The following is a 115,343-nucleotide window of genomic DNA, read 5'->3' on the forward strand; positions in this document are numbered from 1 at the left end:
AATATTTCCGAGCGTATTTCCATCATAATATAATTCACTAACTCCCATACCACAAGCCCAAGCACGTTTATTTAGAATATCTAATTGACCTCCAGATAGAACTGTTAAGACATTATCGTAAACACTATTTACATTAGCACTTAACTCACTTGCCCCTGTGAACATAGCAAGTCCAATTTGTTCTGAAATATCTGAAATATGATTTACAACTGCACCGCTGGTATTTTTATTACCTATGGTAAATAAAATATCAAAAGGGTTTTCTGTAACAGGAATTATTTGTTGATTTAGATTGATTGATAACCCGAAGTTATGTACATCTTTACTCATTAAATAATCTAAGTCCATTAAAGCTCCATAACTATTAGGTCTTGTATTTGCCATAGAAATACCTTGTTGCATTGCATTAAATACATCTGGTAACACTGCAAATCCGATAGACTTAATATTATCATTACCTCTTAAAGCGTGCTTAACTAAATAAACCGTATCAATAAAAGTTCCGCTTCCAGTACCACCTGCAATAGAAAAGACAAAGTTAATTTCAATTCCTGCATCTTTAGGAATGAACTTGTTTTGGTTTGCTATATCTATATTTTGAATAGCATTAATTTTAGTTTGAACAGCATTCATAATGTTGTTTTGGTTGAAATATGTACCAAAACGACCATTTGTTCTTACCTGACCAGCACCTTGCCATAAATTTCTTAAAGCGTACTCATTTTCTTGTGGCATCCAATCAAAAATGGTGTCTTTGTTTATTTGATATGCAGAAGCTGCACCTTGTACACCAATGTGAATAATTTCAGAAGGAGTAAAAGAGACTTTATTATCTTTATTAGAGTGAACATCTAATATATTATCTCTCATAATTGTTTTCTCTCCTGTGCTTATATCTGTGTCAATTGCTAAAAAGCCAATCATAGGTGGTACTTCACCATAAGTATCTAAAAATCTCTTTTTAGTATGTAATAATGCTTGTGCTCCAGTTCCTCCTAATCCAATGAATAAACTTCTTTTTAAAGTATGTGCCATAGTCTATAAATATGTAATAGTTATTTTTTCTTTAGTGTTATTATTTGTTATCTCATAAATAATTCCCTTTTCAAAAGTTGTGGTAAAGGGCTCTATACTATAATGACCTCCTGTTCTAATTCTAATTTTACTTTTTACACTCGGAGTAAAGTAAATAGGATTGGTGAAGAAATTATTAGTGATTGTTGTTCGTTTTCCTTGAAATATTTTATTAAAGAATCCTTGTTTATGTTTTTTATTAGTAAAAACTAATTCAATGTTATTTTTAACATTTATGTTTTTAAAGAAAGGTTGTTGAATAGTAATTTGTCCTTTTCCCATTCTTTTAAAAATAATAGGTCTCAGGATTAACAAATAAATAAATAGGCAAGTAGCTGTTATGGCTAATACCCAAAGTAATATAACTTTCAAGGGATTCATTTGAATTTCTTGTGTAGCTGACCATTTATAAATATTAGTATTATTAGGGTTTTCGATATCATTTACACGATCAAGATTGTGGTCAGCAATTGTAATGTATCCAAAAAAATCAGTATTAATTTGGGTTGGAATAACTAACTTTAAGTTGATTGTATCTCCAGTTTTATTAGTTGATTTTAAAATTATTTTGCCATCAGGAATAGGAGTGTCATTCACTAAAAAATGGTAAGGAACCTTATTTTTAATTAACTCGTTTTCTCCATTATTTAAAGTGATTGTAACGGATGAGTTAGCTTCAGCTGCCCAATTATTAAATGAATACACAAAAGATTTTTGTAAAGTATCATTTCGAGCATCTTTCCATAGAAATTTTTCATAAGAAATAGACTTCCCAAAATGTGAGGTAGATAAATTTTCATCTTCTTTTGGTTTATTACAACTATATAAAGTTGTAACAAGAAGTAGAATGCAAACAAGTTTATGTTTGTATATAGTCATAATTAACTTTATTTAATTATTATAAAGTTAGTAAAATTACTTCGTGTAATTTTTGAAATATTAGTGAGTGTCTTGTTTTTTTGAGTGAGTAGTGTTTATTATAATATGTTAAAAGGTAATTAAATATTCGTTAGTGTTGTTTTTTTATAAAACTGAGAATATTATTTGATAGACAATTTTTTGTATAAGCTCAAAAATGATGCCTTAACTAAGTGTGAGTTTCTTTAAGTCATTTCATCGAGAACGGTTGTAGCTTTCATCGGGACTTCTTCGGAAAAGGCCCCTGTTTTGCAAGCAAGACTACCATTTATGCAAAGCGATGCTAAATAAAAGGTGGTGTAAAATATCTATCTGTTTGTTTTACAGTAGTTTGTGGTTTTCTATGTTTGCAGGTAAAAACAAGAGGGATGCGTAGAAATGGGAATAGGACAAAAGTGGAAAAAAAGAGAAAAGAAAGGAAAAAAAGAGAAAAGAAAGGACAAAAGTGGAAGGGTGAAGAAAAGATAGTAAATTATAAAATAGCTTTGTAATGAGGTTAAAATCAATTGGTTCGTAAAAAAAACAAAAGCTATGAAAAAAAATAATGAATGTTTACAAGTGGATGTGGAGGTTAAAAAAGCCAAGCAAAATGTGCTAAACCACACGGAGGTTCGTCATCAAGGTACTAAAGAAGAGAAGGATTTCTTTTATGAAAAAACGTATGTAAGTGTAAATCCAGGCGAAGAAGAGGAATATTTGACTAACTTTTTTACCAATTTAGAAGAGTTCACAAATCCTTTTTACAGGCTTAATTCTCTGAAAAAAATGGTAACCCCTTTTTTGGTTGAAAAAGGAATGAAAGAAGCAACTTTTCAATATGGAAATCGCGTGTATATTGATATGAGTAAGTTGGGATTTACTACAGGTCGTGGTAAAAAACGGAAGTTACATAGTTTAAAAATGATGTCAAATCTTCAATTATCAATGCAATGGAGAAGGTTTAAATCAAGTGAAGATTCAGATAAAAAGAACATACTGGTAGTTTATTTGTTCAATCCGATAGTACATGAGTCCACTATTTACGAATATGAAGCTGAAGAGATGCATTACAAATTAGTTCTTCCAATATTTAAAAGCTGGGAAAATCACCGGGTTCACGTATGGGCTTTTTGGTATCAAGTTTGTGCAGATGAGATACAAAGTAACTCTAAAAGTCAGTATGTAGGTGAGATTACAATTTTGAAGAAGTAAAGAGATAATATTAGAAAAGAGAATCAGATATATAAATGATATAGTTTGAATTAAATACAAAATAATGCGGTTTTTTATTCAAAATTTAATAGTTTACATTTTTGTTGAATTTCATGAAAGGACTTGCCTAAGTTTGTAACTACTTTTACATATTTTCTTTTAGATCCAATTAGACAAGTGTTATATTTACATAAATTAAGCTCTATAAACCTGGACTGATATTAAAAAGTAGTCTATTTTTAGCTATAATAGATGAAAGTGTGTAAAAGTTTGATAGTAATTAATATAAATACATAGCTTTAAGAAGCAATGTTATAGTATATTTTTGTGAAGTTCACCCTAACCCTAAAACAATTATGAAAGAGTTTATTTATCCTCTTGCACATATATTTTCGACGAAATTTTTACTGAAAGATTTAAATGTGTCGCATTATTATATAGCGTCATATCAACGAGGATATAAATGGAAATCATTTTCAAAAAGTGATCAAGTTCCTATGTTGCTTGCTGATATTTATGAAGCTTTTAAAATGCAGGCATCTGAATATTACTTGCAATATATAACTGTGAAAAAGAATTATCTGAATCCCTCTTTACTTGAAGTTATTGATGGACAACAGCGCTTAACTACTCTAAGTTTAATGTTTTATGTATCTGAAGCTTTTGGAGGAATTAATTATGCTAAAGATATAGTAGTACATCAACGGTATAAATCTAATGTTAAGTTTAAAGATGTATTTGCAAGTGTTTTAGAACTTGGTTTAGAGAACGATGTTATACAAAATCATCAAGATATTTATTACTTATTTCATGCAAAAGAATGTATTTTTCGTTTTTTTAAGTCATTAGGAGATGAGTTAAATGCCTATTTAGACTATCTTTTATGTAAAGTGAAAATTATTGTTAATATTGAAGATGAATTAACTTCTCCAGAAGAAGTATTTTCAAATTTAAATGACAATAAAGTAGATTTAACGAATTACTATCTTGTTAAGGGGTTGTTGTTTACACAATCTACACGCAGAGAAAATACTTATACAAGCTTCTTAGAAATTCAAGAAAACAGGAGTCGTTTGGCGCGTAATTGGGATCAATTGAATCAATGGTTTTTGAACGAAAAGCAAAGTCAATTGTTTTTTTATAAATATAACATTATTAATAAAAGAGACGAGAATATAGGAATCAACTCTATTTTAAATTTAGCGAAACCAAAGAATTTAGAAAGACAATATTTAGATGTGCTACAGGTTTTCTTTTCTGAAATGAAGCATAAAGGGGATAGTACTGTTTTTCAGTACGATGATATGGCTTTGTTTAATCTATATTTGGAAGAAATAAATGATTCACATCAAGCAGAACAAAAGTTGGAAGAAGTACAGAATTTAGCAAAACGTTTTATAAACTGGTATGCAGATGATGAGTTGTATCATTTGATAGGCTATTATATTGTAACTGGTCAGTCCATAGAAACGATTAAAGATTTGGGTAAAACTGAGTTAAAAAAAGTTTTGTATAAATGGTTATATAAATCTTTGCAGCTAAAAGAAGACCAAAGGATTAATAGTTTAGAATATGGTACAGATAATAGTATCTTAAATCGCATATTTTTAGCTATAAATGCTTTTCCAATGATATTTGATAATGGAAAATATAAAATCGAGTTTTTAAATAGATTTAATTTTTACACCTATACAACTAACAAATGGAGTATTGAGCATATTTATCCTCAAACTCCTAAAGTTGAACCAAAAGATGTTGTTCACTATAGAAATTGGTTTTTAAATAAAACTTCTAATCATGTATTGAAAGCGAAAATTAATGCAGTTAGTTTGGAGGATGATAACATTGAAGAAGAAATCTCTAATTTAGGTTTATTAAATATTAATGAGAATTTTATAGGGAATTTGGCCTTGTTAGAGCAGGGGAATAATAGTACATTAAGTAATAATGTTTTTCCAAGAAAAAGAGAGTTGTTACTAAGTATGTTGGCGCAAGGTGATTTCGTTCCTCAGCATACAATTAATGCTGTATGTAAAAACTTAGCACTTTTAAAAAACCCAGATGTAGAAATAAGGTTTTCAACTCATCTGATTGATTGGGCAGAAGAAGATATGCACGCAAATGCATTATGGCTCGAATATACTTATAAGTTATTAATAGATTTTATAAAAGAAAATATATGAGAACAGGAAGATATGTATTAAAGGATTTGTTTTTAAACAATGAAGTAGATCAGTTTATTATTCCTGAGTTGCAGCGTGATTATGTTTGGTCTCAAGTAGAAGTTAATAAATTTTGGAATAGTATTCAAAAGAAATACAAAGAAAAAAAAGAACAATTTTCTCAAATCTCTATTTTAGAAGATGGAGTTGAGATGAATGATAACGTAATAATTGAACATTTAAAAAGGCAATTGAATATAGTAAAGCATAAACAAAAGTTTGGTTTTATTTATGCTTATCACGATAAAGAATTCCCCGGAAAGTTCTATCTGATTGATGGACAGCAACGTTTGACTACTTTTTATGTACTTTTAATTGCTTTATATGATAAGTTAGACTTACAAGAGGAGTTTATTAGAAATTATTTTGTAAATAAATCTTCTAAATTAGATTATAAAGTTCGTGAATCCGCTCATGTGTTTTTGAAATTATTTTTGAACAATATTTTATCTAAAAAAGATTTTAGGGAAGATCCGAATTTCTTTGAACAAGAGTATATATTTGATGTAACTGTAAAAAATATAATTAAAAACTATGATTTTTTTAAATTAAAAATTAATCAAGAAAGTGATATAGAATGGCTTGATTTTTTAGATTATATCGAGAACTATATAGAGTTTAATTATTTTGATACAAATTTAAGTGAGCAGGGTGAGCGATTGTATTTGTATATGAATAGTAGAGGTTTTAAACTTTCATCACAAGAGATTTTAAGAGCTAAAATAATAGAAAAATGTAGTATAGAAAATAAAATTATAGCTGGTGAAAAATGGGAAGAATGGCAAGATTTCTTTTTTAAAAATAGAAATGGAAATCCTGATTCAGATTTTGGTTTTGAGGCGTTTTTATTGCATATTTCTTATCTGAAAAAGCAAACTGAAGGGAATTTAAAAAAAGATTTGTTTGATGAATTTAAAGATCTTAAAAATTATCAGATAGACCATTTAGATATTGATTTTATAGAACTTTCCCAGAAAACTTTGCAACGATTACTTTTTGAAAATCAGCGTGAAGAGCTGTATTATAAAGGATATTTTGATAATAAATCATTGTCAAAAAAATTACTATTTAGATATTTATCTGCGTGGTATTATTTGATAAGATTTAAAAATGAAGTTTCTGATTCTGAATTAGAATTGATTAGATTATTTTCCTTAAATCAATCGCATACTCGAGATGTAGGAAATGAGCCAATTGAGGAATTGTTGCGTTTTTTTGCATTCGTAGATTCTATGAAAACTTCAAATATACTAGATATAAATAATATTGATTTGGTGAGTCAATGTTTTGATAAATCTTCTGAAGAACACTTACAACATGAAAAGCATAAACTTCTTTGGTTAAAAAATGAGTCTCATAAAAGTGAGTTACTGCCATTTTTAAAAGAAATATATTTTGATGAAGTATTAAATGATTTAATTGAAGGAAAAACAGGATGTTTCTTTTATTGGTCAGAAAGTATTAAGGAGACACTTTTTGATTTTTCGTTTATGTATAGGTGTATTCTTATATTAAAAGAGTTAGCGTTTAAAAAGAAGGAGTTAAATGAATATTCAAGTAATTTTACATCTAAGACACTTAGGAGATTTATTCTTAGTAATTTTGATTTTTCAGAGCAAAAGGGCAAAATGAATAGCTTAGCTAAAGTGAATTTGGTAAATGATGAGCGAGCTTTGTTTTCAAGAATATTTCTGAATACACATTTTCTTTATATAATTAAAGATTTAGAGAATGAATCAATAAATTTAAAGGAATTGGATTTTGACCAAATAGCATCTAAATTGGATCCTTATGATTGGAAATATTATTTTGTTAAGTATCCTAATGTACTATTGCATAGTAAAAATAATTTATTTGCTAAAGATGATTGCCTTTCAGAATATATTGTCATTCGAAATTCACATCAATCAGTTCAAAATCACTATTTGATTTGTTTAATAACACAATATTTATTACAAGAAAAAATAGTTACTGAAACAAATAGCAAAATAGTGTTTAATTTATATGATTTAGGTATTATTTATTTTGATTTTATAATTGAAAATGGTAGGGTCATTTGTACTGAGGAACATTCAAATAGGTATGCTATAGATTTTATATACAATAAGGAGACTAAAAAATGGTTTTATAAATTATTTATGAGAGAGAGTGGAGAAGAATTAGTAAAAGAAGGTACTATTTTCTTTTTATATCAATCAGAGTATTCTTTAGAAAAAAACTCCAAAATTCTAAGAGATAAAATACTCTCTATTGTTGAGGATTTACCTCAAATAGTTGATTTAGTGATTGGTAAAAAATATAAATAATTGAAATAAATAATGAAAATTATTTTTTTATATAAAAAAGTTGTTCAAAATACAAAACAAAAAAATGCCACCTAATCAGGTGGCATTTTTTAGTTATATATAATCTATGTTATTTAATATCAGTAGTATATTCACCTAACACAATATCTTTTGTAAAAGAAAGGTTGTCATACTGGTCTTTGATAAAGTGTGCCCCTTTAAGTGTTACTTTATGAACCAATTTTGCTGGTCCTTCAATAGGATTTGTCTTACGTGTTTCAATAACAATTTGCCCTTTAGTAGCAGTCCACAGTTCTTCTAACTTGTTTACGTTTGCTTCAGATGAACCAGGAATATCTCCTTCATATTTACATACGTTAGGAAGGTTAATTCCCGTGCGACTGTAATATCTAAATGTAGCTACTCTTTCATTGTCTAAGTTAATCGTTTTAACAGTTTCTTCATTAGGTAATTCATCAATTGATAAACCAACTAAAACAGCCTCTCTGTTAGAAAGCGTAACAGTGCGTCCCTCACATTCATTTAATACTTTTAAGACTCCGTCTGTTCCAGCAAACTTAAATTCTAAAGTACGGTTAGCATAATTATTCGTTCCAAATAACATTTTATCGTACTTAATGTTCGTGTCTCCCTCTTTGAAGTTGATGTTCTGTAAGTAAAACGCGTATTGGTAAGTCAACGATACAGAGTTGTTTGTTTCAGAAGTATTGTTGTTTAAAGCAATTTCTCTATTGATAACTACTGTTCCCCCTGGTGATGCAGGAATGCTTTGAACCACCGATGGTGAAGCAGGAGGTGGTAAGTTACAGATAGATTTACTATCTACTTTATCTGTATATTTTCTATAGTCTAATGATGTACTTTGTCCGTCAATCTCAACTGAAACTGCGTGTACACTTGGATCTTTCATTAGGTTTTCTGCATCCACTACAAGGATAAGTGCCTCGTCTTTCTGAAGTTTGTAGAATATCTTTTCTGCACCTACTGTGCTACATTTCTGTACAGAAGTTTCTTTACTGAAATCGATGTCTTTAAATACAAGATCACCGTCGTCACACGACGATAAAACAGTTAGCAAAGATATACTTGCAATGGCTAAAAACTTTTTCATATGAAGTTTAAAATTATTTTCAGTGACAAAAATAGTTTTTTTCTTGGGATAAAGTAAAAATACAGCGTAGTTAATCGTTTTTTAACGCTATTTTCTGTTGGTAAGACTAACTTTTTGAAGGTACAATGCTGGGTATTGCTTTTTGAGTTTAGGTTAAACAGGAGCATTTGTTTATTTTGATCTGATTATTTGCTTACTGCAAAGATGATTTATCTATATTTGAAAAACTTAATAAAATTGTAATCCAACAACTTATATATGAGTAAATCATCTGTAAAAACCAATTATCCAGCGTTGTATATATTGGTTACCGTTTTCTTCTTTTGGGGCTTTTTTGCTGCGGGTAATAGTATTTTTATTCCTTTCTGTAAAGCTTTCTTTCATTTAGACCAGTTTCAATCACAACTTATCGATTTTTCTTTTTATACAGCTTATTATTTTGGGGCGTTAATCTTGTTTTTAGTGAGTTCTTACAAGCGAAAAGATTTGATTGGTAATTGGGGCTTTAAACGCTCTATTGTTTATGGATTACTGTTTTCTGCTATCGGGGCAGCTGCAATGATATGGGCAGTACAGGTGAGTGTTTACGTAGCGTTGTTGGTTGGCTTGTTTGTCGTGGCTCTTGGGTTTTCACTACAGCAGATTGCCGCTAATCCGTTGGCTATTTCTCTGGGAGATCCTAAAACGGGAACGAGTAGAGTGAGTCTTGGAGGGGGAATTAATTCGTTGGGGACAACGGTAGGTCCGCTTTTAATGGCGTATGCGCTTTTTGGAAGTACGGAAGCGTTGACAGATGATCAAATTCAGCATTTAAGTTTGGATACGATGACCTTTTTATATGCCGCTGTTGGTGGACTATTTTTACTTGCGGCAGCGATGTTTTACTTTTCAAAGAAGATTCCAGCCGGAGTTAGCACAGAGGAGATTGAGCCTGCAAGTAAGTCGATTAAGTTATTGTTAATTATGACTGGCTTACTAATGGCATTGTTTATTCCTGTTTTTGGAACATATAGTAGTCAGGCGAGTAAAGATATTGAGCAATTAGAATCGGAACGTATCTTATTGGCTCAACGTTTAGAAAATGGTGATTTACCACAAGTTGCTTTGCTTGAAGGAGACCCTTTACAGAGAATAAATCAGGCAATTGAAGTACTAAAAGTGCCCTTAGAAAACAAGCGTATTTTGTTGCTTTGTGGTGCGTTAGTCGTTATTGCAGGGAGTATCGCTTTTGCTTATGTGAGCAGTAGAAAGAATAAAGAAGGATGGGGAGCTATGCAGTATCCGCAATTGTTATTGGGTATGTTTGCTATCTTCGCTTATGTAGGTGTTGAAGTTGGAATTGGGAGTAATTTGGGAGAATTATTAAAACTTGACGAGTTTGGTTCGTTGCAGTCGTCAGAGATTGCGCCTTATATTTCGATGTATTGGGGGAGTTTGATGATTGGTAGATGGGCAGGTGCTGTAAGCGTATTTAATTTAAGTAAAATAAAACGCGTATTAGCTTTAGTGGTAGTTCCTTTGTTAGCGTACGTTGTTGTACTGTTTGCCAATGTGTTAGCAGGAAATGATATTCAACATTTGTACTATTATATCATCTGTGTGGTTATTCAAATTTTATTCTCTTTTTGGAGTAAAAATAAATCTGCCAGAACAATGGTGTTATTTAGTACATTTGGACTCGTAGCAATGGTGATTGGATTGATGACAACAGGTATGACTGCTGTTTATGCTTTTTTAGCAGGTGGATTAGCTTGTAGTGTATTGTGGCCAGCTATTTTTAATATTGCAATTATTGGTCTTGGAAAATATACTGCACAAGGGTCTTCTTTCTTAATTATGATGATTTTAGGAGGAGGTATTATTCCACCTATACAAGGAAAAGTGGCTGATATAATAGGAATACACCAATCGTATATTGTTAGTTTATTGTGCTTTGTATATTTGCTTTTATTTGGAATCATTGCTAAAAAGGTCTTAAAAGAACAGGATATTATCATAGATAATGTCGAATAAATTAAAAATAACCATATAATATATAAAAACGTTAATATAGTTGTGTTCTTTTTTTGAGTTTTTATTATATTTGCTTATTGATTAACTAAAAAACACAACAACTGCTTTCTGTGTAAAGCATAGTATTAATACCAACAAATTATTAGGAAATGAAACAAGTATATCTTGACAGTGCAGCAACAACATCTGTGCGTCCTGAAGTAGTAGAGGAAATGATTAAAGTATTAAGAGATGATTATGGAAACCCGTCATCTACTTATTCTATTGGACGACACGCAAAGGCGTTAATTGAAAATGCACGAAAGATAATCGCAAAACAGTTTAACGTTAGTTCTTCTGAGATTATTTTTAACTCTTGTGGAACGGAAGGTAACAACTGGATTTTGCGCTCTGCTGTTAGAGATTTAGGAGTTAAGAGAATTATTAGTACAAAATTAGAACACCACGCTGTGTTAAACACAATTAAGCAATTAAATGCTGAGTATGGTGTGGAGATGGTGTTTTTAGATATAAAAGAAACAAGTGAAATTGATTACGAGCAACTTGAACAATTATTGAAAGAGGGTGATAAGCCAACTTTGGTGAGTTTAATGCACGTAAACAATGAGGTTGGTACTGAACTTGATTTGAAACGCGTGGCTACTATGTGTCAAGAAAATGATGCTTTGTTTCACTGCGATACAGTGCAATCGGTTGGTAAAACAAGAATTGATTTAGCTGAAATTCCTGTGGATTTTATTGTGGCAAGTGCTCATAAATTCCACGGACCAAAAGGGATTGGTTTTGCATTTATTCGCAAGAAAAACGTGTTGAGACCGGTAATGTTTGGAGGGGAGCAAGAAAAAGGACTTCGCGCAGGAACAGAGGGAACACACCAAGTAGTTGGTATGGCTAAAGCGTTAGAAATGGCGTACGAACTGTTGGATGAAGAACGCGCTCATATTACTTCGTTAAAAGAGTATTGTAGCAAGCGATTAGTTGAAGTGTATCCAGATGTACATTTTAATGGAAATAAAACAGGTTTTTACAATATTTTAAACGTGTTATTACCTTTGTCAGAAGAGAAAGCAGCAATGATGTTGTTTCAATTAGATATGAAGGGAATTGCTGTGTCAAGAGGTAGTGCTTGTCAATCAGGTAGCCAAAAACCGTCTCACGTATTGTCTCAGTTTTTATGTGCTGAGGATTTAAAGAAACCGAGTTTAAGACTTTCTTTTAGTCACGAAAATACAAAAGAAGATATTGATATTTTGATAGATGTATTAAAAACTATCTAACAGATTTATAGAAATCTACTGCTAAGGCGGTAGATTTTTTTTTGCTTTGTATTCAAGGCTATGGCTTTTTGAGAAATAAAAATAATGTTGCTCTAAAATAACATTGCTTTACATCAACAATAAGCTTAAATTTGCGCAAACAACACACTTTTTATGAATACTAACAATAGATACGCACTACGCGGAGTTTCTGCGGAAAAAGAAGATGTTCACAATGCTATTAAGAACATTGACAAAGGGTTATTTCCTAAAGCTTTTTGTAAGATTATTCCAGACCATTTAACAGGAGATGAAGATTACTGCTTGATTATGCACGCTGATGGAGCAGGTACAAAATCGTCTTTAGCTTATATGTATTGGAAAGAGACAGGAGATATTTCTGTTTGGAAAGGAATTGCTCAAGATGCGCTTATTATGAATATCGACGATTTATTGTGCGTTGGTGCAACGGATAATATCTTGTTGTCAAGTACAATTGGTCGTAATAAAAACTTGGTTCCAGGTGAGGTTATTTCTGCTATCATCAATGGTACTGAGGATTTGATTAAAGAATTGAAAGCATTTGGTGTAACGATCCATTCGACAGGAGGGGAAACAGCAGATGTGGGAGATTTAGTTCGCACAATTATTGTTGATTCGACTGTAACTGCTCGTATGAAACGCAGTGATGTGATTGATAATGCGAATATTCAACCTGGTGACGTAATCGTAGGATTAGAGTCATTCGGACAAGCAACGTATGAAAAAGAATACAATGGTGGAATGGGGAGTAATGGACTTACTTCAGCAAGACACGATGTGTTTGATCACTCGTTAGCAGCAAAATATCCAGAGAGTTTTGACTCGTCTGTACCAGAAGAATTAGTGTATTCAGGAAAGGTGAACTTAACTGATGCTGTGGAGGGTTCTCCAATAGACGCTGGTAAGTTGGTATTGTCTCCAACAAGAACGTATGCGCCAATTATCAAAGCTATTCTGTCTAAATACAAAGCGGATAGCGTACACGGAATGGTGCATTGTAGTGGGGGAGCACAAACGAAAATATTGCACTTTGTAGATAATTTACATATTGTAAAAGATAATTTATTTGCTGTGCCACCTTTGTTTAAGTTGATTCAGGAACAATCTAATACGGATTGGAGAGAAATGTATCAAGTGTTCAACTGTGGTCACAGAATGGAGCTTTATGTTAAGCCAGAAGTAGCAGCAGATATTATTGCTATTTCAGAATCGTTTAATGTAAAAGCACAAATTGTTGGTCGTGTAGAGGCTTCAGAAGAGAAGAAACTAACGATTACATCAGAATACGGAACATTTAATTATTAAAAAGAATACATATAAAAATGGCAAGATTACTATCTATCGACTTCGGTAAAAAACGCACAGGAATTGCGGTTACTGATGAATTTCAAATAATAGCTTCAGGCTTAACGACGGTTGATACATCGGAATTGTTGCCATTTTTAAAAGAATATTTTGCAAAGGAGAAGGTGGAAAAGGTGATTATAGGAGAACCTAAGCGCTTAAATAATGAACCATCTGAAGTAGTTCCTTTGTTAAATGAGTTTATTGGGAAGTTTGAAAAGAACTTTCCGGCAATGCCAGTAGAGCGTATTGACGAACGCTTTACTTCTAAGATGGCATTTCAAACAATGATAGACAGTGGGTTGAAGAAAAAGCAGCGACAAAATAAAGCGTTGATAGACGAAATAGCCGCGACTATAATCCTTCAAGATTATATGAATAAATTCTAAATTGTCTTTTTAAAATATTTTTTGAGAGATTCCTACAATTTCTCTATAATATAGATTAATTTTGCAAAAAAATAAATCCGATATAATGTCAAGTATACAAAAATCAGAGGCTGATGTTGTTTTGGTAGGTGCAGGAATTATGAGTGCTACACTCGGTGTCCTATTGAAAGAGCTGAAACCAAACTTAACCATTGAGGTTATTGAGCGTCTCGACAGTGCGGCTGCCGAAAGTTCTGATGCAATGAATAATGCCGGAACTGGACACTCTGCGTTTTGTGAATTAAATTATACGCCTGAAAAAGCAGACGGTACAATTGATGCTACTAAGGCAATCAATATTGTTGAACAATTTGAAGTGTCTCGACAATTTTGGTCTTATTTGGTGAAGAAAAATATTCTTAAAAAGCCAAATAGCTTTATTAATACTGTGCCTCATATGAGCTTTGTATGGGGAGAGAATAACGTTAACTTCTTGAGAAAACGTTATGCAGAACTGCAAAAATATCCGTTATTCCACGGAATGGAGTTTTCTGAAGATCCAAAACAAATTAAAGAGTGGGCTCCGTTATTAATGGACAACCGTAAAACTGATGATGTTTATGCTGCTACGCATATGCCGTTAGGAACAGATGTTAACTTTGGAGACTTAACTCGTCAGTTATTTGATCACTTAAAGAGCGAGAATGGTGTAAATATGAGTTTTAATACTCAAGTTACAGATATTAAACGCAAAGGTGATGTTTGGACGGTTTCTTCTACAGATCGCAAAACAGGGGCTAAGAAAGTAGTTAACTCTAAGTTTGTCTTTGTAGGTGCTGGTGGTGGAGCTATTTTGTTGTTACAAAAGGCTGATATTCCAGAGAGTAAAGGTTATGGTGGTTTCCCTGTAGGAGGTGAGTGGCTTGTATGTCGTAATCCTGAAGTAGTGAAAAAACACATGGCTAAAGTGTATGGTAAAGCATCTGTTGGAGCGCCTCCAATGTCTGTACCTCACTTAGATACTCGTTTTATCGACGGAAAGCATTCTTTGTTATTCGGTCCTTATGCTGGTTTCTCTACTAAGTTTTTAAAGCAAGGTTCTAATGCTGATTTATTCAAATCATTAGAGATGAATAATATTGGACCAATGCTTGGTGTGGGAATGCGTAATATGGATTTGACTAAATACTTGATCGGACAAGTATTACAGTCTGAAAAATCTCGTTACGAAGCGTTAAGAGCGTATTATCCAGACGCTAAAGATGAAGATTGGACATTAGAGAAAGCTGGACAACGTGTTCAGGTTATCAAAAAAGATAAAGACGGTAAAGGTATTTTACAGTTTGGTACAGAGGTCGTAAACTCTGCTGATGGGTCAATTGCTGCGTTATTAGGAGCTTCTCCTGGTGCGTCAACGGCTACACCTATTATGTTGAAATTACTTTCTCAGTGTTTTAAACAAGAGTTCCAATCTGCTGAATGGCAAGCGAAATTCAAAGAAATGATTCCTTCTTTTGGATTGAAATTGAATGAGCATCCTGAATTAGTAGCTGAGATTAGAGAGAATTGTTCTTCTGTATTGAAGATATTCCCTCATAATAAATAAGACGATTCTTACTTTATATAGAAAGCACTCCTTGATAAAAGGGGTGCTTTTTTTGTTTTTATTGTCTCATCGAAGTAGTCTTGTGTTAAAAATGTTTTTCAATTGTAAGTGTACTTATTGCATTTTCTTGATCTTTCAAATCGTAATATGTTTAGGTGAATAGTATGAATTATGTTGTTATTCATATAAACTATGACATATCATATTAGTATATGTTTAAATAATAGTAACTTCGCACAGTGTCAGAATAGCTTTTATCTTGTTATTTAATTATATGTATTTTAGAGACTTCATTAAAAGAATATTAATATTATTTACGTTACTAATAGCGTTGTATAGTTGTCAAAAGAGTAGACAGCAAACGTTTCGCTCAGATAATTTGACGATAAATACTTTTATAAAAGAATATGACTATTATAGACAAGATAGTATACAAGCAAAAAAGCTTGGAGATATACAATCAAAGGTTTTAGGTTTATCTAATACTAAAGAAAATAGAGAAATAATATATCGTTTTATATCGAAAACAAAAGCTGATAAACTTTTTTCACATCATCTTTTAAAATACGCAGAACAAGCAAAAGACTCTACTGATATGGCTCGTTCTTATATGTTATTAGGAAAGTTTTTTGAAAATAAATATAGTATGGATAGTTCTTATGCTTTCTTTACACGAGCAGAGGAAATATTTTTAAGAACCCAAGATTCTTTAGATTTAGAAGAAGTCTATATTCACAAGGCTGAACTTTTAGTAGGAAACTCTATATATGGAGAGGCAGAGAATCAAATGACTAAATCTATTGGTTATGGATTAAGTAATCGTGATGCTAAGAGACTATTTCAACAATATTGTATCATGGGAGAAATACTCGTTGGATTAGGACAAAACGACGAGGCAATAGGTTTATATGATCAAGCATATGAATTGTTAGACGTTAAAGAATTAATTAATTCTTCAACTGACTATTATAGAAGATTGAATCGTGCAAATATTCATAATAATATTGCTCGTATTTATATAAAGCAAGAGCTTTATGATTCAGCTATTACTTATTTACAACAAGCGATTGACAACTACATTAATTTTGATCACCCTATTGATAAACAAGTTTACTCTGCTTTAGCATTAAATTTAGCAATCGCCAAAATGAAAAATGGAGATCTATCTAATGTGAGTAGCTTAGTTAATAGGTCTATGGATATTTCGGTAAAGTTTGGAAATTATGTTTTAGAGAATTCTGCGAAATTATGTTTAGCAGAATATTATTATTTGAGCAATAAACCAAAAACCGCAGATAGTATTATTAAGGATGTAATAGACTATGCTGAGAAACACGATGATTTTCAAACAAATCTAAGTGCTATAGAATTGTTGTTAAAGTACGTAGAAGACAAATCTCCTGAGAATTTTAATACCTATTTGTCGTTAAGTAGACGTGTTATAGATGAGAATAATCTAACAAGAAATAAATTTTCAAGGATTAAGTATGAAACAGCTATTTTGGAAAAGTCTAATGCTGCTTTAAAACAAGAAAAGAGTAATATCGTATTAATTAGTGGTATTTTATTTTTGGTTTCTTTATTGATTTTGTTAATTGTTTTCTATGTACAAAGAAATAGAAAGTTATTTATTGCTCGTATGTTGCAAGGAGATACAGAAAGATACTATAATTCAATTATTGAAAGTCATAATCAAATGTCTGGGGCTCAAGAAAGTGAACGTAATGATATAGCAAAAGAACTGCATGATGGCGTGTTAAATAAACTATTTATAACGCGTTTTTCGCTAATCCAATTAAGTAGAAAAAACTTTAAAGAACAGAGGGATCTACTTGTAAGTGAAATAAAAGATATTGAAAAATATTTAAGAGATGTATCACATGCTTTAGCAAATGAAAATAGTATGCTTGTAGAACGATTTAGTCTATTATTGAAAGAATTGGTTGATTTACAGAATAGGAATTTGGCTATAAAGTTTATTTTCTACATTGAAGAGGAATTAAACTTAGATAAATTATCTCATCATTATAAGATTAATATATATAGAATTTTGCAGGAGTTATTGCAAAATGTACAAAAGCACTCACAAGCTACTAAGTGTTATGTTACTATAAGACCACAGAGTGAAGATATATTTCAAATAGAAGTTAATGATAACGGTAAAGGTTTTGATCAACGAGGGATTAAATATGGACAAGGGCTTCAGAATATAAAAGAACGAACGGAACTTGTAGGGGGACAGTTTATAATCAAAAGTAATTTAGGCGTTGGTACTACTATTTTATTAGTTTTTAGAAAAAAATAAGATTTCATTTAATATAGTAAGACTTGTTCTTTGAAAATATTTTTAAATAATTGTAAAATTGCAATAAGTAGTGTTTTTTTTGGATTAAAAAAATTAGCTATTCTTTTGTATGTAACATAAATTAATTTATAATGTTTATTTTTGATTAATGTTTTTAAGGTATCAAATTAATGGTTTGATATATTGTAGTTTAGATTTAAGTTAATTAGTGCTCGATGGATGTGTTGCTAGAAAAAATAAAAATAACGGTTGGTTATATTGTTTTTATTACACTGATTTGTGTGATGTGTGTTGCTTGTCAGAGAGAAAATAATACAGGTGATACTCAAGTAAATTTTATTAGAGAATCTGTAGATAAATATGATAGATTTACGGCGAATGATAGTAGTAAAGCATTTATTGATTCTGTTGGTCAGTTAATAAAGAAAATGCCTAATACCGAAGAAGCAAGAAGTTTATTAATCTATTATATACAAAAAGTCAATGCTGATATATCTTATATTGATTTATTATCAGAATTATCTATTAGTGTCAATGATGTTAATCATGAAGCTAAAAGTTATTATTTAAAGGGGACAAATTATGAGAATAAGTTTGTTCTGGATACAGCATTTTATTATTACACGAGGGCAGAGTATTTATATACTAATATAAATGATACGCTTGAGTTAAGGGATGTTTATCGTTCAAAGGCAGTTGTTTTACTTAATAATAGAATATTTACTGAAGCGCAAACGAATATTTTAAAATTAATACGTTTAAATAAATACCAAGATGATATAAAAGTCGATTATGTTTCAAAATTCCTTTTAGGAAGTATTTTAGTTGGACTTGATGAGGTTGATGAAGCAATTCTTACTTTGAATAGTGCTCTTGAGTATTTAAATGATCCTCGTATTGATCAGGTTTATAATGAAAATACAAAACGTTTGAATTTTGTAACAGTATATAAGAACTTAGTAGAGGCCTATCTTAAAAAAGAGGATTATAATAAGGTTTATTCGTTTGTAGATCAAACAATTAAAGAATATTTAGGAAAAGAAAGCTTATATGACGACTTACTAACAGCACAATTTATAGTTTTAAAAGCCAAAGCAAGTATTGGATTAAAGCAATTAGACGGTATTGAAGAGGAGTTACAAAAGGCAATTGCTCTATGTATAAAGCATAAGCATCATAAAGAAGAAAATACTACAAAAGTAGTTTTAGGTGAATTGCTTTTTTTAAAAGGAAATGTTGATAAAGCTATTGGCCTTTTGAATGAGGTTAAAGATTATTCTGTAAAGTTAAATGACCTTGCTTTAGAAAAAGAAGTTTTATCTAAATTGTTGAGATTTGATACGGTTTATCATCAAGAGTATTTTATTCGCTATGAGGAATTAGATCATGTATTGACAGATGAAAATAGAATGATAAAAAATACTTTTGCTCGTATTAGTTCTGAAGCTGATTATTTAATAAAAGCTAATAAAAAACTACAAAACCAAAAAGATGTCATAGCACAAGTAGGTAGTACAATGATAGGTTTAGCAATGCTTATCTTTTTTGTTATTTTATATAGACAGAAGTCACGAGAAATAAAAATGGTTAAGTTATTTCAACAAGATACAGAGAAGTATTATACTTCTATTTTAACGCTGCATGATAAAATGGGACAGGCTCGTTTTCAAGAAAGAAAAGAGGTCGCAAAAGAACTACACGATGGTGTGTTAAATAAGCTTTTTGTTACTCGTTTTTCATTAATGCAGATTACAAGAGATACATTGGATACGCAACGAAAGTTATTGGTTAATGAAGTAAAAGAAGTAGAAGAGTATATTAGAGGTGTATCTCATTCTCTTGATAATGAAGAAAGCTTTAAAATTAGCTTTTATAATCAACTTTTAGAAGACTTAGTAAATATACAAAATCGAAATGAGAACACAGAGTTTACATTAATTATTGCTCCTGAGATAGAGTTACAAAATCTTTGTCATCGTAATAAAATTCATTTATACAGAATAATACAAGAGGCTCTGCAAAACGTTCATAAATATGCAAAGGCAAGTAATTGTATTGTTATTTTTAGAAAACTTAATGAGGGAGGAATAGAATTATTGATTAAAGATAATGGAGTAGGTTTTGATGTAAAGAGAGTGAAACGTGGTTTAGGTCTAAACAATATTCAAGATCGATGTGATTTAATAAATGCTTATTTTAAAATCGAAAGTTTTAAAAATAGAGGAACAACACTTCGAATTATTCTTGGTTAACTTATTTTTATAGCCAGGGTAATCCTTGGCTATTTTACGTTTACAACTGTATTTAAAAGGTTATTGTTTTGTAAGCTATGTAATTATGTATTGGTGATAATTGTTTTACTTAGTTTTGTAATTATAAATAAATACTCTAATAAATACGATTATAACCTTATAACCTGTTCGTCAATTAATACTCCATTAGTGTCTGTAAGGCGAATGATAACAGCTATATAACTTGATTTGATTTGCGCTTTGTTGGCTTGTCTAAAGTTATAGCCGTAAACCATAGCAGACTCTTTACCCGCTTGTTTTGTGATGTGAATTTGATGCGTTAGTATAAGCGTATCGTTGTCAATGCTCTTTTCTTTAGATAACGACATTTTACTTACAGATAATCCAGATGATGGATACCACCCTTGTACAGTATAGCTCAACTGGTTTTCTTTAATACGTATCGCTACTATTTTGTTGTGGTTTACATCTTGTCGATAAGATACTAAACGCGTTGTAAAGCGCTCTTTGCCTGTTGTTTCGTCTATTCCGATTACTTCTCTTTTTGGTTCATACAACGTAGGTGTATAGGTAATACGCTCGTGCAAACTAACAATTTTATTGTTTTGACATCCTAAAAAAGAGAATAGGCTAAGTAATACAAGGTGTTTTTTCATCTAAAAAATATATAAGGCTAAAAATACACTTTATTTTTAACAAAATAAGCTGATTAACAATAGGTTGTAAAAGCATCTTACAGCGTGTAGATTAGAGGTTTTATAGAAAATAGTACAGTTTTCGAATTATTTATTGTTAAATTGACAATTATCATTTCTTAAACCCCGTAAAACTTCGTAATTTAACTCTTCGTAATAAAGACTAAAATCTACGCCCATGATAATGATTTATTTTCACGGATACGGGTCTGACCGTACTTCTCGTAAATTCCAAGACTTCAAAAAGTTGTTTAAAAGCTCGTCAAGCTATTGTGTTGAATGGACACCTGAATCGGACTTTAATGGTATTTTAAATATCGTTGAAGCGAGTATAGCTGAAGAGGAGCAAGTAATTCTTATGGGAGACTCATCCGGTGCTAATTTTGCCTATCAGTTGAGAGAACGTAGAAAGAAGAAAGGATTAGCGTCTGTACTTGTAATGGTTAGTCCACTTTTAGATTACAGCATGCGCAAAGGTTCAAATTTAGAGTTTCCAGACAATTTAAAGAATAGTTTGATTACTATAGACGATCCTAAAGATGCGTTTATCTTGATTGGTAAACAAGATGAAGTAATCGATTATAAAGGATTTCAAGAAAAAGAGTCTTACAACAGTGAAATATTATTTGTAGAGGACTCTCACCGTTTACCTAAATTCCGCGATTATTTAGGGTACATCAATTGTTATGTACAAAACAAATTAAGATTCGATTATTTTTAATAGTATAAAACGAGGTAGCAATACCTCGTTTTTTTATGTCTACTTTTAAGGGGTTACGCAATCAACTGATAGTTGGGCTACTGAAGTTATTAAGTATTATAGTGGCTTGTTTTCTTTGTGTTACCTTGTTTGTATGATTGTATATGAGGTTGCTATTCAGTGTCTTGTGAGTATGAATAAATTGTTTTGCTGACATATAACTATCTCTGTTGATTGAGGTTTTGGAGGGTTCCCTTGTATTATTCTTGTTTAGTTACTTTTTTAATATTCTGCTATTAAAACAAGATTTATAAGTGTTTTTCACGTATAAAAATGCCAAAACAGACACGCTATCTATGAAAAATGTAGTAAACTTGTAGTAAATACACAGGTTATGGCAGGTAATACATTTGGTAATCGTTTTCGAGTAACAACATTTGGCGAGTCGCACGGTGATGCGATTGGTGGTATCATTGACGGTTGTCCGGCGGGAATAGCATTGGATTTACAGGAAATTCAAGCAGAGTTGGATAGACGTAAACCAGGGCAATCGAAGATAGTAACGCAACGTAAAGAGGCTGATGAAGTGCGCTTTATGTCGGGTATTTTTGAGGGTAAAACAACGGGTACGCCAATTGGCTTTATCATTGAAAATACAAATCCAAAGTCTAAAGATTACGACCATATTAAGGATGTTTACCGCCCGAGCCACGCTGATTATGTGTACGACCAAAAGTACGGGCATAGAGATTACCGCGGAGGAGGACGTAGTTCTGCTCGTGAAACTGCTTGTAGGGTAGTAGCTGGGGCTATTGCTAAGCAGGTGTTGTCTTCTGTTAAGATTACTGCCTATGTGGCGTCTGTAGGTGATATTTCAATTGATAAGCCGTATCAGGAACTCGACTTTTCTACAATCGAACAAAACCCAGTGCGTTGTGCTGATCCTGCTATTGCAATTCAAATGGAGGAGTTAATCAAAGCGGTAAAGAAAGATGGGGACTCAATAGGGGGAACTATCTTCTGTGTGGTTCAAAACGTTCCTGTTGGTTTAGGCGAACCTGTTTTTGACCGTTTAGATGCGGAGTTGGCAAAGGCAATGTTAGGGATTAACGCTGTTAAGGGGGTTGAGTTCGGACGTGGGTTTGCTGGTACAACGATGCGTGGAAGTGAGCATAATGACGTTATCTTGCCTGATGGAAAAACAGCTACTAATAACGCAGGCGGAATAGTAGGTGGTATCAGTAATGGTATGGATATCTATTTTCGTGTAGCGTTTAAACCTACGGCTACTTTGATGAAGGACCAGCAGTCTATCAATAGCGCAAATGAAGTCGTTACAGTACAAGGGAAAGGTCGCCACGATGCTTGTGTGTTACCAAGGGCAGTGCCTATTGTTGAGGCAATGACCGCAATTACTTTAGCGGATATGTTTATCGAACAGTACGGTTATAAAAAACAAAAATAGGGGATTAAACGGACCTCTTTAGCTTTACTATTTTATTGTTGTTGTCAAGTAATGAATAGCTATTCTCCGTTATTCCTAATGGGGGAGTTGGTATAGAGAGGGTGTGCAGTATAGTTACGGATATAATGGCTTTAGATGTATGCGACAGCCTAAACTTTATATCAACTGAACTACGCTGCTTACAGGGATTGTTGTTTTCTAACTTACATAAAGCCTTCTCAATTAGTGTTGCATCATCAACTTATCCTTGTGGGGTTGGTTGTGATGAGATAGACTTGTTTGACAAAACGACAAAGCCTTATAAGGAAGACGTAATCGTTTTAAAATCAGATGGGAATCAATAGATGTCCTTTTGTTTGACTACCTAAAACGTCAATGTGATAACAGTACCATTCTTTAGAGACGACTGTATATCAAAGCCTATACTATGTTGGTCAAAGATAATCGTAGCAAGTGATAACCCAATACCACTTCCTTTGATATTTCCTACATTCTTACCGCGATAAAACGTTTGTTTGATAAAGGTTAAATCGTCAGGGGCAATACCCTTGCCGTGGTCTGTAACCACAACGTTTAGACGACTATTGACAGACTTTAATACAATCTCAACCGGATTGTTATTAGAGTATTTGATGGCATTTTCAATGATGTTGTACAATGCCAAGTGAATCAACGTTTCATTTCCTTTGAACTCTAACAACGAGAAGTCGTTTACCTGTATGTCAATGTGCAGTTGTGTTTTAAACTCCGTTAGCTTATTGTGCAATGCCTCATTAATATCCCATATCAATTCGTCTATACGCACAAGCTGTGACTGGTGTTCTGCATTTTTTAATCCCGATAACAACAGCAAGTTAGATAAGATACTTTCAATCTTATATACATTGTCTAAGGCCTCTTGGGTTACCTGTTTATACTCTTCAGGAGAGCGTTCTTTTTGTGCAAACACCTCTAAGCTACCGCTAATGGCCGTAAGCGGAGTTTTAAATTCGTGAGACACATAGTTGATGAAGTTCTTTTGTACAAGGAAACTTTCAGACAATCGAGCCAATAGCTTGTTGTACGTTGTGATAAGTTCTTCTAACTCATCATCTGTTTTAGGCACAGCAATTCCTTGCTCTAAGTTTGAGTAGTTTACTTCGTTTACCTGTTGTACTATATTCTTAATCGGCTTGTACGCCACATTAGAGATATAGCGACTTAATAAGTAAATAGCCAATAGTCCCAACAGTAAAACAATACCCAATATCAGTAGTAAACTCTTGATTTGAGAGGCATATTCAGCTCCGGGTTCTTTTGTAAAGACCACAAAATCACCTTGATTATCAGGGTAAAACATTCCGTAGTAAAAAGAGTTGTCCTTTTTAAAGTAGAAGGTTTCGTTCTTGCGTACTAACGACAGAATTTTATCTGTAATATTCGGGTCGTCAATTAGTTGACCAAACTCCACTGCGTTAGTAGCATTGATAACAGCCACGTTCTTACTTAGGATAGTAGTTCTAAACTGGTCGCGAATAACCGAATGCTCATTTTGAGGCAACTCGTCTTGTTCTAAATAGTAGATAGCCGAAAGCAGGGTTGTATTCTCAAGCTCACTAAAGATATTGTCTTGTGCTCGTTTGTAGTAAGCTAAAAATATCAGTAGAGAAGCCAAACAGAATACAATACCAAAGGTAATTGTACTATAAAGCGTCAAGCGGTTGCGTAAATTCATAATTATTCTTGTAACATATAACCCGTTCCTTTGATTGTGTGAATTATTTTGCCTTGTGATTCATCCAGTTTATTTCTCAAATAAGAGATATAAACATCTACTACATTAGTATTGGTGTCAAACTGAATACCCCACACGCGTTCCAGAATTTGCATTCTCGATACCACCTTGTCTTTGTTTTCCAACAAGAACAACAGCAATTTGTATTCACGAGGAGACAAGTCTATTTGTTTATCTCCTTGCACTACAAGGTGTTTTTCTGGGTCAAGCTTTAAATCGCGACATACATATACGTGTTCCCTTTTTTCGTAGTTAAACTTCGTACGTCTTGTCAGTGCATTAATACGAGAAATCAACTCGCTAAAGTGAAATGGTTTAGTCAAGTAATCATCAGCACCACCATCTAAAGCAGAGATTTTGTCTGAGGTTTCACTCAAAGCGCTCAACATTAGAATAGGCGTGTAGTTCTTCTTAAAACGAATCATTTTAGTCAACTGAATACCATCAATACCCGGCAGCATAATGTCCATCAAGATTAAGTCCCACTCTCCATTTAAGATAAGCTCTCTTGCTTGCTCACCCGTTTGTGCGAGTTCAACTCTCATTCCGTTTTCCTCTAAACCCTTTACGATGAAATCGCTAATGCGTGTGTCATCCTCAACTAATAGTATATTCACAATTAAATTCTTTCCATGTTTGATTTCATAAAATCAGTTACCAAATAAGCAATCAGTTTACCTACTAAGTGACTGTTCTGTTCAAAGTCTAACGACGGTGCTCCTTCACAAATGTGTAGGTAACTTGCATTGCGCGACTTTCCAAAGAAGTGGATGAATTGACGTAATCGCTCTGCCGAGAAACCTGTTGGTGTAATGGCACTACTTGCAATCATTGGAACTGCGTCTAAATCAATCTCAATTCCATAGTAATTATAGTCTATGTGCTTTTGAGCTGTAATTAACTCAGTGTCAAAAGACTTTTCTTTTCTAATGCGTATTTGCTCATACGTATTGTACTTCACACGGTCTGCATTCGCCTTTATATCAGCAAATATAGTCTTTGAAGTATAGTTTTCGTGTAGTCCAAAAATGAAGTAATTCTTCAAGAATCCCTCTTCAAAGGCATAAGAAAACCCATTACCACTATGGCGACCTTCTAAAGGACGGAAGTCAGAATGCGCGTCAAAGTTAATGACATTGATGTGCTTTCCTTTTGCCAAAGCAACTCCTTTGATATTACCATAAGCGTTATTGTGTCCTCCGCCAATAATAATCGGAATTTTACCAGCATTGACTATTTTGGTAATTGTATGAGAAACCTCTTTGTCAATACAAGAAACCAATTCACACAAGCGTTTTCTGTCCTCTTTACTTGTTGTGTCTAAGTTTCTCGCCTCAGCCATTTCTTGTTCAAAGTCTAAATGCCCAACAATAGTAGCCCAACTTCCCTTACAAAAGCGGTTGTGTTGAATATTGAGGAAACTGTTTAAAAACGATTGCCAAGCCGTAGCGGTTCCAGGGCGACCCAGGTTTGCTTTAACCCCAATGTCTTCCGGAATACCAATAATAGCGTACTTTGCGTCTATAGTTGCTAATTCGCTTTCCCAATTAGCATCTGATTCTAAGGTATGTATTCTCTCGCCAAACTTAATTTCGCCACTTCTAAACTTTGTAAGGGCGATTAAATCAGCTTTCTTGAATAATTTTATCTTTTGACTATTCATAGTTCAATTTTTTGTGGTGTGTAAAAAAGAGAAGTACCTCTGGCTTATTGCAACTTTCCGTTTAAGATAACTTGTTCAATGTTGTTACTACCAAATGCGTATGGCAATTCGTAAAAAGAGTGCAATGGCTTCGTGATAATCAAACTTGCCTTTTTCCCTTTTGTGATACTACCATAATCTTGTCCAACGCCCATAGCATAAGCCCCGTTTATTGTAGCGGCATTAATAGCCTCTTCTGGAGTCATTCTCATCTTAATACAAGCCGTAGATACTACAAAGTTCATATTACCTGAAGGTGTAGTTCCTGGGTTTGAGTCAGATGCTAAGGCAATTGGCAATCCAGCGTCAATCATTTTACGTGCGGGTGTGTACGGAATTGAAATAAAGAACGAACACGTAGGTAGGGCTACAGGCATTGTTTTACTCCCTTTTAAGACCGCAATATCTTCGTCAGTTACTATTTCCAAGTGGTCAACTGATAAAGCACCATTCTTCACACACATTTCAATTCCGCCAATAGCCGTAAATTGGTTAACGTGTACTTTTGCAATCATTCCGTGTTTTTGTCCTGCTTGAATAATGCGCTCTGTTTCTTCACAAGAGAAGTATCCAGTTTCTAAAAAAGCATCTACATATTCCGCCAACCCTTCTTTTGCGATAGCCGGAATCATCTCATCAACCAGTAAGTCGATGTATCCTTTGTGGTTGTCTTTATAGGCTGTTGGGAATGCGTGAGCCCCTAAAAACGTAGCTTTGATTTCAATAGGGTAGTTGTCTTTCAACTTCTTGATTACCCTAAGCATCTTTAGTTCCGCCTCTAATGTAAGTCCGTAACCAGACTTTATTTCAACCGCACCTGTACCTTGTTGGATAACCTCCTCTAAGCGTTTGCGCGATTGTTCGTATAATTCTTCTTCTGAAAGTTCTTGTAATTTCTTAGCCGAGTTTAAAATTCCCCCGCCGCGATTGAATATTTCCTCGTAACTCAATCCGTTGATTCTATCTACAAACTCCAATTCTCTGTTGCCAGCATATACTAAGTGAGTGTGGCTATCTACCCAAGTTGGTAAAACAGTTTTACCCGTAACATCAATTACCTCGTCAAAATCAGCAGTCGGACAATCGCTCATCGGACCAAAGTCTTTAATGATGTCGTTTTCAATTAAAAGGAAAGCGTTTTCAAGCACAGGTAGCGTTTTCATTTCTTGTCCTTCTAATTTGTCGATATGTTGATTTCTAACTTGTAGAATTTCCTTGATGTTTTTCAGTAGTATAGTCATTGTTTTTTGTTTTGTTATTAATCCTCAATATACTGTTTAATTGGAAAAACCAGTATATTTATTCAAAATTAAGAAATGTGAGGCGAGTTAAATATAATAAAATAAGAAAACTTCAGGGCAATTATTTAGAATATTCAGGTGATTTTCCGGATGTTCCTATTTCAATGCAGTTATTTGTCTATGACGAAAACAAATTTGAGGAGTACAATGATTTGAGTTTAAAGGAAATAGAGGATATTCTGAATGCGGCAAGTCCAACTGCTATCAAATGGTTTAATTTACACGGATTACACGATATTGAGTTGCTTCAAGAGATAGGGCGTTTCTTTAATATCGAATCTTATATTATGGCGGAGATACTGAACTTTTCAAGACGTACGCGTGTTGAGGAGTTGGATGATGTGATGTTTTTTAGTGTCAAGGCAATTTTACCGTTTAAAGAAACGGATGTAACAATAGATGTAGAACAAGTTAGCTTTATTTTGAAAAATGAGATATTGTTGTCGTTTCAAGAGAAGAAAGGCGATTTTTTCAATGTAATTAGAGAACGGATTCGCACAAAGACAGGTTTAGTGCGCAAGCGTGATTCGAGTTATTTGTTGTACGCTCTAATGGAGTCCTTGATGGACAGTTTCTTGACGGTGTTAGATGTAGTTGAAGATGGGGTAGAAGCGGTGTTAATAGATGCGAAGACGCAGTATCAAAGACGTACATTGGTTAATATTGAAGGATATACACAGGAGTTGCAAGACATCAAACGAGCTATTATTCCGCTGAGAGAGGTGTTGTACAGTCTTAAAACCCAACACGACAAAGGGAATACCGATTGTATTATCAGCAAGTCGAGTATGGTGTTTTTTGAGCGTTTACAGTTTAAATCGGTAGAGTTGTTAGACCAGATAGAGTATAACCTCAACAAATTAGACAGTGCTACAAACTTCTTCTTTTCAGCACAAAGCAACCGTATGAATGAGATTATGAAGGTATTGACAATAGTATCTGTCATCTTTATTCCCTTGACATTTATCGTTGGGGTGTACGGAATGAACTTTGAGAATATGCCAGAATTAAAGTTTGAGAATGGGTATTATTGGACATTAGGCGGAATGTTTGCCTTAGTTATTGTAATGATATTGTACTTCAAGTGGCGTAAATGGTTTTGATTAGAGAAATTGTTTCAAAGCAGAAGAAAAAAATAAAGCTCTATCAACAACAATAGAGCTTTAATTAGGAAACAACATATAACGTTATAGAAACGAGTTCTATATAGTTCGAATTTAGGGTTGACTTATAAATAATGTGTAAGATAACGCAACACAAAATATCAACATATAAATCAAGATTAATATTACAGTGCTTTATAACAACAAGAATACGTGTTTAAGCAGAAAATATTTTAGGTAATTAACGAGTTGATACCTATTAAATTGAAGAAGGTGCTTTAAAAGTAATTCGTTAGGTTGCGAATATATGCTTACTTGTAAAACGGTCTGCTTTAAATTAATCTAAAGTATTGTACTTATTATTACTTTCTTGAATTATTCTTGTACAAAAATAGATAAAATAGGTACTTCAAAGACTTAAAAAGTCGCTAAAACTTTGTGTATTATTGCTTTTTGCGAATAAATTATTGGGATTGTTAATCTTTGTTTTTTAAACCTTGAATTTTTACTAAAACAATTATTTTTAAAGAGAAATAAAGATAAAAAAATATAGCGTTTGACGCATTATGTCCTTTCTTTTTGACAGATTGTTATTATTTGGTCGATTTTGGTGTAAATAAATTAACATTTGACAGAATGTCAAGTAGGATAAAAGCGCGTAAATACAAGTATTAACCATAGTAAGGAAAGAAAAACTTATTGTGTATTATAGGGGGGTAAGTAAAAGAAGAGAAACTTGATTAGGGAGCCTGTTTTTTTATGTGATTGTCAATGTGGGCATAGAAAATATTTGCTTTTGTTCCTTTGAAGTTTTGTTGTAAACAGGAGGTAAATGGGAAAGACGTATTATCATTTTACACGTCTGTTTATAGCTGATGTTTCTTGTCTGTAAGAAGAACGCTTATAAATGACATACCCTTTGTCGATAACAAAGACAAAAGCAAAAGCACAGTTTAGACTAACTGTGCTTTTGGGTTGTTGTATTGCTATTTTAGAGGAATTATTTACTTGCCAAAAATAATTGTACTCGGATGATATAGTTTGTTGTTGTACAATTTTTTATTATCACCTTCAGTAGTATAGTAAAAGAGTAATTCTGCAATTATAATTGTAAAGTTTACTTGCTTAGGCAAATCAAAATAACAATGAAATTCTTCAGTTGTAGTCTTAGATGATGCAAATTCAAATATATGATTAGGCAAAAGTGTCTGTTTTTCTCCCTTTAACTCATCAGTGTATAGGCTAAATTTTAAACAAGCCACTGTGGCTATATCTGGAAATATTACAAATTTGCTTGGTTCAAATGACGAAACAGTAATATGTAGTTTATTGTCTTCTGATAATTCTGTTTTAATTTTCGCATAAAACGCTTTATCAAAGGGATGCGTTTCATTAAACTCAAATCCCTTTAAACTTTCCATTGAACTATTGAGTAGGTTGCGTTGTCCTTTGTCGAGTTCTTTATTGCTTTTCAGCGCATTGTACAATGCTCCAGTAAATCGTCTGTATAAGTATTTATCGTGTTTGTGATCTAATGCTTTTTCAATATTACTGCGAATTATTTTTCCGTTTGAACTTGCTATTTTAAACTCGTTAAAGTTTTCAAGCGACTGTTTATTCATTTTCCTTTTTTTCCCTTTAGATTGAATGATTTGCTTGCCTCCCATTTCTCTTGCGATAACAGTACCAACTAATCCGTGAAGTTTTCCTTTGTTGTCAAGTTTTGCCATAAGGTAGTGTAGTTATAAATTATTTGATTTTTTAAGTTTTAAAAAGCTGTAATTAATACAGTAGAGGTCGATTGGTATTGCTGATTGTCCTTGTTAATACAGCAATAAGCATAGCATATTCTTCTGCGTACTCTTGTAGTTGATACAATTTATTGAATGTTGCTTTGTCAGTTTTTTTCTTTGATTTTTGTCATAATTTTTTTATTTAAAGTATTGATTATGTGTTATTTATATCAATAACTGTGCCGTGGTGTATGTATATTTTATATAATGTATTTGTATATTCAATGTATCTTTTTACATAGATTTTATACATTGACTATACAAGCACTATACATACACTATACAAACACTCTGTATAAAACCTGTCTCGTCCTTGTCTCGTCCTACTATAGCTGTACAGTTATAGTTGATAATCCTGTTTTGTACTGTACAGTTATTTCAGTAATCCTATTACCAATAAAAAGCACCCTATTGTAAGGAAAAGGCATTGTTTTGAGGTTTGGTTTACAGCTGATAGGTAGAAACTTTATTCTGATTTTTATTTTTTAGAGTTTATTTTCTGGCAATGAGGCTGTTGGTCAATGCAGTTCATTCCATCTTGATGAGGATAGCACAGGTTTGAATGATGGGCTACGATGCAGTGGTTTGTGCCTATAATGAGGTAAGGGGTATTGATATAGCGAACCATTACTTTGTGTAAAAGGGTTGTAATGCTGTGTGTCGTTGTATTCGTTTGAAGATAATAGTTGTCTTTTATGTAGTTTATCGCTGTCGATTGCACTTGAATTGTATAGGGTACTATCGCTTGGTAATATTGTGTTAGCTCTTTTAGAAAGTCTTTTTCACCTGATAGATACGTATATGTCTGACTACCTTCTTTGTCAAGGTGTATTTTAGCGATGTTCTTTTGATCTAATGTTCGCGTGCGATAGGTAAGGGGACTGGCTTCTTGTTGTGCTAAGCAAGAAGTGGAAAATAACAAGCTGATTAACAGTGTTTTCATCGTGTTTTTTAGGCTTATGTATTACAATAATTATACCTAAAATACGGCTAAGTTAGTTAGTGTGTGAACCTACTTTTTTCTCAATACAAATATTCTTTCTGTTTGTAATTCAATGTGGTAGCCAAATTTGTTGGCAATGTATGTGATTGTTTGTGGGGTGTAGATAAACACGTGGGTTTGGTCTTTGCGATAATACCATTTGTCAAAGGGCTGCTGTCCGGTGTATTGGTGAGTCATAACTACTAATAATCCGCCCGAACGCAACAAATCGGTTAGTTTTACAATTTCTTCAAAAGGGTTGTAAAAGTGTTCAAATACCTCACAACTAAAGATGTAGTCATAGCGATGGTTAAGGTAATCTGTATCTGGATAAAAATAGGGGTCGTATAGTTTTACTTGGTACCCTTTGTCAACTAATTGCTTGGTGATAACTGGACCTTTACCACAGCCAAAGTCGAGTCCTAACATTGTTGTTGTGCACTGTTCTAAAATTGTATTGGTAATCGGTGAAGTGAATTTTTGGTATCCAATATCGTTTACATCGTTGTTGTGACACTCGTAGTGTTGTTTCTCTTTCTCTTGGTTAAAATAGAGTGTTTCGTCTTTTACATATGCCTTACAAGTAGAACATTGAAAGTATTCAGGATCGATTTTATCAACAAGCGGTGTGTTACACAAGGTGCAGTTCATATCAGTGTTTTTGAAGCGTAAAGTTAAGGAATATAGTGGGGATTTAGTGAGGATAGGAGGTTTTTGATTCAGGAGATGTTTTTTGTTTATTTGGTTGTTATAGTTTTTTATATTTCTTGTATCTTGTTAAAGGTTAGTACGTTGTTTTTTAATTTATAAAACAATTAACCCTTTAGGTAAATAAAAATTAATACATTTGCAGTGGAGATATCCTATAAAACTAAAAAGCTGAAGAATTCATTGACTACAGACAAAGAGTTGTCTAAAGAATATGGAGTATTAGCCAAAAAGATAAAACAAAGGTTGGCACAATTAGTAGCTGCAGATAATCTATCAGTAATTGCTAAGTTGCCCGCATTGCGACTTCATTCTTATAGTGGTAATAGAAAAGGGGAATGGTCAATAGATATCTTTAAAAATTGGCGAATTATTTTTGAAATAGACCAAGATCCTATTCCAAGGTTAGAAGATGGAGGAGTTAATCTTGTAGAGGTTATTAAAATAAAAGCTATATCGGTAGAAGATCCTCATTAAGACATTTATTTATGGAAGCACTTAGATTAAAAAAAGAATTATTGTCTGTTCCAGGAGATACAATTCAGGAACACATTGATTTTATTGGTATGTCGCAGGCAGAGCTTGCAGAACGTATAGGTAGGTCTGTTCCTAAATTGAATGAATTGATTAAGGGTAAATCTTCTATAACAAGAGATACTGCACAAAAATTAGAATTTGTTTTAGGAGTTCCGGCTTCTTTTTGGTTGAATTTAGAAAAGCAATACCAAGAAGAATTATTGGAGATTGAAAAGTTAGAGGAGTTATCTCAGTCAATTGAGTGGGTAAAGGGTTTTCCTTTGGAGTACTTGAAAAGTTTAGGGTTGTTACCTGATAGTAAAGATAAAATAACAATGAAAGAGGCTCTGTTAAAGTTTTTTAGAGTAGCTTCTGAAAATGAGTGGCATACTATTTATTCTGCAGAAGTATCGTTGTCTTATAAAATTGATTTAAGACATTCGACAGAACCTAAAGTTATTGCAACTTGGTTGAGATTAGGAGAGTTAGATGCTGAAAAAATAAACGTAAGTAATTTTGATAAAAAAGTATTGTCTGAAAGTATTACAAGATTACAGACATTAATGTATGAACATCCAGATGATTGGTTAATTCAATTACAGGAGATATGTGCTTCATTTGGTGTGGCATTAGTTTATTCGCAATGCTTGTCAAAGGCTCCTATATATGGAGCTGCGCGTTGGATTAGAAATAAGACACTTCCCTTGATTCAGATAACGGATAGACAGAAAGATTACAATGCTTTTTGGTTTAGTTTCTTTCACGAATTAGCCCATATTAAGTTGCATAATAAGTCTGAAGTTTTTATTGATGGTAAATCAATTGATTTTGATAGTAACTTATTGAAAGAGAAAGAGGCTGATAGTTTTGCAGCAAAGATTTTAATCGGTGATTCTATTCGCAAGTTAATGAAGCGTACAGAGAAATGGGATAAGAATACATTATTATTGTTCTCAGCAAAACATAAAGTACATCCGAGTATTTTAGTTTCTCAATTGCAAAGAGAAAAAAGAATTGGATATCATGAAATACAATTTAATGATTTGAAGTCTAAGGTTGTTTTCTCTTGTACAAATCAAAGAGATCATATGTTTGAAGAGGTAGAATAAGCTACCTTCATTCACAATAAAAAAGCCCTAAACAGGTTACTGTTTAGGGCTTTTATAATTATTAGTAACTCTAACGATAGCCTTTCTTTGTCCTTTTGCGGTGAAAAAAGCTTCTATTCACCGCATATTTTGCGGTGAATAAGGTGTATATTTACCGCATAAAAGAAAAAAAGCATGTCAAGTTATATACATAATCTGAAAAAATGGCCTGATTTCCAATGGGATGAAGAAGATTTAATTACTTTATTGAGTGAAGTTCGAAACTTGCAGGGCAAATTAATGGGTAAGATAGAATTATTAGGTTTTGAATTGCAAGATGAAGCTAATTTAGAAACCTTGATTCAAGATGTTGTTCAGTCGTCTGAAATTGAAGGAGAGGTGCTAAATCCTGAGCAAGTACGTTCTTCTATTGCAACTCGTCTAGGGCTTGAAAATTCAGGTATAGAACATTCCGATAGACATATTGATGGTATAGTTGATATGATGCTTGATGCCACTCAGAATGAGAGTAAAAAATTGACAGAAGAACGGTTGTTTGGCTGGCATTCAGCTTTGTTTTCAACAGGAAGAAGTGGTATGCATAAAATTAAAGTTGGTGACTGGCGAGAGGGAGATATGCAAGTTGTTTCAGGTGGTATGGGAAGAGAAATAATCCATTATGAAGCACCAAAACCTTCGCGTTTATCGATGGAGATGAGTGAGTTTATAGATTGGTTTAACAATTTTTCTGAGATAGATTCGATTATAAAAGCAAGCATCGCTCATTTATGGTTTTTGACAATACATCCATTTGACGATGGAAATGGTCGTATAGCTAGAGCAATAGCAGATATGCAGTTGTCTAAATCAGATGGTGTTAATCAACGATTTTATAGTATGTCTATGCAAATAAAGGATAAGAAAAAGTCTTACTATACAATATTAGAACGTACCCAGAGAGGCGACTTGGATATTACAGATTGGATAGTTTGGTTTTTAGAACGATTAAAAGAGGCGATAATTGACTCAAATGTAATTATTGATAAAGTAATAAGGAAACATCAATTTTGGATGAGAAATGCTATTAAAGTAGGCAATGATAGACAACGTTTGATGTTGAATAAGTTGATAGAAGGCTTTGAAGGTAATTTAACAACGAGTAAGTGGGCAAAAATAGCAAAGACATCACAAGATTCTGCTTTGAGGGATATTACGGATTTAGTAGAAAAAAACATTCTTATAAAAGCTGGGGCAGGAGGGAGAAGTACACATTATACTTTAAATTGGTAAGCTAAAACCACTTACCTCATCAAAAGAAAAAAGGGAATTACATTCAGTTGTAATTCCCTTTTTTAGAGTAAAATGAAAAAGTGTATATGTATAAATTAGGAAAAAGCTTTTAGTACAATCCTTTTATAAATTGGTATTTAGTATCTTCTTCAATTTCTTTATCCCATAGCTCTTTATCTTTAAAGACCAATAGGTAAACGCGCAGTACTCTGGAGATCATTGAGACACAAACCAATAGTATTGCAATAATAACGATAACACATAGGGCTATGATCATAACAATAAGTTTTATATTAAATGTTTAAAATAAATTCTGTTAAATCCTCCATATCCTGGTCGTTAATCTGTGGGAATGGTGGCATTTGAGGAGCATCAGGACGTTTTTTACCTGGTGATTTAATCCATTTGATTAAGTCTTTTTTATCTCCTTCATAAATACTTCTCATTTCAGTTACAGGAGGACCTACTAATTGCGAGTCAACTTTATGACAAGCAGCACAGTATGAGTTGAAAACAGCTTTACCTTTAGCGGTAGTATCTCCTGATTGTTCTGCTTCTGCAATAGCTTGCGCTTCTTCAGCCTCTTGGTTAGCTGCTTCTTCTCTCGCTTTTTTAGAGGCTTCTAAGAATTGCTCTGTTTTTTGAGCCATTAATTCACGGTGAGGGTTTAATGCATTAGCACGGTAAACGTGACGTCCACTACCCATAAACAAGACTACAATCCCCATTGAAATAACAATTTTATAGAAGTGTTTGTCTAAATCCTCATCTTTTCCTTTCAGTGTTTGCCACATCCAGTAAACAGAGTAAGCAGCAATAATAACACCAGGTAGAATAACTGCCATTAATCCCCAGTTAACCCCTTTTGAAGGTAATGTAGCTAATACAATAGGTCCGAATAAGAACTGAGCTCCAGAAGCACCGATTGCAATTTGGTAACCAATACGTTTTACTTTCGCTCTTGTAAATACTTGGAAGTATTCTTCAAAAGGATAGTTCTTACGTCCCATATACCACGCAATGAATAAACCAGTTAAGGCAAGCGAAGCACACAAGAAGTGGAAGTATCTTGGGAATACGTTAGGCAGAGTTAAAGCAGAAAGGAATCCGTGAATAGTAGTCCATTTCTCAGGGAACAACATTAAATTGATGTTTACTAAGAATATCAATGGAATGAAAAGGAAGATAAGAACCGCCAATGCCATAATAGCAATGTGTAAATACTTCATATTTTTCATAGCCTCCCACGCATATTTATGCAAATAAGTCAATAAGAAAGCGATAACTACTAACGGAATAATCAATATCCACATAATTCCTGTTAGGGAGTTAGCAGTATAAAAGTAGATAGTATATAAAGCGTTAATACTTAAAAGAGGCGCTACTCCAAGTACAACAGCCATACTTTTATTTACCGTAATTGTAGCGGCAATCTCTTTTGCTAATGTATCGTATTCTTTGTTTTTAAGTCCTTTTATTTCGGCCCATAACGTAGTTATAGAACCACCTACCATCAAATTGACAAATACAATGTGAGCTAAGAAAGAAACTACTAATAAAACGACAAGTAGCCATTCAGGTAGTGGTAAGTCTAAAGGAATATCTTTTGGTAATGGAGTATTCATATTATTCTTGTGTTTTTAATTCAATAAAATGTTCAACTGAGTGTTCTGGGTTTAGTTTAGCCCCAGCACTTTGTGCTCCTTGTACAGAAGTACCACTTAGTTGTAAGTAAAAAATGTAATGTGCTAAAGCGTCTAATTCCTCTGCATTTCCAGGATAAGGAGGCATATACGTTCTACCGTTGTGCATATTTGGGATATAAGCTTTCATCGAATTGATGTCTAACGGTTTGTCAAAACCGTACATTTTTTCGAATACATAAACGATTGAGTTTATCCCTTGACTTGTGTGACATCTTGAACACGCAATCATAAATACATCTCTACCAGCTTCTAATCTGTTTTCATCTGTAATCTCTGTAATACCAGTATAAGTAGCGTGTTTTAAAATACCTTCTTTTTGCAATAGCGGGTAGTCTTCTTCTCTAATTAAGTTAGAGTACATATAGTCTCCAATTACGTAAGGCTTACGGATAAATTCTCTCACACGTTCAAAAATTCCTAAGAAACCTAATGAAAGGATGAACGGAATTAACACCATAACAAAGTTTACGCGTTTTGGTTTCCACAAGATAAACACAGCTAAGAAAGCAAGTGAACTCGTAGCAATAAGTATGATGTATTTTAATAAGTTGTAATACTTCGCAAAGTCCATTGTACCAACAGCTGTACTCATATTAGCAGTCATTGCCTCAGGAATTACGTTGTAGTAATAAATAGACGCTAAGATTGAGAAAGGCAACCAAACTAAGATCCAGATAGCAGTAGTTTTTAGAGCAGGTCTGCGCACTAAGCTATCTTTTTTAGTAAATAGCATAATAAGCAATAGTCCAAAAGCACCACCAATAACCATAGCAGTAGGCGTTCTAAATAAAAGCTGAGGTAAGTAAATAGGGTTTGTTAAAGCGTTGAAGAACGAATGATGTGTTAACCAGTTACCCGGGTCCATCATAAATCCAAGAATTGCCACAATGATTGCCATTGTCAACCAAGAGAATCCTGATAAGAACCAACCGAAACGGATGTGTCTTTGTTTTGCTTTAAGCGATTTGTTTGAGTTTTTCCAAGTAAGGAAGTAAATCATAATGAATACAACTTCTGAAACGAAGACAATCCACTCTGTAAACCAGCCCCAATAAAATACTCGGATTAAACTCCCAATTGAGTTTGGACTAATCAAGGCAGCTGAGAACCAAATACCAACTCCGGTCATAGCACCAAGAGTAGTGGTAACTACAAACCCCACCATCATCATGCGGTGAACCGTAGCGTCCCAAGCTAAATCTGTGACCTCATTACGGCCACTTTTAACAACACCTTGTTGTTCTAATAATGTAATATACGGAATAAAACCTACGGCTAAACCGTGGTTAATGAATACGTGAATAATCGCTATCATCGCAATGAGGAAACGATCGTTCAACCAGTCTAAATGAAATAAAGGAAAATCCATGTAGTGTTATTTTTCAGCAAAGTTAGTAGGACATCTACTGAAAAATATTACACTAATCGTGGGGATGTTTACACTTTTCAACGCAATTGATGTAAGAAAAGCGGAATTTTATTTAGATTATTTGGCTTGCTTTCTGAACTCCTCTGGTGTAAGGCCTGTGTACTTTTTAAAGAAGCGAGATAAATAAGCTGTGTTTTTGAACTCTAATTCATAGGCAATTTCTAAAACCGAGACGTCTGCATTTACAAGTAAACGTTTACATTCTAAAATTACTCTATTTCGTATAACTTCCCCAGAGGTTAACCCGTGTACTTTTTTACACAGCGTATTTAAGTGGTTTGGAGTAATATTAAGCAAGTTTGCATACTCACCAGGAAGGCGCATTGTTTTAAAGTTTTGCTCTAACAGCTCTTCGAAGTTTCTAATAACAAACTGCGCATTATTTGTTTCGTGATGCTCTTCATTGTCAAACACTTTTTTAACCAAAAACAGCTGTGTTTCTAAGAACAATTCAAGCATTAATACCTTCATATAGTCCTTTTTTAAAGGGCTATCATCCATAGAGGCATAAAGAATTTTCTCAAATCGTTGGTGTAAAGTCTGGTGACACTTATGACAAGAAAACTTAGAATACTGAGCGTTGCCACTGAAAAAAGAAAACTGATTTAAGTAGCTTGGATTTACTAAAAACGTACGTAAGAAGTTGTCGTTAAAGTTGATAAGAAAACCTTCAGTGCCCGGTTCAAACTCCCATTTATGCACTTGAGAGGCATTTAGAAAGAACAAACACTTTTCTTCAATAGAGAATTTCTCAAAGTCAATAGAGTGAATACCCTTTCCTTTGCTTACAAAGAGGATTTGGTAAAAGGCGTGTCTATGAGGAGAAGATACAATATTAGGTCTATTCGAAATGTAATCCTCTAAGCGATAAACAACACAATCTTGAAAGTTGTTATTGGTATCAATTAAATTACAGATGTTGTAAACAGGTATATTCGCATTCTTTTCCATAAAGACATATTTTATCACAAAGATAGAAAAGGAGTAGAGTGATTTATAATTTTTGTCTGTTTTTTGTGAACGACACTGTAATTATAACCCCAAAAAGGTGTAATCCCTTGCGAGACTACACCTTTTTGAAAAAAACGAAAATAAATTTAATTAGTGTCCTGCACCTGCAATTATCTTCCCTGCACCTTTTTTAATTAGGATTAGAATAAAGGGAATACAGATTAAGAATAAAACACCTAAAAACATAAATACATCCATATACGTTAGTACTGTTGCCTGTTTGGTAACACCTAAATCCAATAGGGTATATGCTTTTTGTAGTGCCTCATCTACAGGATATCCTTTTGATATAAAGCTTTGTTGTAGAGCGTACACGCGATTTTGTACCTCAACAGAAGCTGTATCTAAATGACTCACCAAGGCAAGTCTATGGTTTACGGTCCATCTTGAAATAAACGTTGTAATTAAGGCAATTCCGAATGAACCTCCTAATTGACGCATCATTCCTGTAAAAGCAGCACCTTCTCCAATTTGTTTGTTTCTCAAATTAGAAAGCGATAGGGTAGTAATCGGAACGAATAATAGTCCTAAACCAACCCCTCTAACAACTAACGGCCAGAAGAAGTGTTCTTTCCCCGTATCAGGTGTCAATATATTATGTGCCCAGAAGCTGTACACGAAAAACACGAAGAACCCTGTGGCTACTAAGTATTTTGGAGGTACACCTCTTTGTAACATTCTTGCAATTAGCGGCATCATTAAAGCCGTCATCAGTGAACTCGGTACTAACAACATCCCCGCATCAGTAGCTGTCCACCCTAAGATAGACTGCGTGTAAATTGGAATGATAAATGTAGAACCATATAGTCCAAAACCAAGTACAAACGACAATACCGTACCAATAGCAAGGTTGGAGTCTTTTAATACACGTAGGTTTACAATTGGCTTATCACACGTTAGCTCTCTCCATACAAAGAAGAAGAAACCAAAGAAAGAAGTGATACTCAAGGTAAGAATTGTCGTGTTTTCAAACCAGTCGTCTTGCTGTCCGTGTTCTAACACATATTGCAACGAACCAACAGCAACAGCTAAGAAGATAATTCCCAAGAAGTCGATTTCACTTAACTTACTTTTCTCTGCATAACGCGGACTACGCACATATAATACGGTTAGTATTGTAGCCAGTATTCCAATCGGAATATTGATATAGAATATAAACGGCCAAGAGTAATTGTCAATGATATATCCACCTAAAGGGGGACCTAACGTTGGACCAACAATAACCCCCATTCCATAAATTGCCTGAGCCACTCCACGTTTTTCAATTGGGTAACTCTCCGTAATAATCGTTTGTGAGGTTACTAATAACGCCCCCCCACCAAGACCTTGTATAAAACGGAATAAGATAATTTCCCATAAAGTGGTAGAATAACCACATAAAAACGAGGCAACCGTAAAAATGATAATCGATGCCGCAAAGTAATTACGTCTTCCGAATTGTTGAGACAGCCAGCTCGTCATTGGTACTACTATTACATTGGCAATAGCATAGGCAGTAACCACCCAAGCAATGTCCGTTAGCGATACCCCCAAACTTCCCTTCATATCGTTCATTGCTACGTTTACAATCGTAGTATCAACAATTTCAAGTAAAGCACACAGGATAGCCGTAATAGTAATGATGACTCGTCTGTAGCCGTGTTCAACTAAGCTTTCTTCAGTCATACTATTTATTTTTAGCGAGCACTTTTAATGTTTACATCCACCTCCACGTTTAACCCAGCACGGATGTGGTCACGCAACTCGTCATTAGCATTAGTAAATACAATTTTAACAGGCACACGTTGTACTGTTTTCACGAAGTTACCAGAAGCATTATCAGGAGGTAATAAAGCAAATTTAGCCCCAGTAGCCGGAGAGATAGAGTTTATTTCCCCTTCAAACTTATGTTTAGGAAACGCGTCAACTCTAATTTCAACAGGTTGTCCTTCACGCATATATTGCATTTGCGTTTCTTTAAAGTTTGCTACAATCCAGATATTATCCTTTTGAACCGTGTTAAACAATCCTTGTCCCGGTTGAATTAACTGTCCGTTTTGCAAGTTTACTTTAGAAACTTGTCCGTCTTCTTTCGCTGTAATTACTGTATAAGACAAGTAAAGTTCCGCATTGTCTAAGTTTGCTTTCGCTTGTTCAACCATTGCTTTTGCAGCGTCGATTTGAGAAACAGAAGCCACCGATTGAGATTTGCTGATGTTTACCTGCTGGGCCACAGCAGACGCTTGTTTTTCACTTGCTTTATACTGTTCTTGTAAAACCTGCAACTGTTTCTCAGCCGTTTCCTTAGCAGCAACTGCCTGTTCAAACTGCTGTTTAGTGATTGACTGATTAGCAAACAACTTCTCATAACGGTTGTAATCATTAGTCGCTCTCCACAACTGTACTTTAGCTGTTTCAATGTTTGCTTTCGCTGTAGAAACATTAGCTAAAGCAGTACTTGCACCCGCTTGAGAAGAAGCCACAGTAGACTCTGTCGTATTCTTACCAGCTTCTGCAACTTTTAATTGACTCACAGAAGCGTCATAAGCAGCTTTAGCTTGTTGAACTTTAATAACGTATTCCGCGTCATCTAAAAGAATAAGCGTATCACCTTTTTTCACAACCTGGTTATCGTGAACCAATATCTCCTTAATATAACCTGGTATCTTAGAAACAACAGGAGTAATTCTCGATTCTACTTGTGCATCATCCGTTATCTCGTGAGAAAGAGAATGTACATATTTATATATTCCGTAACCACCACCTAAAATAACCAAGGCACTAAGGGCTACGATGAACTTTTTGTTAAGTGGTTTCTTTTGTACTTTATCGTTTGTTTCCATTGTTATTGTAATTCAATATTGTCTAATAATTTACCTGTTTTGTAAGCATATTGGTATAAAGACATTGTCTCGTCTGCCTTACCAATCATTTCGTTGATTTGCGCTTGTAGTTGTTGCACGTCAGCTTCAAGAAGTTGGTCTGTATCCGCCAAGCCATTGTCATATTTATCTTTTGTAATACGATAATTCTCATTTGCTTGTTCCAATGCCTGTGCCAATACGTTGTTTTTCTTCAACGCTAATTCGTAGGCATTGAATGCTTCCTTAATCTCGTAGTTTGCATTGTCTTCAACGATTTGCAACTGATACTCAGCTTCTATCTTTTTAGCCTTAGCAATTTTAACTTCCGTTCTATTTTTGAAGATAGACGACAAGTCGTATTTAAGACCAATACCGATATTGTTAGCATTTGTAATATCAATTACCTTGTCTAACTGCATAGCAGCATAACCACCGTGTACTGCGATAGAAGGGTAGTAGCCAGAACGCGCAACGCGAATAGACGATTGGGCTAACTCAGTATTTTTCTGTGCCCCTTGCAAGTCTTTTCTGCTTTCAATATCACTCTCACCAGTAGGGAATACATCAAGAGATTTAATCGGTTGAATAGCAAATGCCTCTTCCATAGGTAATCCTAAAAGGGTATTTAAACGCATATTTAGGTTTTTAAACGAAGTCAATGTTTCCTGTAATGACAGTTCCACATTAGACTCTTGTAATTGCGCTCTTAAAAAGTCATTACGAGCAATCAGTCCATTATCAAGAAAGTTTTGAAAATCAGTAACACGTTGGTGTGCTCTTTTCAAGTTTTCCTGTAATAAGTCGATTGACTGCTGTGTTTTATAAAGAGCAAAGTACAAGTTGATTGTTTGCCACACTGTATTTTCAGCTGTTGCACTTTCAGCAATCGTAGCCATTTCATACGCTTGTTGGCTTTGTTTTACAAGGTTTCTAATCTTAAACCCACTAAAAATAGGAATGATAGCATTCGCTTGTCCCATTAATAAGTGTTCTGGTTTAACAGGAGAAGCCCCATTTGCAGCTCCTTGCCCAGGTAAAGGCATTTTCAGTTTAACGTCTGTACCTTCAAATAAATGCATATATTGTCCGGAAACCTCCACAGTAGGGTATCTCAGGTTTTTAGCACTATTTACCTGTAATTTAGAGGCGTTTGTTTTAGCATTAGCCTTTTTGATTTCTTTACCATTTTGCATACTCAACCCAATTGCCTCATCAAGCGTTAGTGGTTTCTTATGAGGTTCTTGAGCAAACACGCTAAAGGCAAACAAAGAGGCAAGAAGGATATAATTACTTTTGCTCATTGTATTGTAAGATTGCTTTAAGTGAGTTTATTAAATAAGGATATATATGTTGTTTGATATACAAACTATATTCTTCGTGATTTTCTGTATTCCAATAACTTGAATACATCTTTTCGTGGTGTATTAAGTAACTGATACTACCAATTGTAATGATTACCAAAGCCTCAGGGTCTGGCTGTGCCTTAAAATACCCTTGTTGGTGTCCGTCTTGAATAAAGCCTCTGATGACCTTCATAATTTCGCGTTGCAGCAAAAAGATGTTATCACTAATTTCTTCATCTACGTTTTTCTTAGAAAACTGGCGAATCATAATAATATGGAAATCAGCATTCTTCATTAAAATAGTCAGCATATCTTCTACAAAGAAGACCAACTTTTCAAGAGGATTTAAGTCGTGGTTTTGCGTTAAGTTGGTTAGTTTCTCTCTAATACGCGTTAATCGAATTTCGAATAGCGCACTAATTAGTTGGTTTTTAGAACCAAAGTAGTAGCTTATCATTGCCACGTTAATTCCTGCAGCCTTAGAAATATCTCTGATGCTTGTTCCGTCAATTCCATTCATAGAAAATAGGTTTTCAGCAACTAATAATATCTCTTTTTGCTTCTCATTAAGTACCATTACTGTAGTTGTAAGTTTTAATTCTGTGACAAAATTAAACAAACGTTTAATTAGTTATTTGTTTTTTTCTCATTTTTTTCGTGTTAAAATTGTTTTAATGCAACATTAACAATGTATTATTGAATTAAATACAATTGTAACTTTTTGATATTCTTTTAGTTAGAAGAAAAGGGTATAAATAGCAAGAAATGGATTTTTTATGAGTTGATTATTGTTTTACTTTGTAGCAAAGCCATTAGTAATGAGTGAAGTAGTCGAAAGTCAAGATAATTATCGCCGCATAGCCCAAGCGATTACCTATTTAGTAGTTCATCATCAAGAGCAACCCTCTTTAGCAGATGTAGCAAAAGAAGTTTGTTTAAGTGAGGCCCATTTGCAGCGCTTGTTTACCCAATGGGTAGGGGCAAGTCCGAAGAAGTTTCTGCAATTTGTAAACATTAATTATGCGAAGTATTTAATACAGCAACAACAGACACCTACATTATTTGATTTAACCAATGAAGTGGGGTTAAGCAGTAGTAGTCGCTTGCACGATTTGTTTGTTTCCATAGAAGGGATGACTCCAGCAGAATATAGAGATGGAGGAAAGTACCTAACCTTTAAGTATTCTGTAGGCAATAGTATATTGGGCGATGTCTTGGTAATGTCAACAGATAAAGGCATTTGTAAAGTTGTCTTTATAGACGAAGGAAGTGATGAGTTAACTATTTTTAAACAACAATACCCTAAAGCGACTTTTGTACAAGAAGCTACAAAAGCACATCAGCAAGTAATGGCATTTTTACACGGAGAAAGAGATGTAGAGCAGATAAAATTACACCTAAAAGGTACTCCATTTCAAATGCAGATATGGCAAGCTTTATTACAGATTCCGGAAGGACAATTATCTACTTATGGAGCAATTGCTTCACAGATTGGTAATGACAAAGCCAGTAGAGCTGTAGGCACGGCTATTGGTGCTAATCCAATAGCGTATCTTATTCCTTGTCATAGAGTTATACAACAGTCAGGTGTTTTAGGAGGTTATAGATGGGGGGTAATACGCAAACAAGTATTACTAACTAAGGAGTTGTTAAAAAGAGAAGAATAGGAGTGTTTTTAAGAGTGATTTATATTAAATAATTGATTATGTTTGTGTTGAAAAACAAAATCTAAAACATACTTGTTTAATATTATGAAAAAACTGCAATTAATTACTTTTGGTGTAGCATTAATGAGCTTCGCTTCTGTTTCAGCACAAAAGGTTGAGGGAAAAGTGTTTAACCTAAAGACAAATGAGCCAATTAAAGGAAGTGAGATTACGTTTATGGACGAAGAGGAAAACAAGCTATTATCTTTGTATTCAAATGCAAAGGGAATATACTCGTTTGATGCGGATGAATTAGAAAATGTGCACAAAATAGTTACTTCTGCAAAAAACTATAATACAGCCGAAGTGTTGATTAGTGAAGTAAAAGAAGGCTTAATGGCTAACTTTGGATTGAATGAGATTGATACAGAGGAGCATGTGAAATATTCAATTAGTTATTCTAAAGGGAATGGTTTAAAGTTACCAATGAGTGAAATTGCAACTACTACTATTGCCAATGTACCTTATACGCAAGAAAAAGCACTAAATGTAAAGAGTAAAACTTCGAGTGGAGCAGGTGTAAATACGACGTTACCTTACTTTTATTATGATTTTAACAGCTCTTATTTAACCGATGCTAATAAGTACACCGTAGATCAAATTGTTAGCTTTATGAAGAATAGTCCAGACGCCAAAGTTAGGGTACATATATATTTAGAGACAAGATCTAACGTAAAGTATAATGAGTGGATATCTGAACGTAGAGCGGATAGGGTAATTGACTATATGATTAGCCAAGGAATACCAGCTTCACGTTTAGAGAAATGGGTAGAAAGAGTTAGTTCTAATGTAGCCCCAAGAGAAGGAGCAAGCAGAGGAAGTGCAGAATTTAGAAGATGTGATTTTGAAGTGAAGTAAAAAGTCTAGTGATTATTCTATTTTTTTAGAATAAATTGAAATAGGAGATCATAGGGTACTTGATTGTATAGTTTTTAATAATTACGACTATTTTACATTTATTGGATTAATATTAAGATTTTGTTATAAATAATATTTGTTACTCAACTGTTTTAGTAGGTGCTATACTTTTTAGTTGCGATTTTAGTTTAATATTTTAAGGGAAGTAGTACATATATATAGTAAAAAACAATTAATTATTTAATAATGTTATATAATTAACTATTTTTGTGGAAGTATAATTAGTAGTATTAGTTAAATAGATGTAAGACTATGAGAAAATTAAGGATATTTACGTTAGGGGTGGCATTATTAAATGTAATAAGTGTTTCTGCTCAAAAAATAGAAGGAAAAGTATTCGATAAAACTACAATGACTCCTATTAGTGATGGAGAGGTTACTTTTTTTAATGAACAAGGTGGTAGAATTTTAACTGTATATACTTCGGATAAAGGTATGTATTCATTTGAACCTAGAAGTTTAAAGGATATTTTTAAGGTATCTAGTTCTGCTAAAGGATATAATAGCGCAGAAGTATTAGTGAATCAAGTAGATAAAGGCTTTGTTGCGAATTTTGGGTTAGTAAATTCAAATGAAAAAACTGGCTCTCAAGCTGGTCAAACAATAGATAAAGTAGGAGCAAGTGCAGTGATGTCGTATTTCTACTATGATTTCAATAGCTCATTTCTTACAGATGCTAATAAAGTAGTAGTTGATGAGGTTATTTTTTTTATGAAGAATAATCCAGAAGCTAAAGTGAGAGTTCATGTGTATGTAGATGTCCGAGGGAATTTAAAATATGATGAATGGTTATCTGAAAGACGTGTAGATCGCGTTGTAAATTATATGGTCTTGAAAGGAATTTCACCTTCTAGACTTCTGAAGTGGGTTGAAAAAGTAAGTACAGATATTGCTCCTAAAAGCGGAGATGCTAAGGGAAGTAGTGAGTTACGACGTTGTGATTTTGATCTAATTATAGGTTAATTTAAAAGTTCTTAAACCGAAAAGGGTTTAAGTATTTTTTTATTGTAAGATTTCGTCATTAAGTTTAGGCAGTTACTACAATTGTGTTATTTTTGATGCTTAATAACAACACACACAAAATATGACACTAAAGTATCAAGGAAAGACTAAGGATGTATATAGTCTTTCAGACAATCAGGTTCTTTTAAAGTTTAAAGATGATGTAACAGGAGAGAATGGCGTATTCGATCCAGGAGCAAACACAGTTGGACTTACAATTGACGGAGCTGGAAAGAGTGGTTTAAAAATGACAAAGCACTTTTTTGAGGTATTAGTAGAAAAGGGAATTCCTACGCACTATGTTTCTGCTGATATAGAAGACGTTTCAATGGTAGTAAAAGAGGCTATTCCGTTTGGAAAGGGACTTGAGGTAATCTGCAGATACAGAGCTGTAGGTAGTTTCTTTAGAAGATACGGCGCTTATTGTACAGAAGGACAAGCTTTAGATAGCTTTGTTGAGGTTACTATTAAAGACGACGAGAGAGCAGATCCAACTATTTCTGACGACGCTTTAGCAATGTTGGGAATTCTTACAAAAGAAGAGTACAGTATTTTAAAAGACTTAACTAAAACTATTTGCGCAATTGTAAAAGAGGAGTTAGGTAAAAAAGGACTTGAACTTTATGATATTAAGTTAGAGTTTGGTAGAGATGCTGCGACAAACGACATCATTTTAATTGATGAAATTTCAGGAGGTAATATGCGTGTTTACAAAGACGGAGTTTATATTGCACCATTGGATTTAGAGAGAGAATTCTTACAATAATTGCTAATTTTAATAGCAATACAAATACCCCATAACAGCGATGTTTGGGGTATTTTTGTTTTTTAAAGAATCAATAGATGGAAAAAAAGGGAATGCATATCATTGGCCTTGCAGTAGAGACAACAAATCAGGGAGGGCAAGCAATGCGTGATTTAGGAGAATTGTGGCAACGTTTTATACAGGAGAATATCCCCCAAAAGATTGCTAATAAGGTAAACAACTGTGTTTATTGTATTTATACTGATTATGAAAGTGATTATACGGGGAATTACACAGCTATTATCGGGGTTGCTGTAAATTCGTTAGAACGCATACCAACTGGTTTAGTGGGCAGAACCTTTGAAGGAGGTAACTTTCTTATCTATGAGGCAATTGGGGAGATGCCACAAGCAGTAGGAGAGGTGTGGAATAACATCTGGTCAAAGGATGCGGCCTTAAATCGCTTATACACTTATGATTATGAAGTATATGGTGAAAATGAGAAGGGTGTGAATATTTACATTGCAGTCTAACTATTGCGTGTACACAAAGAATGCTTATATACTTGCGTATGTTGCAGTGTCAGCATATCATTACTATATAATGAAAGTTTGAGGGAGAACATCTACCAAGAGGATGTTCTCTTTTTTTATGAGTAAATCAGAAAGGCAAATGACAATAAAACAAAAGAGCTATCTCAATTGTGGTAGAGATAGCTCTTTCTCGCATTAAGATTGGGGAATATTACTATCCACACTCTCTTGTTTTACTACTGTAGGCTGAGTCTTTACAGGCGTTGCTGTATTCACTTCTCTTGTCGCTTCTTTAAATTCTCTAATTCCTGTTCCAAGTCCTCGCATTAATTCTGGAATCTTTTTTCCTCCAAAAAGTAATAGAGCGATTGCAACAACAACTATCAACTCTGAAGGTGCAACTACACCTAAGGGGATGTTTGTTGTAATCATATCGTATGATTGTTCTTGTTATAGAAAACAAATTTAATTAAGAGTATTGTTGTGTAAATATCTTTTAACATTCCTTTGGTATAGGTTTTTCTTAATGATGTGTTGGTGTGTTATAATAAAAAAGAGGAATACCAAGCCATAAACGCTTCGTATTCCTCTTTCTCAAGGTTTAGTTTGCTGTAATTTAGATAACCTTTTTATCTACATAATCAGAATTCATAATTCTCAATATCCCCATATAATTCATATGAAAGGCAATTGTATCACCTACTTTTAAGTTGTCAGGGTTATTCCCTAAGTCAATCACCATCATATCAGAACTCGACCCCACCATATCTAATTCGCTTTGAATAGGAGTAATGTGTTCAATATCAATATCCAAAAGCCCGAGGTCAATAATAGCTCTGTAATTCGTACTATCTTCCCATTCAGGGTTAAACGTTACTTTTTCTCCCGTCATATTCAAACCAATTTCACCGTCAGGCATCATTGGCTTTTCGTGTAATTCGATAATCTCTGCGTGAAGTTTAAACACATTTTGCTCACAACTCTCATAAGCCGAGCTATCATAGGCGTTTGTACCCATAAATAGCGTTTCTCCTATTCTAAAGTGATTAACAGCCTTAGGCATTGTATTATTTAATACAAGGGGAATAGTAACAGACGCACCACCAGATATGTACGGAATTTTTTTGTTGAACTTTAATTCAAGCAGTTCTTTATAAAGCGACAACTGAATTAGCTTATCACTATTAGGAAGTACCCCATACATACAAGTAAGATTTGTTCCTAAACCAATAATTTCAATATTCGGAAGGTTGAACACTTGCTCATAGAAGTCGATCAAGTCGTCTCTTAAAACGCCTTCTCTCAATTCTCCCAGCTCAACCATAATCACAATTCTGTGGGTTTTATCTTGTTTAACAGCCTCGGTAGAAAGCAATTTGATAGTTTCCAGTTCAGTGTTAAAGCTGATATCTGCATACTCTACAATCTCGTCAATACTCCCATTAGGAGCAGGTTTGATGTAAATAGTCTCGATATCAGGGTCAATTCGCTTGATACTCTTTAAGTTAGAAACCCTTGAGTCGCAAATTTGTTTCGGGTTAAGACTTAGTAATTCTCTTAAAAACAAGTCGTTACCACACAATAGTTTTCCAACTACTGCCCATTCTATTTGATTTTCGTCAAATAGTTCAGATAATTTTGTAAAGTTGTGTTTAAGTTTATTTTTATTTAATGTTATAAAAGCCATGCTTATTTTGTTAATCTCATTTCAATATACTTCTTCTCAAAACCTTTTCTTTCATATAAGTTTTGTGCAGGATTATCTCTATCCACGTGCAAAGCAATAGAACCAGGAGCTTCTTCTTTAATACGGTCAATCAATTGACCACCAATACCTTTTCCTCTCACCTTAGCATCTGCAGCCAAGTAAACAAGGATGTGTTCCGGAATAAATCCGTCCATTAACGTGTCTAACACAACGGCAATTCCCACGATGTCCTGTTTTTCATCCTTAGCAATTAAAACAAAGCCACCAGGCTTATTGTTACGCGCTAAAGCATAGTTAAGTGCCTTTGTAATGTCCTCTTGTTTATCACCATACTGCTCAAGGTGTTGAAATAAGAAAGCAGTATATGTAGCTATCTCTTCATTTGTGATAGGAGTTTCTTTATTTTTCTTTAAAATAGTAAGCATAAAATAGATGTTTTTAGCGCATTATTCGCGTTAATAATAAAAACCATTGAATGTAAATATAGAATAAAAGTCGATGTACAAAGGACTCTTATATAAAATGGAATGACCAAAGAATAATGCAAATTATAACAATGTCATTTTTAAAAAAAGCTTAATAAGCTTGGTTAGATTTCAAATCTGATGAGTACAAATTTACTGAAAGATAGCAGTATAGGCAAATGGAGTATGTTTTTTGCTAACAAAATAGACGAATAATTGCATTAATTCTAAAATGTGTAAAATATTTTGTTAATAAAGAAAAGAGGGGCTATGTTCCCAAGTATAAAGGGAATACACCAACTAAGATGTCGTTTTTAAAGATGAAAAAGAGAGGAGATTGTTGTAAACCTTATTTTTTTGTTAAAATAAATAAAGTAGTGGATTTGAAGGGAGATATAAGTAGTTGATTATGAATTTAGAAAAGGAAAAAAGGTAAAAAAAAGCAGATAACCACTTTTAAAAAGAGTTATCTGCCTAAGTATATTGTAGTGAAAAGTTAGATATCCATACGGTATGTCTTTCTTTCTTTGTGAATAATCGGATTTAGATTTTTCCACAATTGTTGAATCTTATTATTTTCAACTAAAAGCGGATTAGTTTCGATGATACTAATATTGTGTTTCGTGAAACACTTGTAAATTTCTTCAAAAATAAGTGCTGTTACCCCCTTATTTCTGTACTCCGGATCCACACCAATTAAGTAATACTCTGCGTGGTTGTTCTTTTTCATAGCCTGTAACAAGTGCCAGAAACCAAATGGGAATAATTTGCCATTCGCCTTTTGAAAAGCACGTGAGAAAGAAGGCATTGTAATAGCAAATGCCACCATTTTATTGTTTTCATCCATGACACAAGTAATGAAATCAGGATGTATGAATTGCAAGTATTTCTTTTTATAATGCTCAACTTGGAACGGCTGAATTGGCACAAAACTCTGTAAATCAGCATAGGTTTTGTTTAATAAAGCAAACATCTCATCAACATAAGGCATTAACTCCTTAATTGTTTTAAACTCCAATACTTTGACATTATATCTATTTTTAACAATAGCAGACATCTTTTCAATCTTCTCTTTGTTGTAAGCCTTTAAGTCAAGTAAGTACTCAATCCACTCTGCCTCAGGTTTAAAACCTAACTGTTGTAAATGAGTAGGGTAGTATTCAAAATTGTAAATACCAATCATTGTAGCGATATAATCAAACCCCTTTGTTAGCATTCCCGCCTTATCCATATTAGAGAACCCCATTGGACCTTCGATATACTCCATACCGTGTTCTTTCCCAAAAGCAATTACAGCGTCTATAAGCGCCTTAGTTACCTCTACGTCATCAATCATCTCTAACCATCCAAAGCGTACCTTAGGCTTGTGCAAATCCTTTACTTCAGTCCAATTGACACAACACGCAACTCTACCGACAAGTTCGTTATTTTTATACGCTAAGTAAAAGCGCACATCCACTGTTTTGAAAATATCGTTGTTTTTATCAAAGCTCTTGATTTCCTCTTTAATCATTGGAGGAACCCAATACGCATTGTTCTTGTATAATTTAAAAGGAAATTTAACAAACTCTGTCATTTGCTGGTTTGTCTTCGCTTCTCTAATTTCTACCATTTTAATTCAAGTATTTTTCTTTCCACTAAGTCTAATGCAAATATAAATAAAAGCAGTGCGATATCTATTTTTATCCCATAGAAGTGTTTACACTATTATCTTATTGCAATTTTTTAATAGTTAATATTTCGTTGTATTTCTGTAGTTTTGGGTGACTTCTAACGGAGTATTCTTCTGGTTGAAATAAAGCACAATACTCCTTGTTTCTTCTTTTTTCTAATTCGTTTAATGTAATGGTATTAAATAGTATAAAGCCATTTATATTAAGTATTCGTTTAAGTCTTTCTGCAAAGTAATTTTCAAACAAAAACGTTGGCATATTAGCATCTTGAAAGATATCTATAACGATTAAGTCATAGCGTTTTTGACACCTTAAAACATACTCAAAAGCATCCATTTGGTGTATTGTATGTAACTCTGAATACTTGTCTAAATCAAAGTATTTTTGTCCGATATAGATAATAGCAGGGTCTAATTCTACACTATCAATTTGCTTGTTAAACTTGACTTCTTCCCTTAAAAGAGCGATAATATTACCAGCTCCCAGTCCGAGCACAAGGACATTGTTCATTGCTCTTACTTTCTCGTAACCAACGAATTGTAAGCCTTTTTTAAGCACTTTCTCCAAGTTTCCATAAGAATAGTTGGTATGTTCAGTATCCACTACTAATTGACCGCTATTCCACGTTACTTCAAGCTGCTTGCTAACTTTAGACGGAATCTTCTTTTCGATAATAGGGGTAAAATAACTAAGAAATCTTTTAATCATCACATTTTACTTGCTAAAAGTCAAAGATAGTTTAAATAAATATTTAGTCATTCTCAAACTTAAAATAAAGCTAATAAGATCGTGTATTTACAGGGCTTTTTCTCTCTTTAAAGAACAACTAAAAGTAGGCTTTGGCTATTTACGAAAAGTTAAGAGAAAAGAGAATAGCCTTTTTTTAAAAACAGAAAAAGTGCCTTTAAAGGCATATGAAGCCGATTTTAAAAAATAGCTGAGCCCAGTAACGGTGGGGGAGGGGAGGTGTTTTGTCTTTTTAGCAAGAAGATACAAGAACTGTTTTAGGAGAAAAAGTCAAGGGAAAATTAGTGTCTTTTTATGGAAAAAATGGCGTTTTTATTAATTGATGTCTAAAACTAAGGAAAACCGCGGAATTAGCTATATGAAGACTTCAAATGATAGCCGTAAGCAGTTGTATACACGTATTATATATGTTTTCATTGTATCATGTTCGAGACATACTCGAGACAAGTACCACATTTGCTCGGAAATAAGCCTTTTTTCCGAAGGTGTGTGGTACTAATGTGGTACTTGTTCCGAACTTGATCGCATTAAAACCCTGACAAGTCTTGAAAATAAAGGGAAAATGAAAGACAATACAATTAGAAATAGTCCCCATTATTTGGATAAATAAGGGGTGTAAATTAGCTGTATATAAGAAAGAAAAACTTTTTTCAAGGCAATTTAGAGTATAAGAAGAGTCAAGAAAGCATCTTATTGACGTGGTTTAAATTGCTTAAAAGTACCGTCTTTATAGAAAACAACGATCTGATCTACATTGGAATTTACGTGTAGAGGGAATTGGTTTAAGATAGAATTACTATTGTTAAGTGCAGCGTTATCTTCTTGTTTTTGAACTGTGTTACTATCGCTTTCTTGTGTTTTAGTACCCGTTTGATCATCTTCTTTCGAAGTAATTATATGACCCGTTAGCGGGTCAATAGGAGGGGCAATTGTAGGGACAGGTTGCTGTATAATTTTAGTAATAGAAGTAACATTTTCACTCTCAATATAATTCCCTTTTCCCTTCAATAACCAGGTTAAACTGATCTCAGGAAAGGCATCATTTATCTTCATAACAAAGTCTAAACTCGGCTTGTTTCTACCCGACAATAGGTGAGACAAACTTGACCTTTGAACCCCAATTTTATCAGCAAAAGCAGAGGCAGTATAGTCTAAGTTTTCAAGAAGAAAAGCAAGCCTGTTTACAAAATGTTCCATAGTAAATTGTTTAAGAAAGTGAATAAATCAACTGTTTACAAATGTAATAAAAATAATGATATTACAAATATATACAGCTGTAATATTGTAAATAGCATTAAACCTAATCTTTAGGTTAGTTAGTTTTGTTAGTTGGTAATCAATTGATTAAGAATATTAATTTAAAAATGTAAACTTCTAAAGGTTACGTTACAGCTGTAAATAGGATAATTGTTTACAATTGTAATTAAAACACTTTTTAAAATTGTTTACAAATGTAAAAAATAAGTTGTTTACATTTGTAATTGTAAAAAAATAGCAGATATGAACTATCAATATTTAGTAGAAAAATACACCTATCATAAAATAAGTGGTCGATATATTACGAGTGAAAAAATAGCTTCTTTTTTGAGTGACTTAAAGGATTACTTTAAGGTAGGAGTCAAAGGAAAATCAGTTGAAGGGAGAGACATAAAAACGGTCACTTGGGGAGAAGGTCCAACGAAGATTTTTATGTGGTCACAGATGCACGGAAATGAATCGACAACAACAAAAGCAGTGATCGATTTATTAAACTTATTGAATGATGAAAAGGAGTCTTTTATAGCAGATTGGAAAAAGCGTTTTACCTTTTTAATTGTTCCGATATTAAATCCGGATGGAGCACATTATTATACGCGAGTAAACGCAAATCAAGTGGACCTAAATAGAGACTCAATTAATTTGACTCAACCCGAAAGTCAGTTGTTGCGAAAACTCTTTGAAGAGTTTAAACCTGATTATGCATTTAACCTTCACGATCAAAGAACTATTTTTGGTGTAGGAGATCAACCAATGCCAGCAACGATTTCTTTTTTAGCTCCCTCTTATAATGAAGAAAGAGAAATAAATGCCAATAGGGAAGAAGCTATAAAGTTAATTGTAGCTATGAATAAAGAAGTTCAGAAAGTAATTCCAGGACAAGTAGGAAGATTTGATGACGGATTTAATATTAACTGTATTGGGGATTATTTTCAAAATCAAGGAGTTCCGACTATTTTGTTTGAAGCAGGGCATTATCAAAATGATTATAATAGAGAAAAAACCAGAGAAATTGTATTTTTAAGTTTATTATCTGTAATTTGTAGTATATTTACTAAGAATTATGAGAATAATACTATAGAATCTTATTTAAGCATTCCAGAGAATCAGAAAAGCTTTAATGATGTGGCAATTGGCCCCGTTTCTTTAGCTGGTAGTAAAGAAGCATATATTGTGAAAATTCAGTATTTAGAGCAATTAAAAAATAATAATGTTAAATTTTGTCCCATTATCGTGGATATTATTAAAAAAGAAAGTAAATTTGCCCATCATTATATAAAAGAGAGCATATTTTTTAAGAACTCTTTGGTTAAAATAGAAGATGCTTTAGATAAGAATTATCTTGAGCTTGTAGATTCTGGCTTCTCTCAAGATAATGGATTATTAAATAAATAATAAAATTTGTTGTTTTTTAGAAAATAAGAATTTTATTTAGTATTATTGTACAGAATTATAGATTATAATAAGATAAATAATTGTTTTATGAGTAAATTTCGTTTAGATGAAATCGATCACCAAATCTTAGATATGTTGATTGACAATACGAGAGTTCCTTTCACAGATATTGCAAAAAAATTACTGATTTCTGCAGGTACTGTTCACGTTCGTGTTAAGAAAATGGAAGATGCAGGAATTATCCAAGGTTCTTCATTGACATTAGATTACGAAAAATTAGGATATGCTTTTATAGCTTATATTGGTATTTTCCTACACAATACTTCGCAAACTAAATTTGTATTAGAGCGTATTAACGAAATTCCTTTCGTAACTGTAGCACACGTTACAACTGGTAAATTCAATGTTTTTTGTAAAATTAGAGCGAAAAACACGCGTCATGCAAAAGAGGTTATTTATATGATTGATGATATTGAAGGAGTTTACAGAACTGAATCAATGATTTCTTTAGAAGAAAGCATCAACGATAAAAAACGTTTAATGCACACGATTTTTAAAGAATTATAAGAAATAGAACACTTATAAGAAGAAATAATAAAAACTGCCGTATGGCAGTTTTTTTTTTATTTGTATTTTTGAAAAAAAAGTTAATGGATTCTTTAACACAAATTGTATTAGGGGGAGCTGTAGGGAATGCGATAGCTGGACGTAAGATTGGTAATAGGGCCGTTCTTTATGGGGCGATAGCTGGTACTATTCCTGACTTAGATGTTCTATCTGTATTTTTTACTGATCCAATATCTGCTGTAGAAATGCATCGTGGGATTACGCATTCTATTTTGTTTGCCGTTTTAGCGTCTATTTTGTTTGGCTATATTGTGTACAAATTAGAAAAGAAAAATGGCGTTACCTATGAAGAAGGATATTGGTTGTTTTTTTGGGGATTGTTTACACACGCCTTGTTAGATATGTTTACGACTTGGGGTACGCGATTACTATGGCCTTTTGATTATGCTTTTGCTTTTAAGTCTATTTTCGTCATTGACCCTCTATATACTATTCCGTTTATCTATTTTTTGGTTCGCTCTATGCGGGAGAAAAAAGATATAGAAAAAAGGATACACTTGAATAGATTGGGTATTTATGTTAGTAGCTCCTATTTGGCTTTGACATTGCTTTTAAAAGCGGTGGCTTTTTATGAGTTTACAGACGCTTTGGATAAACAAGGTATTAAGTATAAAGAGATGTCTGTAAAACCAACAGTGATGAACACTATTTTGTGGAACGCAATGGTTGAAACAGAAGATGCTTTTTTAATAGGTGAGTATTCCTTTTTTGATCATTCAGATATTGCATTCCAACGTTTTGAAAAGAATGAATATTTTATTAACAATATAGCTAATCACAATTTGTTTAATCGATTAGTGAAAATATCAGAAGGTTATTATACTTTTTCTGAATACAACGACGAGATTCACTTTAATGATTTGCGCTTTGGTTTGTTGAAGAATGAAGGGGAAGATGTTCAGTTTGCTTTTAGCTATCGATTTGTTGTTAATGAAGATGGTGAGTTGCAGGCAGAAGAGGTTAAGAAAGAACGAAAAGATGGGTTAAAGTTGTTAAAACGAATATGGATTAGATTGCAAGGAATATAAACAAAAAAAAGGAGCTAATAGGCTCCTTTTTTTTGTTTTAAAGCGATTTGAGCAACTTTAAACAGAAAAATAGGAGTTAGTATGTCTTAGGTATAAAATAGCTTTTAAAAAGTTTTTATGAAGTAAATATGTCTGTAATAGCTATTGTATTCGTGAATTTTAAAATACTTTTGTGCACAAGTTATTTTTATAACTGATAAAAGGAGTGTTTAATAGTTCAAATAGTTTTTAATTTAAAAGTATTTGAAATCATTATTTAGAAGATGGAAATATTTAAAAGAAATATCATTTCTATCCAAAGTTTAGTTTCAGCAGGTTATGTTGGAAACAGTGTTGCTGGTTTAGCAATTCAACTACACGGTATAAATCCTATTATTTTGCCGACCGTAATGCTGTCGAGCCATGCAGAACAAAATATATATTACGGAGATGTTGTTTCTCCAGATTTATTCAAGAAATTAATAAGAGGAATTTGCGAGGTAGGACTTCGAGAAGAAACCAAGTTTGCTGTCAGTGGTTATATCAATACGGCCGAGTTGATAGATTTAACAGCCGAATTTATAACGGGGTGGAAAAAGGTTCAGAAAGAGGCTATCTATATATACGATCCTGTATTGGGGGACACTCGCGCAAATGGACTGTATATTCCAGAAGCTATTGCAAAGCATTCTGTGGCTACATTACTTCCTTTATGTGATGTATTGACTCCAAATCAGTTTGAATTAGAGTTTATAGTAGGTCAAAAAATAACGACTGAACGTGAATTGGTCTCTTTAATAACAGGTCATCCGATTTTAAGTAGTAAACAAGTTATACTTACAAGTGCTGTGTTGGCAGATACAATAGCTGGTCAAATTGAAGTAATAGTTGTAGAAAATGGTCAGATTTCGAGATTTAGCACAGAAAATATACACATTGAGGTAGTGGGAACAGGAGATTTGTTTACAGCAATTATGACTTCTCAATTAGCTAATGGTAGAAAGGCAAGTGAAGCTATACAAAATGCAATGAATTTTGTTTGTAGAGTATTGACATTTACTAAGGAAAAGGGATTAACATCAATGAGTGCTTCAGCTATTATGCAAGCATATCCTTCGTTATTGTTGTAGTTTTTTGAATTATACGTAACTAACTGACTGTTAACATTAATAATAGTTTAAAAATTGATATAATTATATTTTTGTCCTCATATTTTTATTACTTTTGAAAATGTGTAAGTTTAGTTAATTTTGCTTTAATAGCGTATTTTAATTCTTTTATTTTGTGTTTATTTTAGATTAAAGTACTTTAATTAACTAAAAATAGTTTTTTTTATTTAAAATAAATAAGGGCGATGTTATGAGGAAAATTATATTTTTTTTATTTATTAGTTTACTAATAATGTCATGTACAAGTAATGATATTCAAATAATAAATGAAGACAAACTACATTTATCAGTAGAGCATTCAACTTCAATAGAAGGGGATTTAGTATATTTTACTGTTTTAGATAATTCTTCAGTAGAAGTAAATGCTCAGCTATATACAGATGACAACTTGATTAGTAATCCATTTAAGTTTACTAAAAAGGGTACATACAAGATAACGGCAAAGAAAAAAGGATATGAAAATAGTAATTCTATTGAAGTAACAGTGATTAAAAAGCCGAGAAAGAACAATGTAAGTACTACTAAGCAACACTACGATATAAAAAGTGTTTCAATGTCTGTTGAACAGATAAGTAAAATAGATTATGAAGCGAGCAAGGAGTATTATGTTGATAAGGCGATAAGATTACCAAATGGGAAATGGTATAATATTTACCATATCGATATTAGAATTAATGGAAATACAGGATACGAAAGATTTGAAGTTTGTTATTATGTCCCAAACAAGACAATTGTTGCTAAAGACAATGAAATTATAGATTACGGGCAGCGTGTTTTGCCAAATGAGGTAGATAGTAAGGAGATTATCTATCACGACTCTTGGATAGTAATAGATGATTATGATGCAACAAGAAATTGGGAAACAGCCAAATCAGAAATAGACATAGAAGTAGACGATTTTGAAAACAAGGGAATTGGTGCTGGTTATTTGGGATTAGATATTATAGCTTCGTTTGAAATAGTATATAAAGACGGTAATACTCCTATCAATATCGTTTATGAGGGAGTTGTTAGATTTTGTGAGAAAACTGAAAATGTAAATAATTTTTAGAAAAAAAGGTATTGATCGGTAAGTGATTTAAAATAAAAGAACTCCATAGGTGTAAAACTTATGGAGTTTCTTTTTCATAGCATTTTAGTAATTTTAATAAGAAGTGGTAATTGTTCTACATCTTACAGATACAAATATAAGTTAGAACGTTTCTAAATTCATATTTTATGTTGTTTTTTAACAAATGTTATCCTAAAGGGATAAGAGTTATGTGGTTTACTATGCGTTTTTATGATATTAATAAAAATATTGTCTATTAAAATTGATTTAAGGGATAATTATAGAGTGGGTTTTCATAAATTTAGCAAAGTTTAAACTCATATTGTGATGAATGATAAAATAAAATCAGCAATACCAAGTGGTATTTTAGTACAAATAGCATTCTTACTTGTTATTGTTTTCGTTTTCTTTCTATTGGTAAAGAATTTAGTTGTGTTTTTGCCAGGTTTCTTAGGAGCTATCTGTCTGTTTGTTTTGTTGATCAATCCATTCAGATGGCTAACAGAAAAAAAAGGGTGGAAAAAAATCTGGTCCATTGTAGTCTTGATATTAGGAAGTGCTTGTTTAATCTTAGGTCCGATGTATTTGTTAATTCAAACATTAACTAAGAAAATATTAGTTATGTTAGACGATAAAGACAAGATAAAAACAGGAATTACCAGTGTAGTAGATTTGCTACATACCAAATACAATATAGATATTTTTGACCAAAGTAATTTAGAGAAGGCTACAGAATTAGGAGGTAAGGTGTTACAGTCAATTGTCAATACCTCAGTGAATGGGCTAATGGAAATAGGAGTTGCTTATTTATTACTCTATTTTATGCTGGTTGATTATAAATCAATAGAACGTTGGTTTAATAAGTACATTCCCCTTGGTAGAGCAAATATGGACAATATGAAGATCGATATGAAGAAATTAGTAGTTTCTAATACGATAGGTGTTCCGTTAACTGCTTTTTGTCAAGCTGTGGTTGCTTATGTAGGATATTTGATATTTGGCGTAGATGACGCTTTTGTATTTTTTGTATTAACAGGATTTGCTGCTATGATACCGGTAGTTGGAGCAGCGCTAATTTATATTCCTTTAGTTGGTATGTTGATAGCACAAGGCGACACTACAAGTGCAATTGGGTTATTACTTTACAGCTTAATTCTTGTTGGGTTATCTGACAATTTAATTCGCTTTATGTTACAAAAGCGAATGGCTGATGTACATCCATTAATTACTATATTTGGTGTAATTGTAGGAGTTAATCTATTTGGATTTATAGGAATAATCTTTGGTCCAATCTTATTTTCATTATTCTTCTGGTTAATTAAGATATACCGTAATGAGTTTGTAATTCCAAGTGAAAATAAACAAGCGTAGTAAAGTTGATTATCTTTATACGCAGTAAAAAATGAAAGAAATGCTTAAAGTTTGCTGTGCAATAATAGAACATCAAGACAAGATATTAGTTGCTCAAAGAAGTGAAACAATGTTGCTTCCACTGCAATGGGAATTTCCAGGAGGGAAATTAGAAGTAGGGGAAACAGTTGAGGAGTGTATTGTTAGAGAAATAAAAGAAGAATTAGTTATGGATATTGCTGTAGTAAAGCCACTTACCCCAGTAGTACATCACTATGATACTTTTTCTCTTGAATTAATTCCGTTTGTTTGTAGCTGTAAATCAGTACATTTTGAAAGAAAAGAACACAAGAATATTGTTTGGAGTGATAAACAAAGGTTAATGGATTTTGAATGGGCAGCAGCAGATATTCCGATTGTTCAAGAGTATTTGAAACTGTGCAATTAGAGTAAAACTTATATTTTATAATTGCTTAATAGCATTGGGATCTTGACTTGGTGAACAAGAGGTTTAGAAGTAAGCTTAGTTTAGAAGAGTACACTAATTGAAGGATGTAAAATAAGACAAGGGGGCTATTTGATAGCCCCTTTTATACTTATTTTGATGCTTTACTAATTAATCTTACTTCAGTACGAAAGATTATTCTTCTTTTAATCGAATAGCTAAAAGTTCTCCAGTGGCACATACAACATCATTGGCGCTAAGCGTCATATCTACCCATACTTTACGGCCTTCTATGTTGCGCAGTTTGCCTTTTAATAGCAATGGGACCCCCATTGGAGTAGCGGCTTTAAAGTCAACTTTTAAAGAGGCAGTAACGCAACGTACAGGAATAGGGCTTACTTCAAGAGAAATACCTTCTTGTTTACATAAAAAAGCCGCAGCAGAACCAGTACCGTGGCAATCTAATAAAGAAGCTATTAATCCGCCATATACACTTCCTGGTAATGCTGTATATTTAGAGTCTGGAGTAAACTCAGCAGTAGTTTCCTCCCCAATTAAATAGGTTTTGAGTTGATAACCATTAGGATTATTTTTTCCACAACCATAGCAATGCGCTAAATTTTCAGGGTATAAGTCTTGAATTGCTTTTGTCATATGTCTTTGTTTTATAGGTTCGTTTTTGTAAATATCAACAATCGAGTTTAGAATGACAAACAATTGTATTTAATAGTATCACCTGAATATTCTATTCATTAAAAAGTAATGAAAGCTCTTAATAAGAATATAAATATGTGAAATTATGTACTCAGTAAGTTTTATTTTCTTAAATTCGAATAAGTAACACCTTAAAATATGAAAGGATAGTATATGTCAAGTCAGTTTATAGATGAAAAAAAGAAAACTTAGTAGTAATGTTTTATAATAAAAGTTAAGTTTATCTGTTATATAAAAATAGAAAGCATGTAAGAATAAAGTTATTTAAATTATAATAACTTGTATTTACTATAAATGAATATAGAATAGTGAGAAAGAAATGAACTTTTTAGAAAAAAGCAATGTTTTTCACAGGTTCTATTCAATTAAATATTATACTAAGAAATGATTAAAAAAGGTTTATTATTAGTTACCTTATTAGTGAGTCAATGTTTTGTTTTTGGTCAAAAGAAATATTCGGAATTAACACAAGAAGATTATCTTGAAGACTTCGACATTTTAATCAATATCGTAAAAAATCAACATCCCAATCCATATCGCGTAATATCAGAGAAAGACTTTGATAAGAAAGTTGCGAGTATAAGAAAGAATTTAGAAGAGCATCCGAGCTATGCTACGTTTTTACTCTCAAATCCTATACCTTACATTCACGACGCACATTCTTCTTTGTCTACAGATACAACTATTTTTGAAGATTTTACTAAGGAGACTCATTTCTTTCCTTTAGCTACGCTTGTATTTAATAGTAAAGTGTTTGTTAATCAGCACAATCCGTACATTCCACCAGGGAGTATAATTAAGAGTGTCAACGGAATTGAAGCGAGTAAGATATTAAGTCGTATAAATGTGAGTAGTGATGGAGAGATCAAAGCTGATGATGCTAAGGATTTTACGTTTTATATATCGCTAATGTTTCCAGACGCTAAGGAATACGTTATTGCTTATCAAGAAGGTTTAGAAAGTGAAGAGATAAAAGAAGTTACAATCAACACGGTGAGTTATTTCCGAAACTTTTACAATGTTCAAAAGTCGATTTTACCTTTGGATTTAATTACGTATTCTTATGGTATTTATGGTAGAGAAGTAAATGAGGATACTTATATATTAACTATAAAGACATTTGCCTTTTCTGAAGAGTTTGCTTATCAGAAGTTAAGTGCGTTTTTTGAGAAATTGAATCAAAAAGGAATTAAAAACCTAATCATTGATATTCGTAGCAATGGAGGAGGGCTTTTAAGTAATATTCCATTATTTTATTCTTTTATTTCAAAAGATAAGGTGTTTAAGAATAGCTATCGTTATGCAACAAAAGTTGTTGATATAAAAGTTCGAGAGAATTTAATAGATGGTAGTGGACGTCAGTATTCTGATTTAGATATCAAGAATATGAACAATTTTATGTTACAGCGTTATGATAAAAGTGAGGATGATGAGTACTATTATGGTAACAATCGCTTAGATGAATCGTATGTAGAGAATTATCCACGAGATAGAAATGTGTTTGAAGGGAATACCATATTATTGATAGATAATAACACTGTTTCCGCAGCAGCTTATTTTGCAGCTTTGTTTAAGGAAAACAAGAGAGGAGTGGTGATAGGACAAGAAACACGTACTTGTAGTAATTTTACAACAGCTTCGTGGTTTATAAACTATAAGTTGCCAAATACACAGACAATTGTTGATCTGCCTCGTTCGGAAGTGTTTTTTAATAATTCAGCAAGTAAAAGCGGTGCTTGTAGAGGGGTGATACCTGATTATGTCGTAGACGAGACGATGTTTCACGCTGGTTTAGTGGAAGAAAAAGATCCAGAGTTAACAATGGCATTGGATCTAATTAAAAGACAAATTGGTCTTAATGTAGCGGAGTTAAGCAAGAAAGTAACAGGGAAAAAACAGAAAAAATAATCTGTGCTATAGATATAAAAGTAAGGAGGTTGTCTTAATAAAAGACAGCCTCTTTTTATTTATCTGTTTTTAAGTGGCAAAGAAGAAAGGTTTTAAAAGGTATATACCCTCTGTTTAAAAGGGGTGGGTAGAAATTAAAAGAAGTACTTATTAATAGCATATTTTTCGATTATTTAAAAGGTTATTAAAAGAGAGGTATATAAATATTACACTACTTTTTGTAAGTTTGCTTTTGCAATAAAATATTATTGTTAATTATCAATGTTACAGACCCTTTCACATTTATCGTGGTTCCAATTATTATTGTTGAGTTTAGCAATAAATATCGTGCTTTTTGCAAGCTCGGTTGGCTTGTACGCATTGGTAAAAATGTTTTCAACACAAGAATTAATTCAAGAGCAAGAACAGAAGTTCTCTAAGGGGGATTTACAGCTTGCAATATTGGTCTTAGTTTGTCATTCTGCTGTATTTCTGTTAGGAGAATATCTTTGGGAACGTGGTTTTATCATTGTTTCAGAGAAGGAGTCAGTCTTTACCATTTTACTGCAAATAGGTGTTTTAGTTGGTGGAATGGATTTCCTGATGTATGTTTTTCATCGCATAGCACATTTACCTGGGCTTTATGGTTTAGTGCATGGAAAGCATCACGAGCATAGTAGTGTCAATTTTTTAAGCTTATTTGTATTACACCCTGTTGAAGCGATTGGTTTTGGGATGCTCTTTATTGTTCTCTTACTAATATATCCTTTTAATGTATGGGCAATCACAGCATACTTAGCAATTAATCTCATTTGGGGTACAATTGGACATCTAAATCAAGAGGTTTTAAAGGAAACGAGATTTAAACAATGGATAAGTACAGTGTTGTGTTTAAGTGTTTTTCATAATCGCCATCATCAATACCCAGATTGTAATTACGGGTTTTATACTTTATTATGGGATAAAATATTTAAGACCTACAGAACTGAAAGCTAATATATTATTACAAGCATATACCTTATATAAATGGAATATAAAATTATAGAATTATTGCGAGAAAGTGAATTGTTTAGTTTTAACAAGTTACAAGAAGGAGATAAGGTATTTGTTGACCAATTTTACAATTGGGTTACAGATGTAAAAGAATTGATTGTAAGCTCCTATGTTGAAAGTAGTGAGCCTTTTATATTAATAAATGAGGTTGATCTTTTACAATTTTCAGTTAATGAAGATAGTTTTATAGTAGAAAAATCGAAAGTAGAGATGGCTTTAAAGAAATGTTTGTATGAACAACAAGCAGTTAAGAGTCATTCTGCAACATTTTTAGAGAAAATAGTCTATGCTATTATGAATTTATTTAAATGATAGTTATTTGAAAATTAACAAGTTGATTGCTTTTGTCGGACTTTGTAAGCAGTTGAAAAGAGGTTCGCATTGAAAAGACAAGTAACTTTCCTTTGAAATTCGTAAATTTGGGTAGATGCCCTTGTGAGTAGTTTTACTGTTTTTAAAAATTACTTGTTTAAAAGGGATTATTGTTATAAAAAGAAGAAATATGAAAAAGATAACCTTACTATACTTACTAACTCTAACTGCTTCAGTACAAGCGCAAGAGGTTGTGGATTCTCTGCCAAATTGTAAACAAGAAAAAGTATTGTTTTTCAATCAGGAGTTTAGTGCAGAAAACTGTATAGTAAATGATAGTTTAGCGATTGAAGAGAGAGTTGTTTCTTTTCCTCAAGAGGCTAAGCAAATGTACAATAGCTTGAAGTTTATTGAACAGCACGATGAACTGTTACAATCGTTTGTTACGGTTAATGATAGTGTTGCAACGGCTAAGGCTACATACACTGCTAATGAGTTGATACAAGGTGTTGTATTGGAACCAATTCAGTCAAACGACTTTAGTTTTGTTTATTACAACGAAGGACAACCTGTGTATCGCTATGTTTTAGATACGGATAATCATTTTTACACGTATGTCAAAGCTGAAATCGAGAAAGATGAAAAGGTACGTGATTTGTTTTACGATATAGAGGAAGGAGAGATATTACCTACTAAGGAAGTGTATGTAAATGGTGATTGGAGTAAATGGGACAAACAAGCAGAGAGAGAAACAATCAACTTAGGAGGTAGAGAAGGAGAGTTAATTAGCATAAATAATCAAGAGGCTAAAGCAGAGCAATTAATCTTTAAAGTAGGTGACGACCAAGGTGTATTACATTACGTATATCTTGAAAAACAAGGGCATGCTATTTATGTGTATGAACAGCAATTTTCTGTTGATGATGGTATTGTAAAAGGAGGTTTTGTCAATAATGCTTTAGTTCAGAATATGGGATTAGACAGAAAACGTATAACTGCACGTACAGAAAAAGGTAATTCTATTTCAGATATTTACTTTGAGAACTTTGCTCCAAGTAATTGGAATCAGCCTAATCAGTATATTTTTGATTACGTAAAGAACTCAAACAAAAAGGTGTTAAGAGCGAGGGTGGTATTAGATAAGTCTATAGAGAAAGAGAGTATCTTTTTTGACGTTTTAGTGGCCTTAGCTAATAATCCTGAATTATTTAGAATTGATGTGAAATTAGCAGACTTTTCTTTTGACCAATTGTTGTCTACACACGTAATACATTTGAAAGGAGATAAGAAAAACCTGTTTACCTTAAAGTAAGCATTAAACAAAATAGAAAAATCGAAGCCAGCTTAGTGAAGTTGGCTTTTTTATTTATGGGGGTATTAGGCTTCTGTATATAAGCTTGAAAATGTGATTATTAAGGAAGTAATTTATAGGTAAATAGTTTTAAAAGGCTTTTTAACAAAAATATCTTCTAATACTTATTGCCATTTTGTACCTTTAGCTTGAAAAACTTATTGAAAAAATGACAAATTTAGAAAAGTTATCAGAGATCCGTTTCTTGATGAAAGAAAAGGGAATTGACGGATATATCATTCCTTCATCTGACCCACATATTAGTGAATATTTACCTGATTTTTATAAATGTATTGCGTGGACATCTGGGTTTACAGGTTCTGCAGGAACACTTGTGATTACACAAGATTTTGCTGGACTATGGACAGACTCTCGTTATTTTGTACAGGCAAATGAACAATTAGCAGGTACTGGTTTTGAGCTTGTGAAGTTGAAAGTACAACACGCACCAGAATATGTAACTTGGTTAGGAGAGAAATTGTCTGAAGGAGCTACGGTAGCTTTTGACGGTAATCTTGCTTCATTAGCTGTTGCTAATTCAGTGAACAGTATTTTAAACCCATTGGGAATTAAAGTGAATGGACACGTGGATCTACTTGATCCAGTGTGGAAAGGACGTCCTGCATTGCCAACAGAAAAAGCATATACATTACCAACGACAATCACAGGACAAGCAACTGTTGATAAAATTGAAGCTGTTCGTAAAGCATTGAAACAAAAAAGAGCAACAGCTCATTTAGTTTCTTCTTTAGACGATTTAGCGTGGTTGTTAAATATCAGAGGAACAGACGTTAAGTGTAATCCTGTTACTTTAGGATTTGCTTTTATTGATCACAAACAAGTGATTTTGTTTATTGACGCTGTAAAACTTGACGCTGCAACAAGAGCAGAATTAGAAAGCTACGGTATTACAATTAAGCCGTATGAAGAAGTAAAAGCTTATTTACAAGGATTAGGTAAAGAAGAGGTTATCTTGTTAGATCCTAAACGTACTTGTTTTGCTACGTATGATTCAGTAGCGGATGGAGTGAAGATTATTGAAGATATGAATCCTTCTACGCTGCTTAAGGCGATTAAGAACGAAGTAGAGATTAACCACGAAAGACAAGCGATGGTTAATGATGGTATTGCGTTGACTAAATTCTTTAAGTGGATTGAAGAGAACGTAGCCAAAGGAGAATTGACAGAGATGAATATCGCTGATCATTTGAGAGGACTTCGCGCAGAACAACCTGGTTTCAAAGACATCAGTTTTGATACAATTGCAGGATATAAAGATCACGGAGCGTTACCACACTACAAAGCAGAGGAACATAGTAACTATAAGTTAGAAACAACAGGATTATTATTAGTTGATTCAGGAGGTCAGTATGAAACTGGAACTACTGATATTACTCGTGTTATTGCATTAGGTACACCAACGCAAGAAGAGAAAGAGGATTATACAATTGTTTTAAAAGGAACAATTGAGGGGTCTATGGCTATTTATACTAAGGGAACAAGAGGATATCAGATAGATGCAATTACGCGTCGTCCTATTTGGGCTACAATGCGTAACTACGGACACGGTACAGGACACGGAGTAGGCTTTTTCTTAAACGTACACGAAGGTCCACAAGTGCTTAATGGTACGGCAACTGATATTGCTATTGAGCCAGGGATGATTACGTCAATTGAGCCAGGATTATATAGAGAAGGTAAACACGGTATTCGTATTGAAAACCTTGTGTTATCTAAGGACTTAGCATCAAATCAGTTTGGTGACTTTATGGATTTTGAAACATTGACTATTTGCTATATCGCTACAGACTTAGTTGAGAAATCATTGTTAGGACAAGAACATATTGATTGGTTAAATAACTATAACCAATGGGTCTATGATTCTATTTCTTCTAAGTTATCTGATGATGAAGCAGCTTGGTTAAAAGAGAAAACAAAAGCTATCTAATAGATTAGATAAGTTGTAGATATTAAAAGGGCGATACATTTGGTGATGTATCGCCCTTTTTAATTTAATAAGCGAGAAATTAGTGTTTAAAACAATCGGTTAGTGTAAGGCGATTATTTTATAAGGTGTGTATTCTAAATACTATTTACATCATATTAGAATAACGTATAAGCGAATGTTTCTTTAAGTGATTAGCTCTAATATATTTCACATACATCGGACGAATAGATTTAAAACCACATTGTGTAGCAATTTCATAGAGAGAATCTTTCGTAAAAAACAATAATTGTAAACCTCTAATATATCTTTCTTTGTTGTAAAAGTTCCAAAAGGTGTCTCCGTAGAAGTACATAAAATCATCGTTAAATGTAGTTTTAGAAATGCCTTTATTTTCTAAGATAGTATATAATTTATTTTCATTTATATTATTAATACTGATAAGCTCGTGATATAAGTCGTTATATTTTTTCTTGTCTTTAGTATAGTAGTCAATTTCTAATAAAACATCATTTAGATTTGTTTTAATATTAATATAGAAAAGATTGAATATAAACTTATTATTACGTACGTCTTTTAATACAGTACCACTAATAGTGCAAAGTTTATTTTTTCTATTAAGGCAATTAAATTTAATAAAGTGATATTTGTTTTCTTGCCAATTGTCGCGTTGGCCTTTACATTCTGCAATAACTACATCCATTACATTATACTGGGTAGTTTTATCAATTGTATCAAAGTCAATTGTATTGATAATATTATAATTACTATCTACAACGATACTAAATGCTTGGGCATATTGAATTTCTTTCTTTTGGTTCAATAAAGTAGCATAGTTTAGGTGTAACATCGATTCAAATAGGCTTGTTGTCATCGACTTAAAAAAGTTGTAGTGAAATCTTTGCCAAGCAATGCTATACTTATTTGCAGAGCTTGGAATATCGACAAATTCATTAATGAATTTTGCCAAGGTATCTGAGACCTCTTCAAAAAGTTCAAGTTTCATAATTTAAGAGTGGTTTGTTAGTTGTCTTGTTAGAATTCGAAATTTATATAATTTTTTTTAAAATACACTATCTTGAAAAACTTTTTTCGTTATTATTATTCATTATAATTAGTTATGATGTTGTTATTTGTTGTAATTATTGAGTTTTTAGCAATTAAGTGGTTTTAGGTATAAGCTGATAATCATTTTTTAGAGTGTTTTTTTGCTTTTTTTTATGAATTATATAAAAATGTCCTTTTGAAGTTTAATGGCACAAGACAGATGTGATATATCAATAGGGTAGTCTTATTAAGATATAATTATTAATACTATATTTATAATTAGATAATGATTTGATTTTATAGGAGTTGTGTATAATTTGTTTGCAATATTGATTATTTTACTATATTGCTACTCTACAAAAACTAAAAAACTATATTATGCAACAAAATACACCGTATGTACCTAAGAATAAGGTGCGTATAGTTACGGCGGCGGCGTTATTTGACGGCCATGACGCAGCTATAAATATTATGCGTCGTATTATTCAAGCAACTGGATGTGAGGTAATTCACCTTGGACACGATAAAAGTGTTGAGGAGGTCGTGAATACTGCTATACAAGAAGATGCTAATGCTATTGCAATGACGTCATATCAAGGAGGACACAATGAGTACTTCAAGTATATGTACGATCTATTACAAGAAAAAGGGGCTGGTCATATTCGAATTGTTGGAGGCGGTGGGGGAGTAATCCTTCCGAGTGAGATCAAGGAATTGATGGATTATGGAATTACCCGATTATACTCTCCAGATGATGGTCGCGCTATGGGACTACAAGGAATGATTAACGATATGGTGCAAGGGGCTGACTATCCTACGATGGACTTGCAATTGCCTGAAGGGAAAGATGTTTATCAATCTCTTGCCGATAAAGACATTACTACAATTTCACGCTTAATTTCATTAGCAGAAAATAGAGAAGAAGATTTTTTGAAACTATTTAAGTTTGATGAAGCGAAACATAAAAATACTCCGGTATTAGGGATTACAGGAACGGGAGGTGCTGGTAAGTCTTCAATGGTGGACGAATTAGTACGTCGTTTCCTTATCGACTTCCCTGAGAAAACAGTAGCCTTAGTATCTGTTGATCCTTCTAAACGTAAGACTGGAGGGGCGCTATTAGGTGATAGAATTCGTATGAACTCTATCAATAATCCTCGTGTATATATGCGTTCGTTGGCTACCCGCCAATCGAATTTAGCACTGTCTCGTTATGTTGAGGAAACGCTACAAGTACTTCAAGTGGCTAATTATGATCTTATAATCTTAGAAACTTCCGGTATTGGTCAGTCTGACACAGAGATTTTAGACCATTCAGATGCGTCTTTGTACATTATGACACCAGAATTTGGTGCAGCTACTCAGTTAGAAAAGATTGATATGCTTGACTTTGCTGACATTGTAGCAATCAACAAATTTGACAAAAGAGGGGCTCTTGATGCTATTCGCGATGTAAAGAAGCAGTATCAACGCAACCACAACTTATGGGATGTAAACCCTGATGAGATGCCTGTATTCGGTACGATTGCTTCTCAGTTTAACGATCCTGGTACCAATGCGCTATACAAAGCAATTATGGATAAGGTGGTTGAAAAAACAGGGGCTGACTTAAAAACAGGCTTTGAGATTACCAAAGAAATGAGTGAGAAGGTTTACGTTATTCCACCAAACCGCACGCGTTACTTGTCTGAAATTGCAGAGAATAACCGCAAATATGACGATACGGTATTAACGCAAAAAGAGGTAGCTCAAAAGTTATACGGTATTTTCAAAACATTACACAGTGTAGCGGGGAAGCAACCTGAAATAGATAAGTCTGGTATTGTAGAGGCAAGTGTTGCTTCTAAAGACGAGGACACACAATTGTTTGTTAACCTACTTATTAAGGAGTTTGACAAGGTTAAGATGAACTTAGATCCGTACAATTGGGAGGTTATCCTAATGTGGGATGAAAAGGTTAATAAATATAAGAATCCGGTGTACTCCTTTAAAGTGCGCGATAAGGAGATTAAGATAGCTACTCATTCAGAGAGTTTGTCTCATTTGCAAATTCCCAAGATAGCGCTGCCTAAATATGAGGCGTGGGGAGACATCTTGCGTTGGTCGTTGCAAGAAAACGTACCAGGGGAGTTTCCGTTTACATCAGGACTATATCCGTTTAAGCGAGAGGGAGAAGACCCAACGCGTATGTTTGCGGGAGAAGGTGGACCAGAACGTACGAATAGACGTTTTCACTATGTTTCCTTGGGAATGCCTGCTAAGCGACTATCGACTGCCTTTGACTCGGTTACCCTATATGGAAACGATCCGGGACATCGTCCTGATATTTACGGGAAAATTGGTAATGCGGGAGTGTCTATTTGTTGTTTAGACGATGCAAAGAAGTTGTACTCTGGTTTTAACTTGGCACACGCACTTACTTCTGTATCGATGACAATCAACGGGCCTGCGCCAATGTTATTAGGGTTCTTTATGAATGCGGCAATTGACCAACAATGTGAATTGTACATTAAAGAACACGATTTAGTAGATGAGGTAGAAGCTAAGATTGCTGAGATTTACAAGAAAAAAGGCGTAGAAAGACCGCGTTACAATGGCGAACTGCCAGAGGGAAATGACGGTTTAGGACTGATGCTATTAGGGGTAACGGGAGATCAAGTGTTGCCAAAAGAGGTATATGACGAAATTAAGAAGAATACCCTATCACAAGTACGCGGTACTGTACAAGCGGATATTTTAAAAGAAGACCAAGCACAAAATACGTGTATCTTCTCTACAGAGTTTGCTCTGCGCTTGATGGGAGACGTGCAAGAGTACTTTATCAATAAGAATGTGCGTAACTTCTATTCTGTGTCTATTTCAGGTTATCACATTGCAGAAGCGGGTGCTAATCCAATTACACAGTTGGCATTTACTCTTGCTAACGGGTTTACGTATGTAGAGTATTATTTGAGTAGAGGAATGGATATCAATGCATTTGGACCAAACTTGTCGTTTTTCTTTTCTAACGGTATTGATCCGGAATATGCTGTGATAGGGCGTGTAGCACGTCGTATTTGGGCTAAGGCATTGAAAAATAAGTACGGCGCTAATGAACGTGCACAAATGTTGAAATACCACATTCAAACTTCAGGGCGTTCGCTTCACGCACAAGAGATTGATTTTAACGATATCCGTACAACTTTACAAGCGTTGTATGCTATTTATGACAACTGTAACTCATTACACACAAATGCATATGATGAAGCAATTACAACACCAACAGAAGAGTCTGTACGTCGTGCAATGGCAATTCAGTTGATTATCAACAAGGAGTTAGGTCTCGCTAAGAATGAAAACCCAATACAAGGATCATTTATCATAGAAGAGCTAACAGATTTAGTTGAGGAAGCTGTGTTACAAGAGTTTGATAGAATTACTGAAAGAGGTGGAGTACTTGGAGCGATGGAAACAATGTACCAGCGCTCTAAAATTCAGGAAGAGTCGCTGTATTACGAGACATTAAAACACGACGGTCGTTTCCCAATTATTGGTGTAAACACTTTCTTGAGTTCTAAAGGATCACCTACAGTAGTTCCTGCTGAGGTAATTCGCGCAACAGAAGAAGAGAAACTGTTCCAAATTCAAACAAAGGAGAATTTGAATAAAGCTAACGAAGCTTTGGTAGCTCAGCAATTGGCGCATATCCAAGAAGTGGCTATTCAGAATGGCAATATTTTCGAAGCGTTGATGGATGCTACAAAAGTGTGTTCATTAGGACAAATTACCTCTGCTTTGTTTGAAGTAGGCGGACAATACAGACGAAATATGTAGGTTTTTTTTGAATAAAATAATGTTTAAAAAGGTTTAAAGATGTATTTCTTTAAACCTTTTTTGTTGAAAAGTATTCAAAATATCTATTTTAAAAAATATATCATATTTTTTTAATGTTAAAATAAAAAGAATAGTGTAATTTAACTCTTAACGGGAATGTTTTATTTTTTAATATCTCGGATATTTTATTTAAATATTGTATAAATTTTAAGTTGCTTGCAAGTGAATAAAAAAGTTGTGTATATTGGAACACTTTAAAAAACGAAATAGAAAGACAAAAGATGAGGCAATAGATTTTGCGTTTTTAAAAGAGATTAAAACAGACTTGCAAGAGAGTCATTAGATACGAAACCCTAACCAAACTATAACTATAACAATTGAAAGATTGTTTTATTTCTGAAAGAGACTTTTTAAGTCTCTTTTTTTATTGTTTTTTTTGCATAGTATAGAAACAACAAGAGGCTGTCCATTTAGACAGCCTCTTGTTGTTTTATCTCGTATTGAGTTCTTCAAAACGAACATCAATCTTAAGTGTATGCTTATAATTGTTTTTCTATTAAGTGTAGATAAGCAGGAGGTAAGTGATGTGTCATAATACTCTCCGGTTTGTGAAACTCCCTTTGGTATTCAGGATCAGCTTGTCCGTCCAATATAATAGGATTACTACAACGAGCGTAGTTGTTATTTGAACTATAAGTAGGTTCTTTTAACTCAGGTAAATGTGTTTGCACCATAGAGAAAACAAACGAACCCAAGTATTTTTTACTTCGTTTAACGCTTTTTTCAGGAGGGTTCTTAATCTTGTTGAATATTGCTTTTGCAAAGATGCGCTTTGGCCAAGAAAGCTTTTTAAGCGCTTGTTTCACTTCACCTTCAGAAAGAGGACTAATCTCATTAAAGTCGCGCAAGGTCTGTGTTGTTGGAGGAACTTCCGGAACCCAGTCTTGTGTATTGATAATTGCGTAACTCCAGTTTTTGGTCATCTTCTCATATTGGTAAGCAAAATACATATTACCCGGTTTAGGAGGAGCAATAGCGTAAACTTTAAACTGAATATCTTGAGGTAACAGTCCTTGTTGTTGCATCTGAATTAAGTTGGCAGTTAGCAAAAAAGCAATCGCCGCACCTTGACTGTGTCCTGATATAATAAGTTCCTTTACATTATTTTTATACAAGCTGTCTATCTTTGGTTTGATGTCTTGTAATAAGTATAACGAAGCAATTGTCCACCCAGCGTGTACCGTAGCTCTTTCATCATCAGATAATTTGTAATCAACAGTTGTTTCGTTATCCAACTGTATTTTTCCCTGACTCGGAATCATTGCCGCATAGTAGTTTGCTAACCAGCTACTGCCTTTGTTGACAGAACCACGTATAACAACCTCGTGCACGTTAGATGCAGTGTTTTTGTAAAGTCCCCACATATTAGTTAGTCCGACTTCAGGAGATCTATATATATTAGTATATCCTGTCATCTGACGAAGTGAGTCAACGCTGTATGCCTTGTGAATATCATTAGCCAATATAGCACTGTTTAATACCTCTTGTTTTTCAAACTGAGGCTTTAATGTCTGCCCGTAAGACAGTGAAGAAACAAATAAACAAGCCAGTAGAATTTTTCTAATCATAAAATGTAATATTTAAACACACATATAAGTAAAAGTCCTGTAAAAAGAAACTTTTTCAAAGTTAATGCTTAAAATTTTTACCTGCGGCATAAAAGTTGTAATTTAGAATAATATATAAAAATCAAACAATTATGACTAATTCATTTGTAAAAACTGTCAAAGACAGAGTTAAAAACTGGTATATTCCCGCAATTGTTGGGGCACTATTTGTAGTTGGTGGAATCTATATATTTATGACGCCGTTAGCTTCTTATTTCTCCCTTACGGTATTGTTCAGTTGTATGTTTTTAATATCAGGGATATTTGAAATAGCCTTTGCATTTTCTAACCGTGATCAGTTAGACGGTTGGGGATGGATGTTATTTTCGGGTATTGTTGATTTAATCTTAGGTACAATCTTGATTGGTAATCCTTCATTATCAGCGGTTGTCTTACCTATTTTTGTAGGATTTGGATTGATGTTCCGTTCTATGAGAGGAATGGGAATTGCATTTGACTTAAAGAATTACGGTGTTAAATCGTGGACAGGTCTATTTGTATTTGCTTTATTGGGAATGATTTTCGCTTTCTTTATGTTGTGGAATCTTGAATTTGGAGCATTTACAATTGTGTATTGGACTGCCTTCTCATTTATATTATTAGGTGTTTATGGAATTATGTATGGTTTCTTCTTGAGAAGAATTAAGAAACACGCAGGAGAGATAGACCAAGAATTAGTAGAAAAGTATGAAGCGATTAAAGAAGAGATGAGAAAAAGACTTCACGGAGATCGTTAATATCTAAAAAAAAATATAAAATTGATACTTGCAATTTAATAATTCTTATTTTGCATAGAATATAAATATGTAAAGTATGAAAAAGTTAAGTTTAATAGTTGCATTTATTACAAGTGCATTGTTTTTAGGAAGTTGTGAAGGACCTACGGGGCCTGCAGGACCAGCGATTTATCCTTCAATATTTGAATATACCTTCAGTTTTGATGGAGACTTAGATAAAAATGTAGTTGGGCATTTACAGCAAGCGCCTGTAAAGGTTTACGACGGAGATATTGTCTTAGCCTATATATTGACTGGGGTAACTAATGATAATAAACGAATTTGGACACCAATGCCTCATCGTTATTTTGTAACAGATATAGATACAAATAAAGAAGAGGAGTTAGAGTTTAGCTATAACTTTAGTCCATACGATATTGAGATTACTGCAAGTGCTTCAACTAAATTGAGATTATTTAATGGAGATGCTCAAGGAAAAAATGGTTTACTAAAAGGCAGAACTTTTAGAGTAGCTTATATTCCAGCGCAAGACCCAAGACAAGTAAATAAATCTGTTGAAGGTAAAAATGTAAGAACACCATTAAGTTATGAAGAAGCAGTAGCGAAGTATAACTTACAAAATGTAGTAGTGAAAAAGCAAAATTAGTTGCTATTCCACAAATAAACCGAAAAGGCGAAATAGAGATATTTCGCCTTTTTTATTTTTTAACCTCTAAATTATAGGGGGTCAGTTCTCAAAAAGTGCTGTTTTGAATTTTTTTTCAAAAAAAATAGGGGGTGTGTGTCGAAAATAAGATGAAATACCATAAATTTGTTGTCTATAACAAAGGGGTTAACCTCAAAAAACAATATTATGTCAACATTTCGTTTTCGAGCAATTGAAAAAGCAGCTTCAAGAGAAACTGTACAAGTAGAAGAACTGGGTAGAAAATCATTAATTTTTGGCGATAATGTATTTAACGATAAGTCTATGCGTCAATTTCTTACGCCAGAAGCTTATCAAGCAGTTAAAAACGCTCAATTAGGTATTAAGATTGACCGTAAACTTGCAGAATACATAGCATTAGGTATGAAAGAGTGGGCTCTGTCAAGAGGAGTTACTCATTATACACACTGGTTTCAACCATTGACCGGTACTACTGCAGAAAAGCACGATGCTTTCTTTGAAACACAATTCGATGGTGATCCATTAGAACAATTTAACGGTAGTCAGTTAGTTCAACAAGAATCTGACGCGTCAAGTTTTCCTAACGGAGGTATTCGTAACACTTTTGAAGCACGAGGGTACACAGCTTGGGATCCAACATCTCCGGCGTTTATCTTTAACTCGGCTTTGTGTATTCCAACTGTATTTATTTCTTATACAGGAGAAGCATTGGACAACAAAACACCTTTGTTAAAAGCAATTACTGCTATTGATGACGCTGCAACTGAAGTGGCTAAATTATTTGACAAAAACGTACGTAAAGTAACTCCAACTTTAGGGTGGGAGCAAGAATACTTCTTAGTGGACTCTGCTTTGGCAGCATCTCGTCCTGATATTTTGACTACTGGTAGAACTTTATTAGGGCATACAGCGGCAAAAGGACAACAATTAGATGACCACTATTTTGGTTCTATTCCTACACGTGTATTGAATTATATGCACGATTTAGAGAACCAATGTATTTTATTGGGTATTCCAGTAAAAACAAGACACAATGAGGTAGCACCAAACCAATTTGAGTTAGCGCCAATCTTTGAAGAAACAAACTTAGCAGTGGACCACAACTCCTTGTTAATGGATGTAATGAGAAAAGTGGCTGAAAGACACCATTTTAAAGTGCTTTTTCACGAAAAACCATTCAAAGGTGTTAACGGATCAGGTAAACATAACAACTGGTCTTTGGCAACAGATACTGGGGTTAACTTATTAAGCCCAAGTAAAACACCAAAGAGCAACTTACAATTCTTAACATTCTTTATCAATACAATTAAAGCTGTAAACGATAACGAAGAGTTATTAAGATCGTCAATTGCATCTGCAAGTAATGATCACCGTTTAGGGGCAAATGAAGCACCACCAGCAATTGTATCTATCTTTATTGGGCAACAATTGACTAAAGTGTTGAACGAGCTTAAAGATGTTACTGATGGTAAGTTATCTCCAGAAGAGAAAACAGATTTAAAATTAAACGTAGTAGGAAAAATTCCAGATGTATTATTAGACAATACAGACCGCAACAGAACTTCTCCATTTGCGTTTACAGGAAATAAGTTTGAGTTTAGAGCTGTTGGTTCTACAGCAAACTGTGCTGGACCGATGACTGTATTAAACACAATCGTAGCTAAACAGTTGAGAGACTTCAAAGCAGAGGTTGACAGCTTAATTGGAAACGATGGTTTAAAACGCGACGAGGCTATTTTCAACGTTTTACGTGAGTACATCAAGCAAAGTGAAAGAATTCTTTTTGAAGGAGATGGATACAGTGATGAATGGGAAAAAGAAGCTGAGGCAAGAGGATTGAGTAATAATAAAAACACGCCAAGTGCTTTAAAAATTAAGAAAGATCCTAAGTCAATTGCGCTATTTGAAGAAATGGGAGTAATGACAGGAGTAGAGATGGAAGCGAGATATGAAATTGAGTTGGAAGAATACGTTAAACGTATCCAAATCGAAGGACGTGTGTTAGGTGATATCGCTAAAAACCACGTAATTCCAACAGCAATTAAGTATCAAAACTTAGTAATCGAAAACGTAAAAGGATTAAAAGAGATTTTTGGTGAAAATGATTTTGCATCTGTTGCGACAGAACAAATCCACATCATCAAAAAAATATCACACCATATTGAGCAAATAAACGTGAAAGTAATAGAAATGACTAATGAGCGTAAAAAAGCAAACAATATTGATGATATTGAATTACAAGCGGAAGTTTACTGCAACAATGTGAAACCTTATTTTGACGTAATTCGCTACCACAGTGATAAGTTAGAAATGATGGTTGACAATGAATTGTGGACTTTGACAAAGTACAGAGAGTTACTTTTTACTAATTAGGATACACACTATCACTATACAACACAGCACTTATTGAAAAAGGTCTTATCGTTTTGATAAGGCCTTTTTTATTGTCCTAAAAGCACTCTATACTGAAGTTTTTGGGGTATAAGAAGAAACTGTTTTTCACTGCACTATTGTCAACCTATTGGTTTGAATAGCTAATTTGTTATTTATGCTGTACTTCGTAGCCGATAGGAAGTAAGTAAGTAAAATTTAGCCTGTACGTATGTTAAGCATTTGATAGCGTTGTAATTAGGCTTGATTTTTTTTGTGTAATAATTATTGTTGTTCGTCATAGCAAACAAGGTGCCTTTTTGTTTGTGTTTTGTAGGGACCAAGTACCACATTGGTACCACATTCGTTCTAAAGACCTTCGGGAAATAGCCCCTATTTCCGGCTAAATGTGGTACTAATGTGGTACGAATGTCGAACAAGGTATAATTAAAACTCGTATAAGTCTCGTCGTTGCTGGGTTTGAAGCGTGTATAAAAAAGAGAGACCGTTACTAAAAAGCAACGGTCTCTCAAAAAAAAGGAATATGAACTTTATTTTTTCTCTTTGTCTTTATATGCCCAGTAGAAAACCTGTGGCAAGACAGTAAAGGATAATATCATACAAATAATCAATCCACCTACAATCATAATTGCTAATGGTTTCTGAATTTCAGACCCCATACCATTTGACAATGCAGCCGGTAATAATCCCATAGATCCCATTAGGGCAATCATAATAACAGGTCGGATTCTACTTTTAACCCCTTCGTGAATAGCTTCTTTCAGAGGCATTCTACTGCGTAGGTTTTCTCGCATTTCACCAATCAGTACAATACCATCAATTGTAGCTACACCGAATAAGATAATAAATCCGATACCCGCAGAAATACCAAAGATAGTTCCCGTAGCCCAAAGAGATATAAATCCACCGATGAAGGCAAACGGAATTGTCAAGGCTGAAATAGCGGTGTCTTTTACATTTCCGAAGTTAAAGTAAAGTAATACAAGAATTAAGATTAGCGATACTGGAACCACTAACATCAATTGATTTGCAGCACGTTCTTTACTTTCAAACTCACCAGCCCATTCCATTTTGTTAGCCGTAGGTAAGTGTACTTCTTTCTCAACTTTTGCTTTTGCTTCAGCAATTGTGCTTCCTAAATCACGTCCCTCAATACTGAAACCAACACCGATATATCTGCTACTTCCTTCTCTATAAATAAAAGCGGGACCAGTGTGGTAGTCAATCGTTGCAATCTCTTTCAGAGGCACTTGTTTTCCGTCTAATGTCGGAATTAAAATATCTTCAATTTTTTCAGCAGAATCTCTGTAATCTTTTTCAAAACGCAAGACAACATCAAACATTCTTTCATTTTCATAGAAAGTTGTAGCTGCTTGTCCTCCAATTGTCATTGCAATTACCGCTTGAGCATCAGCAGTAGTAACGGCATATTTAGCCATTTTATGATCGTGTAGTGCAATGCGAAGCTCAGGTAATCCAATATTTTTAAACACATTCAAATCAGTAATCCCCTCAACATCTTTTATACTACTTGCCACTTGATTAGCATATTTCTCAAGTTCAAATAAATCGTCACCGAATATTTTGATAACAAGCGAACTCTTAACACCCGCTACATACTCCTCAACGTTATCTTGTATTGGCTGACTAAACCCAAAGTTTACACCAGGGTATTTCTCTAAAGAAACACGTATTTCCTCTAATAATTCGTCTTTTGAAATATGGCGTTTCCACTCATCTTGCGGTTTAAGCTCTGTGTGGAATTCAATATTAAAGAATCCAGTAGGGTCCGTACCATCATTAGGACGACCAGTTTGCGTTAACACAAAATCAACTTCATCGTATTCGCGAATAATCGCTTTCATTTCTTTTGTCAAGCGAACAGACTCGTCTAAGTTGATACTACTTGGTAATGTAGCACGGATATATAAAGCCCCTTCGTTTAGTTTAGGTAAGAATTCAGAACCATAATAATGAAATCTAACCCCACAAACAACAAGGATAACTGCGAAGATTGAAATCGTTAGTTTCTTGTGCATATAACTCCAGTTGAACATTCTGTAAATATTCTTTTTGAAGAATCTTGAAATAACGTTTTCGCGCTCGCGTATATTTTTAGTTAATAGTAATTTACACATTGCAGGCACATACGTTAAGCTCAAGATCAACGATCCTAATAAAGCATAACCTAAGGTGAATGCAAGAGGTGAGAACATTTTACCTTCCACTTTTTGGAAAGAGAAGATAGGCATTAAAGCAACAATCAAAATAAGAAGCGCAAAGAATATATATCCTGCTACGCTACTCGCACTTTTCTTAATAGTACCTAATTTAGACATACGATTAAAGCGTTGCATACCAACCGTTTCAGCACGTTTTTCGAGCCCCACAAACACGTGTTCTACAATCACCAATGTTCCTTCTAATAGCAAACCAAAGTCTAAAGCCCCCATAGAAATAAGGTTGGCAGGAAGACCTTGTATTTTAAGCATTACAATAGCAAATAAGAAAGCTAAAGGAATAACAGAAGCAACAATAAATGTAGTTCTCCAATTGTATAAAAAGATAAATACAATAAGCGACACTAAGATAATTCCCTCTACAAGGTTTTTAGTTACCGTGTGAACCGTTGTATTTACTAAGTCAGTTCTATCAACAATCGGAATAATCTCTACATTCTTAGGTAAAATACGCTCATTCAAGTCTGCAATTTTCTCTTTTAAACTTGCGATTACAGCACTTGGATTTTCACCACGTAACATAACTACAATTCCCTGTACCACATCATCTTCATCTTGAAAACCAACTTGACCTAAACGCGGTTTAGCAGCAATAGACACATTAGCAACGTGTTTAACTAAAATAGGTGTATTACCTTTTACCTCAATTAAGATATTCTCGATATCTTCTAAATTATCCAAAAGGCCAACACCTCTAACCACATACGCTTGGTCTCCACGTTGAATAACATCACCACCTACGTTGATATTACTCTTTTCAACGGCTTCATACACATCTAAAGGAGACAAGTCATAATTCACTAACTCCGTAGGGTTAATCTGAATTTCATAGATTTTCTCTTCCCCACCAAAACTTACAACATCTGCAATACCAGGTACTGAAAGAAGTTCTCTTTCAATCACCCAATCCTGAATAGCTGTAACCTCCTTGATAGGTAAGTCACTCTTAATGATATATCTAAATATTTCCCCCGTAGCCCCAGACGGAGCCTCAATTTCAAAGTCAGCTCCCTCAGGTAAGTCCACACTTCCCATACGGTTAGACGCATATTGTTGGGCGTAAAAATCGTCAATTTCATCATTAAACAATACAGTAACCACAGACAAACCAAAAAGCGATATAGATCGAACCTCTGCTTTGTTAGGAATTGTATTCATTTCTTTAGAAATAGGCAGTGTAATAAACTTTTCTATTTCCTCTGCACTACGACCAGGCCACTGAGTGATAATACGAGCTCTTGTATTCGTAACATCCGGAAAGGCTTCAATTGGTGTGTGTATATAACTATAGATTCCCCCAAAAAGCAATAAGAGTACTCCAAAAATTACAATAAATGTATTCTTAAGAGAAAAGGAAACTATATTCTGTACAAATTTTCGCATAATTAGCTAAGCTTTAGAGATTATAAACTATTGTTTAATTGCTCATACAATAGCAACTCGTTAGTAGTTACTACTGTTTCATTTTCTTCAACACCCTCGCTGATGTATGTATATAAGTTGTTTTTAGACGTAGGAGTTATCTTGCGTATCTCATAGTTACATTCATCTTTATAAACAACTACATAGTTTTGATTGTTGTCAAAAACAATAGCGTTATTAGGAACAGCAAGTGCTTGTCCTTTATCTGTTTTAAGTTGGATAATAATATCAGCCGCCATACCTGGTTTTAGCTTCATTTCTTTGTTTTCAAGTACAATACGCGCCTTTAATACACGTTCTTCACTATCAAAAACTTGAGACATTTTAGATACCTTACCAGAGAAATATTCATCAGGGTAGGCAAGTGTTGCAACTTTTACCTCTAAATTTGGTTCAATGTGTCTCATATTCGTAGCATACACATTCGCCATAATCCAAACATCCTCTAAGTTTGCAATCGTAAACAAAGGTTCCTCACCACCAGCAATCGGCATTCCTGCTGCAATAGCCTTTGTAACTATATAACCCGCTTGAGGGGCAACAACTTTAAATACCCCAGAGTGGTCAGCATTATTGAAAACAGCTAAATTATTCTTAGCTGAGTTTAATTTACTCTTCAATACATTAACATCCTCTTGCGCCTCAATTAGTTCTTTTTGAGAAGCGATACCATCTTTAAACATAGATTCAACAGATTGGAGTTCGCGTTGCGCTACTTTCAATTCCGCTTCAGTTGATTTTAGTTCGTCATAGAACTCGTTTAAATCCGTACTCTTTATCTCAGCTAACAATTGTCCTTTTTTCACATAATCACCTAAAGAGAAGTAAGTGTTTGTAACCACCCCATCAACAAGACTTGTAAAAGGAATTGTTTTATCTTGATTATAATCGACATAACCATTTAAGGTTAAACTCTTTTCAATAGGTTTAAGTGTTACTTTTTCAAAAGTAAGTCCCTCCTTAATACTTGCAGTGATGCAGTTAGAAGTACTTTCAGTCTGTTCAGCACTTTTAGGTTCTTTATTGCAACTCACAAGGAATGCGCTAAAAAGAGCAGCAGTTAATAAGGTATATCTTGGCATAATTTTGATTGTTTTCATTTTATAATTCTTTTCCAATAGCAAACTGTAGTTTTTCGTAGTGATCCGTTAAGTCTTTTTTCGTTTCAAGTAATATTGTTTTGTTGTCGATATACGCTTCTACAAAATCTAAATATTCGATTAAGCTCACATTTCTCTTTTGAAAGTTTTTGTTGTAAGCCTCTAATAGGTTGTCTAACTGCAATTCGTAATCACTATCAATATCTTTATACAACTCATTGGCGTGGTAGTAATTTCTAAAAGCCTCAACAATATCGTTTGCCAGTTCATTCATCTTATTCTGCGTTTCTAACTTAGCAATTTCAATATCCAGTTTAGCCTCCTTAATATTTCCTTTATTTCTGTCGAAAATTGGTAAATCAAAAGAAATTCCGAAACCAACAAAATCAGTCATAATTCCACCACCTCGATCATAATCAACACCCAAAGTGATATCAGGAACACGCTCTGCTTTTTCAATCTCAAGCTTTTTAAGCGATTGTTGCTCTAAGTTTTTACTCAACAAAGCATCAGGATGTTGCTCTTGGGCCGTAATGATCCAGTTCTCTAATTCGATTTCCGAAAGTTCCTTTTCAGGAACAGAAAGCGGATCAGTAATGATAATATTAGTATATCGACCAATGTTGATGAAGTTCTTCAGGTCCTTTAAAGCTTCTTCTAAGTCGTTATTAATAGACATCAGTTCCTTTTTAAACTGAAGTTCAGCTGCTTTAAGACGGATAAATTCAGCCTGGCTGATATTTCCGTGATCCAATTGATTCTTATAAGCAACGATAAGCGATTTAGTATTGTTAATTTGTTTTTCAAAGATTAACTTCTGTTGTTGAAGCACTTGAAGCTGTGAGAATGTATTTCTCAATTCAAGCTTAGCCGCTCTTAATACACTTTCAAATTCCTGTGTTTTTTCTTCAATCGTTAATTTTTGAAGAGCAATATTCTTACGGCGTTTACCACCTGTTTGTATCAGTTGTTCTAAATGGAAAGCAAACTGTTGAGATTCCCCCCAATTTCCAAATAAGATAGGTTGTTCTTCTATATTTCTTGTTTTCCAAAGATTAACTTCTGCAATTTCAAAAGTTGGGTTGGGCCATAATCTCGCTTGCAGGAGTTGTGCTTCAGCTTGAGAAATCTCCATTCTCTTAGCAAGGATATCTAAGTTTTGTTCTAAGAATAAAGCTTCAGCTTGCTCTTTAGAGAGCTGTAGTGTAGTGTTATCAGTTTGTTGTCCGTAAGACATCGTTGAGATAACACAGGTTAATGTAAAAAAAATCTTCTTAAACATAGTAATGACTAATTTGAATGACAAAATTATTATCTGGTTGTTATAAGCTAATTTGAGTTTGATTAAATACAGATTAGAGCAAGATTAGAATTCGGTTAGAGAATTAGAAATAGTTGCTCTTTCTTAAATAAAGCTACTACAATAATTAGATTAAATACTTTTTTTAAAATGTGTTAGTCAATAAATATGCCAAATAGTGATTATTTTTTTGTTATTAAATGATGTTTTTATCCAATAAATAGAGGGGGATTTATTTATATAATATTTAAAATACTTTAAAAGTGATATTTTATTAACAATAAAGGAAGTTTGTAAAATATGTAAAAAATTAGATAAAAATAGTAAGATAATCACCATATACTTAAATGGGGGAGTTGTTCATTGGTTTTATTTATTTTAAAGCCCTTTTATTATTGGTCAGAAATAATAAGCAATCGATTTTAGATAGTTATATATAGGAGTATAAAGTTTGTGATACTGCGTTAAATTTTTGCTTTTTTTAGGAGTAGTTTACCTTGCTATTTTTGAGATTAAAACTCTCATTTTTTAGAAAAGAAATAGATTTTAGGCTTTTATTTTGTTTAATACACGAAAAGTAGGATTACAGAAACAACTCAGATCGTGTGTTTTTTAATTTTTTTATTGTTAATGAAAAAAAAATATGAGTAAGAAAATAGTGAATGATAAGTTTTGTTGATTCTTAAGTGGTTAAAGCTTCGATTAGTATATGTTTTGACTATCGCAAGTTGTAATTATATTTTATCAAGTCGCTTTCCATAAAGGAAGCGAGCGTATTGCTATGTGTTCATAAAAACTTGTTATAGTTGAAAATATCTTTGAATGTTATTAAAAAAAAGCGGTTGGTGGTTTCTAAATAGGAAAGGTTTTGTTGAGTTTTTTATAATTACGCTAATTGTGAAATGTTAAAATTTTGTATGCCCAGTTAAAGATTTAGGTCTTGGCAAGATAATTGATTTGTGTGTATAAAATTTATTATTGCGAACTTTTATTAGTAATAAGTGTTTAATTGTATCACTATTAAGGATTATTAGTATGGAAAGTTTGTTTTGTTAAATAATTAGATAAGGATGTTTTATCCTTAAAACAAATAGATGTCTAAAAAAAAAACTATGAGCTATGCAAAACGCAACTACTGTAATTAAGAAACTTAAGAAATTACTTGAGATTAAAACGGATTTGGAATTATCTGATATTTTGAAGGTAAAGCCTAATACTATATCTTCTTGGAAGAAGAGAAATAGTTTGCAATATGAAGGAATTATTGAAATATGTAAAGAGCATCGTATTGATTTAAATGAATTGTTTTTAAAGGAGTCTACTATTGTAAAGAGTAATTCTTTTTTAAAAAAACAAGTAAAGATGATTTCATTAGATCATCAATTTGAATATTTTTTAGATTCAGAGAAAGTATTAAAAGACGCACCAAAGTTTGTATTTCCTACAACTGAAGAAGTAGATATGGCTTTTCAAGTTGCTTCTGAAAATATGTATCCTACTTTAAAAGTTTCATCTTATGTTATTACTAAAAAAATAGATATAAAAGATATTCAGCCCTGGCATTTATACCTATTTGTTTTAAAAGGTAGGGGACTGATGACGTATAGGTTTAAACGTGTTTTAGAAAATAATCATTTACTATTTGTTAGTGATAATTCGAGCTATGAAAACTTAGATGTTGCTCCATCGGATATCATAGAGATTTTCTGTATTAGAGGAGCTTTTTTGCCAAATTTTAAAGGGATTGGTGATTTGTAGGCTCTATTAGTTAAAGTGTTTTTACAAAGCAATTAAAGCTATCTATTGTAAGCATTGAGTGAGTTCATTATCTTTGAATAAATTATAGAAAAATGAAACTTACATCCTCAAGTTGGAATAAATATTTAAAAGCAGAATTCGAAAAAGACTATTTTAAGAATTTAGAAGAAACAGTAAACTTAGCGTATGAAACTGCCGTAGTTTTTCCTCCAAAAGAAGAGGTGTTTAAAGCACTTGAGATGATTAATTTTAACGATGTACGTGTTGTTATCTTAGGGCAAGATCCTTACCATGGTATGTTTCAGGCTAATGGATTGTCTTTTTCTGTTAATAGAGGGGTGAAATTACCTCCGAGTTTAGTTAATATTTACAAAGAATTAGAGACAGACTTAGGTATTAAAAATCGCTGTGGAGATTTGACTGCTTGGGCAGAACAAGGAGTGTTATTGTTAAATGCAACATTGACTGTAGAGCAAAAAAGGGCAGGTTCACATCAAAAGATGGGCTGGGAAATTTTTACAGATAAGGTTATAGAATGTTTGTCAGAAAAAAGAGATGGTATTGTTTTTATTTTATGGGGTAGTTATGCTCAGAAAAAAGGGAAGAATATAGATAGGAATAAACATTTGGTTATAGAAACTGCGCATCCATCGCCTTTGTCGGTGTATCGTGGATTTTATGGGAGTAAACCTTTTTCTAAAACGAATGATTACTTAGTGTCAAGAGGTTTAAAAGCAATTAATTGGGAGGTTAAATAAGTAGCTTATTTCTCTTATTTAAAGGCAATTTTAATGCTGTAAAATAAGGAAGGATAATATAAAAAAAAAGCACTACTGAAATTTCAGTAGTGCTTTTTTTATGAAGTATATCAAGCGCTATTTAAGCTTTCTACGTTTTAATTCTGTTGTAATTAAATCTAACTCTCTATTCGTTTGTCCTGCAACAGAAGTGTTTTCTTCTGCTCTACGAATTAAGTAAGGAATAACGTCACGTACTGGTCCGAAAGGTAAGTATTTTGCTACGTTATAGTTTTCTTTAGCTAAGTTAAAACTGATATTATCACTCATTCCATATAATTGTCCGAAAAACAACTTTTTGTCATTGTGAGCGATATTGTGTTTTTTCATTAAGTCCATGATTAAGTAAGAACTCTTTTCGTTGTGAGTTCCTGCAAATAATGCCATAACATCTGCATTTTCAATCATAAAAGTAACTGCTGCATCATAGTTAACATCAGTAGCCGCTTTATCAACACAAATAGGAGATTTATATCCTTTTTGAGCAGCGCGTTCTCTTTCAACTTCCATATATGCACCACGAACTACTTTCATACCAACGTGGAAACCTTCAGCTTTAGCTATTTGGTGTAAATCTTTAAGATATTGTAAACGATCCCAACGATATAATTGTGCTGTATTGTAAATAAGTGCTTTTTCTTTGTTGTATTTACGCATCATATCTAAACAAATCTCGTCAGCAGCATCTTGCATCCAACTATGTTCAGCATCGATTAAAAGTAATACATCATTGTCATAAGCAAATTTACAAGCCATATTGAAACGGTAAACGATACGTTCCCATTCTTTTTCTTCATCAGGAGTAAACTTTACATTTTCACCTTTTTTAACGAACATATCAAATCTACCGAAACCAGTAGGTTTGAAAACAGCAAAAGGAATAGCATCAGGACGTTGTTTTCCAAATTCAATCGTCTTAATCGTCATATTCAATGCCGCATCAAATTGCTCTTCAGTTTCTTTACCTTCAACCGAATAGTCTAAAACAGAGGCAACTCTACCTTTGTTGTACATATTATCAACAACGGTTAAGCAATCATCTTCGCTAATTCCACCACAAAAATGGTCAAATACAGTTGAACGAATTAAACCTGTAACAGGAAGGTGTGTTTTAATTGCAAAATTTGCAAGAGCAGAACCCATTTTTACAAGTGTAGGTTTGCTGATCATATTAAAAAGAAAGTGTGCTCTTTTTAATTCTTTGTTGTTTTTTAGTGCAAAAGCAACTTCTGTATTGTTAAATAATTTTTCCATTATAAAAACTAAAATCGTTACGCAAATATAAAGACTCTTTTAGTAATTATTTAGGATATTTTTATTTTAAGTTGTGATTTTAAAAAAAACAAAGCGTAAGAGGTATTTGAAATGATTTTAATTTAAGGAAATATATAGTTGAAAAGGGATATTTGTGTTGTGTTTTGTCGTCTTTTTAAATTTTTATTCTTTAGTTTGTGTAAGATAAAAGGACAGAAATGAAAAGAGTAGAAGCAGAAAACTATGATATTCTATTTGGTATGGAAGCCTACCAGGAATTAGGAGACTATTTGAATAAAAAAGAGTATTCTAAAATATTTATCTTAACTGATACGAATTGTTATGATCATTGTTTGCCCTATTTTTTAGGCAACTTACCTACGGAGATTCCTTTTGAAATTATTGAAGTTGAAGCAGGAGAGGAGTATAAAACTTTAGAAACCTGTTCTGGTGTTATACAAACAATGCTTGAGCTTGGAGGAGATAGAAGAAGTATTGTTATTACTTTAGGAGGAGGAGTTATCACTGATATGGGAGGTTTTATTGCTTCTATATATATGAGAGGTATTGACTTTGTAAATATACCCACTACGCTATTATCTATGGTTGACGCCTCAGTAGGAGGAAAAACAGGAGTGGATTTAGAGGGGATTAAAAATTGCATCGGTAGTTTTGTAATGCCTAAGATGGTAGTAGTTGATGTGAAGTATTTAGAGACATTAGAAGCACGTCAGATAAAGTCAGGATATGCAGAAATGTTGAAACACGGACTTATCTTTGATGCAAAGTATTACGATTATCTAAAAGATATTGCGAATATTGATTTTAATGACATAGAGATTTTAATTCATCATTCTGTTGTTATCAAGAATTCAGTTGTTCAACAAGACCCTAAAGAAGCAGGTTTGCGTAAAATATTAAACTTTGGGCATACTGTAGGACACGCAATTGAAAGTTATTATTTAACACAAGAAGATAAAAAGACTTTATTACACGGAGAAGCAATAGCAATCGGTATGGTAGTTGAAGCATATTTGTCTACGCAATTGACAGGGTTGTCTTTTGAAGAATACCAAGATATTAAGAATTGTATTCACAGCATTTATGGAATTGAAAATATTGACGAAGAAGATTATGTAGGGATATTAGATTGGTTGAAGTTTGATAAAAAGAATTCTGGAGGAAGTATTCGCTGTGTTTTATTGTGTGAAATAGGTCAGGCAGAATACAATTTAGAAATCGATAAGGAGTTGGTAGAGAGGGGATTGATGGAATATTCTAAATAAGTTCTAAATTCATTTAGTTTTTCTTATTTCATTGCAATATTTTGCTACATTTGCGCTCGTGAAAATAGATGTTTTATATATTAGATTTTGTGTGCAATCAAAGCACAAAGTAAGACGTTTCGTTCGAAGGCAAAGAACGAATTTCGTATATAGCATAATTAAATATCTAAAGGAAACTTGTAAGTTTTTTATTCATAGTTACAAGTTGCCAATAGTATTTGCTAATATAAGAGTTTGAAAAGCGGATTAAATTTCGTATAATCAAATTTGTTAACCTATATTATTAAAGTTATTTTACCATGAATACAAAATACGCTGATTTAATCAATCAAACTTTTTACTTCCCGCAAGAGGAATTCAAATTAAATAAAGACAATTTACAGTTTCACAATATAGATTTAATGGGATTAGTTGAAAAATACGGTACTCCATTAAAATTTACTTATTTACCAAAAATTTCTGAAAATATCAATAAAGCAAAAGGGATGTTCAGAAAAGCAATGGAGAAAAATAAGTATAAAGCAAATTATTACTATTGTTATTGTACTAAGAGTTCTCACTTTTCATACGTATTAGATGAGGCTTTTAAAAATGACATCCACGTAGAGACTTCATCTGCTTTTGACGTTAATATCGTAGAGAAATTAATTGATGCTGGTAAGATTACAAAAGATACATTTGTAATTTGTAACGGTTTTAAACGTGATCAGTACATTGACAATATTGCTCGTTTAATCAATACAAGACACGAAAATACTGTGCCAATTATTGATAACTACGAAGAGCTTGATTTACTTCAAGAACAGATAGAAAAGAAATTTAAGATCGGTATTCGTATCGCATCAGAAGAAGAACCTAAGTTTGAGTTTTACACATCTCGTTTAGGTATTGGATATAAAAGTATCTTACCTTTCTACAGAAAGCAGATTGCAGAAAATCCTAATGTAGAATTGAAGATGTTACACTTCTTCATTAATACAGGAATTAGAGATACGTCATATTACTGGAATGAATTATTGAAGTGTTTAAAAGTGTACATTTCTTTGAAAAAAGAATGTCCTACATTAGACAGCTTGAATATTGGTGGAGGTTTTCCTATTAAAAATTCATTAGCATTTGAATTTGATTATCAGTATATGGTTGATGAGATTATTAACCAGATTAAAATCGCTTGTGAAGAAGCAGAAGTTGATGTTCCAAACATCTTTACTGAATTCGGATCTTATACTGTTGGAGAGAGTGGAGGAGCTATTTATGAAATTTTGTATCAAAAACAACAAAATGATAGAGAGAAGTGGAATATGATTGATTCATCTTTCATTACAACTTTACCAGATTCTTGGGCTATTAATAAAAAATTTATTATGTTGCCTGTAAATAGATGGAATGATTCATATGAACGTATTTTGTTAGGAGGTTTAACTTGTGATAGTGATGACTACTACAACTCAGAGCAAAACTTGAATGCAATCTATTTACCTAAGTATAATAAAGAAAAACCGTTGTATATCGGATTCTTTAATACAGGAGCTTACCAAGATACTATTGGAGGTTTTGGAGGATTGCACCACTGCTTAATTCCACAACCAAGACACATTTTAATCGATAAAGATGAGAATGGAATTATTGGTACAGAATTATTCTCAGAACAACAAACAGCTGAGGATGTATTAAATATTTTAGGGTATAACAAATAAGAATTATAAATAAAAATATAAATAAAATGAGTAAAGGACCGATTAGTCAGTTTATTGAGCATAATTACAGACACTTTAATGCTGCTGCTTTAGTTGATGCTGCAAAAGGATACGAAGCACATCTTGATGCTGGAGGGAAAATGTTAATTTCTATGGGTGGTGCAATGAGTACTGCTGAATTAGGAATTTCTTTAGCGGAAATGATCCGTCAAGATAAAGTTCAAATTATTTCTTGTACAGGAGCAAACTTGGAAGAAGATGTAATGAACTTAGTAGCTCATTCACACTATAAAAGAGTACCTAACTATAGAGATTTAACTCCAGAGCAAGAAAGAGAGTTATTAGATAATCACTATAATAGAGTTACAGATACATGTATTCCAGAAGAGGAAGCATTCCGTAGATTACAAAAACACTTAGAAGATGTTTGGCATGCTGCAGAAGCAAAAGGAGAGCGTTATTTCCCACACGAATTTTTATACCAAGTTGTAAATTCAGGTGTGTTAGAGCAATACTATGAAATTGATCCAAAAGATTCTTGGATTGTAGCTGCTGCTGAAAGAAACATTCCAATCGTTTGTCCAGGATGGGAAGATTCTACTTGTGGAAACATCTTTACTTCAAACGTAATTAAAGGAAATTTAAACGTGCATACAGTTAAATCTGGTATTGAATACATGATTTATTTGACTGAGTGGTACCGTGCAAATTCAGGAGGACATGGAGTAGGTTTCTTCCAAATTGGAGGAGGTATTTCTGGAGATTTCCCTATCTGTGTTGTTCCAATGATGTACCAAGATTTAGAGTGGGAAGATGTTCCATTCTGGTCATATTTCTGTCAAATTTCTGATTCAACTACTTCTTATGGATCTTACTCTGGAGCTGTTCCAAACGAGAAGATTACATGGGGTAAATTAGATGTTGATACACCTAAGTTCATTGTTGAGTCTGATGCTACTATCGTTGCACCATTGATTTTTGCATATATCCTTGGAAACTAAACAAATAACTGATAGTAAATTAAATTAATTTTTTATTTGTTAATTTCGATTTTGCTATTACATTTGAAACAGAAATAAAGCAATAACAAAGAATGAAAAGAGTAATTGTTGATTACGCAAAATTGACGAACGAAATCTTGACACTATTAGTGGAGAAATTTCCTGATGGATATGATGACGCAGATATAGTTCGTTTTAAAAACGTTAAAAACGAAACAGTGGAAGCAGTTGAAGTAAGAACTGAAGATACTATATATTTGGTAAAAGTTAGTACTAAGTTAGCTGACAGAATCGAAAACTTTGATGACGAAGAAGATGATTTTGTAGACGCTGCAGATGACTCGTTAGACGCATTGAAAGACTTAGAAATTGCTGACGAAGAAGATTAACAAGAAATCGATATAAAAAAACCACTCGCAAGAGTGGTTTTTTTATTTGTATTAACAAATAGATATTAAACTTCTATTATTTTGAATATATTTGCAGACGTTTAAAAATGACAATAGAATCAAAAATATGAAAGCAGGTATTGTAGGATTGCCAAATGTGGGGAAATCAACGCTATTTAATTGTTTATCTAATGCAAAGGCTCAAAGTGCAAACTTTCCTTTCTGTACGATAGAACCAAATATTGGAGTGGTAAATGTACCAGATCCAAGATTATTGAAGTTAGAGGAATTGGTTAATCCAGAACGTGTATTACCTGCAACTGTTGATATTGTAGATATCGCTGGTCTTGTTAAAGGAGCAAGTAAAGGAGAAGGATTAGGAAACCAGTTTTTAGGTAACATTCGCGAGTGTAATGCTATTATTCACGTTTTACGTTGTTTTGACAATGATAATATCGTTCACGTTGATGGGAATGTAAATCCAATTCGCGACAAAGAAACGATTGATATCGAATTACAATTAAAAGATTTAGATACAGTTGAAAAGCGTTTAGAGAAAGCTAAAAAAGCTGGTAAAACAGGAAATAAAGAAGCTTTAGCTGAAGCAGATCTATTAGAGCGTATCAGAGAAGTATTATTGACAGGTAAATCTGCACGTGTAATTGAACCAAAAAATCAGGATGAAGAAGAATTAATGGAAGCTTTTCAATTAATTACAGCTAAACCTGTATTATATGTTTGTAACGTTGATGAGGGGTCTGCAGTTAATGGTAATTCTTATGTTGAGCAAGTAAAAGAATTAGTTAAAGATGAAAATGCTGAAGTAATTGTTTTAGCAGTAGGTACTGAAGCTGATATTACAGAGTTAGAAAGCTACGAAGAGCGTCAAATGTTTTTAGAAGACTTAGGGTTAACTGAGCCAGGTGTTTCTAAATTAATTCGCTCAGCTTATAAATTATTAAACTTACAGACTTATTTTACTGCAGGTGTAAAAGAAGTAAGAGCGTGGACTATTAAAGTAGGAGATACAGCGCCACAAGCAGCTGGTGTAATTCACTCTGACTTTGAGAAAGGGTTCATTAGAGCAGAGGTAATTGCTTACGATGATTATGTTGCTTTTGGTTCTGAAGCTAAAGTTAAAGAAGCTGGTAAATTAAGAGTAGAAGGTAAAGAGTATATTGTTAAAGATGGAGATGTAATGCACTTCCGTTTCAACGTATAATTTTTATTATAAAGATATTTTTAAAAAAGAGAAGCATAGCGCTTCTCTTTTTTTTTCTTCAGTGTTATGTCAAAAGATTTATTGGATTATTGTAGATAATATTTTATTTTCTATATAAATGTGTTAGATTCTTTTGTGTAATTTTGAAGGAGATTTCAGAAATTAGGGTAAATAAGTATTGTGTAATTGATGCTGTTTTTGCTTTTATTTATTGAATAATTGACGTTTTTACTTTACTTAATTGACAAATAATAATTTAGACACTTTATGGGGGCTGTGAATATAACGCTTATGAAAAAGATATTTGAACTTTTAAAGAAGTCGGTATTTGACTTTTTAGATGATAACGCAATGAAATTTAGTGCGGCATTGTCTTATTATACCATTTTTGCCTTGCCTCCGTTAATGATCTTAATTATTTCAGCCAGTAGTTTTTTTGTTGAGCAGAACGATGTAGCTAATTTTTTTTATGATCAGTTGACCGATTTAGTAGGCCCTAATGCTACGGAAGAAGTGAAAGGGGCAATGGCTAATGTGCAATTGAGTAAGAAAGGTAATATCGCTACTATTGTTGGGGTAGTGATGTTGCTATTTAGTGCTTCAGGAGTTTTTGCAGAGATTCAGAGTTCGATAAATTATATTTGGGGTATTGCAGCCAAACCAGATAAAAGTGTTGTTAGATTGGTTAAAAACAGGCTTTTGTCTTTTGCGATGATTGCTTCAGTTGGATTTGTTTTATTGGTGAGTTTATTCGTCAATTCAATGGTAAGTCTGTTATATGGTTTTTTGGGAGAGTTTTTCGCAGAAGAGACGATTTACTTGGTTTACGTATTAAACAACATCGTCGTGTTTTTAGTAATTACAGTGTTATTTATGTTGATTTTTAAGACATTGCCTAATGGAAAGATTAGATGGAAAGATACTTTTGTAGGTGCAGGATTTACAGCCATTTTATTTATGATAGGTAAGTTTGGAATAGGTTTGTATTTAGGTAATACGGCATCAATGTCATTATATGGAGCAGCAGGATCGATAATCGTTATGTTAGTTTGGGTATATTACTCAGCGATGATACTATATTTCGGGGCAGAATTCACTAAAAATTATACAGAATTATTTGGAAGAAAGATTATTCCTGGTGAATATTCTGTAGAAATTCGTAAAAATGTTGTAAAAGATTCTTCAGATATCTCAGGAGGCGTATAATTCCTCAAAAACTGTAGATAGACAATTTTTATTTTAAGCTAAATAGTAGTATTTTAGCGCAAATTCCTATGTTTTTTATGCAAGATCAAAATCAATATACTGAAGATAATATTCGTTCTTTAGATTGGAAAGAACATATCCGTATGAGACCGGGTATGTATATCGGTAAATTAGGTGATGGTTCATCTCCTGATGACGGTATCTATATCTTAATCAAAGAGGTAATCGATAATAGTATCGATGAGTTCGTGATGGGAACTGGAAAAACTATTGAAGTTACGTTAAAGGATAAGCTGGTAACAGTGCGCGATTATGGACGTGGTATCCCTTTAGGGAAAGTAGTCGATGTAGTTTCTAAAATGAATACGGGAGGTAAATATGATTCAAGAGCATTTAAGAAATCCGTTGGACTTAACGGAGTAGGTACAAAGGCAGTCAATGCACTGTCAAACTATTTCCGTGTAGAATCGGTTAGAGATGGACAATTAAAAGGAGCTGAGTTCTCTGGAGGGGATCTTGTAGAGGAAGAAGAATTACAAGAAACTTCAAGACGCAAGGGAACTAAAGTTTCATTTATTGCAGATGAGTCTATTTTTAAAAACTATAAATACCGTAAAGAGTACGTAGAGCGTATGCTTAAAAATTATTGTTACCTGAATAGAGGGTTGACAATAATTTTTAACGGTGAGAAGTTTTACTCAGAAAATGGATTAAAAGATTTATTAGAAGAGAACATTGATGTAGAGGATCAGGTATATCCAATCATTCATTTGAGTGGTGATGATATTGAGATTGCTATGACGCATAGTAGAACTCAGTATTCAGAAGAGTATTACTCATTTGTGAACGGACAGAATACAACGCAAGGAGGAACGCATTTAGGTGCTTTTAGAGAGGCGATTGTGCGTACATTGAAAGAGTTTTACAACAAGAACTTTGAAGCATCTGATATTCGTAAGTCTATCGTAGCAAGTATTTCGGTAAAAGTAGAAGAGCCAGTTTTTGAATCTCAAACCAAAACAAAATTAGGGTCTACAGATATGGGACCTAATCTTCCAACCGTTAGAACATTTGTAAATGACTTTGTTAAAAATCAATTAGATAACTTTTTACATAAGAATCCAGAGATTGCTGATGCTTTATTAAGAAAGATATTGCAAGCAGAGAGAGAGCGTAAAGAGTTGTCAGGTATTCGTAAGATTGCTAAAGAGCGAGCTAAGAAAGCAAGTTTACACAACAAGAAATTAAGAGATTGTAGAGTTCATTTTACAGATATAAAAAATCCAAGGTATTTAGATAGTACGTTGTTTATTACGGAGGGTGATTCGGCATCTGGGTCGATTACTAAATCGAGAGATGTGAATACACAAGCTGTATTTAGCTTGCGTGGTAAGCCTTTGAATTCTTATGGAATGACAAAGAAAATTGTTTATGAGAATGAAGAGTTTAACTTATTACAAGCGGCTTTAAATATTGAAGAAGATTTTGAAAGTTTAAGATATAATAACATTGTTATTGCAACCGATGCCGATGTGGATGGTATGCACATTAGATTGTTATTGATTACTTTCTTTTTACAATTTTTCCCTGAGTTAATTAAAGAAGGGCATTTATATATTCTGCAAACACCATTATTCCGTGTTAGAAATAAGAAGGAAACGATTTACTGTTATAGCGAAGAAGAACGTGTAGCGGCAATTGAGAAATTAAAACCAAAACCTGAGATCACTCGATTTAAAGGTCTTGGAGAGATTTCACCAGATGAGTTTAAGTATTTTATTGGAGAAGATATACGTCTGGATCCAGTGATGTTGGATAAGACAATGTCAATCGAAAAGATGCTTGAGTTTTATATGGGAAAAAATACACCTGATAGACAAGAGTTTATCATTGATAATTTGAAAGTAGAACTTGATGTTGTAGAATAATAGAGGATATGATACACGAAGATAATTTTGATGCAGAATTAGATAAGAATAATAGCGACTTACCCATTGATGAACATATCGAGGCTCCTGTAGAAGAAGAGAAAGAAACGATTACCAAGGTAACGGGAATGTATAAGGATTGGTTTCTTGACTATGCTTCTTATGTTATTTTGGAAAGAGCTGTTCCTGCAATAGAAGATGGTTTTAAACCAGTACAACGTCGTATTATGCACTCTATTAAAGAGTTGGATGATGGTCGTTACAACAAGGTGGCAAATATCGTAGGTCATACTATGCAGTATCACCCACACGGAGATGCGAGTATTGCTGATGCTATGGTGCAGCTTGGACAGAAGGAATTGCTGATTGATATGCAGGGTAACTGGGGTAATATCCTTACAGGGGATAGTGCAGCAGCATCAAGGTATATTGAGGCTCGTTTAAGTAAGTTTGCATTAGACGTATTGTATTCACCTAAGATTACTACGTGGCAATTGTCATACGATGGAAGAAGAAATGAACCGGTTAATTTACCAGTGAAATTTCCATTGTTATTAGCGCAAGGAGCAGAGGGAATTGCAGTAGGGTTATCTACAAAAGTATTGCCACATAACTTTAATGAATTGATCGATGCATCAATCAAAATATTAAAAGGAAAACCATTTACCTTGTATCCAGATTTTCCTACACAAGGTATTGCTGATGTGTCAAATTATAACGACGGTTTACGAGGTGGGCGTGTGCGTGTGCGTGCGCGTATTTCTCAATTAGACAAGAATACATTAGTTATTACACAAATACCTTTTTCAACAACAACGACTTCTTTAATTGAAAGTGTGTTGAAAGCAAATGAGAAAGGGAAGATTAAGATTAAGAAAATTGAAGATAATACTGCAGCTGAAGTTGAGATTTTAGTTCACTTGCCTGCAGGTACTTCACCAGATAAAACGATTGATGCTTTATATGCGTTTACAGCTTGTGAAACATCAATTGCGCCATTGGGGTGTGTTATTGAAAATAATCGTCCTTTATTCATTGGAGTTTCAGAAATGTTGAAGATTTCAACACATCAAACAGTTGATTTGTTGCGTAGAGAATTAGAGATTGAACTTCACGAATTAGAAGAGAAATGGCACTTCTTATCACTTGAGCGTATATTTATAGAGAATAGAATATACCGTCATATTGAGGAAGAAGAAACGTGGGAAGGTGTTTTAAATGCAATTGATGAAGGGTTAAAACCATTTATTACTAATTTAAAACGCGCTATAACACAAGAAGATTTAGCACGTTTAACGGAGATTAAGATTAAGCGTATTTCTCGTTTCGACATTGATAAAGCAAATCAAAATATTGAGGCTTTAGAAGGTGATATAGAGAAAGTTAAGTTCAATTTAGCTAATCTAATTGACTTTGCTATTAACTATTTTACAACGTTAAAAGAGAAGTATGGTAAAGGAAAAGAACGTAAAACAGAACTGAAAAGTTTTGATACAATTGAAGCAACGAAAGTTGTCTTGAGAAATACAAAACTGTACGTTAATAAAGCAGAAGGATTCTTTGGTACCAGTCTTAAGAAAGATGAGTATGTCTGTGATTGTTCCGATATTGATGATATTATTGTATTCTTAAGAGACGGATCTGTTATGGTTTCAAGAGTTGATGAGAAGAAGTTTGTTGGGAAAGATATTATTCATATCGCAGTATGGGATAAGAATGATAAGCGAACAATCTACAATATGATTTACCGTGATGGTAAGTCTGGATCATCTTTCGTAAAACGATTCAATATTATGGGGGTTACTCGTGATAAGATGTATCAATTAACACAGGGTAAAGCAGGTTCTCAAGTATTGTATTTCTCAGCTAATCCAAATGGAGAAGCAGAGGTGGTTAATATCTTATTGCGTCAATTGGCGAATGTTAAGAAATTGAAGTTTGATTTAGACTTTGCAGAACTACTTATTAAAGGGAGAGCTGCAAAAGGAAATGTCGTTACTAAATATGCGATTAAGAAAATAGAATTAAAAGAGAAGGGTATTTCAACGTTAAGACCACGTAAGATTTGGTTCGACAATACAGTTAATCGTCTAAATGTTGACGGCAGAGGAGATTTATTAGGAGAGTTTAAAGCTGACGATAGATTATTGATTATTAATCAATCAGGTAAGGTTAAGACAATAGTGCCTGAATTGACTACACATTTTGATGAGGATATGATTGTTCTTGAAAAATGGAAGCCAACTAAGCCTATTTCAGCAATATACTTTGATGGAGAAAAAGCAAGATATTTTGCTAAACGTTTCTTAGTGGAGAATGAGAACAAGGAAGAGGTATTTATTTCAGAACACGAAGGATCTAAATTAGAGATCGTTTCTACTGATTATCGTCCAGTGTTTGAGGTAGTATTTAGTAAAGTAAAAGGTGTTCAAAAAGAGAATTTAGTTCTTGATTTAGAGCAATTTATTGTTGTGAAGGGAATTAAAGCTTTAGGAAATCAAGTTACAACAGATAAAGTAAGACAAATAAATGCTTTAGAATCATTGCCTTATGTAGAAGTAGAAGAAGAGGAGGAAGAAGAAGAAGAGATAATGCCTGAATTAAATGGAGATATGCCTAATATTGGTATAGATGAAGATGGACAATCAACACTTTTATTTTAATATGAAAAAGGTATATCTTATAGTATCAGTACTTTTTATGTGCTCTTTGACTTCGGTATTTGGTCAGGTTCAAGATGATACGCTTTTTGATGAAAATAGAAAAGCACAAGGATTGAATGAACGTTGGGATTTAACTCCAGAAACAAGAAAGAAGACTTTTACGATTACGCCTTATAAACCTATTTATTTGTTGCCTGCAAAATGGTATAGTAAACCAAATGAACAGCCGACAAGTTTAAACCCTAATAATAGTTCTACGGAACCGATTGATTATGACAATTGGGAGATTAAGTTTCAATTAAGTTTTAAAACTAAAGTTGTACAAGGACTTTTTGATGGAAAAGGAGATGTATGGTTGGCATTTACCCAAACTGCCAATTGGCAAGCGTATAATGGACAAGAATCAAGACCTTTTCGTGAGTTAAATTACGAGCCTGAAATAATCTTTAATTATCCATTAGATTTTTCAATTAACGATTTTAAGTTTAAAATGGTTGGTTTAGGATTTAATCACCAATCAAATGGGAAAAGTTTACCTACTTCAAGAAGTTGGAATAGGTTTACAATGCATTTAGGAATGGAATATAATAAATGGACATTTATGTTGCGTCCTTGGATTAAATTCCATGAAACATATGGAAAAGAAGATAATCCAAGAATTGAAGAGTATATTGGAAAGGGAGAACTAAATGTAATTTATAGTAGAGATAATGGTCAAATGTTTACCTTCTTAATGAGAAGCAATATGCGTTTGAATAGTAGGTATAAAGGGTTTACTGAATTAACTTGGGCTTATCCAATCAAACATAATTTGAAAGCATTTGTCGTTGTTAATAACGGATATGGAGATTCTATGATAGACTATAACTGGAATCAAACGACTGTTGGTGTGGGAATTACCTTAATGGAATGGTTATAATAGACTATTAATTTAAGTAGATATAATGAACTATTTATTATGCTACGTTAAATTTATAAAATAAAAAGAGGCTATCTAATTATATAGATAGCCTCTTTCTTTATTAATATTACTGCTGTAAAGCAATAAAAACAAATGACAATTCAGTTTGTAAATCCTTGTATTAAGAGTTTTCGATGTCTTGTTGTTTAGCAGCTTTCTTTAGAGAATATGCTAAATAAGCAATGAATGCTATGAACCCAAGAAAAGAGAACCAATTATCTTTTATAGACCATAAGTTCTCGCTATTTAAATTGAAAATTCCGTAAACTAACCATAGTAAAACTATAAAAGTAGCTCCTTTTTCAAGATTTTTTTTATTCATTTTTAGTTGTTTAAATAGTCATTGAGAAAAGCTGTCTTTGTGGTTTATTTCTCTGAAGGCGTAAATCGAAAGCCATACAAATATTTCTTACAAAAGCTCTTCCTTTTTTAGATATCTTAATTTTACTTCCTGTAATACTGATAAGCTGATCTTCTTCAAACTCCTTTAATTCTTGCAAGATAGGAGTGAAGTTAATTTTATCAATATCCTTATCTAAATCAGTAGATAAAGAACACATTAAATTTAAGATATGTTTTCGGATTATCAAATCTTCTTCCGTCAAAATATGACCTTTAGTAACAGGTATTATATTTTCTTCTAATAAGTTATAATAAGTATCAATATCTTTTTCATTTTGTGCAAAAGAATACCAACTATCACTTATAGAAGAAACTCCTAAACCAATCATTACTTGTGTTTTAGACGAAGTATAGCCCATAAAGTTTCTATGTATACTATGCGAATTTAGAGCTTTGTACAATGAATCAGATTTCAAAGCAAAGTGATCCATTCCAATTTCTACGTAGTCATTCTTTAACAAAAGCTCTTTGCCTTTTTCGTAAAGTTCACGTTTTTCGTTGTCTTTTGGTACGTCTTCATCATTAAAACCTCTTTGGCCATTACCTTTAATCCACGGCACGTGTGCATAGCTATAAAAAGCAAGTCTATCAGGAGATAACGACTTTGTTTTTTCGATTGTATCTATAACGTGTGATAAATTTTGAAAAGGCAAACCATAAATAATATCGTGCGATATAGAAGTGTAACCAAGTTCTTTAGCCCAAAGAGTAACTTTAGCAACATTGTGAAAACTCTGTTCTCTATGTATCGCTTTTTGAACTTCTGGGTTATAATCTTGTACGCCAAAGCTAACACGTCTAAAACCTAAGTTGTACAACGTAGCTAAGTGTTCTTTCGTTGTGTTATTAGGGTGTCCCTCAAAACTAAATTCGTGGTTATTAGCAATGATGGCATTATTTGTTATTCCTTCTATCAACATTGTTAGATTCTCTGGAGAGAAGAAGGTAGGAGTACCACCACCTAAGTGAATTTCCTTAATCTTTGGTTTAGCACCAAAAAGAGTACAATACAATTGCCATTCTTTTAGTACAGCTTGTATATAAGGATTTTCTACTTCGTGTCTTTTTGTGATTCTTTTATGGCAACCACAAAAAGTACAAAGACTTTCACAAAAAGGCAAATGGATATATATACTTATACCCTCACTATCATTAGACTCTATGAAGGATCTTTTACACGATTCAAGCCAACTTTCTCTGGTAAATGTTTCTTGTTCCCAATAAGGTACAGTAGGGTAACTGGTATATCTTGGACCAGGTACATTGTATTTTTGAATAAGAGAAAGTGACATATTTATTATATATTTGAAAACAAAAGTAGAGTTTAAAAATAGTGCATAATATGATAATTGTCATTTTAGCCTATCAAATCAAACAAATTATGAGAACAAAAAATGTAATGAAATTCTTTTTAGTACTATGTATGGGAATTTCTACTGTAGCTTGTGCACAGGAAAAACAAGATCATTTAATGTCTAATGAAACGTTTAAAGAAGTAATTGAGACGAATAAGGTTCAGTTATTAGATGTAAGAACTGAGAAAGAGTTTAATGAAGGAACAATTGAGTACGCTAAAAATATTGATGTATTACAAGATAATTTTTTAGAAGAAGCTAATAAATTAGATAAGTCGCAACCGTTATATATTTTCTGTAAATCAGGTAAGAGAAGTGCCAAAGCGAGAAATATGCTATTAGAACAAGGTTTTGAAAAAGTATATGAATTAAAAGAAGGATATTCTAAATGGAATACTACTTCTGTTGAGAATTAGTAGGATACCTTGCGGAATTGAGAATATGACTCTTGTAACGAAATTGATTTTATCAATTATTTAAGATTTATTATTCTTTATGAGAACGAAGTTTTGTTATTTTTGAAAAAAACAGTGAGATTATGGATACAGCATCATTTGGAGGATTTATAAAGACTTTACTGATTATAGTATTAGTCTATTATGCGTTCAAGTTTGCTATGCGTTATTTATTTCCTTTGCTATTAATGAAGGTAGCAAAAAAGGCAGGGCAGAACTTTCAAGAAAGACAACAACAACAATATAACCAGTATAGAGAGAATCAAAGTCAACAAGCGAAACCAAACAATTCGTCAGACAATCAGGTTCCTCGATCAACAAAGGTTGTTGGTGAATATATTGAGTTTGAAGAAATAGATACAAAATAATAAGAAGACCCCAGTGTGGGTCTTTTTTTATGCTCTTATATTTCTGTAATGTTCTCTTTAGTGCGTGATTAAATTTACTTACTTTAGCGTATTCAATAAAAAAGTAAATGCCACGCAAAGGATGAATACGTTAAAGAAATTTTTACCCCATTTTTTAGTTGTTATAGGTTTTGCTATAGTAGCCTTGTTATATTTTTCTCCTGTCTTATCAGGAAAGGTTATCCACCAGTCTGATATCGTACAATACACCGGTATGGCTAAAGAACAAATAGACTATCGTTTACAATCAGGAGATGAACCATATTGGACTAATAGTGCTTTTGGAGGAATGCCAACCTATCAATTGGGGGCAAAGTATCCGCATAACTACGTGAAGGCATTGGATAGTGCTATTCGCTTTTTACCGCGACCAGCAGATTATTTATTTGTTTACTTCATTGGTTTTTACATTTTATTAATTTCGTTAGGAATGAAACCTTTAAGGTCTTTTATCGGAGCCTTAGCCTTTGGTTTTTCAACCTATTTGATTATTATATTAGGCGTTGGACACAATGCGAAAGCACACGCTATTGCTTATATGCCAATGGTTGTGGCTGGTGTCTTATTAGTCTTTAGAAAGCATTATATCAAGGGAGGTATACTTACTTTAGTTGCCGCGGCATTAGAAATTAGTGCTAACCATTTTCAGATGACGTATTATCTACTATTACTATTGTTGGTGATAGGCATTTATTACACAGTTATTTATATTAAAAATAAGGAGTTTAAGGAATTAGGAACTGCCATAGGTATTTTTATTGTAGCCGGTATTTTAAGTATAGGAGCAAATGCAACTAATTTAATGGCAACGTCTGAATATACGAAGTTTAGTACTCGTAGTAATAGTGAATTGTCTTTTCAAGCAGATGGTTCGCCAAAGACTTCTTCAAATGCAATGAGTTATGAGTATATCACTGAATATAGTTATGGTTTATTTGAAAGTTTTAACTTACTTGTTCCTCGTTTAACGGGGGGAGCTAATAATGAGAAACTTGATAGCAAATCGAATGTTTATAATTATTTTGGCTCGTTAGGAGCATCACATCAACAAGCTGCAGAAATGGCTGAACACTCGCCAACGTATTGGGGAGACCAACCAATTGTAGCAGCACCAGCTTATATAGGAATTGTTGTTTTCTTCTTATTTGTGGTTGGAATGTTTGCTGAAAAGCGAAACGTAAAGTATGCCTTTCTTATTGGGGCAGTTCTGTCATTATTACTTTCTTGGGGTAAGAACTTTCCTTTATTAACCGACTTTTTCATTGATTATGTGCCTTTATACAACAAGTTTAGAGCTGTATCATCAATACAAGTAATCTTAGAATTGTGTATCCCTGCTTTAGCAATAATGGGATTATACGCATATAGTAAAATTGAGAAAGAAGAGCAGATGGCTGTACTTAAGAAGTCTGCTATTATTACTGTTTTACTTTTCGCTTTCTTGTTTGTCATCAAAGGAACATTAAGCTTTATTGGTTTAAACGATGATTACTACAGAAGTGCTTACGGAGAAATCGGACCTGGTTATATCAAAGCGTTGATAGATGATAGAAAATCTCTTTATACAGCAGACTTGATTAGAGCATTTATCTTAGTATTGTTTACGGCTGTTACTTTATTCTTTACAGCAAAGGAGAAAATATCAGCAAAAATATCAGTGATTATTATTGGTGTTTTGATGGTGGGAGACTTGGTATTAGTTGACAGAAGATATGTAAATGATTCTAATTTTGTATTAGCCACACAAATGACTAATCCATTCCAAGCAACTCAAGCAGATAAAGTTATTTTAAATGACCCGAGCCACTTTAGAGTTTATGAAGTAGCAGGTGGATTTAACAGTGCGCGTTCATCATTTTTCCATAATTCGTTAGGAGGATACCACGCTGCTAAGCCACGTAGAATGCAAGAATTAGCAGAGTACCAATTGAACGGAAAGAACAATATGGAAGTTCTGAATATGATGAATGTTCGCTATGTAATTCAAAAAGATGAGCAAGGACAAGATATTCCAATGCTAAACGAAAATGCGAATGGCAATGCTTGGTTTGTTTCAAGAATCAAAAAAGTAAGTACTGCTGATGATGAAATGAAAGCGTTTGACCAATTAAAAACTAAAACAGAAGCTGTAGTAAATACAACACAATTTTCAAATATTAGCTTAGAAGATAATTATACAGTTGATTCGGCTACTATTTCATTGCGTAGTTATGCCCCAAATAAAGTGGTATATGACTATACAAGTGAGGAAGATGCAGTAGCTGTATTCTCAGAAATATATTATCCAAAAGGATGGATTGCAAAGATTGATGGGGTAACAGAAACGCCAATTTTTGCAGCTGATTATGTATTAAGAGCAGTAGTGTTACCAAAAGGGAAACACACTATAGAGTTTACATTTGAACCAGAAGTTATTAAGAAAGGAGGAATGATTTCATTAATTTCATCATTCTTAATCCTGTTAGTTATTGTTGGGGGAGTTCTTTATGTAGTAAGAATGGAAAAAGAAAAAAGAGCGTAAAACTGTGTTATGACAGAGAAAAAGAAAGTTTTAATCATTAGTTATTATTGGCCACCAGCAGGAGGACCAGGCGTACAGCGTTGGTTAAAGTTTGTGAAATACCTTCCAGACTTTGCTATTGAGCCTATTTTATATATACCTGATAATGCTACCTATCCCTTAGTGGATAATAACCTTATTAAAGAAGTTAACCCTAATCTTACAATACTTAGAAATAAGATTAGTGAACCCTATAAGTTTGCTAAAGTTTTCTCGTCAAACAAGACGAGTTCTCTTAGTGCTGGTATGATTCCAAATCAAAAGAAGCAGACTTTTATAGACAAGTTGTTATTATGGGTCAGAGGTAATTGCTTTATTCCAGATGCACGTGTGAAGTGGGTAAAACCCTCTGTAGTCTATCTTACAAAATATTTGAAGGATAATCCGGATGTGAAGACAATCATTACAACCGGGCCTCCTCATAGTATGCACTTGATTGGTATGGTGTTGAAAGAGAAGTTAGGAGTAAATTGGATTGCTGATTTTAGAGATCCTTGGACAACCATTGGTTACCACAAAGAACTGAAATTGACAGAAAAGTCTAAGCAAGCTCATTTAAATTTAGAAAAGCAGGTATTGAATAATGCAGATGAGATTATTGTAACAAGTAAGACTACTAAATGCGAATTTGAAGAGAAGACGAGTACTCCTATAACAGTAATTACCAATGGATATGATATTACCAATGTAGGAAAAGTCAGTTTAGATGATAAGTTTACTTTAGCTCATATTGGTTCATTTCTTGCTAACAGAAACCCACGTGTTTTATGGAAGGCAATTAGCGAATTGAGAAAAGAAAATAAAGAGTTCAAAGCGCAGTTTCAATTAAAATTAATCGGAAAGGTCAGCCAAGAAATCTTAGATACAATCAAGGAGTTTAAATTAGAGGGATGTACGCTAAATATGGGCTATATAGATCATATAGATTCTTTAAAGCAAATGCGTGCCTCTCAAGTATTATTATTAGTTGAAATTGATTCAGATGATACTAAAGCAATTATTCCAGGAAAGTTATTTGAGTATATGGCCTCTGAACGACCAATATTGGGGATAGGACCAGAGGAATCTGATTTCTTTGAGATAATTCAACAGACCAATACTGGAAAAGTAGCTTTATATAGCGAAAAGGATAAGATAATGGACATCTTGTCTGAGTACTTTGAATTGTATAAAAGCAAGCAATTAAATGTACACGGAATGGGATTACAATATTACAGTCGCAAGCGCTTAACAGAGAAATTAGCAAGTGTAATTAAGAAGTTTTAAGATTACGGAAATATAAACAAAAAAGGGTAACGCATCGCGTTACCCTTTTTTGTTATAATTTATCTTTCAAGTATTTACCTGTAATAGATTTTTTGTTTTTACAAATCTCCTCAGGAGTTCCAAAAGCAACAAGTTCACCACCATTTTCACCTCCTTCAGGACCAATATCAATGATGTAATCAGCACATTTAATAAGGTCTAAATTATGTTCAATTACAATAATAGAATGCCCTTTAGCAATCAATGCCTCAAATGATTTAAGCAATTTCTGAATATCGTGAAAATGAAGACCCGTAGTAGGTTCATCAAAAACAAATAATACCTTATCTCTTGTTGTACCTGCCAATAAGAAAGACGCCAACTTAATACGTTGAGCCTCACCACCAGAAAGTGTTGAAGATGACTGTCCTAATTGCACATACCCCAAACCAACCTCGTGTAAAGGTCTTAATCGTTGTGCTATTTTTGTTTGATTATGCGTTTCAAAGAATTGTAAAGCATCATCAATTGTCATTGTTAAGATGTCATCAATATTCTTCCCTTCAAAATTTACTTCAAGAATTTCCTTTTTAAATCGTTTACCATGACAAGTTTCACATTCTAAGTGAACATCAGCCATAAACTGCATTTCTACCGTTACAGTACCTTCCCCTTTACAAGTTTCACATCTTCCACCATCTACGTTAAAAGAGAAGTGTTTTGGTTGGTAATTGCGCAATTTAGACAACTGTTGTTTAGAATATAAATCTCTAATTTCATCATAGGCTTTGATATACGTAACAGGATTAGATCGCGAACTTCTACCTATTGGGTTTTGATCTACATATTCCACCGCTTTGATATTGGCAAACTCACCACGCATTTCTGTAAATTGGCCTGGCTTATCACTAAGTCCAGTCAGCTTTTTCTGTAAGGCAGGATGTAGTATCTTTTTAACCAGTGTACTCTTTCCTGAACCAGAAACCCCTGTGATTACAGTCAAACAATCAAGCGGAAAAATAACATCTATATTTTTCAAGTTATTTTCTCTCGCACCAACAATCTCGATGTAATTCTTATACTCACGTCTTGACTTTGGCACTTCAATTTTCATTTTACCACTTAGGTATTGACCTGTCAAAGAATCTGACTTTAAAATATCCTCATAAGTACCCTGAGCTACAAGTTCTCCACCATACGTACCCGCTTCCGGACCAATATCAATAATTTGGTCAGCCGATTTCATAATATCCTCATCGTGCTCTACTACAATCACTGTATTACCAAGAGCCTTTAAGTTATTAAGCACATCAATAAGTTTTTCTGTATCCTTAGGATGTAAACCAATACTCGGTTCGTCTAAGATATACATAGAGCCCACTAAACTACTACCAAGAGAAGTAGCCAAGTTAATACGCTGAGATTCCCCACCCGACAAGGTAGAGGAATTACGATTTAGTGTGAGGTAGTCTAAACCAACATTCGTTAAGAACTCCAAGCGATTATTGATTTCAATCAATAGTCGATTAGCAACCTTAGCGTCGTATTTATTCAGTTCTAATTGATTAAAAAATGTTTTAATATGTTTAATTGGCAAATCAACCAATTCAGATACCGTTTTACCGCCTACTAAAACGTAGTTTGCCTCTTTTCTAAGTCTTTTACCTTTACAAGTAGGACATTTAGTTTTACCTCTATAACGAGAAAGTAAAACCCTATTTTGTATTTTATAATTCTTTTCCTCCAGTTCCTCAAAGAAGCCATTTAAACCAGTAAAGAACTTATTACCCTCCCAAAGTAGTGTTTTTTGTTCTTCTGTAAGTTCAAAGATAGGTTTGTGAATAGGGAAGTCAAATTTATAAGCATTATTGACTAACTGGTCTCTATACCAGCTCATTGATTCACCTCTCCAAGGAAAAACAGCATTTTCATAAACAGAAAGTCCTGTATTAGGAATTACTAATTCCTCATCAATACCTATAATATTACCATAACCATCACAAGAAGGGCAGGCTCCATAAGGATTGTTGAAGCTAAATAAATGCACATTTGGTTCTAAAAAGGTAATACCATCTAATGTAAAGTTATTACTAAACTCTACTCTTGAATTATCAGAAAGATCTTGTAAATAACAATAACCTTTACCCTCAAAGAAAGCATTCTCAATAGAATCTCCCAGACGATTAAAAAATTCCTCTGTGTCATTTACAACAATTCGGTCAACGATAAGCATAATATCCTTGACGTTCATTTTTGCAATATCCTCTGGCGTATTCTCGTCTAAGAAAGAATCTAAACGTGTTGTTTCATTTTTGTAAAGAATTCTTGCATATCCCTGTTGTAACAAAATATGTAAGAGAATATGCAATTCTCTATCCTCATCCAATTGTATAGGAGCAAGTAGTAACCATTTAGATTTAAGTTCTAATTCTTTTATATAATCCAAAACATCACTCACAGTATCTTTTTTAACTTCCTTTCCAGAAATTGGAGAGAAAGTTTTTCCAATACGAGCATAAAGAAGTTTGATATAGTCATAGATTTCAGTTGACGTACCTACTGTAGATCGAGCATTTGTTGTATTTACCTTTTGCTCAATAGCAATAGCAGGCGCAATACCCTTGATGTATTCAACTTTTGGTTTATCAATTCTACCAAGGAATTGACGTGCATAAGCAGACAAACTTTCCACATACCTTCTTTGCCCTTCAGCATAAAGGGTATCAAAAGCTAAACTTGATTTTCCAGAACCAGACAAACCGGTAACAACAACAAAATTGTTTCGAGGAATAACAACGTCTATATTTTTAAGATTGTGCAACTGAGCACCTTTAATAATAATATTCTTTTTGGGATCTATTTTAGAGAAATCTGTTTTTTTCATTTTGCCTACAAAGGTTGAAAAACAAAGGTAGTGCTTTCTTTGTTTCTTTAAAACTTAGACTACTTTGTTTTTAATACAATTCGCAAATAAGAAGGTAGGAGGGAGTAGTTCTACTAACTTTAAGGTATATATGTGATAGAAGCAGAATTGAATTGTGAAATATTATAAAGATCAGCTTTTGATTATCAGAATAATAAAAAAAGCATAAAATTATTTTAACACAATATTTTGTGTATATTTGTCCCACAAAACTATCAAAAATAAAAAGGCCTATACAACAAAAATACTTTATTAATATAATTATTTCTATTAAAAGAATTTTGTTATGGTATATGTAGATATGCCTGATGCTATGTTAGTTAAATACTATATAGCTGGTGGCGAAGAAGCGCTTGAAGTTTTGATAAAAAGACATCAATCGAAGATTTATGGGTTTATTTTTTCTAAACTTCCAGACTCAGATCTTACGAATGATATATTCCAAGAGACTTTTATTAAAGTTATAAACACACTTAAATCAGGACGATATAACGAAGAGGGTAAGTTTTTACCTTGGGTAATTCGCATTGCTCATAATTTGGTAATGGATCATTACCGAAAAGAAAAACGTTTGAATATTCAGTATGATTCAGAAGAATTACCTTTATTTTCATTTTTAAAAGATGATTCTCAAACAATGGAAGGGTTTATGATTAAAGAGCAAATAGAAGAAGACTTGCGTACGTTAATCAAAGAGCTTCCAGACGATCAGCGTCAAGTTGTTATGATGCGTATGTATCAAGATTTAAGTTTTAAAGAAATAGCAGAGATTACTGACGTAAGTATTAATACTGCATTAGGAAGAATGCGTTACGCTTTGTTGAATTTGAGAAAGTTGATAGATGATAATCAAATTGTATTGACAGATATGTAATAATATTGAAACTTGTTCGTTATAATGGTACAAAATAACAAAACAGCCCATATATGAAGAACAACTACAATGCAAAACACCTTGAATTTTCTTTACCAAAAAAAGAAACAATTGAATTTCTTTTAAACTATTCAAAAAGACTATCTAAGTTAGAATTAAATGGTTTGATGAATAAGAAATCGCTTAAATTAAAAGAAAACTAAAAATAAAAAAGCACGTAAATTATTTACGTGCTTTTTTCTTATAGTACTCGTTGATAACAGATTTTCTACCGATTACACTCGTTATAATATCTATTTCTAAATTCCATCCTCTTGCTGGAGAATACTGTCGTCCATACCACACTAATTGTAAGTGTAGTTTATTCCATCTGTCTTTAGGAAACAACCTTTTAGCATCTTTTTCGGTTTGCTCAACACTCTTACCATTTGTAAAATTCCAACGATACATCAAGCGGTGTATATGTGTATCAACAGGAAATGCAGGTATTCCGAAAGCTTGAGAAATTACAACACTGGCTGTTTTATGACCAACAGCAGGCATTTCTTTTAGTGCTTCCAAATCAGCAGGAACTTCTCCGTTATACTTTTCAATCAGGATTTGAGAAAGTCCGTAAATCCCTTTTGATTTCATTGGCGATAATCCACAAGGTCTGATGATTTCTTGAATTTCTTCAACTGTCATCTTTACCATATCATACGGATTATCAGCTTTAGCAAATAGAATAGGTGTAATTTTATTTACACGTTCATCTGTACATTGTGCAGAAAGCAACACTGCTATAAGTAGAGTATATGGGTCTTTATGGTCTAATGGTACTGGTATTTCAGGGTAAATTGCGTCTAATGTATCAAGAACAAACTGAACTTTTTCACTTTTCGTCATTGTCATTTTCTTTTTATACCTGCGAATATACTTAAAAAAGAAGGTTTTGTTAAGGCATTGCTATAAATGTTATTGATGCCTATATAATCAAATAAGTAAGTTTCATTATTGAACAAGAAAGCAGGGAAAGCAGCAAAGAAAGGGGTGTTTTTTTCTCACATAAGAAGATCCTTTATAAGTATTCTCGTATATAATTAGCTCGTTTTAAGTGAAAAAATAGGTAAAAAAGGGGGTTTTTAAATCGGTTTTTAGTCAAAAAAGCTAAAAATTGAGCTGTTTTTTAGCTAAAAAGGGCTTCTTTTGACAGATTTACTATCGTTTTTAAATTGTATAAAACCAAGTGTTTTTTATTATAAGTAATTGTTTGTCAGTTACTTAATTGTAGTTTTTAAATGGTTTTATCAATGTTTTATTTTAGTGTCGTAAGTAAATTCTCTGACAATAGAGGGACAATTCTCCGAGAATACTGGGCTGAGGGGCATTTTGTCGGACAATTGTCAGAGGAGTATCGGATAAAGGTCAATTAAGCGTAGTTATAGTACGTGATAAAAGTAAGATTTGAAGACAAATAAATTGTATTAACAGAGGAGAGGTAAAGTAAAAATATTTGTTATTTCCGTATTGCATTTAGTTAAGGAGTATTTAATTTTGTAGCTGTTCGGGGAGATAGACTTTTAAAATTTCCCTTAAACATGTTAAAGTGTAGTATTATTCTGTGAATAACCAATATATTTATCCTTAGAAAAATTAGTACAATGAAAAAAATAGGAGTTTCCTTATTAGTGTTGCTTTTGACTTCAGTTGCCAGTTTTGGACAAACACAAGAAAAGCGTCCTTTAATTGATGTATTTGTCAAGGATTACAACGCTAATGATTATGATGATATTTATAGTTTCTTCTCAGCTTCTTTACAGCAAGAATTGCCCCGCGCACAGGCAAAGTCGTTCTTTGTAGAGATGAAAGAGAAGTTGGGAAACATCAAGAATATGGAGTTTTACGGGTTAGATAATAATCAGTTAGCACTTTATAAAACGGAGTTTGAGAATAATGAAGTAGCCTTGCTTAACCTTGCAATGAATGAAGAAGGAGAGGTTGTGGGGTTTCGTATCCTAAATATGCCAGATGAAAGAGTAGATAATGCTTTTAAAGCAATGTCTGTTGAACAAATTTTGGAGGAAGAAACAAGTAATTTGCCTAATAAAGGACAATTTGCGGTTGCAATGATAGATGGTAAAGATGTTACTTATTACGGATTTAAGAAAAATGGAGAAAAGATTGCAAAAGAAGACAATGCAACTAAGCAGTTTTCTTTGGCAAATTTAAGTACAATATTTACCTCGGTTGCTTTGGCAAATGCTTCTGTTAATAAGGGCGTTGATATTACCTCGATGATAAATCAGTACTATGATTTTCCGTTGTATAAGGATACACAGGTGAGTTTAATAAAATTAGCAAATCATTCTGCTTTTGTACCTATGTTACCACCTGTAACTGATGAGGCTTTGCAAAGTGAAGACGATTATTTAGGTAACTATTCAAATAAACAGTTAGAAGAATATTTGAAAAATCAATTTGTTTTGGATTCTGTTGATAATACTAAGAGACAAAGCTTTTCCTTTCTTGGATATGCTGTATTAGGTAATACATTGAGCAGGATATACAACAAACCGTTTATTACTATGATAAATGATGTTGTATTTAGAAAATATGGAATGCATAATTCATCTATGGAAATTCCTAAAAAGAAGAAGAATTTGGTCAAGGGAATTCGAATAGATAACAAAGAGATGTATCCGCCAAAGGTTGAAGCGTTATTACCATCGAGTGGTGGTGTAACTACTTTGCAAGATATGACAAAGTTTGTACAAGCACAGTTTAACAAAGAAGATAAAGTTTTACAATTAACGCAGAAGCCAACCCTAATTGTTTCACCCAATTATTGGATCGGTTTAGGATGGAAGATAGGATCGCCTTTTAATTCGCCAAATCCTTTATATTTTAGTAGGGGTATAGACGGTGGATATTCAAATTATGTAGCTTTTGATCCAATAGCTAAAAAAGGGTTGATAATTTTATCTAATAGTTCGTCTGAGGACGCATTAGCAACGTTAGATGAGTTAAGCTATAAATTGGTTGTCAAATTATTAGACGAATAAGCATTACTTTTTGTATAAGACTAAAAAAGGAGATACTTCTGAAGTATCTCCTTTTTCATTTTACTTAGTGCTTTCTGTTGAGGGTTTATTCGCTTTTTTTGGTCGTCTTACGCCATTAGATTTGTTAACGATTTTACCTCTTTTTGTTTTTAGATCACCTTTTCCCATAATTGCTTAACGGTTTTAAATTAATAAATTATTTGACTTCTCTTCTGAAAACAACAGAATATCACAATATACAAAAAAAGAGGGATATAAGCGTTAAAATTTAGAGTAATAGCTTTGTAATTGGAGTTTATAGGAAGTAAATATCCTTACTGCTTGGGTGATTATAAGCCTGTGGGGGGAGAGATAATTTTTTATTTTGCAACAAAAAAAGTTACATTTACTTAAAATCTAAAATATCAAGAAATGACTACATTACAAATAGGAGATAAAGCACCAGATTTTAAAGGAGTTGATCAAACAGGAAAAATACATCAGTTAGGAGATTATAAAGGAAAAAAACTAATTGTTTTCTTTTATCCAAAAGCAAGTACACCGGGTTGTACAGCTGAGGCTTGTAACTTGAGAGATAATTACGAGATACTAAAAGAAAAAGGATACGAGTTATTAGGTGTAAGTGCAGATTCTGCTGAGAGACAACAGAAGTTTATCGATAAGAATAGCTTGCCTTTTCCATTGCTTGCCGATGAAAATAAAGAGGTGCTAAATGCTTTTGGGGTTTGGGGACCTAAGAAATTTATGGGGCGTACCTATGATGGTATTCACCGCAGTACTTTTGTTATTGATGAAAATGGTGTTCTAACCGATGTAATTACTAAGGTTAAAACAAAGGATCACGCTACACAGATTTTAGAAAAATAAGTGAATTTTAGAGAGGCGTTTTTTTAAATGCCTCTTTTTTTTGCTCAAAAAAGTAGGGGTCATCGTACGTTAAGGTGTATGATTGACGTTATCAATTGATTAGTAGGTTAGTTGGGGAAAAGTAGCTTGCAATTATAATCGAATTACTATGG

The 115,343-nt window shown here is 33.2% G+C and carries 94 protein-coding genes and 1 pseudogene (1 of these 95 running past the window's edge); 58 read left to right on the top strand and 37 right to left on the bottom strand.

What is annotated here, in order from left to right; all coding sequences use genetic code 11:
• A partial coding sequence (locus BLT46_RS03715; RefSeq protein WP_143021855.1) for a tubulin-like doman-containing protein occupies nt 1-1,035 on the bottom strand: 1,035 nt, incomplete at its 3' end.
• A 3-nt stretch (nt 1,036-1,038) separates the two neighbouring features.
• Nucleotides 1,039-1,953: a hypothetical protein gene (locus BLT46_RS03720; RefSeq protein ID WP_090406412.1), complete on the bottom strand. Its 915-nt coding sequence runs from the start codon at nt 1,951-1,953 to the stop codon at nt 1,039-1,041.
• A gap of 570 nt (nt 1,954-2,523) precedes the next feature.
• Between BLT46_RS03720 and BLT46_RS03725 the strand changes: the two genes are divergently transcribed.
• The 3 genes from BLT46_RS03725 to BLT46_RS03735 all read left to right on the top strand — a co-directional run bounded on the left by BLT46_RS03725 (nt 2,524) and on the right by BLT46_RS03735 (nt 7,711).
• Nucleotides 2,524-3,183 (top strand): hypothetical protein, encoded by a 660-nt coding sequence (locus BLT46_RS03725; RefSeq protein WP_090406415.1) that lies wholly within the window; start codon nt 2,524-2,526, stop codon nt 3,181-3,183.
• Nucleotides 3,184-3,539: 356 nt separating this feature from the next.
• Nucleotides 3,540-5,366, top strand: coding sequence for a DUF262 domain-containing protein (locus tag BLT46_RS03730; protein ID WP_090406418.1), 1,827 nt, complete (start codon nt 3,540-3,542; stop codon nt 5,364-5,366).
• The gene (locus BLT46_RS03735) at nt 5,363-7,711 is read left to right on the top strand and encodes a DUF262 domain-containing protein (protein ID WP_090406421.1); all 2,349 of its coding nucleotides are present in this window, start codon (nt 5,363-5,365) and stop codon (nt 7,709-7,711) included. The genes BLT46_RS03730 and BLT46_RS03735 overlap by 4 nt, the downstream gene beginning before the upstream one ends.
• A 109-nt stretch (nt 7,712-7,820) precedes the next feature.
• On the opposite strand, the gene BLT46_RS03740 is transcribed toward BLT46_RS03735, so the two are convergent.
• Nucleotides 7,821-8,822 carry a hypothetical protein gene (locus tag BLT46_RS03740; protein WP_090406424.1) on the bottom strand — a complete coding sequence of 334 codons (1,002 nt, stop codon included), beginning with the start codon at nt 8,820-8,822 and terminating at the stop codon, nt 7,821-7,823.
• Between the two features lie 258 nt (nt 8,823-9,080).
• Here BLT46_RS03740 and BLT46_RS03745 point away from each other — a divergent pair, with 258 nt between their 5' ends.
• The 7 genes from BLT46_RS03745 to BLT46_RS03775 all read left to right on the top strand — a co-directional run bounded on the left by BLT46_RS03745 (nt 9,081) and on the right by BLT46_RS03775 (nt 20,008).
• Nucleotides 9,081-10,835 (top strand): MFS transporter, encoded by a 1,755-nt coding sequence (locus BLT46_RS03745; protein ID WP_090406426.1) that lies wholly within the window; start codon nt 9,081-9,083, stop codon nt 10,833-10,835.
• A 149-nt stretch (nt 10,836-10,984) separates the two neighbouring features.
• Nucleotides 10,985-12,112, top strand: a complete 1,128-nt coding sequence (locus BLT46_RS03750; RefSeq protein ID WP_090406429.1) for a cysteine desulfurase family protein — start codon at nt 10,985-10,987, stop codon at nt 12,110-12,112.
• Between the two features lie 153 nt (nt 12,113-12,265).
• Nucleotides 12,266-13,438, top strand: a complete 1,173-nt coding sequence (locus BLT46_RS03755; protein WP_090406432.1) for an AIR synthase related protein — start codon at nt 12,266-12,268, stop codon at nt 13,436-13,438.
• Between the two features lie 17 nt (nt 13,439-13,455).
• The gene (gene ruvX / locus BLT46_RS03760; protein WP_090406434.1) at nt 13,456-13,866 is read left to right on the top strand and encodes a Holliday junction resolvase RuvX; all 411 of its coding nucleotides are present in this window, start codon (nt 13,456-13,458) and stop codon (nt 13,864-13,866) included.
• A gap of 85 nt (nt 13,867-13,951) precedes the next feature.
• Nucleotides 13,952-15,451 (top strand): malate:quinone oxidoreductase, encoded by a 1,500-nt coding sequence (locus BLT46_RS03765; protein ID WP_090406437.1) that lies wholly within the window; start codon nt 13,952-13,954, stop codon nt 15,449-15,451.
• Between the two features lie 379 nt (nt 15,452-15,830).
• Nucleotides 15,831-17,756 (top strand): tetratricopeptide repeat-containing sensor histidine kinase, encoded by a 1,926-nt coding sequence (locus tag BLT46_RS03770; RefSeq protein WP_176770717.1) that lies wholly within the window; start codon nt 15,831-15,833, stop codon nt 17,754-17,756.
• 215 nt (nt 17,757-17,971) lie between these two features.
• The gene (locus tag BLT46_RS03775) at nt 17,972-20,008 is read left to right on the top strand and encodes a tetratricopeptide repeat-containing sensor histidine kinase (protein ID WP_090406443.1); all 2,037 of its coding nucleotides are present in this window, start codon (nt 17,972-17,974) and stop codon (nt 20,006-20,008) included.
• 149 nt (nt 20,009-20,157) lie between these two features.
• Here the strand turns inward: BLT46_RS03775 and BLT46_RS03780 are convergent, their stop codons facing one another.
• Nucleotides 20,158-20,664: a hypothetical protein gene (locus tag BLT46_RS03780; RefSeq protein ID WP_090406446.1), complete on the bottom strand. Its 507-nt coding sequence runs from the start codon at nt 20,662-20,664 to the stop codon at nt 20,158-20,160.
• Between the two features lie 217 nt (nt 20,665-20,881).
• On the opposite strand from BLT46_RS03780, the gene BLT46_RS03785 reads away from it, so the two are divergent.
• The 3 genes from BLT46_RS03785 (at nt 20,882) to BLT46_RS13105 (ending at nt 23,212) form a co-directional block, all read left to right on the top strand.
• Nucleotides 20,882-21,424: a YqiA/YcfP family alpha/beta fold hydrolase gene (locus BLT46_RS03785; protein ID WP_090406449.1), complete on the top strand. Its 543-nt coding sequence runs from the start codon at nt 20,882-20,884 to the stop codon at nt 21,422-21,424.
• Nucleotides 21,425-21,797: 373 nt separating this feature from the next.
• Entirely contained in the window at nt 21,798-22,868 is a 1,071-nt protein-coding gene (gene aroC / locus BLT46_RS03790; RefSeq protein ID WP_090406452.1) for a chorismate synthase, read from the top strand.
• A 125-nt stretch (nt 22,869-22,993) separates the two neighbouring features.
• Nucleotides 22,994-23,212, top strand: a complete 219-nt coding sequence (locus BLT46_RS13105) for a hypothetical protein (RefSeq protein ID WP_176770718.1) — start codon at nt 22,994-22,996, stop codon at nt 23,210-23,212.
• A gap of 20 nt (nt 23,213-23,232) precedes the next feature.
• Here the strand turns inward: BLT46_RS13105 and BLT46_RS03795 are convergent, their stop codons facing one another.
• From BLT46_RS03795 to hutI, 4 genes are read right to left on the bottom strand one after another with little or no spacing between them, the layout of a single operon-like run.
• Nucleotides 23,233-24,582 (bottom strand): sensor histidine kinase, encoded by a 1,350-nt coding sequence (locus BLT46_RS03795; protein WP_090406455.1) that lies wholly within the window; start codon nt 24,580-24,582, stop codon nt 23,233-23,235.
• A gap of 2 nt (nt 24,583-24,584) precedes the next feature.
• Nucleotides 24,585-25,259 (bottom strand): response regulator transcription factor, encoded by a 675-nt coding sequence (locus tag BLT46_RS03800; protein ID WP_090406458.1) that lies wholly within the window; start codon nt 25,257-25,259, stop codon nt 24,585-24,587.
• A gap of 2 nt (nt 25,260-25,261) precedes the next feature.
• The gene (locus BLT46_RS03805) at nt 25,262-26,305 is read right to left on the bottom strand and encodes a formimidoylglutamase (RefSeq protein WP_090406461.1); all 1,044 of its coding nucleotides are present in this window, start codon (nt 26,303-26,305) and stop codon (nt 25,262-25,264) included.
• A 44-nt stretch (nt 26,306-26,349) separates the two neighbouring features.
• Nucleotides 26,350-27,585, bottom strand: a complete 1,236-nt coding sequence (hutI, locus tag BLT46_RS03810) for an imidazolonepropionase (RefSeq protein WP_090406466.1) — start codon at nt 27,583-27,585, stop codon at nt 26,350-26,352.
• A 77-nt stretch (nt 27,586-27,662) separates the two neighbouring features.
• Between hutI and corA the strand changes: the two genes are divergently transcribed.
• Nucleotides 27,663-28,748: a magnesium/cobalt transporter CorA gene (gene corA / locus BLT46_RS03815; RefSeq protein WP_090406468.1), complete on the top strand. Its 1,086-nt coding sequence runs from the start codon at nt 27,663-27,665 to the stop codon at nt 28,746-28,748.
• Nucleotides 28,749-29,752: 1,004 nt separating this feature from the next.
• Here the strand turns inward: corA and BLT46_RS03820 are convergent.
• From BLT46_RS03820 to BLT46_RS03825, 3 genes are all read right to left on the bottom strand, one after another.
• Nucleotides 29,753-30,478, bottom strand: a complete 726-nt coding sequence (locus tag BLT46_RS03820) for a hypothetical protein (protein WP_090406471.1) — start codon at nt 30,476-30,478, stop codon at nt 29,753-29,755.
• Nucleotides 30,479-31,019: 541 nt separating this feature from the next.
• Entirely contained in the window at nt 31,020-31,484 is a 465-nt protein-coding gene (locus BLT46_RS13110) for a hypothetical protein (RefSeq protein WP_143021857.1), read from the bottom strand.
• 69 nt (nt 31,485-31,553) lie between these two features.
• A complete protein-coding gene (locus BLT46_RS03825; RefSeq protein WP_090406474.1) occupies nt 31,554-32,174 on the bottom strand; it encodes a class I SAM-dependent methyltransferase in 621 nt (206 codons plus the stop codon).
• Between the two features lie 201 nt (nt 32,175-32,375).
• On the opposite strand from BLT46_RS03825, the gene BLT46_RS03830 reads away from it, so the two are divergent.
• The 3 genes from BLT46_RS03830 to BLT46_RS03840 all read left to right on the top strand — a co-directional run bounded on the left by BLT46_RS03830 (nt 32,376) and on the right by BLT46_RS03840 (nt 35,125).
• The gene (locus BLT46_RS03830) at nt 32,376-32,708 is read left to right on the top strand and encodes a type II toxin-antitoxin system RelE/ParE family toxin (protein WP_090406477.1); all 333 of its coding nucleotides are present in this window, start codon (nt 32,376-32,378) and stop codon (nt 32,706-32,708) included.
• Nucleotides 32,709-32,719: 11 nt separating this feature from the next.
• Nucleotides 32,720-33,856 carry a helix-turn-helix domain-containing protein gene (locus BLT46_RS03835; protein ID WP_090406480.1) on the top strand — a complete coding sequence of 379 codons (1,137 nt, stop codon included), beginning with the start codon at nt 32,720-32,722 and terminating at the stop codon, nt 33,854-33,856.
• A gap of 174 nt (nt 33,857-34,030) precedes the next feature.
• A complete protein-coding gene (locus BLT46_RS03840; protein ID WP_090406483.1) occupies nt 34,031-35,125 on the top strand; it encodes a Fic family protein in 1,095 nt (364 codons plus the stop codon).
• 109 nt (nt 35,126-35,234) lie between these two features.
• Here BLT46_RS03840 and BLT46_RS13145 read toward each other — a convergent pair whose 3' ends face one another.
• The 8 genes from BLT46_RS13145 to BLT46_RS03875 form a co-directional block, all read right to left on the bottom strand.
• Complete coding sequence (locus tag BLT46_RS13145) at nt 35,235-35,402, bottom strand: hypothetical protein (protein ID WP_176770719.1); 168 nt, start codon at nt 35,400-35,402, stop codon at nt 35,235-35,237.
• 16 nt (nt 35,403-35,418) lie between these two features.
• On the bottom strand, nt 35,419-36,750 hold the full coding sequence (locus BLT46_RS03845; protein ID WP_090406486.1) for a c-type cytochrome: 1,332 nt from the start codon (nt 36,748-36,750) through the stop codon (nt 35,419-35,421).
• A gap of 1 nt (nt 36,751) precedes the next feature.
• On the bottom strand, nt 36,752-38,200 hold the full coding sequence (locus tag BLT46_RS03850; protein ID WP_090406489.1) for a c-type cytochrome: 1,449 nt from the start codon (nt 38,198-38,200) through the stop codon (nt 36,752-36,754).
• Nucleotides 38,201-38,317: 117 nt separating this feature from the next.
• The gene (locus BLT46_RS03855) at nt 38,318-39,211 is read right to left on the bottom strand and encodes a helix-turn-helix domain-containing protein (protein WP_090406493.1); all 894 of its coding nucleotides are present in this window, start codon (nt 39,209-39,211) and stop codon (nt 38,318-38,320) included.
• Nucleotides 39,212-39,361: 150 nt separating this feature from the next.
• Nucleotides 39,362-40,936, bottom strand: a complete 1,575-nt coding sequence (locus tag BLT46_RS03860; RefSeq protein ID WP_090406496.1) for a DHA2 family efflux MFS transporter permease subunit — start codon at nt 40,934-40,936, stop codon at nt 39,362-39,364.
• 11 nt (nt 40,937-40,947) lie between these two features.
• The gene (locus tag BLT46_RS03865) at nt 40,948-42,093 is read right to left on the bottom strand and encodes an HlyD family secretion protein (protein WP_090406499.1); all 1,146 of its coding nucleotides are present in this window, start codon (nt 42,091-42,093) and stop codon (nt 40,948-40,950) included.
• Between the two features lie 2 nt (nt 42,094-42,095).
• On the bottom strand, nt 42,096-43,415 hold the full coding sequence (locus tag BLT46_RS03870; protein ID WP_090406502.1) for a TolC family protein: 1,320 nt from the start codon (nt 43,413-43,415) through the stop codon (nt 42,096-42,098).
• A complete protein-coding gene (locus BLT46_RS03875) occupies nt 43,402-44,034 on the bottom strand; it encodes a TetR/AcrR family transcriptional regulator (RefSeq protein ID WP_090406505.1) in 633 nt (210 codons plus the stop codon). Before BLT46_RS03875 ends, BLT46_RS03870 begins: the two co-directional genes overlap by 14 nt.
• 241 nt (nt 44,035-44,275) lie before the next feature.
• Between BLT46_RS03875 and BLT46_RS03880 the strand changes: the two genes are divergently transcribed.
• From BLT46_RS03880 to BLT46_RS03900, 5 genes are all read left to right on the top strand, one after another.
• A complete protein-coding gene (locus BLT46_RS03880) occupies nt 44,276-45,124 on the top strand; it encodes a methylated-DNA--[protein]-cysteine S-methyltransferase (protein ID WP_090406508.1) in 849 nt (282 codons plus the stop codon).
• Nucleotides 45,125-45,208: 84 nt separating this feature from the next.
• Complete coding sequence (locus BLT46_RS03885; protein WP_090406511.1) at nt 45,209-46,021, top strand: OmpA family protein; 813 nt, start codon at nt 45,209-45,211, stop codon at nt 46,019-46,021.
• A 312-nt stretch (nt 46,022-46,333) separates the two neighbouring features.
• Complete coding sequence (locus tag BLT46_RS03890) at nt 46,334-47,044, top strand: OmpA family protein (RefSeq protein WP_090406514.1); 711 nt, start codon at nt 46,334-46,336, stop codon at nt 47,042-47,044.
• A gap of 121 nt (nt 47,045-47,165) precedes the next feature.
• Complete coding sequence (locus BLT46_RS03895; protein WP_090406517.1) at nt 47,166-47,849, top strand: phosphoribosylaminoimidazolesuccinocarboxamide synthase; 684 nt, start codon at nt 47,166-47,168, stop codon at nt 47,847-47,849.
• Between the two features lie 77 nt (nt 47,850-47,926).
• Nucleotides 47,927-48,361 carry a GyrI-like domain-containing protein gene (locus BLT46_RS03900; RefSeq protein WP_245722937.1) on the top strand — a complete coding sequence of 145 codons (435 nt, stop codon included), beginning with the start codon at nt 47,927-47,929 and terminating at the stop codon, nt 48,359-48,361.
• Nucleotides 48,362-48,556: 195 nt separating this feature from the next.
• Here BLT46_RS03900 and BLT46_RS03905 read toward each other — a convergent pair whose 3' ends face one another.
• The 6 genes from BLT46_RS03905 to BLT46_RS03935 all read right to left on the bottom strand — a co-directional run bounded on the left by BLT46_RS03905 (nt 48,557) and on the right by BLT46_RS03935 (nt 54,150).
• Entirely contained in the window at nt 48,557-48,793 is a 237-nt protein-coding gene (locus BLT46_RS03905) for a Sec-independent protein translocase subunit TatA/TatB (RefSeq protein WP_090406520.1), read from the bottom strand.
• Between the two features lie 184 nt (nt 48,794-48,977).
• A complete protein-coding gene (locus BLT46_RS03910; protein WP_090406522.1) occupies nt 48,978-50,048 on the bottom strand; it encodes an alanine racemase in 1,071 nt (356 codons plus the stop codon).
• 2 nt (nt 50,049-50,050) lie between these two features.
• A complete protein-coding gene (locus tag BLT46_RS03915; RefSeq protein WP_090406525.1) occupies nt 50,051-50,494 on the bottom strand; it encodes a GNAT family N-acetyltransferase in 444 nt (147 codons plus the stop codon).
• 535 nt (nt 50,495-51,029) lie between these two features.
• On the bottom strand, nt 51,030-52,145 hold the full coding sequence (locus tag BLT46_RS03920) for a GNAT family N-acetyltransferase (protein WP_090406528.1): 1,116 nt from the start codon (nt 52,143-52,145) through the stop codon (nt 51,030-51,032).
• Between the two features lie 100 nt (nt 52,146-52,245).
• On the bottom strand, nt 52,246-52,914 hold the full coding sequence (locus BLT46_RS03925; protein WP_090406530.1) for a spermidine synthase: 669 nt from the start codon (nt 52,912-52,914) through the stop codon (nt 52,246-52,248).
• Nucleotides 52,915-53,643: 729 nt separating this feature from the next.
• Nucleotides 53,644-54,150 (bottom strand): helix-turn-helix domain-containing protein, encoded by a 507-nt coding sequence (locus BLT46_RS03935; RefSeq protein ID WP_090406536.1) that lies wholly within the window; start codon nt 54,148-54,150, stop codon nt 53,644-53,646.
• A 303-nt stretch (nt 54,151-54,453) separates the two neighbouring features.
• Here BLT46_RS03935 and BLT46_RS03940 point away from each other — a divergent pair, with 303 nt between their 5' ends.
• The 7 genes from BLT46_RS03940 (at nt 54,454) to BLT46_RS03970 (ending at nt 61,257) form a co-directional block, all read left to right on the top strand.
• Nucleotides 54,454-55,605 carry a M14 family metallopeptidase gene (locus BLT46_RS03940; protein ID WP_090406539.1) on the top strand — a complete coding sequence of 384 codons (1,152 nt, stop codon included), beginning with the start codon at nt 54,454-54,456 and terminating at the stop codon, nt 55,603-55,605.
• Nucleotides 55,606-55,692: 87 nt separating this feature from the next.
• Nucleotides 55,693-56,172, top strand: a complete 480-nt coding sequence (locus BLT46_RS03945) for an Lrp/AsnC family transcriptional regulator (protein WP_006258948.1) — start codon at nt 55,693-55,695, stop codon at nt 56,170-56,172.
• 83 nt (nt 56,173-56,255) lie between these two features.
• Entirely contained in the window at nt 56,256-57,260 is a 1,005-nt protein-coding gene (locus tag BLT46_RS03950) for a metal-dependent hydrolase (RefSeq protein WP_090406542.1), read from the top strand.
• A 263-nt stretch (nt 57,261-57,523) separates the two neighbouring features.
• Nucleotides 57,524-58,369: a pyridoxal kinase gene (gene pdxY, locus BLT46_RS03955; protein WP_090406545.1), complete on the top strand. Its 846-nt coding sequence runs from the start codon at nt 57,524-57,526 to the stop codon at nt 58,367-58,369.
• A 271-nt stretch (nt 58,370-58,640) separates the two neighbouring features.
• Nucleotides 58,641-59,459: a hypothetical protein gene (locus BLT46_RS03960; RefSeq protein WP_090406548.1), complete on the top strand. Its 819-nt coding sequence runs from the start codon at nt 58,641-58,643 to the stop codon at nt 59,457-59,459.
• A gap of 327 nt (nt 59,460-59,786) precedes the next feature.
• A complete protein-coding gene (locus tag BLT46_RS03965; RefSeq protein ID WP_090406551.1) occupies nt 59,787-60,830 on the top strand; it encodes an AI-2E family transporter in 1,044 nt (347 codons plus the stop codon).
• A 31-nt stretch (nt 60,831-60,861) separates the two neighbouring features.
• The gene (locus tag BLT46_RS03970) at nt 60,862-61,257 is read left to right on the top strand and encodes a (deoxy)nucleoside triphosphate pyrophosphohydrolase (RefSeq protein ID WP_394332435.1); all 396 of its coding nucleotides are present in this window, start codon (nt 60,862-60,864) and stop codon (nt 61,255-61,257) included.
• Between the two features lie 192 nt (nt 61,258-61,449).
• Here the strand turns inward: BLT46_RS03970 and BLT46_RS03975 are convergent, their stop codons facing one another.
• Nucleotides 61,450-61,908 carry a PaaI family thioesterase gene (locus BLT46_RS03975; protein WP_090406554.1) on the bottom strand — a complete coding sequence of 153 codons (459 nt, stop codon included), beginning with the start codon at nt 61,906-61,908 and terminating at the stop codon, nt 61,450-61,452.
• A gap of 444 nt (nt 61,909-62,352) precedes the next feature.
• Between BLT46_RS03975 and BLT46_RS03980 the strand changes: the two genes are divergently transcribed.
• The 5 genes from BLT46_RS03980 (at nt 62,353) to BLT46_RS04000 (ending at nt 68,519) form a co-directional block, all read left to right on the top strand.
• Nucleotides 62,353-63,876 carry a S41 family peptidase gene (locus BLT46_RS03980; RefSeq protein ID WP_090406557.1) on the top strand — a complete coding sequence of 508 codons (1,524 nt, stop codon included), beginning with the start codon at nt 62,353-62,355 and terminating at the stop codon, nt 63,874-63,876.
• 261 nt (nt 63,877-64,137) lie between these two features.
• The gene (locus tag BLT46_RS03985; RefSeq protein ID WP_090406559.1) at nt 64,138-64,851 is read left to right on the top strand and encodes a sterol desaturase family protein; all 714 of its coding nucleotides are present in this window, start codon (nt 64,138-64,140) and stop codon (nt 64,849-64,851) included.
• Between the two features lie 30 nt (nt 64,852-64,881).
• Entirely contained in the window at nt 64,882-65,220 is a 339-nt protein-coding gene (locus BLT46_RS03990) for a hypothetical protein (protein WP_090406562.1), read from the top strand.
• Nucleotides 65,221-65,410: 190 nt separating this feature from the next.
• Nucleotides 65,411-66,532 carry a hypothetical protein gene (locus BLT46_RS03995; protein WP_090406565.1) on the top strand — a complete coding sequence of 374 codons (1,122 nt, stop codon included), beginning with the start codon at nt 65,411-65,413 and terminating at the stop codon, nt 66,530-66,532.
• A 208-nt stretch (nt 66,533-66,740) separates the two neighbouring features.
• Nucleotides 66,741-68,519, top strand: a complete 1,779-nt coding sequence (locus BLT46_RS04000) for an aminopeptidase P family protein (RefSeq protein ID WP_090406568.1) — start codon at nt 66,741-66,743, stop codon at nt 68,517-68,519.
• Between the two features lie 145 nt (nt 68,520-68,664).
• On the opposite strand, the gene BLT46_RS04005 is transcribed toward BLT46_RS04000, so the two are convergent.
• Nucleotides 68,665-69,522: a helix-turn-helix domain-containing protein gene (locus BLT46_RS04005; protein WP_090406571.1), complete on the bottom strand. Its 858-nt coding sequence runs from the start codon at nt 69,520-69,522 to the stop codon at nt 68,665-68,667.
• A 419-nt stretch (nt 69,523-69,941) separates the two neighbouring features.
• Between BLT46_RS04005 and BLT46_RS04010 the strand changes: the two genes are divergently transcribed.
• Nucleotides 69,942-73,376, top strand: coding sequence for a methylmalonyl-CoA mutase family protein (locus tag BLT46_RS04010; protein WP_090406574.1), 3,435 nt, complete (start codon nt 69,942-69,944; stop codon nt 73,374-73,376).
• Between the two features lie 539 nt (nt 73,377-73,915).
• On the opposite strand, the gene BLT46_RS04015 is transcribed toward BLT46_RS04010, so the two are convergent.
• Nucleotides 73,916-75,004, bottom strand: coding sequence for a lipase family protein (locus BLT46_RS04015; protein WP_090406577.1), 1,089 nt, complete (start codon nt 75,002-75,004; stop codon nt 73,916-73,918).
• Between the two features lie 131 nt (nt 75,005-75,135).
• Here BLT46_RS04015 and BLT46_RS04020 point away from each other — a divergent pair, with 131 nt between their 5' ends.
• The 3 genes from BLT46_RS04020 (at nt 75,136) to BLT46_RS04030 (ending at nt 78,820) form a co-directional block, all read left to right on the top strand.
• Complete coding sequence (locus BLT46_RS04020) at nt 75,136-75,780, top strand: HdeD family acid-resistance protein (RefSeq protein WP_090406580.1); 645 nt, start codon at nt 75,136-75,138, stop codon at nt 75,778-75,780.
• Between the two features lie 76 nt (nt 75,781-75,856).
• The gene (locus tag BLT46_RS04025; RefSeq protein WP_090406583.1) at nt 75,857-76,426 is read left to right on the top strand and encodes a hypothetical protein; all 570 of its coding nucleotides are present in this window, start codon (nt 75,857-75,859) and stop codon (nt 76,424-76,426) included.
• Between the two features lie 207 nt (nt 76,427-76,633).
• Nucleotides 76,634-78,820, top strand: coding sequence for a glutamine synthetase III family protein (locus tag BLT46_RS04030; protein ID WP_090406586.1), 2,187 nt, complete (start codon nt 76,634-76,636; stop codon nt 78,818-78,820).
• Between the two features lie 548 nt (nt 78,821-79,368).
• On the opposite strand, the gene BLT46_RS04035 is transcribed toward BLT46_RS04030, so the two are convergent.
• The 3 genes from BLT46_RS04035 to BLT46_RS04045 are packed head-to-tail and all read right to left on the bottom strand — an operon-like array spanning nt 79,369 to nt 84,882.
• Nucleotides 79,369-82,461, bottom strand: coding sequence for an efflux RND transporter permease subunit (locus BLT46_RS04035; protein WP_090406589.1), 3,093 nt, complete (start codon nt 82,459-82,461; stop codon nt 79,369-79,371).
• A gap of 20 nt (nt 82,462-82,481) precedes the next feature.
• Entirely contained in the window at nt 82,482-83,600 is a 1,119-nt protein-coding gene (locus BLT46_RS04040; RefSeq protein WP_245722938.1) for an efflux RND transporter periplasmic adaptor subunit, read from the bottom strand.
• Between the two features lies 1 nt (nt 83,601).
• Nucleotides 83,602-84,882 carry a TolC family protein gene (locus tag BLT46_RS04045; RefSeq protein WP_090406592.1) on the bottom strand — a complete coding sequence of 427 codons (1,281 nt, stop codon included), beginning with the start codon at nt 84,880-84,882 and terminating at the stop codon, nt 83,602-83,604.
• Between the two features lie 1,137 nt (nt 84,883-86,019).
• On the opposite strand from BLT46_RS04045, the gene BLT46_RS04050 reads away from it, so the two are divergent.
• Nucleotides 86,020-86,658, top strand: coding sequence for a LexA family transcriptional regulator (locus tag BLT46_RS04050; protein WP_090406594.1), 639 nt, complete (start codon nt 86,020-86,022; stop codon nt 86,656-86,658).
• A 92-nt stretch (nt 86,659-86,750) separates the two neighbouring features.
• Nucleotides 86,751-87,416: a uracil-DNA glycosylase gene (ung, locus tag BLT46_RS04055; protein ID WP_090406597.1), complete on the top strand. Its 666-nt coding sequence runs from the start codon at nt 86,751-86,753 to the stop codon at nt 87,414-87,416.
• Nucleotides 87,417-87,533: 117 nt separating this feature from the next.
• On the opposite strand, the gene BLT46_RS04060 is transcribed toward ung, so the two are convergent.
• Nucleotides 87,534-88,709, bottom strand: a complete 1,176-nt coding sequence (locus BLT46_RS04060; RefSeq protein WP_090406600.1) for a proline dehydrogenase family protein — start codon at nt 88,707-88,709, stop codon at nt 87,534-87,536.
• Between the two features lie 218 nt (nt 88,710-88,927).
• Here BLT46_RS04060 and aroB point away from each other — a divergent pair, with 218 nt between their 5' ends.
• From aroB to BLT46_RS04105, 9 genes and pseudogenes are all read left to right on the top strand, one after another.
• Nucleotides 88,928-89,995, top strand: a complete 1,068-nt coding sequence (aroB, locus tag BLT46_RS04065) for a 3-dehydroquinate synthase (protein WP_090406603.1) — start codon at nt 88,928-88,930, stop codon at nt 89,993-89,995.
• Between the two features lie 299 nt (nt 89,996-90,294).
• Nucleotides 90,295-91,692 (top strand): arginine decarboxylase, encoded by a 1,398-nt coding sequence (locus tag BLT46_RS04070; protein ID WP_090406606.1) that lies wholly within the window; start codon nt 90,295-90,297, stop codon nt 91,690-91,692.
• Between the two features lie 26 nt (nt 91,693-91,718).
• On the top strand, nt 91,719-92,693 hold the full coding sequence (locus BLT46_RS04075) for a deoxyhypusine synthase family protein (RefSeq protein WP_090406611.1): 975 nt from the start codon (nt 91,719-91,721) through the stop codon (nt 92,691-92,693).
• Nucleotides 92,694-92,785: 92 nt separating this feature from the next.
• Nucleotides 92,786-93,079 (top strand): annotated as a pseudogene (locus tag BLT46_RS04080) (hypothetical protein); the annotation flags it as partial.
• Nucleotides 93,080-93,209: 130 nt separating this feature from the next.
• Nucleotides 93,210-94,304 carry a redox-regulated ATPase YchF gene (gene ychF, locus BLT46_RS04085; RefSeq protein WP_090406617.1) on the top strand — a complete coding sequence of 365 codons (1,095 nt, stop codon included), beginning with the start codon at nt 93,210-93,212 and terminating at the stop codon, nt 94,302-94,304.
• A gap of 291 nt (nt 94,305-94,595) precedes the next feature.
• On the top strand, nt 94,596-95,510 hold the full coding sequence (locus BLT46_RS04090) for a YihY/virulence factor BrkB family protein (protein WP_245722939.1): 915 nt from the start codon (nt 94,596-94,598) through the stop codon (nt 95,508-95,510).
• A 77-nt stretch (nt 95,511-95,587) separates the two neighbouring features.
• Entirely contained in the window at nt 95,588-97,438 is a 1,851-nt protein-coding gene (locus BLT46_RS04095; protein ID WP_090406623.1) for a DNA topoisomerase IV subunit B, read from the top strand.
• A gap of 8 nt (nt 97,439-97,446) precedes the next feature.
• Nucleotides 97,447-100,101 carry a DNA gyrase/topoisomerase IV subunit A gene (locus BLT46_RS04100; RefSeq protein ID WP_090406626.1) on the top strand — a complete coding sequence of 885 codons (2,655 nt, stop codon included), beginning with the start codon at nt 97,447-97,449 and terminating at the stop codon, nt 100,099-100,101.
• A 1-nt stretch (nt 100,102) separates the two neighbouring features.
• Nucleotides 100,103-101,020: a phospholipase A gene (locus tag BLT46_RS04105; protein ID WP_090406746.1), complete on the top strand. Its 918-nt coding sequence runs from the start codon at nt 100,103-100,105 to the stop codon at nt 101,018-101,020.
• A 163-nt stretch (nt 101,021-101,183) separates the two neighbouring features.
• Here BLT46_RS04105 and BLT46_RS04110 read toward each other — a convergent pair whose 3' ends face one another.
• Both BLT46_RS04110 and hemN read right to left on the bottom strand, forming a co-directional pair.
• Nucleotides 101,184-101,384 (bottom strand): hypothetical protein, encoded by a 201-nt coding sequence (locus BLT46_RS04110; protein WP_090406629.1) that lies wholly within the window; start codon nt 101,382-101,384, stop codon nt 101,184-101,186.
• Nucleotides 101,385-101,394: 10 nt separating this feature from the next.
• Complete coding sequence (gene hemN, locus BLT46_RS04115; RefSeq protein WP_090406632.1) at nt 101,395-102,756, bottom strand: oxygen-independent coproporphyrinogen III oxidase; 1,362 nt, start codon at nt 102,754-102,756, stop codon at nt 101,395-101,397.
• Between the two features lie 89 nt (nt 102,757-102,845).
• Between hemN and BLT46_RS04120 the strand changes: the two genes are divergently transcribed.
• From BLT46_RS04120 to BLT46_RS04135, 4 genes are all read left to right on the top strand, one after another.
• Nucleotides 102,846-103,235 carry a rhodanese-like domain-containing protein gene (locus tag BLT46_RS04120; protein WP_090406749.1) on the top strand — a complete coding sequence of 130 codons (390 nt, stop codon included), beginning with the start codon at nt 102,846-102,848 and terminating at the stop codon, nt 103,233-103,235.
• Nucleotides 103,236-103,357: 122 nt separating this feature from the next.
• The gene (locus BLT46_RS04125) at nt 103,358-103,642 is read left to right on the top strand and encodes a DUF4834 family protein (RefSeq protein ID WP_090406635.1); all 285 of its coding nucleotides are present in this window, start codon (nt 103,358-103,360) and stop codon (nt 103,640-103,642) included.
• A gap of 121 nt (nt 103,643-103,763) precedes the next feature.
• Nucleotides 103,764-106,202 (top strand): YfhO family protein, encoded by a 2,439-nt coding sequence (locus BLT46_RS04130; RefSeq protein ID WP_090406638.1) that lies wholly within the window; start codon nt 103,764-103,766, stop codon nt 106,200-106,202.
• 9 nt (nt 106,203-106,211) lie between these two features.
• The gene (locus BLT46_RS04135; protein WP_090406641.1) at nt 106,212-107,507 is read left to right on the top strand and encodes a glycosyltransferase family 4 protein; all 1,296 of its coding nucleotides are present in this window, start codon (nt 106,212-106,214) and stop codon (nt 107,505-107,507) included.
• A 52-nt stretch (nt 107,508-107,559) separates the two neighbouring features.
• Here BLT46_RS04135 and uvrA read toward each other — a convergent pair whose 3' ends face one another.
• Complete coding sequence (gene uvrA, locus BLT46_RS04140; protein WP_090406644.1) at nt 107,560-110,370, bottom strand: excinuclease ABC subunit UvrA; 2,811 nt, start codon at nt 110,368-110,370, stop codon at nt 107,560-107,562.
• Nucleotides 110,371-110,695: 325 nt separating this feature from the next.
• On the opposite strand from uvrA, the gene BLT46_RS04145 reads away from it, so the two are divergent.
• Nucleotides 110,696-111,283: an RNA polymerase sigma factor gene (locus tag BLT46_RS04145; protein WP_090406648.1), complete on the top strand. Its 588-nt coding sequence runs from the start codon at nt 110,696-110,698 to the stop codon at nt 111,281-111,283.
• A gap of 53 nt (nt 111,284-111,336) precedes the next feature.
• Entirely contained in the window at nt 111,337-111,486 is a 150-nt protein-coding gene (locus tag BLT46_RS13150; protein ID WP_176770720.1) for a hypothetical protein, read from the top strand.
• Between the two features lie 19 nt (nt 111,487-111,505).
• Here the strand turns inward: BLT46_RS13150 and BLT46_RS04150 are convergent, their stop codons facing one another.
• Complete coding sequence (locus BLT46_RS04150; protein WP_090406752.1) at nt 111,506-112,168, bottom strand: endonuclease III domain-containing protein; 663 nt, start codon at nt 112,166-112,168, stop codon at nt 111,506-111,508.
• Between the two features lie 755 nt (nt 112,169-112,923).
• On the opposite strand from BLT46_RS04150, the gene BLT46_RS04155 reads away from it, so the two are divergent.
• Nucleotides 112,924-114,324, top strand: coding sequence for a serine hydrolase domain-containing protein (locus BLT46_RS04155; protein WP_090406651.1), 1,401 nt, complete (start codon nt 112,924-112,926; stop codon nt 114,322-114,324).
• A gap of 60 nt (nt 114,325-114,384) precedes the next feature.
• Here the strand turns inward: BLT46_RS04155 and BLT46_RS04160 are convergent, their stop codons facing one another.
• Nucleotides 114,385-114,492 (bottom strand): 30S ribosomal protein THX, encoded by a 108-nt coding sequence (locus BLT46_RS04160; RefSeq protein WP_090406655.1) that lies wholly within the window; start codon nt 114,490-114,492, stop codon nt 114,385-114,387.
• A 243-nt stretch (nt 114,493-114,735) separates the two neighbouring features.
• Here BLT46_RS04160 and bcp point away from each other — a divergent pair, with 243 nt between their 5' ends.
• Both bcp and BLT46_RS04170 read left to right on the top strand, forming a co-directional pair.
• Nucleotides 114,736-115,191: a thioredoxin-dependent thiol peroxidase gene (bcp, locus tag BLT46_RS04165; RefSeq protein WP_090406658.1), complete on the top strand. Its 456-nt coding sequence runs from the start codon at nt 114,736-114,738 to the stop codon at nt 115,189-115,191.
• 148 nt (nt 115,192-115,339) lie between these two features.
• Nucleotides 115,340-115,343, top strand: partial view of a DUF2157 domain-containing protein gene (locus tag BLT46_RS04170; RefSeq protein WP_090406661.1) — the beginning only. Its footprint extends 980 nt past the window's final position; 4 of the gene's 984 nt are visible here — the first part of the coding sequence; it begins with the start codon at nt 115,340-115,342; its stop codon lies off the right edge, out of view.

Origin of the sequence: Myroides phaeus (assembly GCF_900099675.1) — a bacterium.
Lineage (GTDB): Bacteria > Bacteroidota > Bacteroidia > Flavobacteriales > Flavobacteriaceae > Flavobacterium > Flavobacterium phaeum.

Coding starts and splice junctions, on each gene's coding strand:
- BLT46_RS03765 (WP_090406437.1), top strand. CDS start 13,952: ATGTCAAGTATACAAAAATCAGAGGCTGATGTTGTTTTGGTAGGTGCA.
- BLT46_RS04005 (WP_090406571.1), bottom strand. CDS start 69,522: ATGAAACTTGAACTTTTTGAAGAGGTCTCAGATACCTTGGCAAAATTC.
- BLT46_RS03775 (WP_090406443.1), top strand. CDS start 17,972: ATGGATGTGTTGCTAGAAAAAATAAAAATAACGGTTGGTTATATTGTT.
- BLT46_RS03820 (WP_090406471.1), bottom strand. CDS start 30,478: ATGGCAAAACTTGACAACAAAGGAAAACTTCACGGATTAGTTGGTACT.
- ychF (WP_090406617.1), top strand. CDS start 93,210: ATGAAAGCAGGTATTGTAGGATTGCCAAATGTGGGGAAATCAACGCTA.
- BLT46_RS03975 (WP_090406554.1), bottom strand. CDS start 61,908: ATGACAAAAGCAATTCAAGACTTATACCCTGAAAATTTAGCGCATTGC.
- BLT46_RS04045 (WP_090406592.1), bottom strand. CDS start 84,882: ATGTTTAAGAAGATTTTTTTTACATTAACCTGTGTTATCTCAACGATG.
- BLT46_RS03945 (WP_006258948.1), top strand. CDS start 55,693: ATGAGTAAATTTCGTTTAGATGAAATCGATCACCAAATCTTAGATATG.
- BLT46_RS03905 (WP_090406520.1), bottom strand. CDS start 48,793: ATGATTACAACAAACATCCCCTTAGGTGTAGTTGCACCTTCAGAGTTG.
- BLT46_RS03730 (WP_090406418.1), top strand. CDS start 3,540: ATGAAAGAGTTTATTTATCCTCTTGCACATATATTTTCGACGAAATTT.
- BLT46_RS13110 (WP_143021857.1), bottom strand. CDS start 31,484: ATGAAAACACTGTTAATCAGCTTGTTATTTTCCACTTCTTGCTTAGCA.
- BLT46_RS03865 (WP_090406499.1), bottom strand. CDS start 42,093: ATGGAAACAAACGATAAAGTACAAAAGAAACCACTTAACAAAAAGTTC.
- BLT46_RS04020 (WP_090406580.1), top strand. CDS start 75,136: ATGACTAATTCATTTGTAAAAACTGTCAAAGACAGAGTTAAAAACTGG.
- BLT46_RS03870 (WP_090406502.1), bottom strand. CDS start 43,415: ATGAGCAAAAGTAATTATATCCTTCTTGCCTCTTTGTTTGCCTTTAGC.
- BLT46_RS03750 (WP_090406429.1), top strand. CDS start 10,985: ATGAAACAAGTATATCTTGACAGTGCAGCAACAACATCTGTGCGTCCT.
- BLT46_RS04070 (WP_090406606.1), top strand. CDS start 90,295: ATGAATACAAAATACGCTGATTTAATCAATCAAACTTTTTACTTCCCG.
- hutI (WP_090406466.1), bottom strand. CDS start 27,585: ATGACTATACTACTGAAAAACATCAAGGAAATTCTACAAGTTAGAAAT.
- BLT46_RS03855 (WP_090406493.1), bottom strand. CDS start 39,211: ATGGAAAAGAATGCGAATATACCTGTTTACAACATCTGTAATTTAATT.
- ung (WP_090406597.1), top strand. CDS start 86,751: ATGAAACTTACATCCTCAAGTTGGAATAAATATTTAAAAGCAGAATTC.
- bcp (WP_090406658.1), top strand. CDS start 114,736: ATGACTACATTACAAATAGGAGATAAAGCACCAGATTTTAAAGGAGTT.
- uvrA (WP_090406644.1), bottom strand. CDS start 110,370: ATGAAAAAAACAGATTTCTCTAAAATAGATCCCAAAAAGAATATTATT.
- BLT46_RS03825 (WP_090406474.1), bottom strand. CDS start 32,174: ATGAACTGCACCTTGTGTAACACACCGCTTGTTGATAAAATCGATCCT.
- BLT46_RS03840 (WP_090406483.1), top strand. CDS start 34,031: ATGTCAAGTTATATACATAATCTGAAAAAATGGCCTGATTTCCAATGG.
- BLT46_RS03880 (WP_090406508.1), top strand. CDS start 44,276: ATGAGTGAAGTAGTCGAAAGTCAAGATAATTATCGCCGCATAGCCCAA.
- BLT46_RS03980 (WP_090406557.1), top strand. CDS start 62,353: ATGATTAAAAAAGGTTTATTATTAGTTACCTTATTAGTGAGTCAATGT.
- BLT46_RS03725 (WP_090406415.1), top strand. CDS start 2,524: ATGAAAAAAAATAATGAATGTTTACAAGTGGATGTGGAGGTTAAAAAA.
- BLT46_RS03885 (WP_090406511.1), top strand. CDS start 45,209: ATGAAAAAACTGCAATTAATTACTTTTGGTGTAGCATTAATGAGCTTC.
- aroB (WP_090406603.1), top strand. CDS start 88,928: ATGAAAAGAGTAGAAGCAGAAAACTATGATATTCTATTTGGTATGGAA.
- BLT46_RS03925 (WP_090406530.1), bottom strand. CDS start 52,914: ATGATTAAAAGATTTCTTAGTTATTTTACCCCTATTATCGAAAAGAAG.
- BLT46_RS03940 (WP_090406539.1), top strand. CDS start 54,454: ATGAACTATCAATATTTAGTAGAAAAATACACCTATCATAAAATAAGT.
- BLT46_RS13145 (WP_176770719.1), bottom strand. CDS start 35,402: ATGATCATAGCCCTATGTGTTATCGTTATTATTGCAATACTATTGGTT.
- ruvX (WP_090406434.1), top strand. CDS start 13,456: ATGGCAAGATTACTATCTATCGACTTCGGTAAAAAACGCACAGGAATT.
- BLT46_RS04100 (WP_090406626.1), top strand. CDS start 97,447: ATGATACACGAAGATAATTTTGATGCAGAATTAGATAAGAATAATAGC.
- BLT46_RS04095 (WP_090406623.1), top strand. CDS start 95,588: ATGCAAGATCAAAATCAATATACTGAAGATAATATTCGTTCTTTAGAT.
- BLT46_RS03755 (WP_090406432.1), top strand. CDS start 12,266: ATGAATACTAACAATAGATACGCACTACGCGGAGTTTCTGCGGAAAAA.
- BLT46_RS03720 (WP_090406412.1), bottom strand. CDS start 1,953: ATGACTATATACAAACATAAACTTGTTTGCATTCTACTTCTTGTTACA.
- BLT46_RS03965 (WP_090406551.1), top strand. CDS start 59,787: ATGAATGATAAAATAAAATCAGCAATACCAAGTGGTATTTTAGTACAA.
- BLT46_RS03740 (WP_090406424.1), bottom strand. CDS start 8,822: ATGAAAAAGTTTTTAGCCATTGCAAGTATATCTTTGCTAACTGTTTTA.
- BLT46_RS03950 (WP_090406542.1), top strand. CDS start 56,256: ATGGATTCTTTAACACAAATTGTATTAGGGGGAGCTGTAGGGAATGCG.
- BLT46_RS04125 (WP_090406635.1), top strand. CDS start 103,358: ATGGATACAGCATCATTTGGAGGATTTATAAAGACTTTACTGATTATA.
- BLT46_RS03910 (WP_090406522.1), bottom strand. CDS start 50,048: ATGGCTTTTATAACATTAAATAAAAATAAACTTAAACACAACTTTACA.
- BLT46_RS13150 (WP_176770720.1), top strand. CDS start 111,337: ATGAAGAACAACTACAATGCAAAACACCTTGAATTTTCTTTACCAAAA.
- hemN (WP_090406632.1), bottom strand. CDS start 102,756: ATGTCACTTTCTCTTATTCAAAAATACAATGTACCTGGTCCAAGATAT.
- BLT46_RS04035 (WP_090406589.1), bottom strand. CDS start 82,461: ATGCGAAAATTTGTACAGAATATAGTTTCCTTTTCTCTTAAGAATACA.
- BLT46_RS04030 (WP_090406586.1), top strand. CDS start 76,634: ATGTCAACATTTCGTTTTCGAGCAATTGAAAAAGCAGCTTCAAGAGAA.
- BLT46_RS03850 (WP_090406489.1), bottom strand. CDS start 38,200: ATGGATTTTCCTTTATTTCATTTAGACTGGTTGAACGATCGTTTCCTC.
- BLT46_RS04025 (WP_090406583.1), top strand. CDS start 75,857: ATGAAAAAGTTAAGTTTAATAGTTGCATTTATTACAAGTGCATTGTTT.
- BLT46_RS04105 (WP_090406746.1), top strand. CDS start 100,103: ATGAAAAAGGTATATCTTATAGTATCAGTACTTTTTATGTGCTCTTTG.
- BLT46_RS04160 (WP_090406655.1), bottom strand. CDS start 114,492: ATGGGAAAAGGTGATCTAAAAACAAAAAGAGGTAAAATCGTTAACAAA.
- BLT46_RS04120 (WP_090406749.1), top strand. CDS start 102,846: ATGAGAACAAAAAATGTAATGAAATTCTTTTTAGTACTATGTATGGGA.
- BLT46_RS04000 (WP_090406568.1), top strand. CDS start 66,741: ATGACAAATTTAGAAAAGTTATCAGAGATCCGTTTCTTGATGAAAGAA.
- BLT46_RS04050 (WP_090406594.1), top strand. CDS start 86,020: ATGCAAAACGCAACTACTGTAATTAAGAAACTTAAGAAATTACTTGAG.
- BLT46_RS04040 (WP_245722938.1), bottom strand. CDS start 83,600: ATGAAAACAATCAAAATTATGCCAAGATATACCTTATTAACTGCTGCT.
- BLT46_RS03970 (WP_394332435.1), top strand. CDS start 60,862: ATGAAAGAAATGCTTAAAGTTTGCTGTGCAATAATAGAACATCAAGAC.
- BLT46_RS03785 (WP_090406449.1), top strand. CDS start 20,882: ATGATAATGATTTATTTTCACGGATACGGGTCTGACCGTACTTCTCGT.
- BLT46_RS04090 (WP_245722939.1), top strand. CDS start 94,596: ATGAAAAAGATATTTGAACTTTTAAAGAAGTCGGTATTTGACTTTTTA.
- BLT46_RS03995 (WP_090406565.1), top strand. CDS start 65,411: ATGAAAAAGATAACCTTACTATACTTACTAACTCTAACTGCTTCAGTA.
- BLT46_RS03835 (WP_090406480.1), top strand. CDS start 32,720: ATGGAAGCACTTAGATTAAAAAAAGAATTATTGTCTGTTCCAGGAGAT.
- BLT46_RS04135 (WP_090406641.1), top strand. CDS start 106,212: ATGACAGAGAAAAAGAAAGTTTTAATCATTAGTTATTATTGGCCACCA.
- BLT46_RS03990 (WP_090406562.1), top strand. CDS start 64,882: ATGGAATATAAAATTATAGAATTATTGCGAGAAAGTGAATTGTTTAGT.
- BLT46_RS03735 (WP_090406421.1), top strand. CDS start 5,363: ATGAGAACAGGAAGATATGTATTAAAGGATTTGTTTTTAAACAATGAA.
- BLT46_RS03900 (WP_245722937.1), top strand. CDS start 47,927: ATGGAAAAAAAGGGAATGCATATCATTGGCCTTGCAGTAGAGACAACA.
- BLT46_RS03960 (WP_090406548.1), top strand. CDS start 58,641: ATGTCATGTACAAGTAATGATATTCAAATAATAAATGAAGACAAACTA.
- BLT46_RS04110 (WP_090406629.1), bottom strand. CDS start 101,384: ATGAATAAAAAAAATCTTGAAAAAGGAGCTACTTTTATAGTTTTACTA.
- BLT46_RS03860 (WP_090406496.1), bottom strand. CDS start 40,936: ATGACTGAAGAAAGCTTAGTTGAACACGGCTACAGACGAGTCATCATT.
- BLT46_RS03745 (WP_090406426.1), top strand. CDS start 9,081: ATGAGTAAATCATCTGTAAAAACCAATTATCCAGCGTTGTATATATTG.
- BLT46_RS03935 (WP_090406536.1), bottom strand. CDS start 54,150: ATGGAACATTTTGTAAACAGGCTTGCTTTTCTTCTTGAAAACTTAGAC.
- BLT46_RS03845 (WP_090406486.1), bottom strand. CDS start 36,750: ATGAATACTCCATTACCAAAAGATATTCCTTTAGACTTACCACTACCT.
- BLT46_RS03920 (WP_090406528.1), bottom strand. CDS start 52,145: ATGGTAGAAATTAGAGAAGCGAAGACAAACCAGCAAATGACAGAGTTT.
- BLT46_RS03795 (WP_090406455.1), bottom strand. CDS start 24,582: ATGAATTTACGCAACCGCTTGACGCTTTATAGTACAATTACCTTTGGT.
- BLT46_RS04130 (WP_090406638.1), top strand. CDS start 103,764: ATGAATACGTTAAAGAAATTTTTACCCCATTTTTTAGTTGTTATAGGT.
- BLT46_RS03780 (WP_090406446.1), bottom strand. CDS start 20,664: ATGAAAAAACACCTTGTATTACTTAGCCTATTCTCTTTTTTAGGATGT.
- BLT46_RS04075 (WP_090406611.1), top strand. CDS start 91,719: ATGAGTAAAGGACCGATTAGTCAGTTTATTGAGCATAATTACAGACAC.
- pdxY (WP_090406545.1), top strand. CDS start 57,524: ATGGAAATATTTAAAAGAAATATCATTTCTATCCAAAGTTTAGTTTCA.
- BLT46_RS03985 (WP_090406559.1), top strand. CDS start 64,138: ATGTTACAGACCCTTTCACATTTATCGTGGTTCCAATTATTATTGTTG.
- BLT46_RS03805 (WP_090406461.1), bottom strand. CDS start 26,305: ATGAATAGTCAAAAGATAAAATTATTCAAGAAAGCTGATTTAATCGCC.
- BLT46_RS04015 (WP_090406577.1), bottom strand. CDS start 75,004: ATGATTAGAAAAATTCTACTGGCTTGTTTATTTGTTTCTTCACTGTCT.
- BLT46_RS04155 (WP_090406651.1), top strand. CDS start 112,924: ATGAAAAAAATAGGAGTTTCCTTATTAGTGTTGCTTTTGACTTCAGTT.
- BLT46_RS03915 (WP_090406525.1), bottom strand. CDS start 50,494: ATGCTTACTATTTTAAAGAAAAATAAAGAAACTCCTATCACAAATGAA.
- BLT46_RS04010 (WP_090406574.1), top strand. CDS start 69,942: ATGCAACAAAATACACCGTATGTACCTAAGAATAAGGTGCGTATAGTT.
- BLT46_RS03875 (WP_090406505.1), bottom strand. CDS start 44,034: ATGGTACTTAATGAGAAGCAAAAAGAGATATTATTAGTTGCTGAAAAC.
- BLT46_RS04145 (WP_090406648.1), top strand. CDS start 110,696: ATGGTATATGTAGATATGCCTGATGCTATGTTAGTTAAATACTATATA.
- BLT46_RS13105 (WP_176770718.1), top strand. CDS start 22,994: ATGGCTTTAGATGTATGCGACAGCCTAAACTTTATATCAACTGAACTA.
- BLT46_RS03895 (WP_090406517.1), top strand. CDS start 47,166: ATGACACTAAAGTATCAAGGAAAGACTAAGGATGTATATAGTCTTTCA.
- BLT46_RS04150 (WP_090406752.1), bottom strand. CDS start 112,168: ATGACGAAAAGTGAAAAAGTTCAGTTTGTTCTTGATACATTAGACGCA.
- BLT46_RS03890 (WP_090406514.1), top strand. CDS start 46,334: ATGAGAAAATTAAGGATATTTACGTTAGGGGTGGCATTATTAAATGTA.
- aroC (WP_090406452.1), top strand. CDS start 21,798: ATGGCAGGTAATACATTTGGTAATCGTTTTCGAGTAACAACATTTGGC.
- BLT46_RS04060 (WP_090406600.1), bottom strand. CDS start 88,709: ATGGAAAAATTATTTAACAATACAGAAGTTGCTTTTGCACTAAAAAAC.